At 65.4% G+C, this 110,806-nt stretch carries 109 protein-coding genes and 1 riboswitch (2 of these 110 only partly in view); of the genes, 40 read left to right on the forward strand and 69 right to left on the reverse strand.

The annotated features are described in order from the left end of the window. Positions 1-889: the 5' portion of an amino acid ABC transporter ATP-binding/permease protein gene (locus tag ACX9MO_RS05705; RefSeq protein ID WP_462213840.1), read on the reverse strand. 752 nt of this gene lie to the left of the window's left edge; only the first 889 of its 1,641 coding nucleotides appear in the window; it begins with the start codon at positions 887-889; its stop codon lies off the left edge, out of view. Continuing rightward, positions 886-2,535, reverse strand: a complete 1,650-nt coding sequence (gene cydD / locus ACX9MO_RS05710; protein ID WP_462213841.1) for a thiol reductant ABC exporter subunit CydD — start codon at positions 2,533-2,535, stop codon at positions 886-888. Before cydD ends, ACX9MO_RS05705 begins: the two co-directional genes overlap by 4 nt. A 209-nt stretch (positions 2,536-2,744) precedes the next feature. After that, positions 2,745-2,957, forward strand: a riboswitch (cobalamin riboswitch). A gap of 141 nt (positions 2,958-3,098) precedes the next feature. On the opposite strand from cydD, the gene ACX9MO_RS05715 reads away from it, so the two are divergent. The 8 genes from ACX9MO_RS05715 (at position 3,099) to ACX9MO_RS05750 (ending at position 11,121) form a co-directional block, all read left to right on the forward strand. After that, positions 3,099-4,976 carry a TonB-dependent receptor plug domain-containing protein gene (locus ACX9MO_RS05715; RefSeq protein ID WP_462213842.1) on the forward strand — a complete coding sequence of 626 codons (1,878 nt, stop codon included), beginning with the start codon at positions 3,099-3,101 and terminating at the stop codon, positions 4,974-4,976. 51 nt (positions 4,977-5,027) lie between these two features. Further along, positions 5,028-5,870: an ABC transporter substrate-binding protein gene (locus tag ACX9MO_RS05720; protein ID WP_462213843.1), complete on the forward strand. Its 843-nt coding sequence runs from the start codon at positions 5,028-5,030 to the stop codon at positions 5,868-5,870. Further along, positions 5,867-6,850, forward strand: a complete 984-nt coding sequence (locus ACX9MO_RS05725; protein WP_462213844.1) for a FecCD family ABC transporter permease — start codon at positions 5,867-5,869, stop codon at positions 6,848-6,850. The genes ACX9MO_RS05720 and ACX9MO_RS05725 overlap by 4 nt, the downstream gene beginning before the upstream one ends. Continuing rightward, positions 6,847-7,593 (forward strand): ABC transporter ATP-binding protein, encoded by a 747-nt coding sequence (locus ACX9MO_RS05730; RefSeq protein ID WP_462213845.1) that lies wholly within the window; start codon positions 6,847-6,849, stop codon positions 7,591-7,593. The genes ACX9MO_RS05725 and ACX9MO_RS05730 overlap by 4 nt, the downstream gene beginning before the upstream one ends. Then, entirely contained in the window at positions 7,590-8,258 is a 669-nt protein-coding gene (locus ACX9MO_RS05735) for an adenosylcobinamide amidohydrolase (RefSeq protein ID WP_462213846.1), read from the forward strand. Before ACX9MO_RS05730 ends, ACX9MO_RS05735 begins: the two co-directional genes overlap by 4 nt. A gap of 609 nt (positions 8,259-8,867) precedes the next feature. Continuing rightward, positions 8,868-9,320, forward strand: coding sequence for a UDP-N-acetylglucosamine--LPS N-acetylglucosamine transferase (locus ACX9MO_RS05740; protein WP_462213847.1), 453 nt, complete (start codon positions 8,868-8,870; stop codon positions 9,318-9,320). After that, on the forward strand, positions 9,317-9,805 hold the full coding sequence (locus ACX9MO_RS05745; RefSeq protein WP_462213848.1) for a glycosyltransferase: 489 nt from the start codon (positions 9,317-9,319) through the stop codon (positions 9,803-9,805). The genes ACX9MO_RS05740 and ACX9MO_RS05745 overlap by 4 nt, the downstream gene beginning before the upstream one ends. A 5-nt stretch (positions 9,806-9,810) precedes the next feature. Beyond that, positions 9,811-11,121, forward strand: coding sequence for an O-antigen ligase family protein (locus ACX9MO_RS05750; RefSeq protein WP_462213849.1), 1,311 nt, complete (start codon positions 9,811-9,813; stop codon positions 11,119-11,121). A 76-nt stretch (positions 11,122-11,197) separates the two neighbouring features. Here the strand turns inward: ACX9MO_RS05750 and ACX9MO_RS05755 are convergent, their stop codons facing one another. From ACX9MO_RS05755 to ACX9MO_RS05765, 3 genes are all read right to left on the reverse strand, one after another. Continuing rightward, entirely contained in the window at positions 11,198-12,379 is a 1,182-nt protein-coding gene (locus ACX9MO_RS05755; protein WP_462213850.1) for a glycosyltransferase family 4 protein, read from the reverse strand. Next, positions 12,376-13,578, reverse strand: a complete 1,203-nt coding sequence (locus ACX9MO_RS05760) for a polysaccharide biosynthesis/export family protein (protein ID WP_462213851.1) — start codon at positions 13,576-13,578, stop codon at positions 12,376-12,378. Before ACX9MO_RS05760 ends, ACX9MO_RS05755 begins: the two co-directional genes overlap by 4 nt. A gap of 88 nt (positions 13,579-13,666) precedes the next feature. Continuing rightward, positions 13,667-15,295, reverse strand: coding sequence for a Wzz/FepE/Etk N-terminal domain-containing protein (locus ACX9MO_RS05765; RefSeq protein ID WP_222491308.1), 1,629 nt, complete (start codon positions 15,293-15,295; stop codon positions 13,667-13,669). 179 nt (positions 15,296-15,474) lie between these two features. On the opposite strand from ACX9MO_RS05765, the gene ACX9MO_RS05770 reads away from it, so the two are divergent. Next, positions 15,475-15,666 carry a hypothetical protein gene (locus ACX9MO_RS05770; protein ID WP_462213852.1) on the forward strand — a complete coding sequence of 64 codons (192 nt, stop codon included), beginning with the start codon at positions 15,475-15,477 and terminating at the stop codon, positions 15,664-15,666. On the opposite strand, the gene ACX9MO_RS05775 is transcribed toward ACX9MO_RS05770, so the two are convergent. The 4 genes from ACX9MO_RS05775 to ACX9MO_RS05790 form a co-directional block, all read right to left on the reverse strand. After that, a complete protein-coding gene (locus tag ACX9MO_RS05775) occupies positions 15,660-16,451 on the reverse strand; it encodes a sugar transferase (protein WP_462213853.1) in 792 nt (263 codons plus the stop codon). The two genes, ACX9MO_RS05770 and ACX9MO_RS05775, sit on opposite strands and share 7 nt — an antisense overlap. A gap of 643 nt (positions 16,452-17,094) precedes the next feature. After that, positions 17,095-19,392: a WD40/YVTN/BNR-like repeat-containing protein gene (locus ACX9MO_RS05780; protein ID WP_462213854.1), complete on the reverse strand. Its 2,298-nt coding sequence runs from the start codon at positions 19,390-19,392 to the stop codon at positions 17,095-17,097. Beyond that, complete coding sequence (locus tag ACX9MO_RS05785) at positions 19,389-20,411, reverse strand: glycosyltransferase family 2 protein (protein WP_222491302.1); 1,023 nt, start codon at positions 20,409-20,411, stop codon at positions 19,389-19,391. The genes ACX9MO_RS05780 and ACX9MO_RS05785 overlap by 4 nt, the downstream gene beginning before the upstream one ends. Positions 20,412-20,633: 222 nt before the next feature. Continuing rightward, on the reverse strand, positions 20,634-23,258 hold the full coding sequence (locus tag ACX9MO_RS05790) for a glycoside hydrolase family 113 (RefSeq protein WP_462213855.1): 2,625 nt from the start codon (positions 23,256-23,258) through the stop codon (positions 20,634-20,636). Between the two features lie 390 nt (positions 23,259-23,648). Here ACX9MO_RS05790 and ACX9MO_RS05795 point away from each other — a divergent pair, with 390 nt between their 5' ends. After that, entirely contained in the window at positions 23,649-24,890 is a 1,242-nt protein-coding gene (locus ACX9MO_RS05795) for an MATE family efflux transporter (protein ID WP_222491298.1), read from the forward strand. Between the two features lie 174 nt (positions 24,891-25,064). On the opposite strand, the gene ACX9MO_RS05800 is transcribed toward ACX9MO_RS05795, so the two are convergent. From ACX9MO_RS05800 to ACX9MO_RS05815, 4 genes are all read right to left on the reverse strand, one after another. After that, entirely contained in the window at positions 25,065-26,072 is a 1,008-nt protein-coding gene (locus ACX9MO_RS05800; protein WP_462213856.1) for an acyltransferase family protein, read from the reverse strand. 537 nt (positions 26,073-26,609) lie between these two features. Further along, entirely contained in the window at positions 26,610-27,212 is a 603-nt protein-coding gene (locus ACX9MO_RS05805; protein ID WP_222491294.1) for a helix-turn-helix domain-containing protein, read from the reverse strand. 4 nt (positions 27,213-27,216) lie between these two features. Next, positions 27,217-28,230 carry an Ldh family oxidoreductase gene (locus tag ACX9MO_RS05810; RefSeq protein ID WP_462213857.1) on the reverse strand — a complete coding sequence of 338 codons (1,014 nt, stop codon included), beginning with the start codon at positions 28,228-28,230 and terminating at the stop codon, positions 27,217-27,219. A gap of 121 nt (positions 28,231-28,351) precedes the next feature. Then, entirely contained in the window at positions 28,352-29,587 is a 1,236-nt protein-coding gene (locus tag ACX9MO_RS05815; RefSeq protein ID WP_462213858.1) for an NAD(P)/FAD-dependent oxidoreductase, read from the reverse strand. Between the two features lie 307 nt (positions 29,588-29,894). On the opposite strand from ACX9MO_RS05815, the gene ACX9MO_RS05820 reads away from it, so the two are divergent. After that, a complete protein-coding gene (locus ACX9MO_RS05820) occupies positions 29,895-30,134 on the forward strand; it encodes a hypothetical protein (protein ID WP_222491288.1) in 240 nt (79 codons plus the stop codon). Between the two features lie 6 nt (positions 30,135-30,140). Here ACX9MO_RS05820 and ACX9MO_RS05825 read toward each other — a convergent pair whose 3' ends face one another. Beyond that, positions 30,141-30,401: a DUF167 domain-containing protein gene (locus ACX9MO_RS05825; RefSeq protein WP_462213859.1), complete on the reverse strand. Its 261-nt coding sequence runs from the start codon at positions 30,399-30,401 to the stop codon at positions 30,141-30,143. 218 nt (positions 30,402-30,619) lie between these two features. Between ACX9MO_RS05825 and ACX9MO_RS05830 the strand changes: the two genes are divergently transcribed. Continuing rightward, positions 30,620-31,726 (forward strand): class II histone deacetylase, encoded by a 1,107-nt coding sequence (locus ACX9MO_RS05830; RefSeq protein ID WP_462213860.1) that lies wholly within the window; start codon positions 30,620-30,622, stop codon positions 31,724-31,726. Further along, a complete protein-coding gene (locus ACX9MO_RS05835) occupies positions 31,719-32,327 on the forward strand; it encodes an HAD-IA family hydrolase (RefSeq protein WP_462213861.1) in 609 nt (202 codons plus the stop codon). Before ACX9MO_RS05830 ends, ACX9MO_RS05835 begins: the two co-directional genes overlap by 8 nt. A 42-nt stretch (positions 32,328-32,369) precedes the next feature. Here ACX9MO_RS05835 and ACX9MO_RS05840 read toward each other — a convergent pair whose 3' ends face one another. Then, positions 32,370-33,290, reverse strand: a complete 921-nt coding sequence (locus tag ACX9MO_RS05840) for an NADP-dependent oxidoreductase (RefSeq protein WP_462213862.1) — start codon at positions 33,288-33,290, stop codon at positions 32,370-32,372. A gap of 98 nt (positions 33,291-33,388) precedes the next feature. On the opposite strand from ACX9MO_RS05840, the gene ACX9MO_RS05845 reads away from it, so the two are divergent. From ACX9MO_RS05845 to ACX9MO_RS05855, 3 genes are all read left to right on the forward strand, one after another. Next, positions 33,389-33,802: a winged helix-turn-helix transcriptional regulator gene (locus ACX9MO_RS05845; RefSeq protein ID WP_462213863.1), complete on the forward strand. Its 414-nt coding sequence runs from the start codon at positions 33,389-33,391 to the stop codon at positions 33,800-33,802. 267 nt (positions 33,803-34,069) lie between these two features. Beyond that, positions 34,070-34,648 carry a nitroreductase family protein gene (locus tag ACX9MO_RS05850; protein ID WP_462213864.1) on the forward strand — a complete coding sequence of 193 codons (579 nt, stop codon included), beginning with the start codon at positions 34,070-34,072 and terminating at the stop codon, positions 34,646-34,648. Beyond that, positions 34,633-35,346, forward strand: a complete 714-nt coding sequence (locus ACX9MO_RS05855; RefSeq protein ID WP_462213865.1) for an EI24 domain-containing protein — start codon at positions 34,633-34,635, stop codon at positions 35,344-35,346. Before ACX9MO_RS05850 ends, ACX9MO_RS05855 begins: the two co-directional genes overlap by 16 nt. A 176-nt stretch (positions 35,347-35,522) precedes the next feature. Here the strand turns inward: ACX9MO_RS05855 and ACX9MO_RS05860 are convergent, their stop codons facing one another. Both ACX9MO_RS05860 and mce read right to left on the reverse strand, forming a co-directional pair. Further along, on the reverse strand, positions 35,523-35,807 hold the full coding sequence (locus ACX9MO_RS05860; RefSeq protein WP_462213866.1) for a DUF1467 family protein: 285 nt from the start codon (positions 35,805-35,807) through the stop codon (positions 35,523-35,525). A gap of 3 nt (positions 35,808-35,810) precedes the next feature. Beyond that, positions 35,811-36,215 carry a methylmalonyl-CoA epimerase gene (mce, locus tag ACX9MO_RS05865; protein WP_222491271.1) on the reverse strand — a complete coding sequence of 135 codons (405 nt, stop codon included), beginning with the start codon at positions 36,213-36,215 and terminating at the stop codon, positions 35,811-35,813. Positions 36,216-36,433: 218 nt separating this feature from the next. Here mce and ACX9MO_RS05870 point away from each other — a divergent pair, with 218 nt between their 5' ends. Beyond that, a complete protein-coding gene (locus ACX9MO_RS05870) occupies positions 36,434-37,150 on the forward strand; it encodes a response regulator (RefSeq protein WP_462213867.1) in 717 nt (238 codons plus the stop codon). 477 nt (positions 37,151-37,627) lie between these two features. On the opposite strand, the gene ACX9MO_RS05875 is transcribed toward ACX9MO_RS05870, so the two are convergent. Next, positions 37,628-38,221, reverse strand: coding sequence for an NAD(P)H-dependent oxidoreductase (locus ACX9MO_RS05875; RefSeq protein ID WP_462213868.1), 594 nt, complete (start codon positions 38,219-38,221; stop codon positions 37,628-37,630). 162 nt (positions 38,222-38,383) lie between these two features. Between ACX9MO_RS05875 and ACX9MO_RS05880 the strand changes: the two genes are divergently transcribed. Continuing rightward, complete coding sequence (locus ACX9MO_RS05880) at positions 38,384-38,776, forward strand: metallopeptidase family protein (protein WP_462213869.1); 393 nt, start codon at positions 38,384-38,386, stop codon at positions 38,774-38,776. A gap of 193 nt (positions 38,777-38,969) precedes the next feature. Here ACX9MO_RS05880 and ACX9MO_RS05885 read toward each other — a convergent pair whose 3' ends face one another. The 3 genes from ACX9MO_RS05885 to hisC are packed head-to-tail and all read right to left on the reverse strand — an operon-like array spanning position 38,970 to position 41,910. Further along, the gene (locus ACX9MO_RS05885; protein ID WP_462213870.1) at positions 38,970-39,860 is read right to left on the reverse strand and encodes an extensin-like domain-containing protein; all 891 of its coding nucleotides are present in this window, start codon (positions 39,858-39,860) and stop codon (positions 38,970-38,972) included. Continuing rightward, the gene (locus ACX9MO_RS05890) at positions 39,857-40,825 is read right to left on the reverse strand and encodes a prephenate/arogenate dehydrogenase family protein (protein WP_462213871.1); all 969 of its coding nucleotides are present in this window, start codon (positions 40,823-40,825) and stop codon (positions 39,857-39,859) included. Before ACX9MO_RS05890 ends, ACX9MO_RS05885 begins: the two co-directional genes overlap by 4 nt. Then, on the reverse strand, positions 40,822-41,910 hold the full coding sequence (hisC, locus tag ACX9MO_RS05895; protein WP_222491259.1) for a histidinol-phosphate transaminase: 1,089 nt from the start codon (positions 41,908-41,910) through the stop codon (positions 40,822-40,824). Before hisC ends, ACX9MO_RS05890 begins: the two co-directional genes overlap by 4 nt. Positions 41,911-42,085: 175 nt before the next feature. Between hisC and ACX9MO_RS05900 the strand changes: the two genes are divergently transcribed. Continuing rightward, positions 42,086-42,652 (forward strand): N-acetyltransferase family protein, encoded by a 567-nt coding sequence (locus ACX9MO_RS05900; protein ID WP_462213872.1) that lies wholly within the window; start codon positions 42,086-42,088, stop codon positions 42,650-42,652. Positions 42,653-42,686: 34 nt separating this feature from the next. Here the strand turns inward: ACX9MO_RS05900 and ACX9MO_RS05905 are convergent, their stop codons facing one another. Beyond that, entirely contained in the window at positions 42,687-44,105 is a 1,419-nt protein-coding gene (locus tag ACX9MO_RS05905; RefSeq protein WP_462213873.1) for a homospermidine synthase, read from the reverse strand. A gap of 222 nt (positions 44,106-44,327) precedes the next feature. Here ACX9MO_RS05905 and ACX9MO_RS05910 point away from each other — a divergent pair, with 222 nt between their 5' ends. Continuing rightward, complete coding sequence (locus ACX9MO_RS05910; protein ID WP_462213874.1) at positions 44,328-45,563, forward strand: putative DNA modification/repair radical SAM protein; 1,236 nt, start codon at positions 44,328-44,330, stop codon at positions 45,561-45,563. Next, positions 45,563-47,032: a UdgX family uracil-DNA binding protein gene (locus tag ACX9MO_RS05915; protein ID WP_462213875.1), complete on the forward strand. Its 1,470-nt coding sequence runs from the start codon at positions 45,563-45,565 to the stop codon at positions 47,030-47,032. Before ACX9MO_RS05910 ends, ACX9MO_RS05915 begins: the two co-directional genes overlap by 1 nt. A 167-nt stretch (positions 47,033-47,199) precedes the next feature. Here ACX9MO_RS05915 and rpsD read toward each other — a convergent pair whose 3' ends face one another. From rpsD to ACX9MO_RS05955, 8 genes are all read right to left on the reverse strand, one after another. Further along, the gene (gene rpsD, locus ACX9MO_RS05920; protein WP_222491249.1) at positions 47,200-47,820 is read right to left on the reverse strand and encodes a 30S ribosomal protein S4; all 621 of its coding nucleotides are present in this window, start codon (positions 47,818-47,820) and stop codon (positions 47,200-47,202) included. Between the two features lie 215 nt (positions 47,821-48,035). Beyond that, positions 48,036-48,371: a DUF1491 family protein gene (locus tag ACX9MO_RS05925; RefSeq protein ID WP_222491247.1), complete on the reverse strand. Its 336-nt coding sequence runs from the start codon at positions 48,369-48,371 to the stop codon at positions 48,036-48,038. A 4-nt stretch (positions 48,372-48,375) separates the two neighbouring features. Beyond that, entirely contained in the window at positions 48,376-49,281 is a 906-nt protein-coding gene (era, locus tag ACX9MO_RS05930; RefSeq protein ID WP_222491245.1) for a GTPase Era, read from the reverse strand. A gap of 39 nt (positions 49,282-49,320) precedes the next feature. Continuing rightward, the gene (locus ACX9MO_RS05935; protein WP_462213876.1) at positions 49,321-50,214 is read right to left on the reverse strand and encodes a DMT family transporter; all 894 of its coding nucleotides are present in this window, start codon (positions 50,212-50,214) and stop codon (positions 49,321-49,323) included. Then, complete coding sequence (gene rnc / locus ACX9MO_RS05940) at positions 50,211-50,897, reverse strand: ribonuclease III (protein ID WP_222491243.1); 687 nt, start codon at positions 50,895-50,897, stop codon at positions 50,211-50,213. The genes ACX9MO_RS05935 and rnc overlap by 4 nt, the downstream gene beginning before the upstream one ends. Beyond that, positions 50,894-51,733 carry a signal peptidase I gene (lepB, locus tag ACX9MO_RS05945; protein ID WP_222491241.1) on the reverse strand — a complete coding sequence of 280 codons (840 nt, stop codon included), beginning with the start codon at positions 51,731-51,733 and terminating at the stop codon, positions 50,894-50,896. Before lepB ends, rnc begins: the two co-directional genes overlap by 4 nt. A gap of 67 nt (positions 51,734-51,800) precedes the next feature. Further along, the gene (gene acpS, locus ACX9MO_RS05950) at positions 51,801-52,202 is read right to left on the reverse strand and encodes a holo-ACP synthase (RefSeq protein ID WP_222491239.1); all 402 of its coding nucleotides are present in this window, start codon (positions 52,200-52,202) and stop codon (positions 51,801-51,803) included. 125 nt (positions 52,203-52,327) lie between these two features. Then, positions 52,328-52,525 carry a hypothetical protein gene (locus ACX9MO_RS05955; protein ID WP_462213877.1) on the reverse strand — a complete coding sequence of 66 codons (198 nt, stop codon included), beginning with the start codon at positions 52,523-52,525 and terminating at the stop codon, positions 52,328-52,330. A gap of 101 nt (positions 52,526-52,626) precedes the next feature. On the opposite strand from ACX9MO_RS05955, the gene ACX9MO_RS05960 reads away from it, so the two are divergent. Continuing rightward, a complete protein-coding gene (locus ACX9MO_RS05960; RefSeq protein WP_462213878.1) occupies positions 52,627-53,517 on the forward strand; it encodes a LysR substrate-binding domain-containing protein in 891 nt (296 codons plus the stop codon). 77 nt (positions 53,518-53,594) lie between these two features. Here ACX9MO_RS05960 and ACX9MO_RS05965 read toward each other — a convergent pair whose 3' ends face one another. The 5 genes from ACX9MO_RS05965 to folK all read right to left on the reverse strand — a co-directional run bounded on the left by ACX9MO_RS05965 (position 53,595) and on the right by folK (position 58,182). Then, positions 53,595-54,344, reverse strand: a complete 750-nt coding sequence (locus tag ACX9MO_RS05965) for a pyridoxine 5'-phosphate synthase (protein ID WP_462213879.1) — start codon at positions 54,342-54,344, stop codon at positions 53,595-53,597. Between the two features lie 22 nt (positions 54,345-54,366). Then, positions 54,367-55,014, reverse strand: a complete 648-nt coding sequence (locus ACX9MO_RS05970) for a DUF2062 domain-containing protein (protein ID WP_222491231.1) — start codon at positions 55,012-55,014, stop codon at positions 54,367-54,369. Continuing rightward, positions 55,004-57,163: a RelA/SpoT family protein gene (locus ACX9MO_RS05975; protein ID WP_222491229.1), complete on the reverse strand. Its 2,160-nt coding sequence runs from the start codon at positions 57,161-57,163 to the stop codon at positions 55,004-55,006. The genes ACX9MO_RS05970 and ACX9MO_RS05975 overlap by 11 nt, the downstream gene beginning before the upstream one ends. A 34-nt stretch (positions 57,164-57,197) precedes the next feature. Next, a complete protein-coding gene (rpoZ, locus tag ACX9MO_RS05980; protein WP_222491226.1) occupies positions 57,198-57,551 on the reverse strand; it encodes a DNA-directed RNA polymerase subunit omega in 354 nt (117 codons plus the stop codon). A gap of 73 nt (positions 57,552-57,624) precedes the next feature. Next, complete coding sequence (gene folK, locus ACX9MO_RS05985; RefSeq protein ID WP_462213880.1) at positions 57,625-58,182, reverse strand: 2-amino-4-hydroxy-6-hydroxymethyldihydropteridine diphosphokinase; 558 nt, start codon at positions 58,180-58,182, stop codon at positions 57,625-57,627. Between the two features lie 153 nt (positions 58,183-58,335). Between folK and ACX9MO_RS05990 the strand changes: the two genes are divergently transcribed. The 5 genes from ACX9MO_RS05990 to rnhA all read left to right on the forward strand — a co-directional run bounded on the left by ACX9MO_RS05990 (position 58,336) and on the right by rnhA (position 61,653). Beyond that, entirely contained in the window at positions 58,336-58,911 is a 576-nt protein-coding gene (locus ACX9MO_RS05990) for a LabA-like NYN domain-containing protein (RefSeq protein WP_462213881.1), read from the forward strand. Positions 58,912-59,100: 189 nt separating this feature from the next. After that, positions 59,101-59,562 (forward strand): YqaA family protein, encoded by a 462-nt coding sequence (locus tag ACX9MO_RS05995; RefSeq protein WP_222491220.1) that lies wholly within the window; start codon positions 59,101-59,103, stop codon positions 59,560-59,562. Between the two features lie 60 nt (positions 59,563-59,622). Beyond that, positions 59,623-60,576 carry a 4-hydroxy-3-methylbut-2-enyl diphosphate reductase gene (gene ispH, locus ACX9MO_RS06000; RefSeq protein WP_462213882.1) on the forward strand — a complete coding sequence of 318 codons (954 nt, stop codon included), beginning with the start codon at positions 59,623-59,625 and terminating at the stop codon, positions 60,574-60,576. Between the two features lie 12 nt (positions 60,577-60,588). Next, entirely contained in the window at positions 60,589-61,185 is a 597-nt protein-coding gene (locus tag ACX9MO_RS06005; RefSeq protein ID WP_222491217.1) for a class I SAM-dependent methyltransferase, read from the forward strand. Positions 61,186-61,200: 15 nt separating this feature from the next. Next, positions 61,201-61,653, forward strand: coding sequence for a ribonuclease HI (gene rnhA, locus ACX9MO_RS06010; RefSeq protein WP_222491215.1), 453 nt, complete (start codon positions 61,201-61,203; stop codon positions 61,651-61,653). Positions 61,654-61,760: 107 nt separating this feature from the next. Here rnhA and ACX9MO_RS06015 read toward each other — a convergent pair whose 3' ends face one another. The 6 genes from ACX9MO_RS06015 to def (ACX9MO_RS06040) form a co-directional block, all read right to left on the reverse strand. Further along, a complete protein-coding gene (locus ACX9MO_RS06015; protein ID WP_462213883.1) occupies positions 61,761-62,198 on the reverse strand; it encodes an ion channel in 438 nt (145 codons plus the stop codon). 3 nt (positions 62,199-62,201) lie between these two features. Beyond that, positions 62,202-62,438 (reverse strand): GlsB/YeaQ/YmgE family stress response membrane protein, encoded by a 237-nt coding sequence (locus ACX9MO_RS06020; RefSeq protein WP_222491211.1) that lies wholly within the window; start codon positions 62,436-62,438, stop codon positions 62,202-62,204. Positions 62,439-62,633: 195 nt separating this feature from the next. Next, positions 62,634-63,551: a methionyl-tRNA formyltransferase gene (fmt, locus tag ACX9MO_RS06025; RefSeq protein WP_462213884.1), complete on the reverse strand. Its 918-nt coding sequence runs from the start codon at positions 63,549-63,551 to the stop codon at positions 62,634-62,636. A gap of 83 nt (positions 63,552-63,634) precedes the next feature. Further along, the gene (gene def / locus ACX9MO_RS06030; protein ID WP_222491207.1) at positions 63,635-64,132 is read right to left on the reverse strand and encodes a peptide deformylase; all 498 of its coding nucleotides are present in this window, start codon (positions 64,130-64,132) and stop codon (positions 63,635-63,637) included. Further along, positions 64,129-64,638 (reverse strand): peptide deformylase, encoded by a 510-nt coding sequence (gene def, locus ACX9MO_RS06035; RefSeq protein WP_462213885.1) that lies wholly within the window; start codon positions 64,636-64,638, stop codon positions 64,129-64,131. The genes def (ACX9MO_RS06030) and def (ACX9MO_RS06035) overlap by 4 nt, the downstream gene beginning before the upstream one ends. A 2-nt stretch (positions 64,639-64,640) precedes the next feature. After that, positions 64,641-65,159, reverse strand: a complete 519-nt coding sequence (def, locus tag ACX9MO_RS06040; RefSeq protein WP_222491203.1) for a peptide deformylase — start codon at positions 65,157-65,159, stop codon at positions 64,641-64,643. Between the two features lie 122 nt (positions 65,160-65,281). Between def (ACX9MO_RS06040) and ACX9MO_RS06045 the strand changes: the two genes are divergently transcribed. Further along, entirely contained in the window at positions 65,282-66,454 is a 1,173-nt protein-coding gene (locus ACX9MO_RS06045) for a MalY/PatB family protein (protein WP_462213886.1), read from the forward strand. 211 nt (positions 66,455-66,665) lie between these two features. Beyond that, positions 66,666-67,286, forward strand: coding sequence for a VOC family protein (locus tag ACX9MO_RS06050; RefSeq protein ID WP_462213887.1), 621 nt, complete (start codon positions 66,666-66,668; stop codon positions 67,284-67,286). A gap of 46 nt (positions 67,287-67,332) precedes the next feature. On the opposite strand, the gene ACX9MO_RS06055 is transcribed toward ACX9MO_RS06050, so the two are convergent. Continuing rightward, positions 67,333-67,761 carry a DUF1489 family protein gene (locus tag ACX9MO_RS06055; RefSeq protein WP_462213888.1) on the reverse strand — a complete coding sequence of 143 codons (429 nt, stop codon included), beginning with the start codon at positions 67,759-67,761 and terminating at the stop codon, positions 67,333-67,335. 116 nt (positions 67,762-67,877) lie between these two features. Between ACX9MO_RS06055 and ACX9MO_RS06060 the strand changes: the two genes are divergently transcribed. Continuing rightward, the gene (locus ACX9MO_RS06060) at positions 67,878-70,163 is read left to right on the forward strand and encodes an adenosylcobalamin-dependent ribonucleoside-diphosphate reductase (protein ID WP_462213889.1); all 2,286 of its coding nucleotides are present in this window, start codon (positions 67,878-67,880) and stop codon (positions 70,161-70,163) included. 369 nt (positions 70,164-70,532) lie between these two features. On the opposite strand, the gene ACX9MO_RS06065 is transcribed toward ACX9MO_RS06060, so the two are convergent. The 4 genes from ACX9MO_RS06065 to ACX9MO_RS06080 form a co-directional block, all read right to left on the reverse strand. Beyond that, positions 70,533-70,970: a hypothetical protein gene (locus ACX9MO_RS06065; protein ID WP_462213890.1), complete on the reverse strand. Its 438-nt coding sequence runs from the start codon at positions 70,968-70,970 to the stop codon at positions 70,533-70,535. Positions 70,971-71,036: 66 nt separating this feature from the next. Then, the gene (locus tag ACX9MO_RS06070; RefSeq protein ID WP_462213891.1) at positions 71,037-71,450 is read right to left on the reverse strand and encodes a hypothetical protein; all 414 of its coding nucleotides are present in this window, start codon (positions 71,448-71,450) and stop codon (positions 71,037-71,039) included. A gap of 349 nt (positions 71,451-71,799) precedes the next feature. Further along, a complete protein-coding gene (locus ACX9MO_RS06075; RefSeq protein WP_462214425.1) occupies positions 71,800-74,034 on the reverse strand; it encodes a transposase in 2,235 nt (744 codons plus the stop codon). Continuing rightward, positions 74,034-74,777 (reverse strand): hypothetical protein, encoded by a 744-nt coding sequence (locus ACX9MO_RS06080; protein ID WP_462213892.1) that lies wholly within the window; start codon positions 74,775-74,777, stop codon positions 74,034-74,036. Before ACX9MO_RS06080 ends, ACX9MO_RS06075 begins: the two co-directional genes overlap by 1 nt. A gap of 1,189 nt (positions 74,778-75,966) precedes the next feature. Between ACX9MO_RS06080 and ACX9MO_RS06085 the strand changes: the two genes are divergently transcribed. Then, the gene (locus tag ACX9MO_RS06085) at positions 75,967-76,863 is read left to right on the forward strand and encodes an ion channel (protein WP_462213893.1); all 897 of its coding nucleotides are present in this window, start codon (positions 75,967-75,969) and stop codon (positions 76,861-76,863) included. A 58-nt stretch (positions 76,864-76,921) separates the two neighbouring features. Further along, on the forward strand, positions 76,922-77,734 hold the full coding sequence (locus tag ACX9MO_RS06090) for a hypothetical protein (protein WP_462213894.1): 813 nt from the start codon (positions 76,922-76,924) through the stop codon (positions 77,732-77,734). A 128-nt stretch (positions 77,735-77,862) separates the two neighbouring features. On the opposite strand, the gene ACX9MO_RS06095 is transcribed toward ACX9MO_RS06090, so the two are convergent. The 4 genes from ACX9MO_RS06095 to ACX9MO_RS06110 all read right to left on the reverse strand — a co-directional run bounded on the left by ACX9MO_RS06095 (position 77,863) and on the right by ACX9MO_RS06110 (position 83,209). Then, positions 77,863-78,252 carry a GIY-YIG nuclease family protein gene (locus ACX9MO_RS06095; RefSeq protein WP_462213895.1) on the reverse strand — a complete coding sequence of 130 codons (390 nt, stop codon included), beginning with the start codon at positions 78,250-78,252 and terminating at the stop codon, positions 77,863-77,865. A 903-nt stretch (positions 78,253-79,155) separates the two neighbouring features. Beyond that, a complete protein-coding gene (locus ACX9MO_RS06100) occupies positions 79,156-80,388 on the reverse strand; it encodes a sensor histidine kinase (RefSeq protein ID WP_462214426.1) in 1,233 nt (410 codons plus the stop codon). Between the two features lie 387 nt (positions 80,389-80,775). Continuing rightward, entirely contained in the window at positions 80,776-82,164 is a 1,389-nt protein-coding gene (locus ACX9MO_RS06105; protein ID WP_462213896.1) for an SLC13 family permease, read from the reverse strand. Positions 82,165-82,315: 151 nt separating this feature from the next. Beyond that, positions 82,316-83,209, reverse strand: a complete 894-nt coding sequence (locus ACX9MO_RS06110; protein ID WP_462213897.1) for a LysR substrate-binding domain-containing protein — start codon at positions 83,207-83,209, stop codon at positions 82,316-82,318. Between the two features lie 104 nt (positions 83,210-83,313). Here ACX9MO_RS06110 and ACX9MO_RS06115 point away from each other — a divergent pair, with 104 nt between their 5' ends. Together ACX9MO_RS06115 and ACX9MO_RS06120 are read left to right on the forward strand one after the other, a co-directional pair. Further along, complete coding sequence (locus tag ACX9MO_RS06115; protein WP_462213898.1) at positions 83,314-83,958, forward strand: peroxiredoxin; 645 nt, start codon at positions 83,314-83,316, stop codon at positions 83,956-83,958. Between the two features lie 62 nt (positions 83,959-84,020). Then, positions 84,021-84,890 carry an MBL fold metallo-hydrolase gene (locus tag ACX9MO_RS06120; RefSeq protein WP_462213899.1) on the forward strand — a complete coding sequence of 290 codons (870 nt, stop codon included), beginning with the start codon at positions 84,021-84,023 and terminating at the stop codon, positions 84,888-84,890. Positions 84,891-85,034: 144 nt separating this feature from the next. On the opposite strand, the gene ACX9MO_RS06125 is transcribed toward ACX9MO_RS06120, so the two are convergent. The 16 genes from ACX9MO_RS06125 to ACX9MO_RS06200 form a co-directional block, all read right to left on the reverse strand. Further along, positions 85,035-85,349 carry a hypothetical protein gene (locus ACX9MO_RS06125; protein WP_462213900.1) on the reverse strand — a complete coding sequence of 105 codons (315 nt, stop codon included), beginning with the start codon at positions 85,347-85,349 and terminating at the stop codon, positions 85,035-85,037. A gap of 80 nt (positions 85,350-85,429) precedes the next feature. Beyond that, positions 85,430-85,744, reverse strand: coding sequence for a hypothetical protein (locus ACX9MO_RS06130; protein ID WP_462213901.1), 315 nt, complete (start codon positions 85,742-85,744; stop codon positions 85,430-85,432). Between the two features lie 259 nt (positions 85,745-86,003). Further along, complete coding sequence (locus tag ACX9MO_RS06135) at positions 86,004-86,693, reverse strand: Crp/Fnr family transcriptional regulator (RefSeq protein WP_462213902.1); 690 nt, start codon at positions 86,691-86,693, stop codon at positions 86,004-86,006. Between the two features lie 231 nt (positions 86,694-86,924). Further along, on the reverse strand, positions 86,925-87,371 hold the full coding sequence (locus tag ACX9MO_RS06140) for a hypothetical protein (protein ID WP_462213903.1): 447 nt from the start codon (positions 87,369-87,371) through the stop codon (positions 86,925-86,927). 19 nt (positions 87,372-87,390) lie between these two features. Further along, positions 87,391-88,356 (reverse strand): SLAC1 anion channel family protein, encoded by a 966-nt coding sequence (locus ACX9MO_RS06145; RefSeq protein ID WP_462213904.1) that lies wholly within the window; start codon positions 88,354-88,356, stop codon positions 87,391-87,393. Positions 88,357-88,371: 15 nt separating this feature from the next. After that, positions 88,372-88,857, reverse strand: coding sequence for a bacterioferritin (locus ACX9MO_RS06150; protein ID WP_462213905.1), 486 nt, complete (start codon positions 88,855-88,857; stop codon positions 88,372-88,374). Positions 88,858-88,885: 28 nt separating this feature from the next. Continuing rightward, positions 88,886-89,254: a DUF5368 domain-containing protein gene (locus tag ACX9MO_RS06155; protein WP_462213906.1), complete on the reverse strand. Its 369-nt coding sequence runs from the start codon at positions 89,252-89,254 to the stop codon at positions 88,886-88,888. 12 nt (positions 89,255-89,266) lie between these two features. Beyond that, a complete protein-coding gene (locus ACX9MO_RS06160; protein ID WP_462213907.1) occupies positions 89,267-90,571 on the reverse strand; it encodes an NAD(P)/FAD-dependent oxidoreductase in 1,305 nt (434 codons plus the stop codon). A 172-nt stretch (positions 90,572-90,743) separates the two neighbouring features. Further along, complete coding sequence (gene cydX, locus ACX9MO_RS06165; RefSeq protein WP_462213908.1) at positions 90,744-90,881, reverse strand: cytochrome bd-I oxidase subunit CydX; 138 nt, start codon at positions 90,879-90,881, stop codon at positions 90,744-90,746. Between the two features lie 12 nt (positions 90,882-90,893). Continuing rightward, complete coding sequence (gene cydB, locus ACX9MO_RS06170) at positions 90,894-92,054, reverse strand: cytochrome d ubiquinol oxidase subunit II (RefSeq protein ID WP_462213909.1); 1,161 nt, start codon at positions 92,052-92,054, stop codon at positions 90,894-90,896. Between the two features lie 5 nt (positions 92,055-92,059). Further along, complete coding sequence (locus ACX9MO_RS06175; protein ID WP_462213910.1) at positions 92,060-93,670, reverse strand: cytochrome ubiquinol oxidase subunit I; 1,611 nt, start codon at positions 93,668-93,670, stop codon at positions 92,060-92,062. A gap of 58 nt (positions 93,671-93,728) precedes the next feature. Next, positions 93,729-95,372 carry an amino acid ABC transporter ATP-binding/permease protein gene (locus ACX9MO_RS06180; RefSeq protein WP_462213911.1) on the reverse strand — a complete coding sequence of 548 codons (1,644 nt, stop codon included), beginning with the start codon at positions 95,370-95,372 and terminating at the stop codon, positions 93,729-93,731. Then, a complete protein-coding gene (locus ACX9MO_RS06185; protein WP_462213912.1) occupies positions 95,369-97,039 on the reverse strand; it encodes an ABC transporter ATP-binding protein/permease in 1,671 nt (556 codons plus the stop codon). Before ACX9MO_RS06185 ends, ACX9MO_RS06180 begins: the two co-directional genes overlap by 4 nt. A 6-nt stretch (positions 97,040-97,045) precedes the next feature. Further along, a complete protein-coding gene (locus tag ACX9MO_RS06190) occupies positions 97,046-97,738 on the reverse strand; it encodes a Crp/Fnr family transcriptional regulator (protein WP_462213913.1) in 693 nt (230 codons plus the stop codon). A 462-nt stretch (positions 97,739-98,200) separates the two neighbouring features. Continuing rightward, positions 98,201-99,223: a hypothetical protein gene (locus ACX9MO_RS06195; RefSeq protein WP_462213914.1), complete on the reverse strand. Its 1,023-nt coding sequence runs from the start codon at positions 99,221-99,223 to the stop codon at positions 98,201-98,203. A gap of 14 nt (positions 99,224-99,237) precedes the next feature. After that, on the reverse strand, positions 99,238-100,068 hold the full coding sequence (locus tag ACX9MO_RS06200) for a protein NO VEIN domain-containing protein (protein ID WP_462213915.1): 831 nt from the start codon (positions 100,066-100,068) through the stop codon (positions 99,238-99,240). A gap of 455 nt (positions 100,069-100,523) precedes the next feature. On the opposite strand from ACX9MO_RS06200, the gene ACX9MO_RS06205 reads away from it, so the two are divergent. Next, positions 100,524-101,465: a TniB family NTP-binding protein gene (locus ACX9MO_RS06205; RefSeq protein ID WP_462213916.1), complete on the forward strand. Its 942-nt coding sequence runs from the start codon at positions 100,524-100,526 to the stop codon at positions 101,463-101,465. Between the two features lie 59 nt (positions 101,466-101,524). After that, positions 101,525-102,217 (forward strand): TniQ family protein, encoded by a 693-nt coding sequence (locus ACX9MO_RS06210; protein WP_462214427.1) that lies wholly within the window; start codon positions 101,525-101,527, stop codon positions 102,215-102,217. Positions 102,218-102,251: 34 nt separating this feature from the next. On the opposite strand, the gene istB is transcribed toward ACX9MO_RS06210, so the two are convergent. From istB to ACX9MO_RS06225, 3 genes are all read right to left on the reverse strand, one after another. After that, a complete protein-coding gene (gene istB, locus ACX9MO_RS06215; protein ID WP_462212531.1) occupies positions 102,252-102,980 on the reverse strand; it encodes an IS21-like element helper ATPase IstB in 729 nt (242 codons plus the stop codon). Continuing rightward, the gene (gene istA / locus ACX9MO_RS06220) at positions 102,913-104,478 is read right to left on the reverse strand and encodes an IS21 family transposase (protein ID WP_462214428.1); all 1,566 of its coding nucleotides are present in this window, start codon (positions 104,476-104,478) and stop codon (positions 102,913-102,915) included. The genes istB and istA overlap by 68 nt, the downstream gene beginning before the upstream one ends. Positions 104,479-104,550: 72 nt before the next feature. After that, complete coding sequence (locus ACX9MO_RS06225; RefSeq protein WP_462213917.1) at positions 104,551-105,531, reverse strand: hypothetical protein; 981 nt, start codon at positions 105,529-105,531, stop codon at positions 104,551-104,553. 70 nt (positions 105,532-105,601) lie between these two features. Here ACX9MO_RS06225 and ACX9MO_RS06230 point away from each other — a divergent pair, with 70 nt between their 5' ends. From ACX9MO_RS06230 to ACX9MO_RS06245, 4 genes are all read left to right on the forward strand, one after another. After that, entirely contained in the window at positions 105,602-107,020 is a 1,419-nt protein-coding gene (locus ACX9MO_RS06230) for a Mu transposase C-terminal domain-containing protein (protein ID WP_462214429.1), read from the forward strand. Beyond that, positions 107,017-107,994: a TniB family NTP-binding protein gene (locus ACX9MO_RS06235; protein WP_462213918.1), complete on the forward strand. Its 978-nt coding sequence runs from the start codon at positions 107,017-107,019 to the stop codon at positions 107,992-107,994. The genes ACX9MO_RS06230 and ACX9MO_RS06235 overlap by 4 nt, the downstream gene beginning before the upstream one ends. Then, positions 107,991-109,865, forward strand: a complete 1,875-nt coding sequence (locus tag ACX9MO_RS06240; protein WP_462213919.1) for a TniQ family protein — start codon at positions 107,991-107,993, stop codon at positions 109,863-109,865. Before ACX9MO_RS06235 ends, ACX9MO_RS06240 begins: the two co-directional genes overlap by 4 nt. Before the next feature lie 123 nt (positions 109,866-109,988). Next, a protein-coding gene (locus ACX9MO_RS06245; protein WP_462213920.1) for an RNA-binding protein crosses the window boundary here: on the forward strand, positions 109,989-110,806 show its 5' portion. The gene runs 151 nt beyond the window's last position; only the first 818 of its 969 coding nucleotides appear in the window; it begins with the start codon at positions 109,989-109,991; its stop codon lies off the right edge, out of view.

Below are 110,806 nucleotides of genomic sequence, written 5' to 3' on the forward strand. Positions count from 1 at the left end.
CCGTCTCGGCCAAGGCCAGTGCCGCAAAGACCCCGATGGCTGCCGCCGCGGGCTGCGCCGCGCCGCTCTGCACCGCGCGCAGCGCCAGCAGCATCACGGCGGTGGTGACCAGCGCCACCAGCGTGGCCAGCGCCAGACCCGCCCGCGCATCGAGCCGGTCGAGAAGGTCATGGGCCGCCCGCGCCTCGGTCTCGGCCCCGGTGAGGGCGGCCCGCGCCGCGGGCATCCGGCCTTGCAGGATCAGGTCGCGCTGCCCGCGGAAGAGGCCGATCGCCGCGCGGCGCATCTCCTGCCCGGCCGCCTCGGCCCGCGAGGACGGGCCGAAGCCGCGACGCCCCACGCGATAGAGGATCACCCCCGCCCCGCCGAGGTAGCCCGCCGTCACCGTCAGCGCGACAGGCAGCGTCACCAGCCAACAGAGCATCAGGAAGGCGAAGCAATGGGTCAGCAGCGCCGAGGCGATCGGCAACGCGAGCCGCAGCGCCACCCCGTCGAGCGCATCCACATCCGCCGTGATCCGCGTCAGCGCCACGCCGCCGCGCAGCTGGCGCAGCTCGGCCAGCGGACGGGCGGAGAGGCGTTTGAGCAGGTCGAGCCGCAGCACCGCCAGCGCCGAAAGCGTCGCATCATGGGTCAGCAGCCGCTCGGCGTAGCGTGCGGCGGCGCGGCCAAGCGCCAGCATCCGCACCCCCGCCGAAGGACGGAAGACATCGAAGGCGATGCCGATGCCCGCGAGCCCCGCCATGCCCGTCGCGGTGATGAACCAGCCCGACAGCCCCAGCAGCGCGGCCCCCATGATCAGCACCACGACCGACAGGATCGCCCCGCGCCACATGCCCCAGGGCCGCGCGGACCAGAGCAGGCGCAACACGCGCCACAGCTGTCTCATGCCGCATCCTCCCCGATCCGCAGCACCCGGTCGGCGCGGTGCATCAGCTCCGGGTCATGGGTCGCCACCAGCAGCGCCGCCCCCTGCCCCTTCAGCGCGGCAAGCGCGTCGATCACCTGCCGCGCCGTGGCGTGGTCGAGGTCGGCGGTGGGCTCGTCCGCGAGGATCACCTCGGCCCCGGCAAGGAAGGCGCGCGCCAGCAACAGACGCCGCGCCTCGCCGCCCGAAACGCCTGCGCCGGTCTCGCCCAGCCGTGTCTCCAGCCCCTCGGGCAGGGCCGCCACGACGTGATCGGCCCGCGCCGCCTGCAGCGCCGCCGCCATGTCGCCGCCCCGCCCATGCGGGTCGAGGATCTCGTGCAGCGGCGCATCGGGCATCCGGACGGCCTGCGGGATATAGGCGATCCGGGCACGCCAGCCATCGGCGGTGAGCCGGTCGAGCGCCTGTCCCGCCACCGTGATATCTCCTTCCCCGGCCCGCAGCAGCCCCGCCGCAAGGTCGAGCGCCGTGGATTTGCCCGCCCCGCTGGGGCCCGCCAGAACGACCATCTCGCCCGGCTCCAGCGTGATCTCGGGCAGCACCAGCCGGCGCGTCCCGCGCTGCACGACGACACCGTGCATGGCAAGCGTGGCGGGCCCGGGGATCGGCGCGGCCAGGCCGCCGGTGCCGAGGATCGGATCGGCGGGCCGGGCGGCCAGCGCCTCCAGTTCATCGGCGACGGACTGGGCCGCGGCCCGGTCATGCCACGCGGCGGCAAGGTCGCGCAGCGGCTGGAAATACTCGGGCGCCATGAGCAGCAGGAAGAGCCCCTGCCCTAGCGTGAGCGGCGTGGCATAGGCGCCGAAGGGGATCTCCCCCAGCAGTGAGAAGCCGACATAGACCGCCACCATCGCCACGCCGAGTGCGGCGAAGAGCTCCAGCACGGTGGAGGAGAGGAAGGCCACCCGCAGCACCGCCATCGTGCGCGTCTTCAGCGCCTCGGCCCGGGCCGCGAAGTCCGTACGTGCCCGTTCGGTCGCGTTCAGCAGGCGGATGTCCGGCAGGGCGGCGATATTGTCGATAAGCAGCGCGTTCATGTCGCCGATCTCGGCCATCTGGCGGTCGCTTGCCTCCTTCGCGGCCATGCCGACGAGGGCCATGAAGACCGGGATCAGCGGCCCCGCCACCAGCAGCACGAGCCCCGCCGCCCAGGACACCGGGAAGACGAGGCAGAGGTAGAGCAGCGGCAGTACCATGACGCGCACCATCGCGGTCTGGTAGCGGGTGAGATAGGGCGAGAGCAGCGGCAGCTTCTGCGCCACCATCGCGCCGAGCGCCGCGGAGGAGACGCCGCCCGAGAGCTGCCCCCCCTCGCGGTCGAGCAGCGCCCCGCGCGCCTCGGTGATCACCATGTCCGCGCCGCGGTAGGCCCGGCGGGCGGCCAGGGCCTCCAGCCCGGCCCGGATCAGCGCGGCCGCAAGGAAGAGCGCAGCGGCCCAGAGCCCCGCCACCCAGCGCCCCTCGATCCACGCCGGAATCGCCCAGGCGATCGCGGCCGCCTGCACGGGCCAGAGCAACCCGGCCGCCAGGCCAAGGCCGGAGGCGAGACGCAGATGCCGCGCAGCGGCGGGCGCCACGAGGCGCGTGAGGGCAGAGGTCCGGGACATGGGGGCCGTCCTTTCCCGCAAAGGTCTAATCTGATTGCAGGTTTCGGGAAAGCGGTCTTCCTGCCGCATGGGGCGACGCGCCCCATGTGACCGCCAGACGCAGGGCAGGCGCAAGTAGGGCGTCACGGCGCGGGCGCGGGGGATGCAGGCCCCGGTCTCAGGGCGGGTGACAGGGCTTTCGCTCTTGCACTGCAGGCCCCTCCTGCCCTAGGGTCCCGGCCAGCTTCGGTCCGGGTGTCCCCACGCCCGGTGCAAAAGGGAATGCGGTGCGGGCCTTGGGCCCAATGCCGCAACTGCCCCCGCAACTGTAAGCGGCGAGCGATGCCGGATCATGCCACTGCGGCGCCACAAGGGCGCGGCGGGAAGGCCCGGTAAGGCGATGACCCGCAAGTCAGGAAACCTGTCGAAGCCGTTCACCCTGTTCGGGGCGCGGAGGGCGCCCGGGGCAACGGACCTGTCCGTATGTGGTGACACCGCACCGCTGCCGGGGGGTCACCTGTCCATTTCCGGTTGCTGAACGCAAGCACCTGCCCCGACCAACGGGGCGCCCGGAAGGGACAGAGATGACACTCAAGATGACCACGGCCGTTCTGGCCATCACCGCCGCCACCTCTCCGCTTGCCGCCCGCGCGCAGAGCATGATCGAACTGGACGAGATCATCGTCTCGGGCGGCCTGACCCCGATCGACGCCGCACGCTACGGGCGCTCGGCCACCGTGCTGACCGGCGAGGAGCTGCAAGAGCGCGGCGTGGCCTCGGTGCAGGAGGCCCTGCGCCTCGTACCGGGCGTCAGCGTTTCGGGCAGCGGCGCCAGCTACACGCAGGTCCGCATCCGCGGCGGCGAGTCGAGCCACACCCTGATCCTGATCGACGGCATCGAGGCCGCCGGCGGCGATGGCGAATACATCCTCACCGGGCTCGAGACCGTCAATATCGAGCGGATCGAGGTGCTGCGCGGGCCGCAGTCCGCCTTCTACGGCTCCAATGCCTCGGCCGGTGTGATCAACATCATCACCAAGAAATCCAGCGGCAGCGGCCTGCACTACGGCGGCACCGTCGAGGCCGGCAGCGGCTGGGCCGTATCGGGCTTCGTCACCCACCGGGGCGAAAAGGGTGGCGTTTCGCTGACCTATGCCAAGCGCCACGACGAGGGCTACGACTACTCCGGCTCGAACGGCGAGAAGGACGGCATCACCCGCGAGACCTGGCAGTTCGCCGCGGATTACGAGCTGCTGCCCGGCCTGACCATGGGCGCGACCTTCCGCCATTCCGAAGAGACCTACGACTACGACAGCGAGTCCTGGACGGCGGCCACCGCCGGTGAATACGTCGTGGACGATCCGACCCAGTGGAGCGACCGCGAGGAGCAGACCGCGCAGGTCTGGCTGGAATACGAGAGCCTCGGCGGGCGCATGGTCAACCGGCTGAGCTACGAGCGCACCGACTACGACCAGGGCTACAACGGCTTTGCGCCGACCGAGACCGAAACCGAGGTGCTGAAGTACCGCCTGTCCTACGGCATCGACGGCACCGTGGCGGCGGCGGACCACATGGTCACGCTGATGCTGGAGAACGCGCAGGACAGCTCGACCACCAATTCGCTCTACAACCGCGAGACCAACTCGATCGCGGCGGAGTACCGGGGCAGCTTCGCGCCCGGTCTCGACCTGCAGGTCGGCATTCGGCATGACGACAACGACCAGTTCGGCAACGTGACCACCTGGAACGCGGGCGTCAGCTACACGCTGGCCAGCGGCATCCGGCTTCACGCCTCGGCGGGCAAGGGCTCGGTCAATCCCAGCTACTACGAGCTCTTCGCAAACGACACCTACAGCGGCATCACCTACACCGGGAACACCGACCTGAAGCCGGAGGAGAACACCTCCTTCGACATCGGTGTCGAGGTGCCCTTCGCCGCGGGCCGTGGCACGATCGACGTGACCTATTTCAACGAGACCCTGACCGACGAGATCACCTCGGTCATGGCCGATGCCACGACCTACACCTACATCAACCAGACCGGCGACAGCGACCGGCAGGGTGTGGAACTGGCGGCCCGCTTCGAGGCGACGGAGCAGCTCAGCCTGCGCGCCGCCTATACCTACCTCGACGCCACCAACCCCGATGGCTCGGTCGAGCAGCGCCGCCCCGAGCATACGCTCACCCTCGGCGCGACCTGGACCTCGCTCGACGGGCGCCTGCTGCTGAACGGTGACCTGCGCTATGTCGCGGGCAACTACGACGCGCAGTACTTCGGCAGCTACGCTGTCGAGAAGCTGCCCGACTACACGGTGGTGGACGTCTCGGCGCAATACGCGGTGACCGATACGGTGAAGGTGACGGGCCGGGTGCTGAACCTCTTCGACGAAGACTACTCCGACACCTGGGGCTATGCCTCGCGCGGGCGCACGGCCTATGTCGGCCTGAGCTCGTCCTGGTAAGAGGCGGTGCGGTACGGCCGGAAAGCCCCACGTCCGGGCCGGGGATCAGGGATGCGATCCGCCCGGGCGTTTCTGGCCGCCCTCTGCCTCGGCGTCCCGGCCGCAGCGCAGGCGCAAGACGCCGCGCCGCGCCGGGTCGTCTCTATCAACCTCTGCACCGACCAGCTGGCGATGATGCTGGCCGCGCCGGGGCAGCTGCACTCGGTCTCCATGCTGGCGACCGATCCGCGGTCCTCCGCCATGGTGGAGGAGGCGCAGGCCTACGACATCAACCACGCCCTTGCCGAGGAAGTCTGGCTGATGCAGCCCGACCTGGTCCTCGCCGGGCAGTATTCCTCCCTCGCCGCCGTGGCCATGCTGCGCCGTCTCGGCGTCCGCGTCGCCCAGATCGCGCCGGCCAATTCGCTGGAGGAGGTCCGCGACCATATCGCGGAGGTCGGCACGCTGCTGCACCGCGAGGCCAAGGCCGAGGCGCTGACCGCGCAGTTCGATGCCGATCTCGCCGCGCTGCGGGCGCCTGCGGGCGACGCGCGCCCCCGGGCCGCGCTCTATTACGCCAATGGATACACCACCGGCGACCAGACCCTTGCGGGCCAGATCCTCGCCGCCGCCGGTTTCGCAAATGTCGCCGCCGAGGCGGGTTTCCCCCATGGCGGCCCGATGCCGCTGGAACTGCTCGCCATGGCCGAACCCGACGCCCTGATCACATCGCGCGCCTATCCCGGCGGATCGCGGTCGGAGGAAATCCTCGAACATCCCGTGGTGGAACGGTTGCGCGATGCCGTCCCCGGCGCGATCATGTCGGATGCCGACTGGATCTGCGGAACCCCGAAAGTCCTGGGTGCGATGAAGAAACTGACCGACATGCGCGAGCGGATGAGGCCCGCGCAGTGAAAAAAGCCTTTGCCGTCCTGCTGCCGCTGGTTGCCCTGCTGGCACTGGCCTCCCTCGTCATCGGCCCGGCCGAGATCGGGCCGCTGGCCGCGCTCAAGGCGCTTGTGGCCGGTGGCGATGGCCCGCTGCCGCTGGTGATGCGGGAAATCCGCCTGCCCCGGATGCTGCTGGCGATCCTGATCGGTGGCTCGCTCGGCCTCGCCGGGGCCGCGATGCAGGGCTACCTGCGCAACCCGCTGGCCGAGCCGGGGCTGATCGGCATCTCCGGCTCTGCCGCGCTTGGCGCCGTGATCTCGATCCAGACCGGCCTCTCCGCCGCCTTTGCCCTCGCCCTGCCGCTGATGGCACTTGCGGGCGCCGTGGGGGCCGTTCTGCTGCTGGTCCTGCTGGCCGGGCCACGTGGCGGTTCCCTGACGCTGATCCTGGCCGGCATCGCCGTCTCGGCCATGGCCTCGGCGCTGACCTCGCTGGTGCTGAACCTCTCGCCCTCGCCCTATGCCGCCGGGGAGATCGTCTTCTGGATGATGGGCTCGCTCGCCGACCGGTCCATGGTCCATGTCTGGCTGGCCCTGCCCTTCATGGCGCTTGGCGCGCTGCTGTTGGCCCGGACGGGCCGCGGGCTCGACGCACTGACACTGGGCGAGGATGCGGCGGGCGCCATGGGCGTCCAACTGACACGGCTGCGGCTGGCGCTGGTGCTGGGCACCGCCTGCGTCGTGGGCGCGGGTACCGCCGTTGCGGGCGCCATCGGCTTCGTCGGCCTCGTGGTGCCGCACCTGCTGCGGCCCGTTGTGGGCGCGCGGCCCTCGGCCCTGCTCTGGACCTCCGCCGCGGGCGGGGCGGCGCTGCTGCTGGCCGCCGACATCGCGGTGCGCGTGGTGATGCCCGACCGGGACCTGAAGCTCGGCGTGGTGACGGCCCTCGTGGGCGCGCCGCTCTTCCTGCACCTGATCTGGAAGACGAAGGGGGAGCAGGCATGACGCTGCTCTCGCTCTCCGACCTCTCTGTCACCCTGCGCAACCGTCCGGTGCTGGACGGCATCACGCTCTCCGTGGGCGAAGGCGAGTTCGTGGGCCTCATCGGCCCCAACGGTGCGGGCAAGACGACACTGATGCGTGCGGCCCTCGGGCTGGTGCCCTTCGCGGGGCAATCGTCACTGGCCGCCCTCTCCCCCGCCGCGCGGGCGAAACAGGCCGCGTGGATGCCGCAGGCCCGCGAGATCGCCTGGCCCGTATCGGTCGAGACGCTGGTCTCCCTTGGCCGCCTGCCCCACGGCGGCGGCACAGAGGCCGATACCGCCGCCATCGAGGACGCCCTGGCCCAGATGCAGCTCAGCCCCCTGCGGGCCCGGACGGCCACGCGGCTCTCGGGCGGGGAACAGGCCCGCGCCCTGATCGCCCGGGCGCTGGCGCAGGAATGCCCGCTGCTGCTGGCGGACGAGCCGGTCGCGGGACTGGACCCGGCGCACCAGATCGCCACGATGCAGGTCTTCGCCCGCCTCGCCGCCGAGGGGCGCGGGGTGGTGACCTCGCTCCATGACCTTGGCCTTGCCGCGCGGCATTGCACCCGGCTGGTGCTGCTGGCCCACGGTCGCATCCTCGCCGACGGCACGCCCGCCGAGGTGCTGACCCCCGCCCGCATGGCCGAGGCCTTCGGCGTCTCGATCTACCATGCCGAGACCGAGGACGGCCCGGTCTTCCTGCCGATGGGGGTCCTGGGATGAGCGTGACGCTGGACCGGCCCTGGCTGCGCTTCGACCTGGGCCGCGAGATGCAGGTGCTCAGCTGGGCGCCGCACCGTTCCGGCCTTGTCACAGCCGACCGCATCCTCTGGCGCGAGGTCCGCAATTCAGACCTGACGCCGGAGCTGGACGTGACGGCGTGGCTCACCGCGCGGCTGGAGGAGGTCGGCGACAGCAATGCCGTGACCTTCCTCACCTCCCGCGATGTCAGCGCCTACGAGGTCGCCGAGGCCGAGGTGGAGGGCATCCGTGCCACCGCCGTCGCCACCGTCGGCCTGTCCAATGCCGAGCGCGTCGGCCACCGGATGGATTACACGGGCCGCGACTGGGGGACGATCAACGTGGCGCTGCGGCTCTCCTGCGGAATTACGCAGGCCGCGCTGATCGAGGCGCTGTCCATCGCCACACAGGCCCGCACCGCCGCGGTGATCGAGGCCGCGATGCGCCTGCCCACGGGCCGCGCCACGGGCACGGGAACCGATTGCATCGCCGTCGCCGCCCCCGCCGGGGCGGAAGCCTACTGCGGGCTGCACACCGCGGCGGGCGAGGCCGCGGGCCGCGCGGTCTATGACGCGGTGCTCACGGGCACGCTGCAGTGGCTGGAGGATTGGGCGATCCGGATACCCGGGCTGGCCGACCCCGCCTGATCCGATGCGGGGGCCCGCCCCCTGACGCCCCCGCCCCCTGACGCCCTGCCCCCTGACGCCCGTGGCGGTACCGCCTGCCTGCCGCGAGTCGCAATCTGCCTGCGCTTGGCAGCGCTTTCCCGCCATGTCGCGCGGGACGATGGTGGTTTGCCTCCCCCATCCGGCCTTGGCCGAGAAAATGCGATTCACGGATGCTGTCGTTTTGAACGATTGGCCCGCGCTGCGCCGCCGGAATAGGCGTAACCGGGTCCTGCCCGACTTCCCCCTTCGGCCACTGCGAATTCCTTATCCCCCTTCTTTTGTGCGGGTTACGCTGAGGAACGCGACTTTTTGCCCGAAATGATTTCACGATGTATCCGCAGGTTTCTTTCCCTCAGCACGCCCCCCTCGCCGTCACGTGCGCCAGGCACGCCGCGCCCCACCGGGCCGGGAGGCCGACGCCTGTTGCAGCCGCTCGCTCTGGCCTTGCGACAGCCTCCCCGCCGCGGGCCGTGACGGGCGGCGCTGTCCGTCGCCTGATGGCGCACTCCCCCTCGTCGTCAGCCCCGAGCCCGATGGATGCGCCCGAAACGACGCCTGCGCCTGCCCCTTTCGTTCAGGAGATTTGAGATGACGCAACGAGTTCTCGCCATTTGCTCTTCCGGTGGTCACTGGATGCAACTCATGCGGTTGCAGCGCAGCTTCGAAGGTCTGGACGTGGCCTACGCCTGCACGCGCGCGGACTATGAGAAGGACGTTCCGGGCCACCGCTTCTACGTGGTGGGCGAAGTGAACAGCAAATCGCTGCAGCGGATGCCGCGCACGCTCTACACGGTGATGCGGGCGCTTATGAAAGAACGCCCCGATACCATCATCACGACGGGCGCCCTGCCGGGGCTGACCGCGCTGGTGCTGGGCAAGCTCTTCTTCCGCTCCAAGACGATCTGGATCGACTCGATCGCGAACTCCGAACAGATCTCGGTGTCGGGGCGGCACGCGTCCCGGATCGCGGATGTCTTCCTGACTCAATGGCCGCACCTGAGCAGCCCGGACGGGCCGGACTACTGGGGGGCCGTGATATGATCTTCGTAACCGTCGGAACCGTCATGCCCTTCGATCGCCTGATCATCGCGCTCGATGAATGGGCCGCCGCCCATCCCGGGACTGCGGTCTTCGCCCAGATCGGAAGCGGCACCTACCTGCCCAAGTCGATGGAGTGGGACCGCAGCCTCGCGCCGAGCCTTTTCCGCGAGAAGGTCGAAGCGGCCGAGGTGGTCGTCGCCCACGCCGGTATCGGCAGTTACCTGACCTCCGCCGGGGCACGGACGCCGCTGGTGATGATGCCCCGGCGCAAGGCCCTGGGTGAACATACGACGGACCACCAACTCGCCACGGCGAACTGGCTGCGCGGCCGCGACGGGATTTTCGTCGCGGAGGACGAAACGGGGATCGAGCAGGCCATCAGCGAGGCAATGGACAGCGTGGCGGGCCCTGACCAGTTCAGCGATCATGCCCCGGAGGCCTTCGTCAACCGGCTGAACGCCTATATCCGCGGTCGGGAAGCCTGACCGCCATGTCGAGCCAGACCAGCGCCCTCGCCGATCCCCCCGCCATGGGGCAGGCCTCCTCCCGGCCCTTCGTGGCCCGCCACCGCGAAACCATCGGTTGCCTGATACTGGGGGTGGTGCTGTTCCTGGCCTGTGTCGGCTTCAACCCCCTTGCCCTGCCCTCGCCGCGGGACATGCAGGGGGGCGATGCCAGCCGCCAGCTGTCTTACATGACGGTCTTCGTGCTGATCGTCTGGCTTCAGAACCTGCTGAGCTTTCCCAGCCGCCTCGCCCGGGTCCCGACGCCCTACTGGCTTCTCTTCGCGTGGTGCCTGATCAGCCTGAGCTGGTCCCTCGTACCCATGACCGGGCTTCAGCGGCTCGGCCTCACGATCATCATGGTGGTCACCATCTTCCTGTCCACCGATGCGGCAGGCTACCGGCGCACGACCAAGACCTTGCAGATCGTCCTGCTGGGGCTCGTCCTGGCGGACTTTGTCGCCGTGGCCTTGTTCCCGCTCTCGGCGATCCACCAGTACGGCGTCGTCGACCCCAAGCTGATCGGCAACTGGAAGGGCCTGAGCGAGCAGAAGAACCTGGCGGGCGCGATCTGCGCGACGGCCATCCTCTTCTACCTGCTCAGCCCGTTCAAGGTCGGCACCCTGCTGAGGGTCTTCGCGATCGTCGCCGCCGGCGTCTTTCTCTACATGTCGAAGTCGAAAACCTCGATGGGCGTCGGGTCCGCGGCGCTGCTCATCGGGCTTCTCTATCGCTACACACCTCCGCACAACCGGCGCTTGGTGCTGGTGATCGGCCTCCTCGCCGCGGTCGGCCTGTACCAGATCGGCTCCTTCCTCTTCAGCGCCAAGCTCGATGCCTATCTGAATGAACCGGACTCCCTCACCGGGCGCACGCAGATCTGGGCCTTCCTGATCGAATACGCGATGGCGCATCCGCTGACGGGCGCAGGCAGCGGATCGTTCTGGACCTACAACGATGCCAGCCCGATCCATCAGCTTGCGGACAACTGGGTCGAAGTCTCGCCCAACGGACACAACGGATACCTGGACACCCTCGTTGCCATCGGCTTTCCGGGGCTGGCCCTGGCCATCGCGGCGGTGTTCCTCATTCCGATCGGGCAATTGATCCTGACCCGGGGCATCGCATCGCGCGACGGCGCACTGCCGCTCGCGCTCCTGTTCTTTGGCCTGATGCACAACCTGTCAGAGAGCACGATGATGAACCGCGACGCCGAGGTCTGGCTGTTCACGCTGATCGGCGGGGCGCTGACCCAGCAACTCGTGGACAAGGCGCGGCGTCAGGCGACACCCGGCTGACACCGTCCTCCCGCCGCTGCGGGAGCATCAGAATTCCTGATCTTGGTGGTTGGAAACCGCGCTGCGCCGACAGGCCTCAGCCCGTCCGCCCCACGATGGAGCAGAAGTACTCGGCATAGTCGCTTTGCATCTGCTCATCGGTCCGAACGTCTTGCGCGAGAGCCTGGGCCGTCTTCGACACCCGCGCGCGGTGCACGTCATCGAAGAGCGCCAGCGTGATCGCGTCGGCAATGGATTGCGGGTCCTCGGGATCACAGATCGTCGCGCCGAGCCCGCCATCGGCCCCGATCACGCTTTCGACCTGTGTCGGGACGTCACTGATGATGATCGGGCGTCCGGCCGACACCGCCTCGAGCAGGGCAAGGCTCTGCCCTTCGTAGAGGCTGACCTGCATGAAGGCGTCGCAGGTGCCCATCAGATCATGCAGGTCGGGCCGATCCAGAAGGCCGACTAGAAACACCCGGTCAGACAGGCCGAGCTCCGCGATGAGCGCTTCGACATCGGGACGCAGAGGCCCCGTCCCCGCCATGACGAGCTGGACGCCCGGCACCTTCGAGACCGCCTTGATCGCGGCAAGCGGGTTCTTCTGCGGCGCGAAGCGCCCGGCCATCACGATGAAGGGCAGATCGGGGTTCAGCTGGTATTTCTCGACGATGTCGGCCCGGTCACAGGACGCCCGGACCGGCACGACCCCATTTGCCACCACCTGAAGGTGCTTCAGGTAGCTTTCGGGATAATTGCCGAAGGACCGGGCCACCGCCTCGGAGACGCAGATCACGGAGTCATAGGCCCCGAGGCTTCCCAGCCAGCGATCGAGCATGGCAATGGGGCGGCTGTGGGTCTCCAGCGGGCTGTGATGGGTGGCAATCGCCTTCGAGCCCGTCAGAAGCGCCGCCGTACCGGCCATGACATTGCTGAGCGGCATGGCCCCCAGAACGACATCCGGCTTCTCCCGCCGCACCTTCGACAGGAACCGCCAGAAGGCCCGCCCGTAGCCGGTTGCCCCGAGGGTGTCGACCTCGACCATGATCTCGTCGAACCGGCGCGGATCGGGGCGCGGAGACCGGTAGAGCGCCGCTGTCTGCGCATCCCAGCCACGGGCCCGCATGACCCGTGCCAGCATATCGAGATAGACGGAAACACCGCCCTCCGAGGCATGGCTGCTGGAGAGCAGGATGCGCCTCACGGCCTCGCTCTGCGCGCCGGTCGCCCCATGGCCGACCGCGCCACCCGTTCCATTGGCCCGGATATCCGTCATTGGCTCGGGACTGTCGGCAGCGGAAGCGCCGTCCTCACCGTGATGATATCTCCGGGGCGGATGGCCGTCGTGGCCTCCACGGCCATTTCGCGGCTCTCGGCCCCGTCCTGACGCACGAGCGTGAAGAGACGTTCGCTCTCCGATTCGAGGGTCGCGCTATTCTGGTCGATCCCGGCCAGGGTTGCCTCCATGTAGAGCTGGCGGGCCTCCTGAAGCTGCGTTTCGAGATCGTCCAGCGTGCCGCGCACCGTTTGCAGGTCCACAAGCGCCTCGGCCTTGAAGTCGTGCCGCACACGCTCTTCCTCCTCGTCCAGCTTGCGCAGTTGCTGCCGGGTGTCGAGGAGCTGGACTTCCAGTTCCTTGCGTTCGCGGCGCACCGTCGAGGCCTGCGACTGCATGTTGTAGAGTTCGCTGGTCGAGGTCAGTTTCTTGGTCACCAGCGCACTGGTCGACTCCATCTGCTTCAGGGTCGCTTCCAATTCGATGGCACGTTCGCCGATCTGGGCCTCGATCAGTTGCAGCCGGCCACTCAGCGCCATGCGCTCTGCGCTGATCGCGCTCAGCGAAAGGGCCAACCGCTCGGCCCGGTCCGCCATGACCTGCCGCTCTTCCTCGATGATCGGCTGGGCCGCAGGGCTGTTTGCCGCGACCGGCGGTACCTCGAAGGCCGTGGCCCCGTCCAGCTCCGCTTCAAGGCGCGCGCGACGGACCGACTGGCGCAGGATCTGTCCGACAACGATCTCGCGGTCGGCCACCGCCTGGATCGCGTCACGTTCCGCGCGCTGCCAATCGCTGGTCTTCTTGCGATAGTACCCTCCGGCCAGCGACACGGCGTTCAGCACGACGGCCCCGGGCCGATAGGGATAGGCGCCCGGACGTTCCACGTCCCCGAGGATGTAGAATGGGCGATATTCCGTCACCGCAATTGCCGCCTCCGGAGCCTCGGACAGGCGGGCGCGCTGCTTGAGGGACTCGGAGATACGCCGCCCGAGTTCATCCGTGCTCACACCGGCGGCCTGGATCGACCCGACGAGGGGCAGGGAAATCTGCCCGTCGGCCCCGATGCTGAACTCCCCGGAAAGCTCCGGCCACTGGTAGATCTTGACCGTGAGCTGATCCTCGACGCCCAGCAGGATCTCCTCCTGCCCCTGGGCCGAAGCCACGCCTGGCGTGAGGAGAACCGCACTCAGGACGGCCATCAAGGCTCCACGCATCGAATTCATCATGTCATTGCTCCTTCCGGGCAGGCCGCAAGCGACGCACGCTGCAGGAAAATCACGTTGCGGCTCATTCCGCCGCCCCGACATGCCCGCTCCGCTTGAAGTTGGGCAGTTGCGTGATGACCGGTTCGCCGGTGCGCGCGGCCTCACCGCCCGCGAGGCGGGGGGCCACCAACAGAACACCACGCGGACGACGTCCCCGTGCCGAGAGGCTGTCTGCCGGCGTCACCTCGACCAGGGCGCGGGTGGCGCGGTTGGACAGCAGGTCCTCGATCTCGGGGTCATTCCCGGCCAGCATCACCCCCGACAGGGCCGCATGCCGGTCGCGCAGCTTGGTGATCATGCGCTTGCTCGCCTGCAGATCACGCGCGTCCGAGCGCACCACGAGCACGGTGGACGTCGCTTCGGGCGACATCAGCATGACGTCGGGCAGAGGCTCCATCGGAGGCGCCAGCACGACGACGTTGTCGAAGCCCTTGGCGAGATCGGTGAACAGGCGCTCGAACAGGTCGCGCGTCATCACACGGGCCGCGTCCTGTCGCCGCTGCCCAGAGGGCAGCACGAGCAGCCCCCCCTTGCGCTTGGTTTCGGGCAGCTGGAGCCCGCCCAGCAGCCATTCCGAGACGCCCTTGGCGCCCGGTTCCAACTCGAACTGCTCGCTGAGGCCCTTGCCCCGCAGGTCGGCATCCACGAGGCAGACCGGCTTGCCGAGCGCTTCGAAACCCTGTGCAAGGCCGTGCGCGACGACGGCAGCCCCCTCGCCCGGCAGCGCCGAGGACACGATGAAGACGCGCTTTTCACCGACGTGATCTTCATGGAGCATCCGCGCCACGGAGCGGCAGCGCTCGTCGAAGAAGGTCCGGTAGCGACCGGCCTTGGGCGCCATGACCTTGGCCAGATTGACGGGCAGCGCCGCGAGGCCGCCAAGCCCGAGTTCTTCCGAAACCGCTTCCAGCCGCCGGTCCCGGCGGAGGTAGTGATCGCGCGACAGGGCCGCGAGCGCCCCGGCAACCAACGCGATCAGCACGCCGAGGCCAAGGACCATCTTGGCGGACCCGGGCTTCGATGCAGCCGGCGTGCGCGCGGGTGCGAGCAGGCGGGCAGCGGTGGCGTCGTAGGGATCGATGCGGCGTTCGGACCGGTTGGAAATATACGCGATTGCATGGGCATTCGCGATCTCGCGGGACAGCGCCGGGTCCTTGGAGGTGAAATCGATCTCGGCCAGCGCCGAGCGCCCGTCATTGCTGACCTTCAGGCCGCCGTAATATTCCTTCAACACGCGGTCGCGCATTTCCTCGGGCGTCTCCGCCTCCGCGACGCCCAGATCGATCGGCAGGACCGACGCCAGCAACGTCTTCACACGGGTCGAGAGCGGCACGCCCTGCGGCGCGAATTCGGGCTCTGCGGCCAGGTCGAGGGTGTCGATGACCGCCAGGGCGATGGGATCGCTCTTGAGCACCTCGACCTCGGTCTGGAGGGAGATCGGGTCATTGTAGACCTGCACCGCGGACCGGTTGCCCGGGTCCAGCCCCGGCATGTGGGCAATGTGCACCTTCGACTGCGCCGTGTATTCGTCTTCCAACTGGGAGACATAGACGACGGGCAGAACGATCATCGCCGCGAATACACCGACGGCGACCCACTTGCGACGCCAGATCGAGGAGATCACATCATAAAGAGCATCTTTTTCCTGCATGGGCTTCCGATCGATTTCTGGTGTTAGAGACTTTGAAAAAAAGGAGTTCTGTGGCGGTGTCGGTCACGTCTGCCCGCGGGCGCGACGGGGCGGTAGTTGTTGACGAGAGAACTCTTGGCGCCTTAGGTTGAACAAGGTCCGAGTGATTTTTGTGCAATCCGATAGTTGACAGGCGGTAGATGACGGAAGAAACCGACACTTCTGTTGAGTATTCGGCAGGCAAGCCAGCCTCACAACGCTCGGGCCCGGCAGGCAACGAGCGTGGCGAAAACCACCGTGCCGTCCTGTTCTTCAAGAACCTCCTGGTCTGGGGGTCCTGTGCCATCATGATCGGCCTGACGGTCCGGTTCTTGATCTACCTGCTTCAGTAACCGCCACCGCCGATGAACTCGACGCGCAGTGTCGCGACGAAGATCTTGAGGTTCAGCAGTGCGCTGCGCTCCGCGATATATTGCAGATCGTATTCCAGACGCATCCGGGCGGTGTATTCGCTGTTCGTCTCGCCGCGGAACCCCTTGATCTGCGCCAGCCCGGTCAGGCCGGGGCGTACCTTGCAGCGGTCCATGTAACGCTCGTCGAAGCTCTCGTACGTCACGCCGTTGGCAATCATGCCCGGAACATGGGGACGCGGCCCGACGACAGCCATGTCACCGCGCAGGATGTTGAGCAGCTGAGGCAGTTCATCAAGGCTCGACTTGCGCAGGAACTTCCCGATCCAGGTCACGCGTGGGTCGTCGCGCACGGTTTGCTGGCGCCCGCTGGCATCCCCCTGGTCGACCTTCATGGTCCGAAACTTGTAGATCCGGAAAATCTCGCCGTTCAGACCGTACCGGTCCTGCCGGAAGAACACCGGGCCGCGCGAGGAGAGCTTGATGGCCAGGGCCGCGACGATGAAGAACGGCAACAGAAGGAAGAGCGCGGCAGAGGCGATGACGATGTCCTGCAGGCGCATGAGCCACTCGTCGTGGCGGTCGCCGGGAAACTGGTCGTAGGCGTGCCCGGTGTAACGGCGCAAGATGACGCGAGGCAGTGTATGCATCTCGTCGACACTGGGCACATCGGAGCGAATTGCGGAGCGACCCTTGACGGCGTCACCCCAGGTCAGAGGCTTTGACACCAAAGGAAAAATTTCTTGTCTCATTGCATAGTCATTCATTGAGAAATCCCCATGAAAATGCAGTCGATGAAAGTTGGCAGCTTGGGCGCGACGAAATTCAGCCGCATTCTTGTCTTAATCAAAACTTAATCTCTGCAGTGCGGCAAGATCGGCAGCCGTATACAGCAGGCAGGACGCCGGAAATCTCGGGAAAGCGCCGGAATTGCGCGGTTTCAAGGCATCTACACTGCACAGTGAAACACAATGCCAGCGCCTCGCACAACCAAGAGGTGATTTCAGCCGGTGAATAACCGCAAAAAATGAACCCGCCTCGCGAAAAGGCGAATCGAAAGCCCACAATTCATGCGATTTGGTGCCTCCTCCGGCGCGCACGATCAGGCAGATCGCTCATCCGGCACCGTGGTCCTCCCCCGACCGGCCTCCCTCCTTTGCCCGCAGGACCTGCATAGACATGGCGCATTGTGTTCATGGGAGCCCTCGGGCACTCACGCCACGCTGCCGTCTGAAAGCTGTGGACGGTATCCCCCCTCCACGGCCCCGCGACCGATAAACCTGACCTAGAGCAGCCGGAAATTGCGCGCCAGGCAAGCAACAAAACAATCAAACATGGCAGGCGCCTTGGAACTTTATGACAAAAGGCGGCGAATTGAGCACAATAACAGAACAACGCCCGAAATATCTATTATTGACCCTCAACCTCGAAACAATAGGACGTGTCGCCTTGCTCGAAGGCGCCAGAGGAACAGGCCTCGGGTCGGCCATAGACCCATCCTGACCCCCGGTAGGCAATATAGACAAGGCCGAATTCATCCGTCGGGTCCGCAGCGAGCGCGGTGACCTGATCGAGCCGCCCGAGGGGAAAATCGACCAGCCTGTGCCAAGTCGCGCCCTCGTCGACCGAGCGCCAGATGCCAAAGACACCCTCGACCCGGCCCGAGATGTAGATCGACGGGAACTCCGCGCCCTCCGCGGCGACGCCGAAGGCAATGTCGTCGACCTGGGAAATCCGCGGCAGGCGCTCCCAATGTGCGCCCCCGTCCGTGGACCGGAACAGCCCCGGATCGTCATGGGCCGTGCCCGGCGTGGCGTAGAGCATGCCGGCGTGCCCCGGAACACTGCGGAGCTTGGCGCTTTGGCCACTGTCTCCGGCCACCGGGCCCCGATGAACCTGCTGCCAGTTCTGGCCGTAGTCCTCGGACCGCCAGAGCCCTGCGAGCGGCCCGTTCTCGGCCCCGCCATCATGAAGGATATAGAACGTGCCCGGCTGGGTCCGATCCGCCGTGACGACCTTGCGGTTCAGATAGAAGGCCTGATGCGCACCGGTGTTGGGCAGGACCTCGCCCTCGAAGACGACCCGGGCCCAGGTTTTCCCCCGGTCGCGGGTGTAGAACGGGGCCCGGCCAAAGCTCGGCATCCAGACGATGGTGTTCACGTCATCCGAAGCCACCGCGATACTGCCGAAGGACATGCGGAAGGGATCGTCGGCGGATTGCCCCGGAGGCGTCGGCAGGGTCGCAAACTTCTGCCAGGTCCGCCCGCCGTCTTCGCTGTAGCCCGCCAGGACCGCGTCCCCGTCATAGTCGCAGCATCTCAGCGTGTCGGAGGCATTCGTGACGATGAAGGAGGGTGTTCCGGCGCTCCAGTCCAGTTGCTGCGCGGCGATCAGAACCCGCTCCCGCGGACCATAGCCCGTCGAGAAACTGTCGAGGTCCTCGCGGCGGTGAATGCCGAAGTCCCAGGCCGCGAAGAGCGGCGCCTGACCGGCCGGGTGGATCACGTCGTTCGCGACCAGCTCCTCGATCCCGCGGGATTGGCTCTCGAGGCGGATCTCGCCACCGATGACGCGGCCGGAGAAGACGCCGACCCCTGTCGGCAGCCACAGGAGGTCCGGGTCCAGCGGATCGGTCATGACGGACCCGACCGAGAAATAGCTGCGATCCGATACCCGCAACCAGGGCGGCTCCTTCGGCGGGATCACGACATCGCGCCCGAGAGGGGCCCAACTGCGCCCGTCGTCCCGCGTGACCATCATCGTGCCGCCGATGCCGGAGACGATGAAGTGCCCCGGCGTTCCCAGCATGGCAATGCCCGCGAAGGCACGCCGCGGCGACAGCCCCGCACGATCGGCAAGGTTCGCCCATGTGCCGTCCCTCAGCCGCCAGATGCCGGGACGTCCGTCGATGCCATCGCCGACAGCATAGAAGTCATTCCCCCGAAACGCGGCACGCCGGATGCGATAGGGCGCGGTGTCCCCCACCGTGTCGACCTTGGCGAAGGTCATCCCGCCGTCCGTGGAGCCATAGAGGCCGCCGCCGGGCGGATAGGCCCAGACCTGCGCCGGTCCCGGCGTCCAGATCGGGATCCCGGGCAGGCCTGCTTCGGGCGCGTCGGCGGGCGGCGCGGAGGCCGGTATGTCCGGGACATGCTCCCAAGTGTCGCCGCCGTTGATCGTCCGCCAGACACCCTGCTGCGGAGACCCGAAGAACGCGCGATCGGGGTCGTCGGGCAGGACCGCAAGCGCGGGCCCGGAATGACGGAAGGCATCGTTCGGATCGAACTCCAGCTCTCCCGCGGCCGGGGGTGCCGCGACGGCCCAGCTCCGGCCCGCATCCCGAGAGGTGAAGAGCCGGTCACGTGCGGCCATGTAGAGCCGATCCGGGTCCGTCGGCGCGACGGTCAGGGCATAGACGCCCTCGACCATGCCGTTCTGGTCCCGGAACGCGTCCGGCATGGCATCACTGGTGACGATCTGCACCCATCGGTCCGCATCGTCCTCCCAGCGGTACGCCCCGTAGACGTCGGCGCGAATGACCCGGGTCTCCCCGGTCCTGTCGGTGGAATAGCCGGTGATGAACCCGCCCGCGCCGATGGCGACCTCTTTCCAGGCGTAGGTCTCGGCGTGGGCGGCCGGCACGGTGGACAGCAGGCACACCGAAGCAACGGCGCGAAGCGCACTGGCTGCGGATGTCACAAAGGTCATGTCGCGGTCGCAGAGAAGGTCTCGGGGTCCTGGAGGACCGTGCAGTTGAGCGGGGTCTCGGCGGGCACACGGTGCCGGAAGAAGCCCGAGATCAACCCGATTGCCGTGACGTTCCACGACACCAGCGAATACATCCCCAAGTTCAGGGACCCGCGCCGCCAGCTGAGCGCCGCCAGCGGCACCCCGACGAGCGCGAGGAACGCAAGCACCCCGGCCGTCCACGACCAGGGCCCCAGCAGCGCGACGAGCAGCAGGCACCACCAGACCACCACGATCGCGGCATTCCGGATATGGGTGCAAGCGCCCAGCACCTGTGGCAGGTGCGATCGGCCGACGGCCCCGCGAAGCACCTCGCCCACCGCACCGGCATAGCCGCTGCGCATCCTCCGCAGAAGGAGGTGATAGCCGTTCTGCTGGTGGCCGTAGTGATCCACGGCGTGACGGTCGATACGTGCGAGCGACCAGCCACCGGCGCGCAGCCGCGCGCCCAGTTCCATCTCCTCGAAGGCATGCAGGTTCCGATCCGCCAGGTATCCGACGGAACGGACCGCCTCGGCGCGATAGAGCCCGCCGCAATCGAGATGATCCACCGGGCCGGAGCGCCAGTTCCGTCCGGCCATGGCCATCGCCCGGATCTTGAAGCCGTGCCCCTCGGTGTTCACCTCGGTCACCTGCCCCCCGACGCCCGCCAGCTCGGGCGTGGCATCCAGCAGCGGAATGGCCTCGTCCAGGAAGCCCGGGTCCAGCACCATGTCCCCGTCGAGCAGGTAGAAATACTCGCCCAGCGCATTCTGGAAGGCGAGTTGCGCGCCCGCCCCGCAGGAGCGATCCTGAAAATTCGTCAGCTGAACGATCCGGACCGGGTAGCGGTTGGCGATTTCCACCGTGCCGTCGGTCGACCCGCTATCGGCAAGGACAACTTCGCCGCCCCAGGGCGCCGCCGCGGCCAGCGCGCTCTGCAGGACCTTCTCGATATGTTCGCTCTCGTTGAGAGCCTTGATGCCAATGGTCAATTTCATCTCTAGCAATCCATCCAGAGTGGTCGAACAAGCATTTTTAGTAATCGGTCATAGTATTGCCCGCATCGTATGAGCGGCCCGCTCGGCCTGCCAAGGGCCGGCCCGGCAAACCTTCTGACGTTCCGTTCACAAAAACGAAGACACCGCAGCCAATGGCTGCGGTGCGTGATTTTCCGGCAGTTTGCGATACCGGGCCGGGAGCCACCGTGGCGCCCCCCGCTCTCAGAGCAGCAGAAGCTCCGAATCGACCAGCGAGAAGCTGAGCGCGCCATTCATGAAGAGGGACGCGAATTCAGAGTTGTCCTGGTAGCCCTCGGGAATGGCCGCGTTGTCAGTGGCATCTTCCCCCTCGATGTGCAGGCCATTCACGTCGATCCAGTCCACGTAGATCCCGGTTTGGTCGACCGGGTTGGTGAAGAACAGGCGCAATTCCTCGGGCGATGCGTCGTCGACGGTGATGGTGAACTCCTGGAAATCCCCCTCCGCGCGCACTGCGGTCACGTCCAGCAGGGCCACGTCCAGCCCGTCGAGGTTGACGAGCAGCTCCGGCGTGAAGTCCTCGGGCCCTTTCCCGGACACGCGCAGCGTGATCTCGGTCTGGCCGCCCTCGTCCTCGGGCAGCAGGATCCCGTCCTGTGCGCCGTAGGCGTCGGCGACGATCTCCTCGGCCAGCCGGTCCTGGACGGAGTAGTCGTTGTCCTGGCCCTGCGCGACGTTCCAGCCCCAGAGGAAGCTGCCCTCGAACCAGTCGCCCTGCTCGCCCCAGACCTGCATGAAGGCTTCCATCATGTTGGCCTGGGCCTCCTCGCTGACCTCGCCAACCAGGTCGTAGTCCCCGGGATCGCTCGCCGCACCTTCGATGCTGCGGAAGCCGATCTCCGTGAAGATGACCGGCAGGTCATATTGCTCCGAGAGCGATTGCGTATAGTCCACCACCGACATTCCGAGCCACTGCGCGAGACCCGAGTCCATGGTCGTCCAGGCCGCGATGAGCTTCTCCACCGTCGGCACCGGCGCATCGGAAAGCGGGAAATACCCGTTGATCCCGATGAAATCGAGCTCGTCCCAGAACTCGATATTGCCCGCCTGCCAGTATTGCGCCGCGATGGTCACATCACCGCTGTAGATGTCGCGCACGTCCGAGATGATATCGAGCCAGTAGTCCGTGTACTCCGGGCCGTAGAGTTCGCCCATCTCGTTGCCGAGCGAGAAGACCTCGACATCATTGGCTTCCGCGATCCGCGCCAGGTCGAGAATATGCGCCTTGTAGCTCTCGAAGAAGGCGTCCGCGTCGTTCGGCGTCAGGTTCCCCGACCAGGTGCCGTCGGCCCCGCCGAGATGCGGCTTCAGAAGGATCTGGAGCCCGCGGGCCTGCGCGTCCTGAATCGCCTGCGTGATGTTGGCCAGCGACTCCGTGTAGTAGTCATCGGCATAGACATCGCTCGCCCATTGATGGGCGACCTGGTAGCGCGAGACGATCGCAACCGCGTTCGCGTTGATCTCGACGACCCCGTCCATGGCAAGCTGCGATTCCGCCAGGACGGCCAGCCCGTTGCGGGCGTAGTCGAGGCTGATGCCCTGGAAGGCCCAACCGTCGGAGCCCCCCTCTTCCGGATCGGGCGGGGTTTCATCATCGCCCCCGTCCACAGGTGGCTCCTCCACGGGCGGTTCTTCGACGGGAGGCTCCTCGAAGCCCCCGCCCGTATCGCCCTCGGGATCCGCCGCGTCGTTGTAGCCCGCCACATAGGATATCGTGCCCGTGAAACTGGCATCGTCCCCGACACGCTGATCATGAACGAGCGTGTTTCCGTCCACGTGGCCAACGGCACCGTCCCCGGTCTGAGAGCGGAGCACACCGATCCCTCCGGCCTCATCCACGAGAGCACCGTTGAGATAGAGCGAGGCTGTTCCGGTCTGCTCCGCGTTCCCGTCCATCACGAGAACCGCGTCATAGGACGTGTTCGCTTCCACGGCGGCGGACAGTTCCGTGTAGTCCCAAGCATCCTTCGCCCCGTTCCAGACAGCCGCATAGAGCGTCCCGCCCTCGATGAAGAGGTTCAGCCCGCGCGTCCGGCCGCCCTGTTCGTAGAGCATCTGGAGATCGTCGATGTTATCGCCGGTCGTGAAACTGACGATCTGGGTCTTTTCGTCGAAGAGCCCCCCGTTGAGCGCCTCGGAACTGTCGATCGTGGCATCGTCACCGTCCTGCCATTCGAAGATGAGCGCCGCGTCGGACAGGCTGGCGATCAGGGCATCATGCCCCTCCACCTCAGGCGTGCCGGAATAGGACGCCGCGGACGGGACGGCATGGATTTGTTCGACCCAGTGGATCGTCCCGCCGAACGTGGCGTCATCGGTAATGGCCGCGCCATCGATACGTGTCTTGCCGGACACTTCGCCAAGCCCGATGGAATCCGCCAGTGACCGGATCGCACCGACACCGCTGGCCGCATCCACCTGGACACCGTTCAGGACCAAGGCGACCAGCCCGCCATCTGCCACCGTCGCATCCAGGATCAGCGCCACCTCGTACTGTGTCTCACCGGCTATGTCCGCCGACAGTTCCACAACACCCCAGCCACCGTCATTCACGTCCCAGACCGCAGCGAAGAGCTGACCATCCTCGATGTAGATGTTCAGGCCGCTGCTGGCTCCGCCCTGTTCATAGAGCACCTGGAGGCCAAGCACGTCTGTCCCCGTGGTGAAATTGATCGCCTGCGTGACCTGTGAAATACTGCCGCCGCTCATGACGTCGGAATTCCGGAAATCAGCGATCTCCCCCTCCGTCCATGACAGGACCGGTGCGGGCGAGACATCGAACTCGAGGGTATTCTGGTATTCGGCCATTGTGTATGGGCTCCATGCAGAATTCATCGCGCTCAACCTGTCGAGGAAAGCTTGCAGAAGTTGGGTACAAGTAAGGAAAGACAGCGGCAGCACCCGGGGGTCGTCGGGCGCACCCCGGCTGTGCACGCGCAGGCCAACGGCTTGGAAACAAGCCCATTTCCTGTGCGACGCAGGGCGATACCCTAGAAAGTCCCGTGTCCGGCGCCGGTTTCCTGCCTCATTCGCAGAGTCCGGGCGCAATATCGTTTCAAGTTTCGAGGATCTTCGGGAGTTGGAGTGAATTTGAGGACTTCAACGCGTGCGCAATGCGCCGACACGCAATTTACTGACTTCAACTTTTGAGATCGTCACCTGCCGGCTTTTTAAATTCAACCATAGATGGCAAAAACCTTGCGAAAGTACCTCCGATTTCTGCCACCTGCCCTCGGACAGGTCGCTTCTGCCGGTTCACAGTTCTTTCTCTCCCTCCAACTGCTGCACACGCTGCCGCCGGAGGAGTTCGGCGCCTTCTCCTTCCTGCTGATCACGGTTCAATTGGGCTACGGCATCAGCAGCGCCCTGCTCTGCGCGCCCTATCCCCTTCTGCTCGGCAAGGCCGAAGACCAGACCACGCGACAGGAGGTGGTCCGCTGCTTCATGAGCGGAAGTCTCTTCTATGCCCTTGCCGGGTCGGTGGTGCTCGGCATGGTTGGGCTGGCGCTTGGTCTTGATGCGACGGCGAACATGGTGCTGCTGGCCTACACGGTCGTCATGCTGCTGCGCTGGTTCGCCCGGTCGCACGCCTACTCCGTCGCCCAGCCCATGCGCGCCGCCTACTCGGACATAGCTTATGGCGCCATGGTCATCGCCGGCACGATCGCGATCCGCGGGCTGCCCGGGTTCAGCCTCGCACAGGCCTTCGGCCTGCTGCTGCTCAGCGCCTTCGCCGCGCTTCTTCCCTTCGGCCCGAGCTATCTTCTGCACCAGTTCTACCGTGTCTCGCTCGGTGCGCTGAAAGACTACCTGAAGGTCTGGCGCGACTATGCGCGCTGGTCCCTGCTGGGGGTGATCACGACAGAGGCCACCGCGAACGCCCACGCCTACCTCGTGACGCTGATCGTGGGGCCCTCCGCCTTCGCCCCGATCGCCGCGGCACAACTGCTGATCCGTCCCATCACGCTGACCCAGAACGCGCTCGGCAACTTCGAGCGCCCCCCGCTGGCGGCCGCGCTATCCAATGGCCGCTACGATGATGCCTTCGACCGGGTGAGCACGCTGCGCCGGATGCTGTTCGTGATCTACGGGATGACCCTGCTGCTTGCCGGGGGGCTCTGGATCTGGCTGCCCGACACGATCTTCCCGCCCGAGTATGACCGCGGCACGTTGATCGCCGGCCTGACGCTCTGGTTCCTGATCGCGGGGCTGACGACGGCCCGCACGCCCGAGAGCCTCCTGTTGCAGGCCCTCGGTGAATTCCGACCCCTCGCATGGGCCAGCGCGGTCTCCGGCGGCCTCTCTGTCGTGCTGGTGGTCGGCTTGCTGCTGATCGCGGCGCCGGTCTGGTCCCTGGCAGGCGTTCTGGCGGGGCAGGCGGTCATGGCAGCGCTGCTGTTTAGAAAGGCCGCCAATGCCCGCCAGGCACTCGACGGATAACCCCGGGGGCCGGAGCGCCCCCGCATGGCACCATGCGGGCAGCGTGTGGCCAGGGGATCAACCGTGATGTCAGGGGCAATGTGCGTCGGTCACCGTTCCGGGTGCGCAGGCGCCTCTCGCTGGATCAGCACCTGATCCCGCCGCACTGGCGGGCGGACCTGGCGGGCGCGGCGCTCACTCCGCGGCACCGGGGCTGACATGCGCCGCCGCCCGCCTGCGCGGACGCAACACCGCCCGCTGCGCCGCACGGGTCAGCGGGCGCTCGATCGCGAAATACACGAAGAAGCCCGCCGCCGTGCCAGCCGTGAAGGCCACGACGATCTGAACCAGGTAGGGCAGACCGGACAGGGCGAAATAGACCGCCCCGATCGCGAAGATATGCGCAAGGTAGATCGAGTAGGACGCATCGCCCGACAGCAGGAACCAGCGCGGCACCCGGTCCGCGTAGCGGTTCACCCTCCCTGCGAGGAGCAGGACCGCGCAGGCGCAGAAAAGCGTCACCGACGACACCAGGTCGATCAACGGAACGTCGACCAGATAGATGTTCACCATGACCAGCACGACCCCCGCCACAAGCCCTGCGAGGGCAAGAGGTTCCCAGTTCGACAACCTGTCATTGATATGGAGGATGCCGATCCAGACACCTGCCACGAAGGCGAGCGTGTCGCGCCGGGTGTAGAACTCGAGCACGGGGCTCTCGAAGTGGGTCAGCGCGCCGATCACGACCGAGGCTCCGAAGAACAGGGTCACCGCGAGGGCGCGCTGTCTGGCGTCGAGCCATGCGAACCCCGCGAAGATCAGGTAGAAGTACATTTCGAAGTTGAGGGTCCAGCCCAGCTTGAGCACCGGAACGATCTCGTCGGACCCCGGGCGCTCCGCCGGGATGAACAGGAGCGACTTCACCAGGTGACCGATGTCGAAAACGGTGCCCTTGAACGCGGAGGGCAGAGCCAATGCCAGCACCGCCGCAAGGATCGACATCACGTAGTAAAGCGGCACCACGCGCAGGATACGGCGCGTCATGAAGGCCCCCGGGTTGAAGCGGCCATGGCCTGTCGTCACGACCATGATGAAGCCGCTCAGCACGAAGAAGAGCGTGACGCCAGCCACGCCGATCGTCCAGGTCAGTTCCGGTTGGGACGGAAGCGGGTGCGCTATGGCATGGCACAGCACGACAAGCACTGCCGCAATACCTCTGCCCCACTGAAGGCCATCAATTCGATTCATCGTAATACCACGGTGGCGAGCCCCAAGGTATTGCGCGGGCCAAGCACCAATTCCTCAATTCAATCGAGATTCTGAATAGCTTGCTTTCCGATTCGAGGCGCGCGGCTTTGCGCTGTAAGGGAGCGCCGGGCCCGAATTTCTTTGATCTGCCACTATCACAGGCAGTTCCGGCAGGAAGCGGCGCGGCCGGGGCCTCCCTCGGCGGTCTTGCCACCGGCGGCGCCGGAACCGGTCCGGCGCGCTGTCACCCGGCCCCTCCGTCGACAGGCCGCCACGAACAGGGGCCTGTCAGCGCAAAGCCCGCCGCCGTGTACCGTCCCATATGCCGGTCTGGCGTCGCCCCGACGCAGACCTCGCAAAGGGCCTCCCCCGCGGGATCAGTGGCTCATCCTTGCCCCCGGAGCCCCTTCCGACGTCCGCCAGCCGCCTGCGAACACGCACGACGGACAGGGCCAGTGTGCCGAACAGTTTCAACATGTTGGCGCAGCCGTCTCAGCGCTCCAGCACGCCATGCACCCGCGTGGCAATCCAGAGCACCGTGGCCTCCTGCGCGCTGACCGAGATCAGCGCGTGCCCCATGGCGCTGTCGAAGTAGGAGCTGTCCCCCACCCCCAGCCGGACCGGTGCGTAATGTTCGGTGTGCAGTTCCACCTCGCCATCGAGGACATAGAAGAACTCCTCGCCCCGGTGGCTCTGCAACCCGTCGAACTCGGCGATCGACCGGGCGCGGATTTTCGTCAGCAGGGGGTTGAACGCCTTGGTCGCCAACTCGGTGCAGAGCATCCGGTAGTCGTACTGCGGCGTCGACTGCACCGCGCCCTGCCCGGCGCGGGTGATCGTGCGGCGCCCGTTCACCGGGCTCTCCGCCGCGCCGCCGAAGAGCTCTGCCACGTCCACCCCGAGGCCGAGCGCAAGCCGCAGCAGCGTCTCGTAGGTGGGCGAGGTCTGGCCGTTCTCGATCTTGGAGACCGCCGAGGCGGAAATCCCCGCACGCCCGGCCAGATCGTTCAACGTCAGGCCCGCCCGTTTGCGCAATGCCTGCACCCGCTCGCCGAGCGGGGGCAGGGACAGCTGGGGCTCGACCGCGCCCGCCATCGGATCAGGCCGCGCCCGAGGCGAGCGCCTCAAGCCGGGCCAGCACCGGGGCCTCCAGCGGCACCTCCGTGCCGGGCCCGACGGGCACGGCGCGGCGCCGTGCGCCGGGGTAGCGGGTGAACCCCGCCTCGGCCAGCTGGTCCACCAGCACGCGCCCCCGGTCGGCGAAGGCCGTGCCCGCACCGTGGGAGGGATCGATGGCCAGCAGGATCTGCCCCGTGCGCGGGGTCTGGGCGCCGGGATGGCCGGACCAGTCGAACTCGAACGAGAAGTTGCCGCCCGAGATCCCCGCCGCCATCAGCTCCACCATCAACGAGATGGCGGAGCCCTTGTGCCCGCCGAAGGGCACCAGCGCCCCGCCGTGGAGGATCGCCTTGGGATCACCGGTCAGCTGGCCCGCGCTGTCCATGCCGGTGCCCTCGGGCAGGCTGCGCCCCTCGCGCGCGGCGATCTGCACGTCGCCATGGGCCATGGTGGTGGTGGCGAAGTCGAAGACCAGCGGCGGCTTGCCCGCGATCGGCGCGGCAAAGGCGATGGGGTTGGTCCCAAGCACCGGTTTCACCGCCCCCGCGGGCACCGAACAGGTCATGCTGTTTACCATGGAGAGCGCGATCAGCCCCTCGTCGGCAAAGGCCTCCACATCGGGCCAGAGCGCGCCGAAGTGGTGCGAGTCCCGCAGGGCCAGAAGCGCCACGCCCTGCCGCCGGACCCGCGCCACGAAGGCGTCCCGGGCGACGGCGAGGGCCGGCTGTGCAAAACCGTTGCGCGCATCGACCCGCAGGAACCCGGGGGCGACGTCCTCGACCACCGGCACCGCCGTGCCGTCGACCCAGCCCGAGCGCAGCGTGCTGACGAAGCCCTCGATGCGGAACACCCCGTGGCTGTAGGACTGCGCCGCCTCGGCGCCCGCGACATTGGCGGCGAGGATGCCCGCGACGGTCTCGCTGCAGCCGTTGGCGGTGAAGACCTTCGCCAGCAGGGCGGCAAGGTCATCGCGGGTGAGTGTCATCGTTTCCATGGTCGTCTCCTCGGTCAGTCGAATTTGGGGCCAGTCGGTTGGGAGCCAGTCGGGTGGGGCCAGTCGGTTGGGGCCAGTCGGTTGGGGCCAGCCGGCTGGCGGCCGTCAGGGCGCGGGCCGGTCAGGTGAAGCGCGCCGGATCATAGGGCGCGGGATCGGTGCAGGGCGCGACATCGAAGGCGATCTCGGCCAGCAGGCGGCCGGTGACGGCGCCCAGTGTCAGCCCCATGTGGCCATGGCCGAAGGCCACCAGCAGCTTGTCCTGCCCGGGCATCCGCCCGATCACCGGCAGGCTGTCGGGCATCGAGGGACGGAACCCCATCCACTGCCGCCCGCCTTCGCGGTTCAGGCCCGGCACCACGGTTTCGGCATGGGCCACCATCCGCTCGGGCCGGTCCCAGTTCGGCGGGGCCGCAAGGCCGCCCAGTTCCACGCCGCCGCCGACGCGCAGACCCATCTCCATCGGCGTCATGAAGTAGCCCTTGTCCATCACGCAGACCGGGCGGGTCAGGCTGACCTGCGGATCGGGCAGCGTGAGGTTGTAGCCGCGCTCGGTGTCCAGCAGCGGACGGTAGCCGAGCGGCGCGCAGAGCTTCAGGGAATGCGCCCCGCAGGCGATGACGATCCGGTCGAAGCTCTCGGCCGGGGCGCCTGCGGGCTTCAGCTGCGGGCCCTCGCCCTTCATCTCGATGCGGTCGACCTCGGCCCGGCGGATGCGCCCGCCCTGCGCCCGCAGATGGGCGGCCAGCGTGGTGACGATGGCCTCGGGGTTCACGGTGTGGTGCCAGTCGGGCACGTGGAAGGCGCAGGTATACTCGGGCGACAGCGCGGGCTCCATCTCGCGCAGGCGCTCGGGCCCGATCTCCTCGATCGCGATGCCGCGGGCGCGTTTCATCTCCCACTCGGGCAGCTCGGCTTCCAGCGCCTTGCGGTTCCGGAAGATGAAGAGCGCGCCTTCGCGCCGCACCAGCGCCTCCGCCCCGGAGGCGGCGAGCAGGGGGGCATATGTCTCCTTCGCGCGGCTGCAGAGCGCCGTCAGCGCATCGGAAATCCGCGCGACCTCCCCCGGGCGACCGGCCTTGAGGAAGGCGGCGAGCCAGGGGGCCAGCCTGGGCAGGTAGGACCAGCGGATCGCCAGCGGGCCATGGGGGTCCGCCAGCATCCCCGGCACCGACCAGACGAGGCCGGGCATGGCGATCGGCGTGACCTCCGAAAAGGCGAAACAGCCCGCGTTGCCGAAGGAGGCCCCCTGCCCCGGCGCCGACCGGTCGAAGACCGTCACCTCGGCGCCACGCGCCTGCAACGCCAGCGCCACGTTGACGCCGATGATTCCCGCACCGATCACTGCAATCCGCACAGATGTCTCCCCGGTTTGATCCCGAAGACGCCGGAGCGCGCCCTCTCTGCCCAAACTTCTAGCGTATAAATTTTCCTCTAGGAAAATAATTTTCCCGATTTGTCGCGCCAGTTTTGACTGCGGCAAGGCCGCTCCCGCGCTGAAACGGCGGGCTTCGTGCAAGGGCCTGCTTGCAGGTTTGGCAGTTCTCAAGCACCGTGGGGGCCGCTAAGACACCGGCCATTCGGGCCATTCGGGCGCGCGTCAGCCTGCGCCCCGGGGCCGCCCGAGGGACAAGGACAGACACCGTCAGCCCAAGAGGTAGATCATGTTCACGATCGAGCACGAGTTTGATGCAACCGTCATTACGCTGGTCGACGATGGCCCGGCGCCGCTGCAGGAAGACATCTCGATCAATGCCTTCACCGAATGCGTGACGCTGGAGCAATACGACGCCCGCACCGACGAAGTGCTCAAGATCACCCTCTCGCCCTCGCAGCTGCGCGACCTCGCCGCGGCCCTGAACCTGCCCGAGGGCAGCTACGTCCTGCCGCCCAAGGCGCGCTGAGGCGGTTCACTCCACCCGGAAGACCTTGTCCCGCGCGGTCTGGCCCCGCACCAGCGTGAGCCGCGAGCGCGCGAAGCCCATGGCCTTGGCCAGCAGCTTCTGCACCGCCACGTTCGCCTTGCCGTCCTCCGGCACCACGGTGACATAGACCCGCAGCGCCCCGTCCTCGCCCCGCTCGATCCGGTTGCGCGAGGCCTTGGGCGTGACCCGCAGGGCGATCTCGGTGCCGGGCTGCGCAAGGTCGGTGAGGTCTGGAAGCTGTGCCATGGGCCCGGCATGGCGGCTGGCCACGCGCCTGTCAATCGCCGCGCCACGGCCCTGCCCCCAACCTGCCCTCGACAGGCGGCCGGACCGCACCTCGACGGCCACACGCCCCACCGGTCCGGGCGTGCACCGGCCACTTGCCGCCTCCTCCCCGCGGCCCCTCCCCTTGCCAATCCCGCGCCGGAGTGGTCGGATCGCGCCGAACGACGATGGAGACGACGATGAAGACGGGCTTTTACTGGGACGAACGCTGTTTCTGGCACTCGGGCGGCAACTACGCGCTGACCCTGCCGGTGGGGGACCTCGTCCAGCCGCTCGCGGCGGGCGGCCTGCCGGAAAGCCCCGAGACCAAGCGGCGGCTCAAGAACCTGATGGACGTGACCGGGCTGATGGGCGACCTGCATGTCTCCTCGGCCCCGCAGGCCACCCGCGAGGAGCTGGAGCGCATCCACCCCGCCGCCTTCCTCGACACATTCAAGGAAACCTCCGACGCGGGCGGCGGCGAGCTGGGCCTGCGCACGCCCTTCGGCAAGGGCGGCTACGAGATCGCGGCACTCTCGGCCGGGCTGGCCACGGCCTCGCTGCGTGCCATCCTGAAAGGCGAGGTGAAGAACGCCTATGCGCTCTCACGTCCGCCGGGGCACCACTGCCTGCCCGACTGGCCCAACGGCTTCTGCCTGCTGGCCAACATCCCCGTCGCACTGGAAGCCGCCCGGGCCGAGGGTCTTTTGGGCCGTGCCGTTGTGGTCGACTGGGACGTGCACCACGGCAACGGGACCGAGGCGATCTACTACGATCGGGACGACACGCTGACGATCTCGATCCATCAGGAACACAACTACCCGCTCGACAGCGGCGAAGTGGAAGAGCGCGGCAAAGGCGCGGGCGAGGGCTGCAACATCAACATCCCGCTGCCACCGGGCGTCGGCCATCACGGCTACCTCGAGGTGATGGAGAAGATCGTGGTGCCCGCCATCGACCGCTTCAAGCCGGACGTGATCATCATCGCCTGCGGCTTCGACGCCGGGCCCTTCGACCCGCTAGCCCACATGATGTGCACCGCCGAGACCTATGCCGAGATGACCCGGCTGATGATGGCCGCCGCCGATCGTCACTGCGGCGGCAAACTGCTGGCCGTGCACGAGGGCGGTTATTCCGAGGCCTATGTGCCGTTCTGCGGCCACGCGGTGATCGAGACCCTCTCGGGCAGCGCGCATGTCGCGCCGGACCCGATGGCCAAGACCGTGGCCACCCGCCAGCCGAACGAACGGGTGCGCGCCTTCCACTCGACCCTGATCGACGAGATGGCCGCGGCCCATCTTGGCTGAGACCGGCCCCGGCCCGCGCTGCCTGATGCTCGACGTGGATGGGGTTCTGGTCCATCCGCGTCAGGGCGGCAGCTGGGCCGGAACCATCGCGCAGGACCTTCGGATCGACCCGGAGGCCCTGCAACGGCTCTTCTTCCGCCCGCATTGGTCCGCGATCCTCACCGGGCGGGAGGCGCTCGACACCGTGCTCGCGCGCTGCCTGCCGGCCCTGCACCGCGACCTGACGGTGGCAGAGGTCCTCGACTACTGGTTTTCCCGCGATGCGGCTGTGGATACGGCCGTCCTGGCGGAGGTCGATGCCCTGCGTGCCGCGGGCTGGCGCGTCCTCCTTGCCACCAATCAGGAACCGCTGCGGGCGCGCTACCTGATGGAGGAGCTTGGGCTCGGCGCCCATGTGGACGGGATGCTGTTCTCCGCCGCCCTCGGCGCGGCCAAGCCGGACGCCGCCTTCTTTGCCAAGGCGCAGGCCGCCATCGCCCTGCCCGGCCCCGAGATCATGTTCGTCGACGACACCCCGGCCAACGTCAAAGCCGCACAGGCCGCGGGCTGGCAGGCCCGGCTCTGGACGCCAGGCACGGGCCTGCGGGCCCTTCTGCGCTGATCCCGCCCGGGCCCGCGCGCCTGCACCGGACCGCGGCGCTTCTCAGGGGATCAGGGCGACCTTGCCCGCCGGGCGGGCCTCGGCGAGGTAGTCCTGCGCGGCCCCGGCCTCGGCCAGCGGGAAGGTCCGGTCGACCACGACGCGCAGCGCGCCCTCGGCCATCAGCGTCATCAGCGCGGCCATGTGATGGGCCCCGGGCCGCACCATGATCCGTTGCAGATGCACGCCCCGCGCCTGCGCCAGCTGTGCCGCCGTCTCGGTGAAGTCCAGCAGGGTGATCACCTTGCCCCCGGCCCGCGTGAGCGCGACGGAGGTTTCCGCCTGCACCCCGGCCTGCGGATCGAGGACGAGGTCGAAGGGCCCCACCGGCTGTGCCCGGTGGTAGTCCACCGCGATGTCGGCCCCCAGTTCGCGCAGCAGCTCCAGCTTGCCGGCGCTCGCCGTGGCGGTGACATGGGCGCCCCGCGCCTTGGCGATCTGGACCGCGAGATGCCCGACGCCCCCGGCGCCGGAATGGATCAGCACCCGCTGGCGCGGCGCGAGGCCCCCGGCCACCACCAGCGCCTGCCACGCGGTGAGCCCGGCCAGCGGCAGGGCCCCGGCCTGCTGCAGGTCTACCTGCGAGGGCACGCGGGCGATCTCCTCCTCGGGCACGATGGCATGGGAGGCATAGGCCGCCGCCTGCTGCGGGAACCGCGCAAGCCCCGCCACCCGGTCACCGGGGCGGTACCAGCGCACGCCCGGGCCCACGGCCTCGACCTCGCCTGCCAGATCCCAGCCAAGGGTGAAGGGCGGCGCGCCGATGAGGGGGAAATCCCCGGCGCGCACGGCGGCATCCACCGGGTTCACCCCCGCGGCCACGACACGCACGCGCAGCTCGCCCGGTCCCGGCTCGGGTGTGGGTTTCTCGGACAACTGCAAGACCTGCGCACTGCCCGTGCGTTCTTGAGTAATGATCTGCATGAAATGCTCCTGCCGTTCTATGCGACGTTGACGAGCGCCTTGATTCCACCATAACTTCCGTTTGTGAAGTAGGCACCTTTTTGGAAAGTAGTTACCTCATGGTTAGCAATGCGGCAGAAAGCTATCCTTTCGATGTCTTCAAGCGGCACTGCGCCTCGCACATGGTGCTTGAGCTGCTCTCGGGCAAGTGGACCTACCTTACGGTCACCGCGCTGAGGCAGGGACGGATGCGCAACGCCGCGCTTGCACGCAAGATCGAGGGGATCTCGCCCAAGATGCTGTCCCAGACCCTGCGCGGTCTGGAACATGACGGTCTGGTGCTGCGCACCGTCCATGCGGAAGTGCCGCCGCGGGTGGAATATGAACTCACCCCGCTCGGAGAGGAACTGGCCGGTTTGATGGATCAGATCTGCATCTGGGCACAGAACCACGTGCCCGACATCCTCATCAGCCGCGCCGCCAACGGCGACGCCGAGGCGCAGGCCCGCCTCGCCGCTGCCCGCGCCTCCTGAGATCGCAGGCACCGGCCGCCCTCGCGTGTTGCGGGCGGCCTCCGGTGCCCAGCACCGGGCCGCGATTGCAGCGCCCTGCCCCACCCGCTCCTCCGCCCTTCGCCGTCCGATCAGTCGTCCGATCGACCGTCCGCTCTACCGTACTTGGGGCGGTGCCGGGTCCTCCCGTGGCGACGGGCGGGTGCGATCCTGAGGCTTTTCGTGGGTTTAAAGCTTGAATCCCCGCGCCGCAGCGCCGACATGTCGGGGCAGCGACAGGAGTGATCTATGCCCGAAAGAAACCAAGCCGCCCTCGATTTCCTGCTGACCCGCCGGTCCCGTCCGCCCAAGACGCTGACCGCCCCCGGGCCGTCGCGCGACGAGATGGAGGTGATCCTGACCGCCGCCGCCCGCGTGCCCGACCACGGCAAGCTGGAGCCCTGGCGCTTCATCGTGCTGGACGGTGCGGCGCTGGATCGCCTCGCGGGACTGGCCCGGACCCGGGGTGCGGCACTCGGCAAGGACGAGGCCGATATCGCCAAGGCGGCCAAGCAGTTCGAGGATGGCGTGATCTGCGTCGCCGTGGTCGAGAGCCCGAAGGAAAGCCCCAAGATCCCGGTCATCGAGCAGACCTATTCGGCGGGCGCCGTCTGCCTCGGCCTCGTGAACGCGGCGCTGGCTTCGGGCTGGGGCGCGGGCTGGCTGACCGGCTGGCACGCCTTCGACCGGCCGTTCCTCGAAGAGGGTCTGGGGCTGGCCCCGCAGGAGAGCCTCGCCGGTCTGGTCTACCTTGGCACCGAAACCGCCGCCCCGCCGGAACGCCCGCGCCCGGACCTCGCCAAGGTGGTGACATGGCAGTCGGAGTGATCCTGCAGAGCTTTGCCCTCGCGCTGTCGCAGGCCGGGGACCGGCGGTTCCGCCGGGTGCTCTTCCTCGGGATCGTGCTGACCTTCGCACTGCTGGTGGCGACCTATGCCGCCCTCCTCGGCCTGCTGCAGTGGCTGGTGGGCGACAGCGCCACCCTGCCGCTGATCGGCGAGGTGACATGGGTCGGAGAGCTGGTCACATGGTCCAGCTTCTTCGCCATGATGGCGCTCTCGGTCTTCCTGATGGTGCCGGTGGCCTCGGCCATCACCTCGCTCTTCCTCGACGACGTGGCGCAGGCGGTGGAGGACCGGCACTATCCCCACCTGCCCGCGGTGCCCCGGCTGCCGATCCCGGAGCAGATCAAGGACTCGCTGGGGTTCCTCGGCGTGCTGATCGGGGCGAACATCGTGGCGCTTGTGCTCTACGTCCTGTTTCCGCCCTTCGCGCTCTTCATCTTCTGGGGGCTGAACGGCTTCCTGCTGGGGCGGGAATACTACACGCTGGCCGCGATCCGGCGCGTGGGCCGGGAGGAGGCGAAGCGCCTGCGCGGCCGCAACTGGCTGTCGATCTGGGCGGCGGGCGTGCTGATGGCGGTGCCGCTGTCGGTGCCGCTGGTGAACCTCGTGATCCCGATCTTCGGGGCGGCGACCTTCACCCATATCTTCCACCGGCTGGATGGCGGCCTGAAGCGGGCCTGAAGCAGGCCTGACCGATCGGAGCGGCTGCGCCGCACACGACGCCTGACGCGGCCTGCGCCGCGCGCGGGGGGCTGCCTGCCCCCCTTGCCGCCCTGCGGGGCGGCAAGCCCCCCGGGGATATTTCCGAGCGAAAGATGTACCGGTCAGGTGATGGTCAGGAGATAGTCAAGTGACCGTCAGTTGACGGGGCCGCGCGGGTTCATGCGGTGGAAGAGGTCGATGTCGGCGATGGTCACCCAGCCCGACAGGATGATGCCGCAGACGATGGCCCAGAGCACCAGCGTGACCCCGGTGGTAATCCAGACCTTCTGCTTGAGGTAGTGGTGCTCGGGCGCGCCGGACTGGGTGCCCGGCGTGACCTTGCCCATGTCCTGCTGGGTCTTGAGCTTGATCGGCACGACCACCAGCAGGGTGAGGAACCAGATCACCGCGAAGAGCACGAGGGCAGAGGTGATCGCCATGGATCAGACCTGTTCCAGCTCGACGAGGCAGCCGTTGAAGTCTTTCGGATGCAGGAAGAGCACCGGCTTGCCATGGGCGCCGATCTTGGGCTCGCCCGTGCCGAGGACCCGCGCGCCGGCTTCCTTGAGCTGGTCCCGGGCCGCGAGGATGTCCTCGACCTCGTAGCAGATGTGGTGGATGCCACCGGCGGGGTTCTTGTCGAGGAATCCCTGGATCGGGCTGGCGTCGCCAAGCGGGTAGAGCAGCTCGATCTTCGTGTTCGGCAGGTCAATGAAGACCACGGTGACGCCGTGATCGGGTTCATCCTGCGGCGCGCCGACCTCTGCGCCGAGGGTATCGCGGTACTGTGCCGCCGCGGCCTCGAGGTCGGGCACGGCGATGGCGACGTGATTCAGGCGACCGATCATGATCTCTCTCCTCTTCCTTTCGATCCTTATGCGCGGCTGCGTCTGGCCACGCAAGCGACAGGTCCGCGCAGGGACGGGTCTGCGACGGCGTCGCCCCCCGTAGATGGCTTAAGCTTTCATTAGCCGAGGATCGCTACCCTTCAGGGGCCGGAACGCGCCGGGCAGACGTTTGGGGATGCGTGCGGTCGGCGGGAACGGGCCATCGAGGGAGACAGGCGATGAATGACGTAGAGCGACAGTCCGGCCGGCCGGCCCCCACCGGGGACCGCCCGCTTCTGGGCCTCACGGTTCTGGTGGTCGAGGACAGCCGCTATGCCAGCGATGCCATGCGACTGCTCTGCCTGCGGTCCGGAGCCCGGATACGCCGGGCGGATTCCCTGGCGGCCGCGGAACGCCACCTGCGGGTCTACCGGCCCTCTGTCATCGTGATCGACCTCGGGCTTCCGGACGGCACCGGCCTTGACCTGATCGCCACGCTGGCCGACGCCCGACCCCGGATCGCTGTCATCCTTGCCACCAGCGGGGAGGACCAGCTGCGCGACAGGGCTCTCGCGGCGGGGGCCGACGGGTTCCTGTCCAAGCCCTTGGTGAGTGTCATGGCGTTTCAGGATGCCATCCTGCGCCACCTCCCGCCCGAGTTTCATCCACGCGGCCCGCGCGAAGTGCTCTCGGACCGGGTCGAGCCGGATCCGATCGCCTATCGGGACGACATGGCCCACCTGGCCGGGATGCTGGCGCCCGGCGCGCCGGTCGAAGTGGTCGACTATGCCCGACAGTTCCTGCTCGGCGTGGCGCGCGGCGCTCAGGACGTGGCGCTGTTGCGGGTGCTGGAGCGGTTGGAGGCCACACGCCGGGAGGGGGCCGCCCATGGAGGGGACGTGGCCTGCCTGGCTGGATTGTTGAGGGACAGGCTGGCAGAGCCGGTTGCGATCTGAGGAGCGGGCTGTGGCTGGTGCGACGGGCCGGCTTTTCGGCGGCGGCAGCGCGACGGTTCAATGATCGGCCCAAAGCGGGGTGCGTCGGAAGCGAGGGCCGCTTTGGGGCCGGTCTCGTGAAGAGAGCGACGGGGCGTCCGTTGGACCCCGAGGGTCGCAGGCGGCGGTGCGGAATGTTTCGGAGCGATGCAGAGGAATGCGCGTGCTGCCTCAGTTCGGAGACCTAGAGACCTAGAGACCTAGAGACCTAGAGACCTAGAGACCTAGAGACCTAGAGACCTAGAGACCTAGAGACCTAGAGACCTAGAGACCTAGAGACCTAGAGACCTAGAGACCTAGAGACCTAGAGACCTAGAGACCTAGAGACCTAGAGACCTAGAGACCTAGAGACCTAGAGACCTAGAGACCTAGAGAAGACCACCTCCGGGCCCGGTGTCCACCGGCCCCGGAGGTTTTTTTTCGATCAGGCGGCTCCGATCAGGCGGAGAGCTTCGCCGCGATCTCGGTCAGGCGCTTGGCCTGGTGGGCGACGGCGGCCTTGCCGGCATCGTCGAACTCACCGGCCTTGGCGGAATAACCGTAGGGGTTGCCCCCGGCCTCGAAAATCGCCCCGTCGGTGTAGCCGGGTGCCACGATGACCGAGCCCCAGTGCATCACGGAAATGTAGAAACTCAGCAGCGTGGTCTCCTGCCCACCGTGGACGTTGCCCGCGCTAGTAGAGGCGGTGACCGCCTTGTTCACCAGCTTGCCCTCGTTCCAGATGCCGCCCATCGTGTCGATGAACGCGCGGACCTGGCTGGGCGCGGAGCCGTAGCGGGTCGGGAAGATGAAGTAGTAACCATCGCCCCAGACCATGTCGTCGAGCGTGACCTCGGGGATGTCCTGCATCTTGTCGTATTGCGCCTTCCAGGCCTCCTGCCCCTCGACGACCGACATGGGCGCGGTCTCGGCGAAGCGGCGCAGGCGCACCTCGGCGCCGGCGGCCTCGGCGGCTTTCGCGGCCTCGAGGGCGACGGCGTGGTTGGTGCCGTAGGTGGAATAGAAGGGAACGACGATTTTCGGCTGTGCCATGGGATGCTCCTTTCGGCTGTTGCAACAGAAGGTAGGGCGCCCCCGGCCCTCCGGCGACAGGCACCGGCGCAAACCCGCTGTGCGGGGATGCAGAGGCTTTCCCCTTGGTCACCCATGCGCTGCCCCCTTTCCAGAGCCCCCCTGCTGCGCCATATCGAAGGCATGGCCCAGAACATCTCCCTTGCCTATTTCGAAGAGATCGCCAACCGCACCGTGGCCGATCTGCCCGAGGCCTTCCGCGCCGGCGCGCGGGAGGTGGTGATCCTCGTCGCCGACTACCCGGATGCGGAGATCCTCGCCGAACTGGAGATCGACGACCCGCTGGAACTGACCGGGCTCTACGAGGGCATCCCGATGACGGAGAAATCCATCTGGGACCTGCCGACACAGCCCGATGCGGTCTGGCTGTTCCGGGAGCCGATCCTCGCGGAATGGCGGGATCGGGGCGACGTGACGCTGGAGGACCTGATCGCCCACGTCACGATCCACGAGTTCGCCCATCACTTCGGCTGGTCGGATGCGGAGATCGCGCGGATCGACCCGTGGTGGGAATGAGACGGGCCTCGCGGAGCGCCGACACCCCCGGACCGAGCTGAGGACAGCTGTCCTCCGGCCACTGAGCTCCGACTGAGGCCCCGACGTCGAGCCCGGCCCCGTACACGCGGCGGCCCCCGGGGCCGGTCGGGTCACCTGCACAGAGACGCTCGGACACGGCCCTGCAGAGGCGACAGGCTGTCAGCCCCTTGCCTCAGCGGCAGTAGGAGCCGGAGCGGTAGCGGGCCGTATCGAAATGGAAATGGTTGCGGTGGAAGCGGTCGGACTCCGGCCCCAGCACCGTGCCGAAGGGCCCGCAAGCGGCCTTGTGCAGGCGGCGCAGCAGCTTGCCGTCCTTGCGGGTCCTCCAGCCGTCCAGCACCGTGATCTCGGTCCCGTCGCGCAGCTTTATGGCCGAGATGTCGATCGCCCGCCCCTTGCCGTGCTCCGAGATCTTGGCCCCGCGCTGGTTGTTGCGCGGCCGGCAGGCGTAATGGGCCGCGACCTTCAGTTCGGACACACCGCCGCCACGCCGTCCGACCTCTTTCTTCAGCGCGCCGTCGACCCATGTCTTCAGCGTTCTGGCCGTCGTGCAATCGATCAGCGCATGGGTCGAGAGCGCCACGCCCGAGACCGCGCGCAGCCGCACGGCATCGTCGATGCCGCAGCCGGAATTGCCCGAAACCTGCCCCACGTGGATGCCCTGCAGCGCCGGATCGCCACAGACCGCGCCCTGCCGCTGCAGCGCCTCGGCCCGGCGGGCGGTCTCGGTGACCTGCGGCGGACGCGCGTGGGGGCGCATCGCGGCGAAGCGGTTGGGGTCGAGCGGCTCGGCCTCGGGACGGACGCCGAAGGTGCTTGGGGAAGCCTCCCGGGCGGGCGGGCGCGTGGCAGGTTGGCTGGTCCCGGGCGGCACGGCATTTTCCGCAACCCCGAGGTCCGCGGGCGAGATGAAGGCCTCTGCGGGCAGGACCTGCCCTTGCACGATCTGGCCCCGGGCCACGGGGCGCAGCGATTGATCGGGCGCCTTCGCCAGCAGGCTCAGCGGTGCGGCGAGACATCCCGCCAGCGCCAGAGCCGCCGCGACCCGCGCCCGGGCCGTCATGCGTCGGGCGCCTTGGGCTGACGCGGCCCGCCCCGGCCGAAGTCCGGGGCGGCGGTGTCCTGACCGGCCTCGATGATGCCGCGCCGTATCGCCCGCGTGCGGGTGAAGTAATCGAAGAGCAGGTCACCATCGTCGCGCCGGATCGCCCGCTGCAGGCGGAAGAGCTCCTCGGTGAAGCGCTGGAGGATCGACAGCGTCGCCTCCTTGTTCGAGAGGAAGACGTCGCGCCACATGGTCGGGTCCGAGGCGGCGATCCGGGTGAAGTCCCGGAAACCGGCGGCGGAATACTTGATCACCTCGCTGTCGGTCACCCGGCGCAGGTCGTCGGCCACGCCCACCATCGTGTAGGCGATGAGGTGCGGCGTGTGGCTGGTGACGGCAAGGACAAGGTCATGATGCTCGGCGTCCATCTCGTCGACGTTGGCGCCCAGCCCCTCCCAGAACCGGCGCAGCGTCGTGATCGCCTCCGCGTCGGAGCCCTCGGAGGGCACGATCAGGCACCAGCGGTTGTCGAAAAGCTCGGCAAAGCCCGCCTCGGGGCCGGAATGCTCGGTCCCTGCCAGCGGGTGCGCCGGGACGAAATGCACGCCCTCGGGGATATGCGGCCCCACGGCGTCGATGACGGATTTCTTGACCGAGCCCACGTCGGAGACAGTGGCGCCGGGCTTCAGCGCGCCGCCGATCTCCTCGGCCACGGCGCCCATGGCGCCCACGGGCACGCAGAAGATCACGAGGTCCGCGTCGGCCACGGCCTCGGCGGCGGTGCCGGCGACGGTGTGGCAGAGGCCGATCCGGCGGGCGGTCTCGCGCACCCCCGGGTCGCGGTCATAGCCGATGATCTCGCCCGCCACCTGGCCGCGCTGCGTGGCCCATGCGATCGACGAGGCGATCAGGCCGAGGCCGATCAGCGCAAGCTTGGGATAGACGGGGGCCGCGGCGGCCGGGGTCGTCACGTCGGTGGTCATCGTGCGCCGCCCTTGAACTGGCCGATGGCATGGGCCACGCGGCGGCAGCTGGATTCGTCGCCCACCGTGATGCGCAGGCAATGCGGCAGCTTGTAGCCCGCCACGCCGCGCACGAGCAGGCCTTGGGATTTCAGGTAAGTGTCACAGGCCATGGCCTCTTCCTCGTCGGCGAAGCGCGCGAGGATGAAGTTGGCCGTCGACGTGTCGGAGGGCACGCCGTGCTCGGCCAGCGCCTCGGCCAGCCATGTCCGCAGGCGGGCGTTTTCCGAGCGCGAGCGGTCCACGTGGGCACGGTCGCGCACGGCGGCCTCGGCCGCGGCCAGCTGCGTGGAGGAGAGGTTGAACGGCCCCCGGATGCGGTTGAGCACGTCGATCACCTCCTGCGGGCCATAGCCCCAGCCGATCCGCAGCCCGCCGAGGCCGTAGATCTTGGAGAAGGTGCGCGTCATGACCACGTTCGACCGGCTGTCCACCAGCGCGGCGCCGCCGTCGAAGCCTTCGACATATTCGGCATAGGCGCCATCGAGGACCAGCAGCGCCTGCTCCGGCAGACCGGCGGCGAGCCGCGCGACCTCGTTGCCGCCGATCATCGTGCCGGTGGGGTTGTTCGGGTTCGCGATGAAGACCAGCCGCGTGCGCTCGTTGCAGGCCGCCAGAAGCGCGTCCACGTCCGTGACACGCTCGCGCTCCTTCACCTCGACGGGCGTCGCGCCCGCGGCGAGGGCCGAGATCCGGTACATGGAGAAACCATGTTCGGTGAAGAGCACCTCTTCGCCCGGCCCGGCATAGGCCTGACACAGGAAGGCGATGATCTCGTCCGAGCCGACGCCGCAGATGATCCGCTCGGGGTCGAGCCCGTGGGTGTCCGCGATGGCCCGGCGGAGCGAGGCATGATCCGTGGAAGGATAGCGGTGCAGGTCGTAGACGGAGCGCCGCACGGCCTCGACGGCCGCTTCCCCCGGGCCGAAGGGATTCTCGTTCGACGAGAGTTTCACCACGTCGGTCTGGCCTGCGACCTTGGACGCGCCGCTCTGGTAGAGCGCGATGTCCATGATGCCGGGCTGAGGTCTGATCGAATGGGTCATGTGTCTCACCTGAAATATCGGCCCTGCATAGCGAGGGCCGACCGGTCTGACCAGCATAGGCCGATCATGTCTGCCCTGTCATTGCGGCAGGGTTGCAACAGGGTCGCAGGGGGTGCTTTTTCGTCCGTGCTGCCCGGTCTAGGGTCGCCGCTCAACGGGTCGAGAAGGGCGGGACATGCCGGACACCAGCACAAGCGGCCAGATCGGCAAAGAGATCGGCCCGGGGATCAGCCCGCAGATCGGGCCCGCACGGGCCGAGGAGGCCCCGGCGCTGGCGGCGCTGTCGATCGAGGTCTGGCTCGGCACCTACATCCGCGAGGGCGTGGCCCCGGTCTTTGCCGACTACGCGCTGCGCCACTTCACCGCAGAGGCGGTGGCGGGCTGGATCGCCGCGCCGGAGGGGGTGTTCCTCGTCGCCCGCGACACCGCCGGGCCGGTAGGTTACCTGAGGCTGGAGGAGGCCCGCCCTGCCCCGGTCATGGCACCCGGCGTCTCGCAGGCCGAGATCGTCACACTCTATGTCCGCCCCCGCTTCCACGGCGTCGGGCTGGGCCGGGCCCTGCTGGCCGCGGGGCTGGAGGCGGCGCAGGCACGCGGGCTGCCGCGCCCGTGGCTGGCGGTGAACTCCGAGAACACCGGGGCGCTGGCCTTCTACGCCGCCTGCGGCTTCGTCAGCATCGGCCAGACCGTCTTCCGCATCGGCGAGGGCGCCTATCCGAACGAGTTGCTGGCCGCGCCCTGATCCATCTGCGCCCCAATCTTTCTACGCAGGGGCCTCAGCCCGCCAGCACGTTGCGGAAGGCCCAGGGGTTCTCCTCGTCCAATTCCTCCGGGAACTGGGTCTGGCGATTGGTGAGCGGCGTCCAGTCGGTGTAATGCCCCTCGACCGGGCCGAGGTAGGGCTTCTGGATCTCCAGACAGCGGGCGTGGTCCATCTCATCGGTCTCGACGATGCCGGCCTCGGGGTTCTCCAGCGCCCAGACCATCCCTGCCAGCACGGCAGAGGAGACCTGCAAGCCGGTCGCGTTCTGGTCCGGGGCAAGGGTCTTGGTCTCTTCGTTAGACAGTCGCGAGCCGTACCAGAGCGCGTTCTTCTCGTGGCCGTAGAGCAGCACGCCCAATTCGTCGATCCCGCCGGGCTCGATCTCGTCGACGCCAAGGATGTGGTGATCGGTCTGGATCTGCTCCGAGCCGAACATCTCGTGCAGCGACAGCACGGCATCGTCGCAGGGGTGGTAGGCATAGTGGCAGGTGGGCCGGAACTCCGGCGCTTCGACCATGCCGACGGTGTAGTAATCCGCGATGGAGATCGCCTCGTTATGGGTCACGAGGAAGCCGAACTGCGGCCCCGGGGTCGGGCACCATGTGCGGATGCGGGTGTTGGCGCCCGGCTGCTCCAGCCAGATGCCCGCAAGGCAGCCGTAGTCGTAGCCATGCGCATTGTCGGGCTTCCACGTCTCGGCGGTGCCCCAGCCCAGTTCCGCGGGCTGGAAGCCCTCGGCGATGAAGCCCTCCACCGACCATGTGTTCACGAACTGCCCCGGCTCGCGCGGGGTCAGGCGGACCTGCGTGTCGCGCTCCGCGATATGGACGCCCTTCACGCCGAGGTCGCGCATCAGTCGCCCCCAGCCCGGGCGGTCCGTCGGCGGGGTCGCGTCGCGGCCCGTGTCCTCGGCCAGCTTCAGCAGCGCCTCCTTCACGAACCACGAGACCATGCCCGGGTTCGCCCCGCAGCAACTGACCGCCGTGGTGCCGCCGGGGTTGGCCGCCTTCTCGTCCCGCACCTTCTGGCGCAGGGCATAGTTGGTGCGCGCGGCATTGTCCTCGGTCTCGAAGTAGTAACCCGCCCAGGGCTCCACCACCGTGTCGATGTAGAGCACGCCCTTCTCGCGGCAGAACCGCAGGATATCGAGCGAGGAGGTATCGACCGAGAGGTTCACCACGAAGCCCTTGCCCGTCTCGAAGAGCCCGCCCAGCACCTCGCGGTAGTTCTCGGGCGTCAGCGCCACCTCCAGATGCCGGATGCCACGCTCTCTCAGCTCTGCCGCCACGGCGCCGTTGGGTTCGATCACCACCAGCTTCTCGCGGTCGAAGTCGAAGTGACGCTCGATCAGCGGCAGCGTGCCCCGGCCGATCGAGCCGAAGCCGATCAGGATCACGGGGCCGTCGATACGGGCATGGACGGGATGGGTCACGGGCTCTCTCCTGCTGGCGGTCCGGTCTGAACCTAGAGTGCGCAATCGCGCCGTCCATGCAATGGCCCCGCGCGCAATCGTCCGCGATCTCCTGACGAAAGCGGTCGGCGGCGGACGCCGCCCCGACCGCCCGCGCAGATGTGATCGCCTGCGACGGTGCAGAGCGCGCGAGTAGGGATGCAAGCCATTGATCGGGCGCCATGCAGAACATACCATGAACACATGGGTAAGAAATCTCTCGATCAGAAACTCGCGATTCTCTCCGATGCGGCGAAGTACGATGCCTCCTGCGCCTCCAGCGGGGGGCAGAGGCGGGATTCGCGCGATGGCAAGGGCATCGGCTCGGTCACCGGGTCGGGCATCTGTCATGCCTATGCGCCGGACGGGCGCTGTATCTCGCTGCTCAAGATCCTGATGACGAACTTCTGCATCTACGACTGCGCCTATTGCGTGAACCGTGTCTCCTCCAACGTGGAACGCGCCCGCTTCTCGCCCGAGGAGGTGGTGGAACTGACGCTGGAGTTCTATCGCCGCAACTACATCGAGGGGCTCTTCCTCTCCTCCGGCATCATCCGCAGCCCCGACGACACGATGGCCGACATGGTGCGTATCGCCCGGATGCTGCGGCAGGAGCACGGGTTTCGCGGCTACATCCACCTCAAGACGATCCCCGATGCGGCGCCCGAGCTGATCGAGGCGGCGGGCCTCTACGCCGACCGGCTGTCGATCAACGTGGAGCTGCCGACCGACAAGGCCGTGGCCGATTACGCGCCCGAGAAATCACCCGAACGCATTCGCCGCGCCATGGCCGACGTGCGCCTGCTCAAGGAGGCCCGCAAGGAAAAGAGCTTCACCGGCAAGCGCCCGCCCCGCTTTGCCCCCGCGGGCCAGTCGACGCAGATGATCGTCGGTGCGGACGGGGCGCAGGACACGACGATCCTGCGCAGCTCGACCCGGCTCTATTCCTCCTACCGGCTGAAGCGGGTCTATTACTCCGCCTTCTCCCCGATCCCCGACAGCTCTGCCGCGCTGCCGCTGGTGAAACCTCCGCTCATGCGCGAGCACCGGCTCTATCAGGCGGACTGGCTGCTGCGCTTCTACGGCTTCGACGTGGAGGAGATCGCCGCTGCTGCGCCCACGGGCAACCTCGACCTGGAGGTCGACCCCAAGCTGGCCTGGGCGCTGGCGAACCGGCATCTCTTCCCGCTGGACGTGAACCGGGCCGAGCGCGAGATGCTGCTGCGCATTCCCGGCGTCGGGGTACGTTCGGTGAACCGCATCCTCGCCACGCGGCGGCACCGGACGCTGCGCTACGAGGACCTCGTGCGGATCGGGGCCAACATGAAGCAGGCCCGGCCCTTCCTCACGGCGCTGGACTGGCATCCGCGCGCGCTGACCGATTCCGCCGATCTGCGCGCCCGTTTCGCCCCGCCGCCCGAGCAGTTGCAGCTGATCTGATGCGCCGCGTCGCCCTGCCCGAGATCGGCACCTTCGAAGCTTGGCGCGCCGCCGCGCGCGACCTGTTGGCCGAAGGCGTGCCGCCGGAGCAGGTGCTGTGGCATCGCGGCGCGGCAGAGGCTGACCTCTTCGCAGGCGGGGACGATCCGGCGCAGGGCCTGCCCGGCGACCTCTTCGGCGGTACACCGGCCCCGCCCGCCAAAGCCGTCACCGTACCCAAGGGTTTCGTCCAGCTGGCCCGGATGGTGGTCTGGCACCGCGACCCCGAACGGTTCGCCCGGCTCTACGCCTTGCTGTGGGCGCTGCGCGACAGCCGTGGCCTGCTGGAGGACCGGGGCGATCCGCGCGTCGACCGGCTGAACCGCATGGCCAAGGAGGTGGGCCGCGACAAGCACAAGATGACCGCCTTCGTACGCTTCCGCGACCTCGGCCATGACGGCCCGCGCCGCCGCTTTGCCGCGTGGTTCGAGCCGACGCACCTGATCCTTGAACCCACCGCACCCTTCTTCGAGAAACGCTTCGGCGACATGGACTGGTCGATCTTCACCCCCGACCTGACGGCGCATTTCGTGGAGGGACAGACCCGGCTCGAGCCTGCCGTGGCCCGGCCCGACCTGCCGCAGGACGCCGCGGAGGAGCTCTGGCGGACCTACTTCCGCAACATCTTCAACCCCGCGCGGCTGAAGGTGAAGGCGATGCAGGCCGAGATGCCGCGCAAGTACTGGCGCAACATGCCCGAGGCGGAGATGATCCCCGAGCTGATCGCCACCGCGCAGAGCCGCGCCCGCGCCATGGCCGAGGCCGCGCCGACACTGGCCCCGGCGCGCGCGGCCAGGATCGGGGCCCGGCTGCGCGCCCCCGAGGCGGCCGAGGTGCCGCAGGGGCTCGACGCACTGAAGGCCGGGCTGGCAGGCTGCCGCCGCTGTCCCCTGTGGGAGAACGCCACCCAGCCGGTGCCGGGCGAGGGCCCGCTGGATGCGCCGCTGATGATCGTGGGTGAACAGCCCGGCGATCACGAGGACCTCGCCGGGCGGCCTTTCGTGGGGCCGGCGGGGCAGCTCTTCGACGTGGTGGCGGCGCGGGCGGGCCTCCGGCGCGACCGGGCCTTCGTGACCAATGCGGTGAAACACTTCAAGTTCACCCCGCGCGGCAAGCGGCGACTGCATCAGGCCCCCAATGGCGGCGAGATCCGGCACTGCCGCTGGTGGCTCGACCTGGAGCGCGAGATGGTCAAGCCCCGGCTGATCCTCGCCATGGGGGCCACGGCCTTGGAAAGCCTGACCGGCGACCGGCGCGACCTGATGAAACGGCGCGGTCGGCTGGAGGCGGCGGAGGACGGCACACCGGTGCTGATCACGGTGCACCCCTCCTACCTGCTGCGCCTGCCCCCGTCGGAGCGTCCGCAGGCCGAGGCGGCCTTCGAGGCCGACCTGCGGCAGGCCGCCGGGATCATCGCTGCGGCGGGCTGAGGCACGGTGCGCGACACGGGGCGCGACACGACCGAGGTCCCGGAAAACTGCGCCCGCGCCGCCCGGCAATACCCCTCACCAGACCCCCGCCCTGACCAGCCGAACCCACAAAAGCAAAAAGGGCCACACCAGAGGTGCGGCCCTTTCCGGATCGGATCGGCGCAGGATCAGTTCTGCGCGTAGAATTCGATGACGAGGTGCGGTTCCATCTGCACGGCGTAGGGAACGTCGCCCAGGGCCGGGGTGCGCACGAAGGTCGCGGTCATCTTCGAGTGGTCGGCCTCGATGTAGTCGGGGACGTCACGCTCGGGCAGCTGGGTGGCTTCCATGACGACGGCGATCTGCTTGGACTTGTCGCGGACCTCGATGACGTCACCCTCTTTCACGCGGTAGGAGGGGATGTTCACGCGCTGGCCGTTCACGGTCACGTGGCCGTGGTTCACGAACTGACGTGCAGCAAAGATGGTCGCCACGAACTTGGCGCGGTAGACGACGGCGTCCAGACGGCGCTCGAGCAGGCCGATCAGGTTCTCACCGGTGTCGCCCTTCACACGCTCTGCTTCGGCGAAGATGCGGCGGAACTGCTTCTCGGTCAGGTCGCCGTAGTAGCCTTTCAGCTTCTGCTTGGCGCGCAGCTGCAGACCGAAGTCCGACATCTTGCCTTTGCGGCGCTGACCGTGCTGGCCGGGGCCGTATTCGCGGCGGTTGACCGGGGACTTGGCGCGGCCCCAGATGTTTTCGCCCATGCGGCGGTCGATTTTGTACTTGGCAGACGTGCGTTTGGTCACGGCTGATCTCCTTCGTCAGAGCGCCGCCCGGGGGCGGCCATGAAGGGCGTTGTCCTCTTGGGCGTGAACCCATGACAGGAATCCCCTTGCGGGGCCCACCAACACCAATGAAGCCGCGCTTATACGCGGGATTTGCGGGGAGTCAACGGGCGCGGGGCGATGTTTCTCGCCGCCCTACGCCTTTCTTTCAAGGCCACGCTCCGGGGCGCGGCCCCTCACTCCGACAGGCCCGGTTCGTCCAGCAGGTGGCGGCCGTGGCGGTCCTCCACCTCGATCACCCAGAGATCGGGATCATAGCCCCGCTGGCGGGTGACGGCGGCATCCACCTCGGCCTCGGCGCCCTCGGCCAGCACCTCCCAGCGGCGCGCGCCCGACATCAGGTCGAAGCCGCGGGTGAAGGCCCGTGCCTGCCCGTCCAGCGTCGCCAGCTTCACCAGCACCGCGCCCGCCGTGTCGTCGCCATGGGCCACGACGAAGGCCGGAATGTCGGCCAGCCGCAGCCGGGCGAGGTAGGCCTGCACCCAGAATTGCGCCGTCAGGCGGGGGGACATGGGCTCAGTTCCCGTCCTTGAAGTCGAGGCCCATCTCGGAATAGCGTTCGGCCTCGTCGAGCCAGTTGGTGCGCACCTTCACCTGCAGGAAGAGGTGGACCCGGCGGCCGAGGAATTCCTCCAGCTCTTCGCGCGCGGCCTTGGAGACGGCCTTGATCGTCTCGCCCTTGTTGCCCAGCACGATGCCCTTGTGGCCGTCGCGGCTGACATAGACGATCTGGTCGATCCGGGCGGTGCCATCGGGGCGCTCTTCCCAGTTCTCGGTCTCGACCGTCAGCTGGTAGGGCAGCTCCTGGTGCAGGCGCAGGGTCAGCTTCTCGCGGGTCATCTCGGCGGCGATCATGCGCATCGGCAGGTCGGCGATCTGGTCCTCGGGGTAGAGCCACGGGCCCTCGGGCACTTCACCCGCCAGCCACTTGCGCAGGTCGTCGACGCCATAGCCCTTCTCGGCCGAGATCATGAAGGTCTGGGCAAAGTCATAGGCGGCGTTCAGCTTCTCGGTCAGGGCCAGCAGCACGGGCGCCTCGACCCGGTCGATCTTGTTGATCGCAAGGGCAACGGTGCGGCCCTTGCCGATCTCGGCAAGCCCTTCGAGGATCTTCTCGACGCCCTCGGTCACGCCGCGGTGCGCCTCGACCATCAGCACGACCACGTCGGCATCGGCGGCCCCGCCCCAGGCGGCGGCGACCATGGCGCGGTCCAGCCTGCGGCGCGGCTTGAAGAGGCCGGGCGTGTCGACGAAGACGATCTGCGCCTCGCCCTCGAGGGCCACGCCGCGGATGCGGGCGCGGGTGGTCTGCACCTTGTGCGTCACGATCGAAACCTTGGCCCCCACCATGCGGTTCAGCAGGGTGGATTTACCGGCGTTCGGCTCTCCGATCAGGGCGACGAAACCTGCGCGAGTGGTCATGGGATGTCCTTTGTTGGCTGGCGGGCCTCATAGGGCAGTTTAACCTGCACGGCCAGCCCTGTCTGCGGTCCTCTGCACGCGGGCGCCCCGCAGGAGGGTGTAAATCCCGCTGCCGACGATCAGAACGGCCCCGGCGAGGGTCCAGAGATCGGGCCGTTCCCCGAAGAAGACGATGGCGATGACGAGGGCAACCAGTAGCCGCGAGTAGCGGAACGGCGCCACGACCGAGATCTCGCCGGTGCGCATCGCCTGCGTCAGCAGCGTGTAGGCGGTCACCCCGAAGGCGGCGGTCAGCGCCAGCGAGAGCAGCGTCTCGCCATCGGGCATCCGCGGCGGGGCCGGGTCGATCAGCATCAGTACCGCACCGGAGAGGGCGACCACCCCGAAGCCCAGCACGCCCAACTGCCAGCGGGACACCGCCGGGGGGCTGGTGCGCGTGGCAAGGTCGCGGCCCGCGAAGCCCACCATGGCGATCACCGCGAGGATCACGTCGGCGCGGAAGGCCTCGGGCGTGGGGCGCAGGATCAGCAGCACGCCGAGGAAGCCCACCGACATGGCGATCCAGCGCCGGGGGCCGACCTGTTCGCCCAGCAGAACCGCCGCCCCTGCCGTGACCACCAGGGGCGTCGCCTGCAGGATGGCCGAGGTGGTGGAGAGCGGCGTGTAGGCAAGGCTGAGCGCGAAGAAGAGCCGGCCTGCGGTCTCGAAGCCGGAGCGGATCAGCAGCGGCCGCGAGAAGGACGCCGGGTGCAGCGGCGCCTGCCCGGCCCGCAGCGCGAGGCCCGAGAAGATCGCCAGCCCCGCCAGCCCGAAGAGCAGCAGCGCAAAGCCCGGCGGCAGGCTGGCGGTCACATGTTTGTAGAAGGCGTCCTCGCCGGCGAAGGCCATCATGGCGAGGACCATGAAGAGCGCGCCGCGGGCGTTGTCGCTCAAGCCCCGCCCTCGAGCCGGTCCAGCAGGGCCTTGGCCGCCGCCTGTTCCGCCTTGCGCTTGGAGGCGGCGGTGGAGGCTTCGCTCTCGCCGTTCTCCAGCCGCGCCTCGATGGTGAAGACGGGCGCATGGTCGGGGCCGCGCCGGCCGGTCTCGACATAGGTCGGCGGTTGCAGCCCGCGGGCCTGCGCCCATTCCTGAAGCGCGGTCTTGGGGTCACGGGCGTCGGCCTCGACCTTGCCGATCCGGTCGCCCCAGAGCCGCAGGATCATCGCCTGCGCGGCATCGAGACCACCGTCGAGGTAGACCGCTGCGATCACCGCTTCCATCCCGTCGCCCAGCAGGGCCAGCTTGCGCCGCCCGCCGGACATCATCTCGGACCGTCCCAGCCGCAGCACCGCGCCAAGGTCGACCTCGCGCGCGACGTCGGCGCAGGTCTCCTTGCGCACGAGCGCGTTGAACCGCGGCGCGAGCTGCCCCTCGGAGGCGGCACGATCGCCCTCCAGCAGGGCCTGCGCCATGACGAGGCCCAGCACCCGGTCGCCGAGGAACTCCAGCCGCTGGTTGTCATCCCGATGGACCGAGGCCATCGAGGAGTGCGTCACCGCGCGCGCCAGGAGCTCGGGCTGGGAGAACGTATGCCCGATCCGGCCCTGGAAGGCCTTCAGTTCCGCCGACAGTTTCACTCGATCGCCTTGAAGAACCGGTCGCCGCGCCAGGTCCAGAAGAAGAGCATCGAACGCCCGGCCGAGGAGAACATGATCCGGTCGGCGCGACCGATGATATTCTCGAAGGGCACCATGCCGACGCCGCCGGCCATCTGCGAGAAGCGCGAGTCCGTCGAGTTGTCGCGGTTGTCGCCCATCATGAAATAGTGGCCCTCGGGCACGGTGAAGACATCCGTGTCATCCGCGCGCGGCTGGTAGCCGATGTTCAGGATGTCATGGGAGGAGCCACCGGGCAGCGTCTCGGTCTGGCGCGACTTGAGGCATTCCGCCCCCTCGCCCACCGGGCCGTTCTCGCAGCGCGGGTAGCGGCCTTCCGGCCCCTGACGCTCGTAGACCTCGGAGAAGTTGCCCGCATCTTCGAGACCGACGGCCTCGTCGTTGATGTAGAGCACGCTGTCGCGGACCTGGATCTTGTCGCCCGGCAGGCCGATCAGCCGCTTGATGTAGTCCTGCCCGGTCACCGGGTGGCGGAAGACCACCACGTCGCCGCGCTCGGGCTCGCTGCCCAGCAGGCGGGTGTTGTCGCCGTCAAGGAAGCCGCAGATGTCCTTGGCGTCCACTTCGACCCCCAGCGACGCGATGCGGATCGTCGGGCAGGAGGCGTAGGAATAGCCGTAGGCCATCTTGTTCACGAAGAGGAAGTCACCGATCAGCAACGTGTCCTTCATGGAGCCCGAAGGGATCCAGAAGGGCTGGAACAGGATCGTGCGGAAGAGCCCCGCGATGATCAGAGCCCAGAAGATCGTCTTGATCGTTTCCCAGATCGCGTTGCCCGAGCCGTCCTTGGAAGCCATGTTCCTGCCTCTTTGCTAAGCCGTCGGGGGCTTCATGCGGGGCGGGCACAATGGTGTCAAGGCGTCGTCAGGCCGCCGGGCGGGCCTCGATCACCACGAAAGCCTGCGCCCAGGGGGCATCATCGGTCAAAGTCACGTGAACATGGGAGATATGGCCCGCGGGGGTCAGGGCGGCCAGCCGCTCGGCAGCCCAGCCGGTCAGATGCATCACGGGCTGTCCGCTTGTCAGGTTGGTCACGCTCATGTCGCGCCAGGAGATGCCCATGGCAAGCCCGGTGCCGAGCGCCTTCGAGCAGGCCTCCTTGGCCGCCCACCGCTTGGCATAGCTGGCCACCGGATCGGCGAGGCGGTCGGAGCGGCGGCGCTCCTCCTCGGTGAAGACACGCGTGCGGAACCGATCGCCGAAGCGGGCCAGCGTGCCGCCGATCCGGTCGATGTTCGCTAGGTCGCTGCCGATGCCGAGGATCATGTTGGGGCCCTTTCGCTGGTCCCGCCCCGCTTACCGCGCCGGGGCGCGATTGTCAGGGGGGAGGCGTGGGCCAGGCCCATGCGAGGCCCGTATGTGGTCCGTGTGGGGCCCGTGTGGGGCCCTCTTCAGGCCCGCTGCACGCGCGGTTGCGCGCAGCGTGCCGCCGTCTCCGCGGCACGGCCCGGGGCCGGCGGCGGGGTCAGCGGCAGATCTGCCAGGTCCCGGTGGCTCATCCGGGCGATCTGCGGGTCCGCAAAGGGATCTCCGCGATGCCCGTCCGGGCGGGCCGGGGCGGCAAAGAACGTCTTGAACCAGTTTGTCATGGTCTTCTCCTTCTGTTCTGGTTTCAGATATTGGCAATATGGGGCATCCGCTTTCGCCTTAAAACTGGCCAAGAGCTGAAATCCTGTTTAGCTTTTCTAAAATGGAAAGATTGCGGAACGCCCCCCTGAACGGATTGCGCGCGGTCGAGGCGGTGGCCCGTCTGGGCAGCCTGCGGGCCGCCGCGCAGGAGCTGGGTGTCTCGACCGGGGCAGTGAGCCAGCAGGTCGCCCGCACCGAGGCGGCGCTTGGACGACAGCTTTTCGACCGGGCACCGGGCGGCCTTCAGGTGATGCCCGGGGCGGAGGACGTGATGCGCCTGCTCTCGGACGGCTTCGGGCGGATCGCGGCGGCGGTGGACCTGTCCAAACGCGATCGGGCGCAGATCCTCACGATCTCGGTCGCGCCGATCTTTGCCGCCCGCTGGCTGATCTGGCGCCTGCCGGAATTCACCCGCGCCCACCCCGAGATCAAGGTGCGGCTCGATTCCGACGTGACGCTGGTCGATCCCAATGCGGGCGACGTGGACTTCGCGATCCGCATCGGGCGCGGCCCCTACCCCGGGCTGACCGCCGATCACCTGCTGGACCAGCTGGTGATCCCGGTCTGCAACGCCGACTGGGCCGCCCGCATCAAGACCCCCGCCGATTTCGGAAAGGTACCGGTCATCCGCGATGCCCGCGCCATGTTCGACTGGGATGTCTGGCTGCGCCCGGAGGGCGAAAGCGCGGCGATCCTCGGCGAGGGGCCGGTCTTCAACGAGGCCTCGCTGGGGCTCGACGCCGCGATGGCGGGCGAAGGGGTGCTGCTGGCTTTCGAGACGCTCTGCCACGATGCGCTGGAGCGCGGCCAGATCAGCGCGCCGATCCCCCGCTATCACCCGACGGGGCTGAGCTATTGGCTGGTCTCTGCGGCGGACCGGTCACTCTCGACGCCTCAGCGGCAGTTCCGCGCATGGCTCAAGGAGGCGCTCGCGGCCTCGGGCATGGGATGAAGACTTGGGGAAAGAGGAAGCCGCGGAGCCTTCCGTGGCGCCGCGGCTTCGAGATGTCAGGCGGAGAGGCGGAGGCCTCAGGCGCGGGCTTCGTCCATCAGGCGGCGCATCTCGGCGATGGCCGGCTGCAGGCCGCGGAAGATCGCCTCGCCGATGAGGAAGTGACCGATGTTGAGTTCGCGCACCTCGGGGAAGGCGGCGATGGGGGCCACGGTCTCGTAGGTGAGCCCGTGCCCGGCGTGGACCTCGAGCCCCAGCGAATGGGCGAAGCTGGCCATCTCGCGCAGGCGCTCCAGCTCCGCGTCCCGCTCGGCGAAGCGGCCCTCGGCATAGGCGTCGCAATAGGCGCCGGTGTGCAGTTCGATCACCTCGGCACCGATGCGGTGCGCGGCTTCGATCTGGGGCCGGTCGGCGGCGATGAAGATCGAGACCCGGCAGCCCGCGTCGCGCAGGGGGGCAATGAAATGGGCCAGCTTGTTCTCTTCGCGCGCCACTTCCAGCCCGCCCTCGGTCGTGCGCTCCTCGCGCTTCTCGGGGACGATGCAGACGGCGTGGGGCTTGTGGCGCAGGGCAATGGCCTGCATCTCGTCGGTCGCGGCCATCTCGAAGTTGAGCGGCACCGAGAGGACCTCCATCAGCCCGTCGATATCGGCGTCGGAGATGTGGCGGCGGTCTTCACGCAGGTGGGCGGTGATCCCGTCGGCGCCGGCGTCCTCGGCCAGTTTCGCGGCGCGTAGCGGATCGGGATAAGCGCCGCCACGGGCGTTGCGGACAGTGGCGACATGGTCGATGTTCACGCCGAGGCGCAGTTTGGGGGCGTCGTTCATGGTCTCTCCTGTCGTGCAGGTCTCAGCGGCCCTCGACCTTGTGGGTCTTGGCCTTGATGGCCTTCAGCTTGGCCTGAATAGCACCGCGCCGCCGGGCCTGATAGGCCTTGATCAGCGGAAGGCTGACGTAATAGGCCGCTGCCGCCGCGATGAGCCCCGGGATGATCCCGCCGATCATGTAGGGGAAGAAAATCTCGTGGTAGAAGATCGACAGCCCATGCCATTCCGCCTGCCGGTCGGTGAAGATCGCGGCGAAATTGTCCTTCAGGTCATCGGCGGCATGAAGGAACTTGATCGCGATCCCGTCGCGGATCTCGCCCTCGGGCTTGGGCGGGCGGCCCAGCAGGAAATGTCCGGTCTGCAGACAGATCACCCCGATCGGGATGTAGGTCAGCGGGTTGCCGACGAAGGTCCCCAGCAGGGAGGCGAGGATATTGCCCCGCAGGATCCATGCCAGCGTGGCGGCGACCACGAAATGCAGCCCGTAGAACGGCGTGAAGACGGTGAAGACCCCCGCCGCGATGCCGCGTGCAATGCGGTGCGGCGTGTCCGGCAGACGACGGAGGCGATGCTTGACGTAGTGAAAGGCCCGGGTCCACCCCCCGCGCGGCCACAGGAAATCCCGAAGGATGATCCAGAATGGCCGTTTGTCGCGGCGTTTAAAGACCAACGGTCTCTCCTTCTGTCGTTTCTGCGTGGCGGTCCTGATAGACCGGCCGGCGACGCCGTTCGATGGCGGCCACGTCACTTTCCGCCGCGAGGGCCGAGGTGATCGTGTGCAGGTGCTCGGCGTCCCGCAGCTCCAGATCTATTTCCACTTTGTGAAAGTCAGGTTTCGTATCCCTGAATGTCATGTCGGAAATATTGGCCTTCTGCTCTCCGATCAATGTGCAAATCCGGCCAAGGACCCCGGCATCGTTCCGAAGCGTGACTTCCAGCGTCACCGGGTAGATCGCCTGGTGCTTGCCGTCGTGCCAGTGCAGGTCGATCCAGCGGTCGGGCTGATCCTCGTAGGCGGCCAGCGACTCGCAGTCGATGGCATGCACGACCACGCCGCGGCCCCGGAAGGTGATGCCCACGATCCGCTCGCCCGGGAGCGGCTGGCAGCAGCTCGCGCGCTCGAAGCTCTGCCCCTCGGAGAGGCCGATGACGGCGCGGTCCCACTCCACCGCCTCGCCCTCGACCGGGGCCAGATCGGGGTAGACGGCATTCACCGCCTCGCGGCCCGAAAGCTCGGCCGAGCCGAGACGGGCCAGCAGTTCGTCGGGTCCGGCAAGGCGCAGCTTGTCGGCGGCGGCTTCCAGCGCGCGGTCGGTGGCCTTGCGGCCCACGTGTTCGAAGGCGACCCGCGCCAGTTCGCGGCCCAGCTTGATGAAGCGCTCGCGGTCCACCTCGCGCAGGGCGCGGCGGATGGCGGTCTTGGCCTTGCCGGTATGCGCGATGTCGAGCCACGTGGCCTGCGGCATCTGGCCCTCGGCGGTGATGATCTCGACCGACTGGCCGTTCTTCACCCGGGTCCAGAGCGGCACGCGCATGCCGTCGATCTTGGCGCCGACACAGGCGTTGCCGATCCTTGTGTGGATCGCATAGGCGAAGTCGATGGGCGTGGCGCCGCGCGGCAGCTTGACCACCTCGCCCTTGGGCGTGAAGCAGAACACCTTGTCGGTGTACATCTCCAGCTTGACCGCCTCGAAAAAGTCCTCGTGATCATCCTCGGCGGTGAAGCTTTCGGAGAGCGAGGCGATCCACTTGGCGGGATCGACGGCAAAGGGGTTCTCGGCCCGGATGCCATCCCGGTACGACCAGTGCGCGGCGACGCCGGCCTCGGCGACCTCGTGCATCTGGATGGTGCGGATCTGCACCTCCACCCGCTTGCCGTCACGGCCCGACACGGTGGTGTGCAGCGAACGGTAGCCGTTGGACTTCGGCTGGCTGATGTAATCCTTGAACCGCCCGGGGACCGAGCGCCAGCGACGGTGGATCACGCCGAGCGCGCGGTAGCAGTCATCCTCGGTCCGGGTGATGATGCGGAAGCCGTAGATATCGGAGAGCCGCGAGAAGCCCTGCGCCTTCTCCTCCATCTTGCGCCAGATGGAATAGGGTTTCTTGGCGCGGCCAAAGACCTCGGCCTCGATCTGGCTCTCGGCCAGCAGGCTGCGCATGTCGGTCTTGATGCGTTCGACCACGTCGCCGGCTTCGTTCTGCAGCGTGACGAAGCGGCGGATGATGCTGTCGCGGCCCTTGGGGTTCAGCACCTTGAAGGCGAGGTCTTCCAGCTCCTCGCGCATCCACTGCATCCCCATGCGGCCCGCCAGCGGGGCGAAGATGTCCATCGTCTCCCAGGCCTTCTGGGCCTGTTTCTCGGGGCGCATGGACTTGATCGTGCGCATGTTGTGCAGCCGGTCGGCCAGCTTGACGAGGATCACCCGCAGGTCGCGGGACATCGCCATGAAGAGCTTGCGGAAGTTCTCGGCCTGCTTGGTCTCCTTCGAGGAGAGCTGCAGGTTGGTCAACTTGGTCACCCCATCGACAAGATCCGCGATCTCGCGGCCGAACTTGTCGGCGACCTCGGAATAGGAGGCCTTGGTGTCCTCGATCGTGTCGTGCAGCAGGGCGGTGATGATGGTCGCATCGTCCAGCTTCTGCTGGGTCAGGATCACCGCCACCGCGACCGGGTGGGTGAAATAGGGCTCACCCGAGTGGCGGAACTGCCCCTCGTGCATCGCGCGGCCGAAATCATAGGCCGCGCGGATCAGGTCTGCATTGGACTTCGGGTTGTAGGCGCGGACCAGACCAACCAGATCGTCGGCGGACGTCATCTTACTGCGCCTTTCCCCTGAGAGGCTGACCCTGTCAGCCCTGCCCCTGTGCTTCCATCAGGGCGCGCAGCAGTTTTTCCTCGGACATGTCGTCCTCGGCCGGGCGGTCTGCCTCGGCGCCCATGAGCAGGGCCATGCTGTCGTCCTCGGGCTCGTCGACCTCGATCTGGCTCTGGTTGGCCTCGATCAGACGCTCGCGCAGCTCGTCGGCGGACTGGGTCTCGTCTGCGATTTCGCGCAGGCTCACCACCGGGTTCTTGTCGTTGTCGCGGTCCACGGTGATCGCGGCACCGGAGGAGATCTCACGGGCGCGGTGGGCGGCAAGAAGGACAAGCTCGAACCGGTTCGGAACCTTGTCGACACAATCTTCAACGGTAACTCGGGCCATAGGGGCACTCCGGTCTTTGGGCGGCTAGAGGATGTGTGTGTAAAGCCCCTGCTGCCTATTGACAAGGCAAGAGTCACAGCGGGACGACGGATCTCCGCTCCTCCACGGGCAGATCCGCACACATTTCGGAGATTGTAGCACCGAGAAGCGGGTGGCGCCAGTGCGGTGCGACGTCCATCAGGGGGACAAGGACGAAGGCCCTGTCCTGCAGCCGCGGGTGGGGCAGAATCAGCCGGTCCGGGGTCTGTCGCTGCTGCTCGTCCGGCGGCAGGCGGCGCCAGAGGGTCTGCGTGGCGGCATCAGGCAGGATCGCCTGACCGCAGGCGATGACATCCAGGTCGACCGTGCGCCCGGTCCAGCGACCGGCACGGACCCGGCCGAACTGTGCCTCGATGCGGTTCAGCAGGGCGAGGAATGCGGTGGGTTCGAGGGGTGATTCGGCCTCCAGCGCACCGTTGACGTAGTCCGGACCGGCCCCGGCGGGGAAGCATGGAGTGGCATAAAATCTGCTTATATTAAGAATATTTACCCCTGAAACGGACAGCTCATCAACCGCAGCGTGCAATGTTTCAAGGGGTTTCCCGACTTTGGAATCTAAATTGCCTCCGAAGGCGACGAGGTAACTTCCCATAAATTTCCTGCAACCTATACTTTTGGACGGGGCGCCACTCTTGCGGTAAGAGTGAAGCACTTCTATTTTTCCACCCTTATTCCGCCGCTGAATTCATTACCACTCACACACTCACGGACAAGCGTGCGGGATTTTGACCAGAAAGGTAGTTTTATGTTTTACAAGGACGAACGGCTCGCGCTGTTCATCGATGGGTCCAACCTGTACGCTGCCGCGAAGGCACTCGGCTTCGACATCGACTACAAGCTTCTGCGCCAGGAATTCATGCGCCGCGGCAAGCTGCTGAGAGCCTTCTATTACACTGCGCTGCTCGAGAACGACGAATATTCGCCGATCCGGCCGCTGGTGGACTGGCTGCATTACAACGGGTTCACCATGGTGACCAAGCCCGCCAAGGAATACACCGACAGCCAGGGCCGCCGTAAGGTCAAGGGCAACATGGACATCGAACTGACCGTCGATGCCATGGAACTCGCCCCGCGCGTCGATCACATCGTTCTCTTCTCGGGCGACGGGGATTTCCGCCCGCTGGTGGAGAGCCTGCAACGTCAGGGCGTGCGCGTCTCGGTGGTCTCCACCATCCGCTCGCAACCGCCGATGATCGCCGACGAGCTGCGCCGCCAGGCCGACAACTTCATCGAGCTCGACGAGCTGAAGGAAGTGATCGGCCGCCCTCCGCGCGAGCATAACACCGACGAAGAGCGCGTGCGCGCCGTCGCGAACCACTGACAGCCTCCGCGGGCCGGCCCTCCGGCCCCGGGCACCCACAGCCGGCAACCGGACAGTCCCGCCATCGGGGCGCGTCGGGGCCAGTCAGGGCGTCACTCCGCCCACGACAAGCCCGGACCTGCGCCCCACCCGGCGGGGCCTCCGCGCGCCGGACTTGACGACAGCGCCATCGAGCCCACGTCGGAGCGCATGAGCCCGCTTGCCGCCCTCGCCACCATGGCCCTCGCCGCCTTCGGCGCCGCCACCCTCCTGCCCTTCCAGTCAGAGGTGGTCTTCGCGGCCTTCCAGACCCAGGGCACCGCGCCCCTCGTTCCCCTGATCATCGTTGCCAGCGTCTTCAACACGCTGGGCTCTGCCGTGAACTACGCCTTGGGCCGCGGGATCGAACATTACCGCCACCGCCGCTGGTTCCCGGTGAGCGAGGCGCAGCTGACCCGCGCGCAGGAGTGGTACAGCCGCTGGGGCATCTGGACGCTGCTGCTGTCCTGGGCACCGCTGGGGGATGCGATCACCGTGATCGCGGGGATCATGCGCACGCCGCTCTGGCTCTTCCTGACGCTCGTCGGACTGGCAAAGACCCTGCGATACATCCTGCTGGCGGCGCTCACGGCGCAGCTCTTCGGCACCGCCTCTTTACTCGCCGGGGTGTGACCCTTAGATCCGGGACAGACCCGCAGGATCCCGCCCCGGGACGCACCGGAAACAGGACCGATGACCCAGAAACCGCCCCTCACCCTCTACCTCGCCGCCCCGCGCGGCTTCTGCGCCGGCGTCGACCGCGCGATCAAGATCGTCGAGATGGCGCTGCAGAAATGGGGCGCGCCGGTCTATGTCCGCCATGAGATCGTGCACAACAAGTTCGTCGTGGACGGGCTGCGCGACAAGGGCGCGGTCTTCGTCGAGGAGCTGGACGACTGCCCCGACGACCGGCCGGTGATCTTCTCGGCCCATGGCGTGCCCAAGGCCGTCCCGGCCGAGGCCGCCCGCCGCGAGATGATCTATGTCGACGCCACCTGCCCCCTCGTCTCCAAGGTCCATATCGAGGCCGAGCGGCACCATGAGAACGGCCTCCAGATCGTCATGATCGGCCATGCCGGCCACCCCGAGACGATCGGCACCATGGGCCAGCTGCCGCAGGGCGAGGTGCTGCTGGTGGAGACCGAGGCCGACGTGGCCACGCTCGACGTGCGCGATCCGGCGCAGCTGGCCTTCGTCACCCAGACCACGCTGTCGGTGGATGACACCAAGGGGATCGTGGCCGCGCTGCAGGCGCGCTTCCCGGCCATCGTGGGCCCGCACAAGGAAGACATCTGCTACGCCACCACCAACCGGCAGGAGGCCGTGAAGGCCATGTCCGGCCAGATCGACGCGATGCTTGTGGTGGGCGCGCCCAACTCCTCGAACTCGCGCCGCCTCGTCGAGGTCGCGGCGCGCAACGGCTGCGGCTATGCCCAGTTGGTGCAGCGTGCGGGTGACATCGACTGGCGCGCGCTGGAGGGCATCCGCGCCATCGGCATCACCGCCGGGGCCTCCGCCCCCGAGGTGCTGGTGGACGAGGTCATCGCCGCGCTTTCCGACCGCTACGAAGTTACGCAGGAGCTGGTCGAGACGGCGCAGGAAAACGTCGAGTTCAAGGTGCCCCGCGTCCTGCGGGTCCCGGCCTGAGAGGAGCGCGCCATGGCCGATCGTCAGACCCTCGATGTCTACGACAGCCAGACGGCGCGCTACGCCGCCCGGGCGCAGGGCGAACCCAGTGAAAGCGCCGCCCTTCAGGCGATGATCGACGCGCTGCCCCCCGGGGCGCGGGTGCTCGACCTCGGCTGCGGGCCGGGGCATTTCTCTGCCGCCATGGCACGGGCGGGCCTCTCCCCCGATCCGGTCGATGCCTCCGCCGAAATGGTTGCCCATGCGGCCCGCGAATACGGGCTTCTGGCCCGGCAGGCCGCGTTCTCGGATCTCGCGGCCGAGGCAGCCTATGACGCCGTCTGGGCGAACTTCTCGCTGCTCCACGCCCCCAAGGCGGAGTTCCCCGGCCACCTCGCCCGCATCCGGCGCGCGCTGAAGGACGGCGGCCTGCTGCACCTCGGCATGAAGATGGGCGAAGGCGAGGCCCGCGATACCCTCGGCCGGTTCTACGCCTACTATGGCGAGGAGGAACTGGCCGAGCTGGTGATCGCCGCGGGCTTTGCCGTCACGGGCACCAGGACGGGCACCGGAACCGGGCTTGACGAGGCCGGCTTCGCATGGTGTTTCCTGACCGCCCGCGCGACCTGACGGATCGGAGACAATATGCCTGAGTTCTACGCCTATACCGATGGCGCCTGTTCCGGAAATCCGGGCCCCGGGGGCTGGGGCGTACTGCTGCAGGCCAAGGAAGGCGAGTCGGTCCTGAAGGAACGCGAGCTCAACGGCGGCGACGCGGACACCACCAACAACCGGATGGAACTTCTGGCGGCGATCTCGGCGCTGGAGGCCCTTGGCCGGGACACGACGATCACCGTGGTGACCGACAGCGCCTACGTGAAGAACGGCGTGACCAGCTGGATCCACGGCTGGAAGCGGAACGGCTGGAAGACCAAGGACCGCAAGCCGGTGAAGAACGCCGAGCTCTGGCAGCGCCTCGACGAGGCCCAGAAGCGCCACGCGGTGACGTGGAAGTGGGTCAAGGGACACGCCGGCCACCCCGAGAACGAACGCGCCGACGAGTTGGCGCGCGCGGGCATGGCGCCCTTCAAGTCCTGATCCATCGCCCGACGGGGCCGCAACAGCGCGGCCCTACCCGGAAAATGCGCATTTTCCGGACCGTTTTCTTCGCAGAAAACGGGCAAGGTTGATGCCGTGGCGCAGGATCAGAAGAGGCGCGGGCCGGGTCGGTTCGGCCGCATCTCCCGCAGCAGGTTCATGATCATGGCCGAGGTGACGCCGACGTTCAGGATGCCGTTGACCGCGGTCAGCCCCGAGAGCAGCCGCCACTCCTGCGGCAGCACGATGTCCCCGAAGCCCAGTGTCGTGAAGGCCACCAGCGAGAAGTAGAGCGATTCCTCCAGCGTCTCGAAGATGCCGAGTTGACGGTAGGCCGCCGCCCAGACCCAGACCGAGGCGGTGATCATCAGCATTGCCCCCACGAGGCCGAAGGCCAGCATGAGCATCTGCTTGCCCGCGTGCGGGGGCCGCTCCAGCCAGCCGCGGAGCCGGCCCAACACGTAGCTGATCCCACCGAAGACAAGCGCCGCGATCATCGTCGAGACGATGGTCAGCCCCGAGCCGATCAGGAATTGCGCCAGCATGGATCAGCGCCCGATGTAGGTTTGCCAGAGCCAGATCAGCACAATCGCGCCCAGCACGGCCCCGATCAGCCCGCCAAGCATCCCCATGGCGGTCAGCAGCATCCGCACCACCAGCCCGCCGATCAGCGCGCCCCCGATGCCGATGACGACCGTGGTGACGACGTTGGCCTGAATGTTCATGATCCGCGTGGCAAAGAACCCGGCCGCAGCCCCGATGATCAGCAACCAGACGATGGCCATCTGCGTGTCTCCCTCGTTGACGGGTCCAGCATTCCCCAGAGGACGCCGACGCGCAACCCCGCGAGGGCCGGCGCGACGGAGCGTCCCGAAAGGCGCAGTCACCTTATCTTCAGGCGCTTGGGGGGCCTCCGGTCAGGCAGGGCAACCTCTCACTCGGGCCACCCGGCAGGCCACATCCCGCCACGCAACCGCCCATCAGGCCAGCGTGTCGCCCGGTGCGATCTGCGATCCGCGCAGGAACTCCCCGATTTCCTGTGCCCCGCGGCCTGCGCGCTGTGCGCGGGTCACGGCCACGGCGCCGGTGCCGCAGGCCACCACGAGGCCTGTATCACCGGCAGAGAGCACGGTGCCCGGCGTGCCGGAGCCGTCTGCGACCCGGGAGGCCAGCAGCTTCAGCCGCTCCCCCTCCCAGTCGCACCACGCGCCGGGGAAGGGCGAGAGGCCGCGGATCAGCCGGTCGATCTCGGCCCCGTCGCGGGTCCAGTCGATCCGCGCCTCGGCCTTGTCGATCTTGCTGGCGTAGGTCACGCCCTCCTCGGGCTGGACCTCGGGCGTCAGGCTGTCGATCCGGCCTAGCGCCTCGACGATCGCCCCGGCGCCGAGCGCCGAGAGCCGGTCGTGCAGCTCTGCCGTGGTTTCCTCCGTGCCGATCTCAACCGCCTTGCGCAGCAGCACCGGCCCGGTGTCGAGCCCGGCCTCCATCTGCATGATGCAGACGCCCGTTTCGGCATCACCCGCCATGATCGCCCGGTGGATCGGCGCGGCGCCGCGCCAGCGGGGCAGCAGCGAGGCATGGATGTTGAGGCAGCCAAGCCGCGGCGCGTCCAGCACCGCCTGCGGCAGGATCAGACCATAGGCCACAACGACGGCCACATCGGCCTGAAGCGCGGCAAACTCCGCCTGCTCCTCGGCGCCCTTCAGGCGGACGGGGTGGCGCACCTCCAGCCCCAGTTCGGCGGCCCGGGCATGGACGGGCGTGGGCGTTTCCTTCTTGCCGCGACCAGCGCGGCGCGGCGGCTGGCAATAGACCGCGGCGATCTCGTGACCGGCGCCGACCAGCGCCTCCAGTACCGGAACCGAGAAATCGGGCGTGCCCATGAAGATGATCCGCATCGCGTGTCCCTTTCCGTGCGTGTGGCGCCCGTGGCCGCGCAGTTCCGCGGGCCGGCCACCGAGGTGGCCGCTCAGGCAGCCGCTCAGTTCTTGAGGCGCTTGGCCTTGCGCAGCAGCATGTCGCGTTTCAGCTTCGACAGCCGGTCGAAATACATCTTGCCCGCGAGGTGGTCGATCTGGTGCTGGACCGAGGTCGCCCAGAGGCCGACGAAATCCTTCTCCTCGACCTCGCCCGCCGCGTTCAGGAAGCGCACCGTCACGGCACGGGGCCGCTCGATCCGGGCCGAGACGCCGGGCAGGTTCGGGCTGGCCTCCTCGTGCGGGCGCAGCTGGACTGAGGCATGGAGCACCTCGGGATTGGCCATGCGCACGACCTTGCCGCGCTCCTCGGAGGCATCGACCACGGCGAGGCGACGCATCACGCCGATCTGCACGGCGGCCAGGCCGACGCCGGGCATTGCCTCCATCGTGTCGATCATGTCGTCCCAGATCGCGCGGACCTCGTCGTCGATCTCGGTCACGTCTTCGGCAGCGGTGCGCAGGCGGGCATCGGGCCAGGGGATACAGCGGCGGGCAGTCATGCAGAGGCCTCCTTGGCGGCGGCGTAATCGGCTTCCAGTCCGGCGCGCAGCTCTGCCGCCACGCGGTCGAAGATCACGGTGCCGTCCAGGTGATCCAGTTCATGCTGGGCGCAGGTGGCCCATGCGCCGGTCATCTCCTGCTGGTGCATCTGCCAGGCGGCATCCCACCAGCGCAGGGTGATCCGTGCGGGCCGCGCCACCGGCATCGCCACGCCGCGGATCGAGAGGCAGGCCTCCTGCGCGGTCGACAGCTCCCCGGAGGCTGCGACGATCTCGGGGTTGAGACAGGCGACGGGGCTCCTGTCGCCCTCCTTCCACGTCACGTCGATGACGAAGAGGCGTTTCATCACGCCGACCTGCGGCCCGGCAAGGCCCCGGCCCGGCGCGGCATACATCGTGTCGAACATGTCGGCGACGAGGGCGGTCACGTCCTCGCCGTGCTCCAGCGGGGTGCAGGTCCGGGCCAGCCGGGGATCGGGCCACGCAAGGATCGGCAGGACGGCCATCCTCAGTCCCGCGCCCGCTCGCGCTTGAGCTTCTGCATCTTGCGGGTGATCATCTGGCGGCGCATCGGCGTCAGGTAGTCGATGAAGAGCTTGCCATCGAGGTGGTCGATCTCGTGCTGGACGCAGGTCGCCCAAAGGTGATCGAAGGTTTCGGTCTGCTCCTTGCCGTCGCGGTCGATCCAGCGCACCTCGACCTCGGCCGGGCGGGTCACCTCGGCGTATTGCTCGGGGATCGAGAGACAGCCTTCCTCGTAGACGCTGGTCTCATCCGATTTCGCGATGACCTCGGGGTTGAACATGATCAGCGGGCGCGGCGTCTCGCCTTCTTCCTTGACGCAATCCAACACGATCAGCCGGTGCCCCATGCCGATCTGGGGCGCGGCCAGGCCGATGCCCGGCGCGTCGTACATGGTTTCGAGCATGTCATCCGCCAGAACGCGCAGCTCGTCGGAGAGATCTGCGACGGGGGCGGCGACCTTCTTGAGGCGGGGATCGGGGTGGATCAGGATCGGGCGTTTCATGCGCCCCATTTAGGCGATGCCCTGCCGCCGCGCAACGGCCCTTGCGAGTTGTGCAGCAGAGGTACTTGCGCCTGTCATCTATTTCGATAGCCTCCGCCGGATGCTGACGGAAAGGCCCCTCCATGAATTTTGACGAAGTGATCGAGCGTCGCGGCACCCACTCCGCGAAATGGGACAAGATGGAAACGGTGTCGGGCGTGTCGCCTGATGATGGCATCCCCATGTGGGTGGCGGACATGGATTTCCGTGCGCCGGACTGCGTGGTGGATGCGCTGCGCCGCTACGTCGACGGCGGCGTCTACGGCTACTTCGGCGATGACAGCGCCTATCTCGAAGCGATCCGCTGGTGGCAGTCCAACCGCCACGGCTGGGAGATCGACACCGATGCTGTCTTCACCACCCATGGCCTCGTCAACGGCGCGGGCCTCTGCATCGAGGCCTATTCCGAGCCGGGCGATGCGGTCGTTCTCTTCACGCCGGTCTACCACGCCTTCCACCGGGTGATCTCGGCGGCGAACCGCGGCATCACCCAGCTGCCGCTGGCGCTGACCGACGGCCGCTACGAGATGGACTTCGACGCCTACGATGCGCTGATGACCGGCAAGGAAAAGATCATCCTGCTGTGTTCGCCGCACAATCCCGGCGGCCGGGTCTGGAGCAAGGCAGAGCTGCAGCAGGTCGCGGCCTTCGCCGAGAAGCACGACCTGATCCTCGTCTCGGACGAGATCCACAATGACCTGATCCTGCCGGGGCACAAGCACATCCCCATGGCCGTGGCCGCGCCCGAGATCGCGCATCGCCTCGTGATGATGACCGCCACGACGAAGAGCTTCAACATCGCGGGCGCCCATACCGGCAACGTGATCATCCACGATCCCAAGCTGCGCGAACGCTTCGCCGCGGTGATGGGCGGTCTCGGCATCTCGCCCAATGCCTTCGGGCTGCACATGGCCACCGCCGCCATGTCGCCCGCAGGGGCCGAATGGATCGACGCGCTCTGCCTCTACCTCGACGGCAACCGCAAGATCTTCGACGCGGGCATCGACGCGATCCCCGGCGTGACCTCGATGCCGCTGCAGGGCACCTACCTCGCATGGGTCGATTTCTCGGGCACCGGCATGGACCGCGCCGAGGTGATGAAGCGCATCTCGCAGGACGCCAGGATCGCCGTGAACGAGGGCGTGCCCTTCGGCAAGGGCGGCGAGAGCTACAACCGGTTCAACTTCGCCACCCGCCGCGCGCTGGTGGAGGAGGCGGTGGGCCGGCTGCAGCAGGCCTTCGGCGACCTGCAGTGACCCGGGACTGACACGGCCGTCCGGACCGTCCGTCATGGACGCAGGCAGGCCATCGGCAACGACGGAAAAGAGGGCGGACCCAGGGTCCGCCCTTCTGCCGTTCTCGCGCAGGCTTGCCTCGTTCTTGCCCCCGAGCTTGTAACGGTGGCGAAGCGTTTCCGCTTGCCCGCAGCGCGGGGCGGGCGCAGGCTGCGCGGCAGGAGGAGCCCCGATGCCACTAGCCGAATTCGACCATATCGTCGTCGCCGCCCGCGACCTGAAGAGCGGGCTGGCCCACGTGGGCCGCGCGCTTGGCGTGATGGTGCCGCAGGGCGGCGCGCATCCGATGATGGGCACTCACAACTGCCTGATGCGGATCGGCCCGGCCTCCTTCCTCGAGGTGATCGCCCCCGATCCCGGGGCCCCGGCCCCCGGCCGCCCGCGGTGGTTCGGCCTGGACCAGCCCCCGGCCGAGCCGCGGCTGGCGCATTGGGTGATCCGCACGGTGGACATGGCGGCGCTGCACCCCGGCCTGCCCGCCGCCTCGGGGCCCGCGATCGAAGCCACCCGGGGCGATCTGCGCTGGCAGATCACCGTGCCCGAGGACGGCGCCCTGCCCTATGGCGGGGCCTTTCCGACGCTGATCCAGTGGACGCCCGGCACCCTGCCGCCGCGCCAGATGCCCGACCTCGGCTGCACCCTGACCCGGCTGCAAATCCGCCACCCCGAGGGCCCGGAGATCGCGACCACGCTCAAACCCTGGCTCGACGATCAGCGGATCGAGATCGGCACCGGCGCCCTGTCGCTGGTGGCGGAAATCGCCACGCCGAATGGCATCCGGCGGCTGACCTGACGGGACAGGGGCTCCCCTGCGCCGCCCCGGCCGCAGCGGGGTCAGATCAAAGCACGCCGATATCGTTGAGAACCGCGCGGAGTTCTGCCGGAAGGTCGGCCTCTTCCCGCGCGCGCGCGTCGAGGTCTCCGGGCGCCTCCTCCGGCTTGAGGTAGCGCCAGCCCTGGAACGGGCGGCGCGGGGCGGGCCTTGTCTCGACCAGTTCCGGGTCCAGCACGATGGCGCAGCGGCGCACCCCGTCCTCGCCCATCACCTCGTCAAGGCGCAGGATCTTCTGCCGCGCCTGGATCACGCCCTTGATCACCCAGTAGATCGACCCGCCGTCGAGGATCTCGGCCTCGCGCTTGGGCCACATGCGCGTGACATGCCGCGGCAGGCCGTCCGGGGCCTGCGCGATGCGCATTTGTTGCCATGCAGCGAGATCCGCGACGCTTTCGGTCCCGACCGACAGTTTGACGATATGTACGTGGGGCAAGGGCTGACTCTCCAAGGTCTTGCGTCTATATTAGGTGTCTGCGGGACGAGAGCAACCGCCCGGCCCGCCAGACTGACGCCGCCAAGTGTGACGACCAGAGTGCCGAGGAGCCCGTCATGAGCCGTTTCGCCGCCCCCATCGCAGAACAGGTCTGGGACATGAAGTACCGGCTGAAGGAGGCCGACGGCACGCCCATCGACCGCTCTGTCGAGGATACGTGGCGGCGTATCGCCCGCGCCCTTGCCGCCGTCGAGGCCGAGCCCGCCGACTGGGAAGACCGCTTCTATGCCGCGCTGGAAGACTTCAAGTACCTGCCTGCAGGCCGGATCACTGCCGGGGCGGGCACCGGGCGCAAGGTGACGCTCTTCAACTGCTTCGTCATGGGCACGATCCCGGACGAGATGGGCGGCATCTTCGAGATGCTGAAGGAGGCCGCGCTGACCATGCAGCAGGGCGGCGGCATCGGCTACGACTTCTCGACCATCCGGCCCAAGGGCGCGGACGTGAAGAGCGTGGCGGCGGATGCCTCCGGCCCGCTCTCCTTCATGGATGTCTGGGACGCCATGTGCCGCACGATCATGTCCGCCGGATCGCGCCGGGGGGCGATGATGGCAACCATGCGCTGCGACCACCCGGATATCGAGGCCTTCATCGCCGCCAAGTCCGACCCGGCCCGGCTGCGGATGTTCAACATGTCCGTCCTCGTCACCGATCCCTTCATGGAGGCGGTCAAGGCCGACGGCCCGTGGGAGCTGGTCTTTGACGGCAAGGTCTATCACACGCTGAAGGCCCGCGACCTGTGGAACCAGATCATGCAGGCGACCTACGATTACGCCGAGCCGGGCGTGATCTTCATCGACCGCATCAATGCCGCGAACAACCTGAACTACGTCGAGACGATCGCGGCCACCAACCCCTGCGGCGAACAGCCTCTGCCGCCCTATGGGGCCTGCCTGCTGGGTTCCGTGAACCTGGCCCGTCTCGTCACCGATCCCTTCACCGAGGACGCGCGCCTCGACCCCGCCGCGCTGTCGGACCTCGTGCGGGTAGCGGTGCGGATGATGGACAACACGGTCGATGCCTCCAAATTCCCGCTCGACGCGCAGGCTGCCGAAGCGCAGGCCAAGCGCCGCATCGGTTTGGGCGTCACCGGGCTGGCGGATGCGCTGCTCATGGTCGGGCTGCGCTACGGCTCCGACGAGGCCGCGCAGCAGACCGAGGACTGGCTGCACCTCATCGCGCGCGAAAGCTACCTCGCCTCCGTCGACCTGGCGAAGGAGAAGGGCGCGTTCCCGCTCTTCGAGGCGGAGCCTTACCTGAACTCCGGCACCATGCGGCAGATGGACGAGGACGTGCGCGCCGCCATCGCGGAGCACGGCATCCGCAACGCCCTGCTGACCTCGATCGCGCCCACCGGCACGATCTCGCTTTACGCCGGCAACGTCTCCTCGGGGATCGAGCCGGTCTTTGCCTATGAGTACACCCGCAAGGTGCTGCAGAAGGACGGCTCGCGGACCGAGGAAAAGGTGGTGGATTACGCCGTCTCTCTCTGGACCCAGCTGAAGGGCGACAGCCCCCTGCCCGATCACTTCGTCAACGCCCAGACCCTGCCCCCCGCCGATCACGTCAAGATGCAGGCCGCCGCGCAGAAATGGGTCGACAGTTCGATCTCCAAGACGATCAACTGCCCCGAGGACATCTCCTTCGATGCCTTCAAGGACGTCTACATGCAGGCCTGGGATCTGGGCTGCAAGGGCTGCACCACCTACCGGCCCAACGATGTCACCGGCTCCGTCCTCTCCGTCTCGGAAACGACCGAGGCCGCCCCGGGCGAAAGCATCGACCTGCCGCTGCCGGGCGAGGGCGGAGAGGTGGTCTACATGTCCGAGCCGCTGGACCGGCCGCAGGCGCTGGAGGGCAACACCTACAAGCTGACATGGCCGGACAGCGAGCACGCGATCTACATCACGATCAACGACATCGTCATCAACGGCCACCGGCGGCCCTTCGAAGTCTTCATAAACTCCAAGAACATGGAGCATTACGCCTGGACCGTCGCCCTGACGCGGATGATCTCGGCCGTGTTCCGGCGCGGCGGCGACGTGAGCTTCGTGGTGGAGGAGCTCAAGGCCGTCTTCGACCCGCGCGGCGGGGCCTGGGTTAAGGGCAAGTACATCCCCTCCATCCTCGCGGCGATCGGCGGTGTGATCGAGACGCACCTCGTCTCCATCGGCTTCATCGAGGGCGAGGGCACCGGCCTGAAGACCGACCCGCAGGCCAAGGTGATCGGACTGGAGAGCGGCAAGCGCGGCAAGGCCTGCCCGTCCTGCGGCCAGTACACGTTGCAGATGATCGAAGGCTGCATGACCTGTACGTCCTGCGGACATTCGAAATGCGGCTGAGCGGCTGCGCCGTGCTATGATGACAAGCTAAATTCGGCCATTTTCCGGATAAAACGGCCATTTCACAAGTTAAGGACGGCTATTGGAGAAGACCTCTCCAAAAGCCGTTATTGTGGAGGCACCGAAGCAATTCTCGAGCCGGAACGCCACTGATTGGAACATGGGTCCGCAAGGAACTCTACGCAAACCGATATCCGAAGTTTTTGTGATTTTCTGGTATGCGATCCGGCGTCGGGGCCGTTCTCCGCTCGGAGAGCATCTTTGCGTGCCAGTATGCATCGCCGAAAGCAAGAAGGCCGCGAGTGTCCCCGCGGCCTTCGAGTTTTTCATGAGTGGCGGCGCGCCCTCACATCAGTCTGTCTGGTGGCCTCACGCGGCCTCTGTGCCCTTCATCATGAGGGCGGCATCGATCCTGGCTACCAGTAGGTCTCGCATCGCGAGGATCTGCCGGAAGCCCTGCCGCAGCCTGTCGCGAGCAGCGCCCGTTTCAGAAAGAATAGGGGCAGCGGAGACACGACCGACGGCGCCGCGTACGGGGTCGTCCGTGCCGTCGAAGACGTTCTGGAAGCCGAGGGTTTCCTGCGTGATGGCCAGGTCGAGAAGATCTTCGATGCATCCGATTTCTTTGGCCGCCGCCTCGGACAGCGGTCCGTGCCGGCGCAAGGCGGATAGGGCTTGCAGAACCGTATTGAGGTCGGTCGCGGCCAGCTCCGCATCATTGCGTTGGACCTGATCGTGCAGGACGTCGAGCCCTCGCAGAATGCGCGTGCAGAGTTCTTTGTCTGTCATTTGGTCGAAGTATTTCATGGCAGTGTCCTCGTCTCGTTGCTGGGATGTGGCGAGCGGTCGACCGTGTCCGGTTGACCTGCTGTTTCAGGCTGCATCGTTGACCTGGCGGGCGAGCGCTCGGGCATCCCCGGCATCGTCCAGTTCGCCGATCTCGACGAGAAGATCGTAGAGCCGGTCAGTGACAAGGCAGAGCTCCTCCACCTCCGGGCTGGCCGGGTCGAGGAGAACCCAGGACGAGAGGTCGGGTTCGAACGCGTCGATGACCGGGTCGAGTGAAAGCAGCCTGTGCAGGTCGACCAACCGGAGACGGGTTGTCCGATCGAGACGTGATACGTCTCGCAACTCGGACATGAGCCGCAGCACGCGAGCTTTTCCGGCATCGCCGTCGATCAGCGCGGCAGCGTTGCACAGAGCATCTCCGTGCTCGGCACAATGTGCCCGGACGGCAGCGAGTTGAGGGTCGAGGGACAGGGTCTTTGTGGGTAGTCGGCGCAGCATGTGTTCCTCCGTTGTTGCGCGTCTGCCAATTCCGGCAGCGTCAAGACTGTCCGTCGCTTTTTCCGTGAGGGTGCTCCTGCTTCATGTGCTGCGGAGTAGGGTTACTCCTTCCGACAAGGAGATTGGCCACAAGGCGCCGGAACGAAGAAAAAACATTCGGGTAGATGCTGGTCATGCCGTCGCGCTTCTGCGCCGATCCAAAGGGGATCTCGGTGCGGCTGCTGGACCTGTGCGCGCTATGCTGAACCGGGAGCGCCGTCCGCGTCTGATAGATCCCAGCGACGAAACAAAGAAAGGCCCCCGCAGTTGGCGTCGACTGCGGGGGCCTGTCGTGTTCCGGGCATTCGGCCTACTTGTCCCCGAATGACCAATCCGCGTCGGGGTCCGCAAAGGGATCGGGAGCGCCAGCCGCCTCGGAGGCATGGTTCGGAGCCGCGAGAACTGGATCACTCGCCGGGCGCGAGGGTTGCGTGACTGATGGCGCCGTGGGCAGGTCAATGCCCAGACCGTCGGTAGCAGGCTGCATCCGAATGTTATTCGGCGACTCGTCCACCTCGAACCCGATCAGGAAGCGGTCCTCGAGTTCCGCGATGCGCTCCTTGGAATAGTCGTCGACGAACAGCCCTTGGCGGGCGATGGCATTGGCGTTGATCTCGCGGATGCGGGTCATCGCGTGGAAGATAACTTCCTGGTCGATCTTTTTCTGTGCCGCGACCGAAGCGCGGACCTCACGCACCGCCAACATCCAGGTTTGCGCACGCTCTCCGCGGAAGCGTTCGAAGACGGAGGGCACCTCGATCCACTCACCGTCCAGTTCCACCGCGATCGCGCCGAGATCCTCCGAATACCAGCGGATACGGACCTCCTTCTTGGTGTTGTGCATGAACCAGCGGGCGAGCGCCTCTGAATGGTAGCGAATGCCCAGAACCGATATGCCCTTCTTGGACACCGTCCGTTGCAGCCGGGTGCCGAGTGCCCTGCGCCGCAGCCCGACCGCGGGCATCGGCGCGACGCCATACCGCCCGACGAGCCGGTTCCAGCAATTGAGGGGCGTTTCCCCGTTCAGGCCCGCATGCGGGCGGCGATGGTACACGTCGACCACCCAGCGGACCAGGGCCTCACTGAGATCCTCGGCTGTCAGTGCTGCCCGGGCTTCGGCATCATAGTCGCCCTTGACGACGGTGTTACTGAAGGTTCTCCCTGTGAACCGTCCGATGAAGTTGTTCGCCATCGTTCCGAACAGGCGCTCGATTCGCGCCCGGAACTCCGGCATCCCGGCCGGGCCGGCGTCGATATTGATCCCGAGATCGGTCGCCCCGACCCGTGTGTCGAAGTCGATGAAAGCGGAGCCGCAGTCGGTGACGATGAGCTCGGGCGTTCCGGACATGTTCCATGGAGAATGTGCACCGACCGCGTCTGCCCACACCCCCTTGTCACGCACGATCATGTCGATTGTCTGCATCGCGCTGCGCTTGCTCGGGGCCCGTGAGAGCTTCATCGCTACGACACAGCGAGTTGTGCAGCATATGGCGGCCGTCAGGAACCAGCGTGCCTTCTTGCCGTCCTCGAGGCCGAGGCTGGCCTTCTCCTCTTGGCTCAATATCGACCAGATGCCCGACTCCGCCAAGAGGGACATGAGATCGACCTTCCACTCGTCCATCTCGACGCGTTCGAACGGACGGGTCAGTTCCAGCCCCTTTCCGACCGGCGCATTGCGCTTGCGGGCCTCTTCCAGTCCGAAACGCGCTATGTCGACCTCGAACGGGTCGAGCTTCCTGACCGCGAGGCGGATCGTCTCCCGAGACGGTGTCACGAGGGGCCTCGTGCTCTCGCCAAGCTTCTCCCCGGCCGCTTCCCGTTTTCTCAGTTCTTCGCGACGAAGGTTTTCGGCAATGAAGGCGTGGTCCACGTCTTCTACCACTTGCGTGACAGACGGCTGGTCCATCGTGAGGTAATTGCGGACCGTTCGGGCCAGAAGAGCAAGTTCGTCCGGGCCAAGGCGACGGCTGCGACGTCCTTGACCGCCCTGACCATAGAGGGCTGCCATGCCATCCCGGCGGAAGCGCGCAGCCAGTTTCAGGAGCCGGCTCGCGCTGATCTTCGTGGGGACGATCATGGTATTGCCGCTCCCCGTGGACGGGTCGCCTTCGCTCGGCACCGAGAGGAATTTCCCGGCCCGGAATTTTATCTCGGGCAAGGCGGCCTTCACGGCGTTTTCGGTGCGTTTGACCTTACCCTCGGCTTCCATTTCCAGGAATGCACGGACCAGGGACTCGTGGTATTTGGCCTTCTGCTGTTTCTTCAACGGAAGCGAGGACAATTCTTGTGTCGGGAGCCTCAACCTGCGTTTCGCATGATCCGGAAGGAATGCGTCGCGCCGATGTTCGATCTCGCCCGAAGACACCCGTTGCGACAGAGTTGCGTGAGTAAATGCCTCGGCAACGCTTGTGCGATCGGTTCGCTCGAGCGTGTAACCGAATTCGTTGCTTTCCAGAAAACGGTATGAAATCCCGTCCATAATGATTTCGTCGTATTTGCCGAAAGCGAAACGGGGCAGCGAAGGGCTGAACTGGACATCGAGCATCACGCGGCCCTCCGCATGACATGGCTGTCGTAGTCGATCCGCACCCGGCCCCGCAGTTCCAACTCATGCGCGCCGATGAGCCGGGCAATCGACCGGAAGCCACGGCCGCCGAGGCCGGTATGTGCGATCAGATCTCCGATCTTTGCTGCCCCGATCAGGTTGGACACCATATCCCGCATGATGGCATCTGCGTCCGGGTCAGGCTTGCGCACCGCATTCAGCAGTGTCGCATTGTGGACAGCGACAGGGTCGAGGTGCTTTTCTGTCATCAGGGTCACGCGGTCCGCGAAGTCGGCGGTCACCTTTGCTGCGATCCGGGAACTCTTGGCGAAGAACTCTTCGTCGCTGAGCTTCTCGTCATACTTGACCATGATCGCGACCCGACTGCCGTCTGTCATCGTCGCCCGGAAGTCGAAAAAGTGCCGTTCCTTGGGCCCGTCCTCCGGTCCCCACGTGAATAGAACCTGGTTTTCCAGGTCGGCGACGTCTGCGCGCGCCTGCAGCACAAACGCGACACGCTTCTCGGTGAGGCTATCCGTTTTCATCACGGAACCTGCGCCCGGCCCGTGCACAAAGGCGCAGGAGAAGTGTTTCTTTGCGCCGACACCGGGGGTGCGGTCAGTGGCAGGACGTGCAGGCAACACGGCATCGGTATCCGGCTCGGATGTGACCTCGATGACGAGGCCATTGTGGTCGCCTGTTTGGCTCCTATCGGAGCAATGTTTGTTCAGGGGGGGAGCCATTTCTCTGTTCCTTCTCTGTTCTGGGCCTGTCCCAGGAGCGCCTCGCTCGAGAAGAATTTTGGTCGAAGCGGGAATTCCGGAAGCCAAAAGGGGGGTGGTGGCGAGGAATAGTTGGGGGGGGGGCGTGTAAGTATCTGAGAAGAATAATAATTTCTGAGCTGGAGTAAAGCGTCCCGGCCAGCCTGCACGGCCACAGTGTATCTAAGAGGAGTTCCGCCATGCGCTGAGAGCGGCCTCAACCCTTGCGTAGGCGTGCAGGGCTTCGTGCTGCGAGTGCCATCCGCTGCAAAACTGCAAGGCATAGATGTCCGCGCCGGTATCCTCGATCAGATAACCAAGCGCCAGGAATGCCTCCCTGGCAGCGGGGGTAAGCAGCTTGCTGGGTCTCGGTCGCGCCATGACCGTAACGCCGGCGACCTCGTGGCCGATCTGTGTGTAGTGCCGATCGACCCAAAGGTGCAAAGACCGGATCCCGAACTTACCTTGAAGCCAGAGCGTCACATCGCAGATATCCTGTTCAGGGCCGAACTCGTCAGGGTAGACGCTCAGTCGACGATTTTTCGCGACCTGCGAAGTGCATCGTGTGCCCGTTGTGCTATGGATGGCTGCCCCCTTCAGTCGCATAAACTTCGTTAAGTGTTCGGGTTTCTGATATCTGTCTCGAAAAGAAGGTTGGCCGAAGTGCAGCTTTCCGAAACACTTTTCTTGTTCAGGCTGCAGGCAGCCATTCTTGCTCGTTTGAAGAACAGATGAAGACGCTCGTGCGCATGCAAGATGTCGGAGGCGAGGTCGCTCCCAAAAGCCGAACCAACCGGCTCGCTTCTGGATCTGATCCGCCCTACGCTCTGGCCCTCTTGCTCTAAGCGAAGTTTGGGGTATCACTTCCAGCCGCCGGACCATCCAGAAGGGCGGGGAGCGGTCGTTCGCTGCGCCAGGGGTGAATGCCAGCTAAGAGTCGAAAATGAAATCTGGAACGCTCGAAGCCGCACCTGCCACTGGCGCTGCTGCACCCAAGACAATGACGCGACGACAAGATCAGCGATGCGCCTGTTGAGCAATCAAAGTTGCGCGCGTTTGTGTGAGGTGCTCTAAACAAGTAGCAACCAGATCAAAACTCTCCTCAGGTGATTACCCCAATGTTAAAAAATGCATCCTCTTCTTCCCTCCGTGAATAGCGGTATAGTTTGACATGAGCAAAGCATCGGATGACTTCTTTGTATTGACAGAGCCCTACAATGAACTCACTGGACCTAAGGAGTTTTGGAAAGCTGTAGAAGGCGACGAAAGCAAGGACATAAAAGATCTGCTTTACCGGCCAAGCAGACTTGAAAGCGTTGAGCCGCCCAACAAATGGCGGGTGCGGAATAAAAATTTCAACAATGTGTCATTTGCCAAAACAGTAATTTCCCAAGTTGAGTTTACAAATTGCAAATTTGAAAACTGCCTCTTTACCGGCTCCATAATTTCCGAGTGCCGCTTTAACAATTGCCAATTTGAAAGTTGCAACTTTTACAGAGCTGAGATTAGAGACAGTTTTGTTGACCCAAGATCATTTTCGAAATGCCTAAACCCCAAAAAGCACGCAAATATAGGCGTTGGGCTATATCAAGAATTGCTACACAACAGCAGACAGCAAGCCCAACCTGACTTTTCAAACTATTCTCAATATCACTTCATGAGGTGGAAAAGATACTTCAGGCTAAATGAAATAGCGATTTCAGATGCAGCATGCTGGAGAAAGATTTTCAGACGAGCTGCCATATTTCCCTCATGGATTTTTGAGAAAACAACAGGTTCAGGAACGAGACTCAGTAATCTCGCACTTACGTCCACTTTGATACTTGTCGCTATAACGGCCTTCAACTACTGCTTCAGATCAGAACTTGGCCTCAAACTTGGGGGTGAACCTATTGCGAGCATTACGGAGGCGTTCTACTTCTCCACCATCGTAGTAACGTCACTTGGTTTTGGCGATATCACGCCAGGCACCAACTTAGGGAGATTTGTAATTGCTTGCGAAGCGATTACTGGGTTCTTGACATTCGCTCTACTTGTATCGATGGCTTTCAAAAAAATCACGAGCTGAGGATAAAATGATATCTATCTGTGAAATTGGTTCAATGGCACGAGGTCAGAACGACCAATTGAGTGACAAAGACTTGCTCGCGATCGGGAGCTCGGACGACGTGGATGCCGCGATTACAGAGTATAGATCCAGTGGCTGGAACGTAACGCAGTATTCCCGGATCGAATTTGTTGAAATGGCGAGATCTCACTCATTATTTGTTCAGCATGTGAAGCAGGACGGGGTGCTTGTAAGAGACGATCAAGGCTTTCTTAGAGAGACATTGAAAAATTATAGACCAAGGCGAGACTATACCAATAGCTTGGCCGCAGCTATCGATCCGATCCGCTCAATTCGCGAGATTGAGCAGAGCTATTGGGGAAAGCTTTTTCAAGCTGATATTCTCTATGTATCCGTTCGAAACGCGTGCATTCTTCATAAGGCAACTGTCGCGGAGCCAGAATTTGACTTTGAAAGCTTGATCGCGTGGATATGCGCAACCATCGGACTTACCCTATCAGAGCGGAATGCGCTTCTGCGCCTTCGCTCACTCAAACACGCCTATCGCGCGCGATTGACAAATATGGACGTCTCAGAAATTGAGGACACGACCCACATTGCTCGCAAACTCGCAGACTATTGGGCTTGTTTATGCGGTTCGAACGAGAATATACGTGATCTCTCCAACGGCTACTTTGAGGTTCGCGCGCTTGAGGGGCAACTCATTCGCGCAGTTGGCCCAGTCTACATGGACGAATTGGAAAGGTGCCATGAGCTTGGAGAGCTTTGGGCTACAATTTGTAGCACTGATCCTTATAAGCCGCGACCTCCGCACCTTCAAAGATGGTCAAAAAGTGTTTCAGATTTCCTGGCTAACCTACAATGTCACTGAAAGCCTGAGTATCACGCACCTTAACAACTCATCGATCGCGGCTATGTTTTGAAACAAGCCTATCTTCGTCGGGTCAACATCGGACCGTTACCGTTTTCTGCTCGAATTTCGGCTCCGGGCCGAGAGCCTCAGTTTGCGTTCAAACCATGTGCGCGGGCGCCGAGTTTTTCCTTCCACGCAACTTCTCTTGCGATGATGTCGGCGGCTGACATCTCGGGGGAGGCTACTTCGAGGATAGAAACTTGGTAGTCGCGTCCATCGCGGTCAAGCCTCATCAACTCTCGGTTCCCACCATGGCCGTTCGCAGCATACTGACGCCAGCGGCCAAGGAACCCGTCGACGCCATATGCCGACCCGACGTATTGTTGGCCATTCTCCGTCACCAAGAGGTAGACGCCACGGACGTTCTCAAGCGCCGCACGCCAGCTTTCAGGCAATCCCGACAATGAACTAATGCGCTCACGAAACCCACCAAAACCAGGAAAAGGTCTTTCTCGGGCATCGAGCCGTAGCTCCAAGATCTGTTTGTTTCCTCGATGTGCCCACTGCGACCATGACCGCGTTCCTGGCCCCCAATCAATCAATATCCGTTCAACGTAGGTGCTGCATTCCGCACACCAAGAAAGGTCAAATAGGTCCAGTGGATGCAGGCTCGCACGTTCCTGGGCAACTATCTCTTCGTCACGGACAAGAGGCAATTCCTCTTGATCCCATGGACGTCCGTTTCCAACTGCCGTTGTCCCGACAAAGAGTGCCGTTGCTGTTCCGTCAATCGTGGGTCCGGCAATGAAATGACATGCGCGAGAAGGGGCCCCATTGTATGGTGAGTTTGCTCGTGTCTGAAACGAAGCGAAGCAGAGGAAAGCATCTTGCCCGCGCCTCCAAGCCAAGCCGCCCCGGGCATCGTGGCGCAGAAGCCGCGTTCTCCGAGGATCGTATCCGCATCGCTCGAGAAATTCGTGAAATTGGAACACTGGATACCTCCCCCTCGCATCTCGAGAGCAATGCGCCGCAGGCCACCTTGCGCGGCCAACTTCTCTTAGTCCCGACGGTATCGTCTTGCTTGAACCAATGTCCACAATCGGCAAGCTGCGGTGCTGCACTCCAAAGGGTGAAGAATGTCCACTTCGGGCCGGGAGCAGACTCGGTCGTGAAAGGGAAGACAGACGACATTCGCTTTATACTGACGGAACGTCTGTATCCCACGCCTGTCGAGAGGGGTAGGATTAGCTCATGCGTGATCGCCTCCGCAGCTGTCTGAGATCCGCCGCGCGAAAAGGGAGGGGCCGACGTGAGAACCGGCCGGTCGGTCGCAACCTCATCATCGGGGCGGACCTGTAACAGCGACTCAGGAAATCAGTGTTAGTTCGGCAGAGTGCCCACCAGAGTGCGGTTGGCCGCATGGCGCGCCGCGATAAAAACTATAAAAGGTCGAGTGTCGGCAATTCCAGCCGGAAGGTGGTAGTATTATTCTCGCTCAGAACCGATAAACGCCCGCCGTGTGCCTTTGCTATTGAAGATGCGATATGCAGACCCAGACCGACACCCTCGCTGGTCTCGTTCCCGCGACGGAATGGTTCGAAAAGCGTCTTCTGAACCTCTGGCGGGATCGGTTCTCCTTCGTTTTTCACTTCGATATAGGCCTCTTCCTCACCACTTCTGATTGTGAGTTGAACTGGCGTGCCGGGGGCTCCGTGCATGAACGCATTGGAAAGCAAATTGGAGACTGCTTGCCCGATACGGTCCGGATCGCAACTGACTGGGCGCTCCAGTTCCACATTCAGATGTATTTCCTTTTCAGGGGCGGTGACACGGATTTCCTCAACCACCTGGTGAAGCGTCTCCGCCAGAGGCACGTCCGGCAAAGCAGTGACGGCGATACCACCGCCGAGCCTCGATTTCGCGTGCAACATCATATTGTCGATCAGTTCGTTCATTCTGTGCAATGATGCCCGCATGAGAACCAGGATTTCTCGGCCGCGGCCCGTGAAAGGCTCTTTGTCGAGTTGACGGACTCCCGCGCCAAAGGCGGCGACCGGATTTCGTAGGTCATGACCGAGGATCGCCATGAATTCCTCCTGGATCTGAACCAGCTTGCGCTCGTGCTCGATCAGCTGCTCCTGTGCTTCCAGTCGCTCTTCGGTTTCCAGGCTGCGTCCGATAAGTTCGGCGAACATCTTCAGCATCGCCACGGCGCGGGGGCTTTTGACGTCCTTCGGTTCGGGGTCGATCGCGCAGAGGGTGCCGAAGAAGCTCCCGTCGCTTCGATGGATCGGAACCGAGGCATAGCTGACGATGCCAAAGGCCGCGGCAATTGGGTGGCCCTGGTAGACGGGGTCGGTGGCGGCGTCGCTGAAGATGACCATCTCGGACGTTTCCCGGACAGTCTGGCAGAAGGTGGAATCTATCGCGATCTCATCGCCTTCCGCGAGGCCGAACTTGACCTCGTCGATCGTGCGGCATGCGACCCATCTGTCGGCCGTCACCCGTGCGACCCCAGCAAAGCGCATGTTCGTCGCAAGCATGACGGTTTCGAGAATGGTCGTAACGAACTCGCTTTCCGCGAGGCGTTCGATATCGGCCTGGAAATCGTGCGCTCCAGCCAGAAACGCATCATGACTCTGCATTTGAATGTCGCTTTTTTGTCTGACCATCAATGTCACCGTCGCTATTTCCGGAAAACTATAACTTAGGTCCTTAAATGGGTAGGACCCATTTGCCGAGAACGTGCCGACGTCGAGTGGTAGGGCCGAAAGCAGTCATCCGCGCTGCTCGGCACGAAGGTCGGCTCTGGGCTGGTCGCGACTGGCGCGCCTATGCTGCAACCGCGAACGCACCCTACATCAACGCGGTCAATCTGGGCTCGAAGCGGTCATGCGGCGGTGCGGCACTCACGACCCCAGCCGCGGTTGAGGAGATCGTCGCTTCCGGCCCGCAGCGGACATTCATGTGCGGCGCTTTGAATGTCCGGTTCCGACGTTGTTCAAATTCACGCGGTGCTTTTTATGGCAAAAATACCCAAGGGACGGATCGCATGCAGATCAATTGAGGATGGCTGGTCCCAGAAGCGAGCCGACACCTACGGCGATAATTATTCCGATGACGTCCAGAGGAGCGCCGGCGCGAAGCATGGCCTGGCGCGAGACCGCCGGATTGGCGAAGACGATCGCATTCGGCGGTGTCGCGACCGGCAGCATGAACCCGACAGAAGCAGCGAGAGCCACCGGCAGCATAAACCCGATCGGTTCGAGTTCCAGCGACACGGCCGCCGCCCCGGTGATCGGTAGAAAGAGCGCCGCCATGGCGGTGTTGCTCGCCAGCTCCCCGATATAGACGACAAGCGCAGCAATGATGAGCAGAAGAAGAAACGAAGAAAGGTGCTTCAGCGTTTCGACCTGCACACCGATCCACGTCGCAAGTCCGGTCTGGTCGAGCAGCGCGGCCAGTGCCAGACCGCCGCCGAAGAGGATCAGGACGTCCCAGCGGACCGTTGCGACTCCCTCCCAATTCAGCAGACGGCCGCCCGCGCCATCCGGGACGAGGAACAGGGCAACGGCGGCGATCATCGCGATGCCGGCGTCTGTCAGGCCAAGGTTCGGAAACAGCCAGTCGATCAGCGGTCGGCAGACCCAGGCCCCCGCGGTCAAGGCGGCGACGGTGGCCACTCGGCGTTCCGCACGCGTCATACGGCCCGGTTGGTCAGGCAGCGATATCGTCAAGGACCCGCTCTTCCCCTGTGGCACCAATCGCTTCAGCACGATCCAGGTCGCGACGAGAAGAATGAGTGCCACCGGCACTCCGAGGAGAGCCCACTGCACGAAGCTTACCTCGATCCCGTAGCTTGCCTTTAGATGCGCGGCAAATATCGCGTTCGGCGGGGTCCCGATCAGCGACCCCATTCCACCGCACGTCGCCGCGAAAGCAACCGAGAGCATCAGGGTCGTCCCGAATTCCGGCCGTTCGTCGTGTGTCGCAGCAATCGCCGCGGCGACGGGCGCGATAACCATTGCCGATGCCGTGTTGCTGATCCAAAGGCTCAGGAATGCCGTCGCTGCCATGACGGCCGCCAGGACACGATCAGGCCGTGTTCCCGCAGCATTGATCAGCGTAAAGGCCAACCTCCGGTGCAGGTCCGACATTTCGATCGCCTTTGCCACGAAGAACCCGCCCAAGAACAATATGATGATCGGATCACTGTAGGCGCTGGCGACCTGGTCCAGGGCAGCAAGTCCCAGAAGCGGGGCAGCGGCAAGCGGAAGGAGAGCCGTTGCGGCCAGCGGCAGAGCCTCAGTCAGCCACCAGAGCGCCATCGTGAACGTGAGGCCCGTGGCCAGCCATGCGGGTGCGGCGAGGCCTGTCGGTGCCGGCAGGATCGTGGGGGCCAACAGGGCGAGGAGACCCGTGGCGATGACGAGCGACTTTCTGTTCATTTTGCGACACTATCAGTGCCGTCCCGAAGGCACAGCGATTTCGAAGTGCTGGAGCGCACGGCTCATTCGACATGTGGCATCTTGTGCCACCTGCTCACCGCCGACGGCCGGAGGTCGACTGGCCATGTCCGAATGGCCTGAGGCTTGCAGCCTATCCGGCAAAACGCAGGCCCGCGTTTTCTTTCAAGAGCCGCCCCAGCATCCTGAACAAGTCACTACGGGCAGAGCCTGGGCGCCAGGCAAGCACCACTTGCCTTGGACATGCGTCGGGCAGAGGTGTCAGTCGGACGTCTGCCGCGCCGACCACTCCGGCCTCTACAGCGAGGTTCGGCAGCAGGGTGATGCCGAGCCCCTCCGAGACCATCGCAATCAACGTCGTCAGGCTGGTCGCCGCGAAACTGTCCTCCGGCGCCACGAGGCGCCCGGGGTAGGCCGCAAGGGCGTGTCGTTGCAGGCAATGACCCTTCTCCAGCAGCATCAACTGGCCGCTCTCGACAAGCGCCTCGGACCCGCTGGGGGCCGGCCAGCGCCCCGGCGAAGCGAGTTGATAACCATCTTCGAACAGCTTCATCACTTCGAGCGATCCCGTGTCGAAGGGCAAGGCGATCAGCACCAGATCGAGACGACCAGCATTCAGGCCTTCGATTAGGCTTTCGGTCATTTCTTCGCGGAGGTAGAGGCGCAGGTCCGGGAACGCATCCCGCAACGCGGGCATCATGCGGGGAAGCAGATAAGGACCGATCGTCGGAATTGACCCGAGCCGGAGTTCGCCTTCGAAAGGGTTTCGATGCGCCCGCGCAAGTGTCTCGATCTCGCCCGCATCCAATAACATCTGCCGACCGCGAGCTGCCACTTCCTTGCCCACCGGCGTGAGAAGGACACTGCGCCGGGTGCGTTCGATCAGTTGAATGCCAAGCCGGTCTTCAAGCTCCTTGATGCCGGCACTGAGGGTCGGCTGCGTGACGAAGCAGAGTTCGGCCGCACGGGAGAAGTTGAGTGTCTCTTCGACGGCAGTCAGAAACCGGAGTTGGCGCAGCGTGATCATTTATAGACCTACTCTATCACAGGCAGAGCTTCTTTCAATTTCATCTATCAGATTGAAGCGATTATCTGTTTCCCATCGAAACGCTGACGAGAAGGAATCCAGCAATGACCGAAGAAACTCGCCCGGTCGGGCCCCGCCTCAACGAACCTGCCCCGGCCTTCGATGCACTGACGACCCATGGACAGAAAAAGCTCGAAGACTATCGCGGCAAATGGCTGATCCTGTTCTCGCATCCGGCGGATTTCACCCCGGTATGCACCACGGAATTCATTGCCTTCGCCAAGCGCCAAGATGAATTCGCCGCACTGAACACCGAGCTGCTCGGGCTCTCAATCGATAGCCACTACAGCCATATCGCATGGGTGCTGAACATTAAGGAGAAGTTCGGCGTAGACGTGCGCTTCCCGATCATCGCCGACCTGAACATGGCAGTGGCCCAAGCCTATGGCATGATCCAGCCGGGTGCTTCGGATACCGCCGCCGTCCGCGCCACCTTCATCATCGATCCGGAAGGCGTGCTGCGCGCCATGGTCTACTACCCGATGAACGCAGGCAGGTCGGTCGCAGAGATTCATCGCCTGTTGGTCGCGCTCCAGACGGCTGATGAGAACAAATGCGCCATGCCTGAGAACTGGGTCCCCGGCGACGAGGTCATCGTCCCAACGCCACCCACCCCGGAAGCCGCGCAAGCCCGTGCAGGAGAAGGCTACAACACGGTGGACTGGTACTTCTCTACCCGCGCGCTCTGAAGCACCCGGGTGGGCCCTCCAGGCCCACCGAACCAGACCACTCCCCATTAGGAGAAAGAGCCATGAGCAATCCCATCGTTAAATCCTTCTGGGACCAGGCCACCGGAAGCTGGCAATATGTCTTCCACGATCCTGAGACCATGAAGGGCGCAATCGTCGATCCCGTCCTCGACTTCGATCCGCTGGCCGGGGCGACCTCGACCGATAGCGCGCAACAACTGCTCGACTACATTCGGGAAACGGGAATCGAGCTGGTCTGGATCCTCGACACCCATCCCCACGCCGACCACTTTTCCGCCGCCCAATGGCTCAAGGAGCAGACCGGCGCTCCTACGGCAATCGGGGAGAAAGTGATCGGGGTTCAGAAACTTTGGCAGGACATCTATAACCTCCCCTCAGACTTCCCTGTGGATGGCAGCCAATGGGATCGCCTCTTCGCCGATGGCGAGTGCTTCATGGTGGGAAATGTGCCGGTCAAGGTCGTGTTCTCGCCGGGGCACACTCTGGCCTCGATCACCTATGTCGCGGGCGATGCGGCATTCGTGCACGATACCCTGATGATGCCTGACAGCGGCTCCTCCCGCGCCGATTTCCCGGGCGGCAGTTCTGATGCGCTCTATGACAGCATTTCGGCAATCCTGGCATTGCCCGAAGGGACGCGGGTTTTCGTCGGTCACGATTACGCGCCCGGGCGCGAGGCGAAATGCGAGGCCACTGTGGCAGAACATCGTGCCAGCAACATACATTGGAAAGGCGCGCCGTCGCGGGCTGAATACCGCTCGGTGCGGGACGCCCGCGACGCGACCCTGCCATTGCCCAAATTGATGCTGGCTGCCCTGCAAGTGAACATCCGCGGCGGACGACTGCCCGAAGCGGAAAACAACGGGAGGTCCTACCTCAAGTTGCCACTGAATTACTTCCAGAGCCGCTGAGCCTGAGTGACCATGCGGGATGAGTCCAGTTGCCTGGAGTTGTCCCGCCCATTTTTCTGGAGGTCGAAATCGAGGCTGAAAGTCTCTACAAGTAGTGTAGCGAACTGATCAAATAGGCCACGATTGGTTTCGGGACCGCGCGTCTCAAGAACTGGAATCATCTTTTCGCAGAGATTCGCGATCATAGCCACCTTGGCGCGTCGGCGGCCTTCGACTGGGATCGATCTTGGCACCGAGTTTTTCCAAGGCGAGCATGACCTGGTGAAACACCTCTTCATCCAATGCGCGCATGCCTTCCCCTTCGGCCACGTCGATTTCGCTGGCATCGTAGGCCCAGCGACGCAGGATCTCGATCTTCTGCTCAGTCGTCAGCTGCGCATCCGCAAGTACCTCTTGGGGGCTCTCATAAATATCGGGTGGGTCGAGCAACGCCTTCTCAAATCGTTCGCTATCAGTCATCCGATCCCTCCCTAAAAGGCTCCCTGCAAACTCGCGTCGATGGGCGCGCGTGTATGCAACCTGGCGACAAGATATTGCTTTCAAGTGCTCCAGTCGTGCACATGCACGTCGCGTCCCGAATGGCCTTCCAGAATCTTGATCGCCAGGTTCTCGCGTTCCTTGGATGCGCGCGGCGCGGTCGGATCGTCTTCGAGGTCTTTGGAATGCCAGAAGCGGTCTCCCAGCTTTTCTCGCAGGGCGGATTCCGAGCCGAGAAGGCTGATGTCATGGCGGCTGAACCCGACCATGGTTAGATCGTAGTATGCCTGCTGAAGTGCTTCGAAGCTGTCGAAGACCCCAACCGCCTCAGGCACCTTGATAATCGAAGTGTGCTTTCCGCTTTGACTTCCTTGCATAATCGGTCTCTCCCATATGGTGCTGAGGTCGGAGCCAAATGATCAAATGAATGCCTTCCACGCCGGCGGTAGACAGGAAGATCATTCATCACCTTCAAGTCACGCGTCCGACCGAAGACGAAATCTGTTTCGAGGGAGCTTAGACTGAGCTCGGTCGGAACCAAAGGAAAAGCTTGTGCGCCACTCCTGTCGCTGTCTTGTGGCATTGCGCTACGTCAATGGGCCATAATCGGCAACGCGGGCGGCTCCAGCCGCGGGATCATGCGCCGGCCGAGCGCACCAGTCGTGTCAGGCCTTCTCGGCCCACGAGGTCGACTCTACCCCGGGATTGTTCGATCCATCCGCGGCGTTGAAACTCAGCCAGCGTGCGCGAAATGACTTCCCGGGCGGTGCCGAGTTCTGAGGCCAGAAAGGCATGCGTGGCATGCACCGTGCCTGAATCGTCCGCCAATTCGAGAAGCCGGGATGCCAACCGAACATCCATCTTTTGGAAGACGATATCGTCGATCAGCGTGAAGAGATCGGTAATCCGGCGGGAATAGGCGGCAAAAACGAACTCCCGGAATATCCGGGATCTTGCTACGAGGTCGTCGAATGTGGTGCGAGGAATAACTACGGCCGTCACCTCCGACTCGGCGATCCCGTCGGCCGAGTATTCCTCGAACGCCAGCATACACGCTGTCGTCAGAACGCAGCTTTCTCCCGCATGGACCCGGTATAGGAAGACCTCGCGTCCAGTCTCGGACCTCTGCTGGACGCGGACGGAGCCTTCCAGGAGAAGCATGAGATTATCCGCCGACTGTCCCGGTGCAAACACTTGTGTCCCAGCGGGAACCTTGACGATTTGGCTGCCATTCATCAGGTCGGCGCGAATGTCTTCCGGTAGCCTTTTCAAGCCTTCGAAACGGTCAATCCAATCCTCGGATCGGCTCATCGGGTCAACAGTCATGCAGCATGCCTCCTACACGGCGACAGACTGCACTGCCACGACAGTCCCGGCCAGAGGGATCAGCTCGGGAAATCACACCTTCTCGGGTTTGAGGTTGGCCGATGTGCGCGCTTTCCTCAACCCCGGACTCGAAGAAGGCGTGCACCGGCCGACCCCTGCCGCGTGATCCCCGAGGACCTGCGTCCTGCCGGGGACCGTTTTTGGCGGCGGGAGGCCTTCGCGATCGCGAGTTCAGAAGCTTAGAACCCGGGTATCCGCCGCGATCAGACGTGCCGCCATCTCGGACGGATCGGCAACGCCCACGCCGTCGAGCAGCACCGATGCGTCCTTGCCCAGACCGGGCAGGTAGATCGCGCAGACCTCGACAGTGCCGCCGGCTTTTTGCCGGATCGCCTGCATGAGACCCTGGGGGCTCATGTCGCGTGGCGGCTGTCCGGCGGTGGCGGTCTCGGGCGCTTCCTTCAGCGCGATGTCGCCGGCGGGACCGCAGAGCAGGATATACGCCTCGGCGCCCTGTTGGGCCGCCTGCATGGTCAGGACCATGGCCATCAGCTGGGTCTGCGGTTCGGGGGAGGTGACAACGGTCACCACCTTGCCCACGGCGTCCTGCGCGAGGGAGGCGGTCGCGGCAAGGCCGGAAAGGGCTGCCAAGGTGGTGGCGAGGAGGAATTTCTTCATGTCTGCGATCCTTTCAGGTTTACTCGGGTTGACAGATCTCGTGCGCCATCGCGGCGCGTATTGTCCGAACGACCAGCCCCGCGATGGTTAAGACCAGCAGTCCGAGAAGGACCAGCCCCAACACTCGGTGAAAGCCTGATCCGGTCAGCGCCGCATGGTGAAGGCTGGCCGTAGTCAACGCCGCGAGCGGAAAGGAGAGCGCCCAGAACGACAGTGCGAAGGGCGGTTTCGCCAGCGCCGGCACCTGCAGCGCCACCAGCGCCGCGAAGAAATAGCCGATGTTGAGCAGCAGACGCGCGGTCGCGTCGACCTCGCCACCGTTCAGTAGCAGCCAAGACAGGTATGCGACGGCGGGCGGGGCCACGAGAATGACCAGCGTCGGGCGCAGCTTGCCGGGCAGCGGGTCGTGAAAAATCAGCCGGTTGAAGACCAGCGTCAGCAGGACAATCCAGAACAGGATTCCGACGGCGAAGAAATACCAGCTGAGCTCGACATGACCCAGCGGGACGCCGGCCAGCGGCACGATGACGTTGCCCACGGCCGGAATGAACCAGGCCGGTGAAAGCTGTCCCGGCCCGAAGGCGCGATGCGATATCCAGGCGTTGATGACCGCCAGTGTCAGGATCGCCTGAGCCCCGGCGCCGATCATCCAGATCGAACCGGCGAGGTCGGGTCTGCCGTCCCGCAGGAACGCGGCGAAGAGCAGCAGCGAAATCGAGATGGCCGGAAAGAAGGCCAGCCGCACGGGGTGTGCCCATTCCGCGGCGATTGCGGCGGGGTGCCGGACGGCCTTAACCGCGAAGACGCAGCCCAGGCCTACCAGCGCGGCAAGCGCGACATAGCCGGCGACCGTGCTGGGCCCCACGAAACCACCGGAACGCAGCGCAAGCGCCAGGCCGAACAGACCCATGGTCATCCCGAAGACGCTGATCGGGAAATGCTCAAGACGTGTCGGCAGCGGAGTGTGTTCGGCCTGTGCGCTCATGATTTTGCGTCCGCGTCAGTCTTCGTCTTCGTTACCGAAAGAGACCAGCTTGGCGCTGTAGGTCTTTTCGCCAAGCCGCTCGATCAGGTCGAGTTGCAGCTCGAGCCAGCCCTTGTGCCCCTCTTCATCCAGCACGATCTTTTCAAACAACGTCCGGGTGCCGATGTCGCCCAGCTCGGCCGCGTGCATGGCCGCCTTGGTGTAGTAGGTGATTGCCTCTTCCTCATCCGCGAGGTCGCCCTTGAACATGGCTGGCAAAGTCTCAGCCGCGACGGGCGCCTTGTCGAAGCCCAGCTCCGGTTTGGCCTTGAGGAACATCAGTCGTTCGATGAACATATCGGAATGGCCCAGCTCCTCGGCCATTTCCTCGCGCATCTGGTCCGCGAGCTTGGTCAGCCCCCAATCATCGAGCGTATGGGCGTGAAGCTGATACTGGTGCGCTGCCGTCATTTCCATTTTCACAGCGCGTTGCAGGTATTCGATGATCTTTTCGTTGGACATGATAGGTCTCCTTTACATGAGATGAAGGCTACTGGTTTTCTTCGCCCTTGGTGCGATCACTGCCGATCAGCGCCTCTGCGGTGTAGACGAGGATCGCCATACCGATGGCACCCGCGACAGCCACGCCCAGCAGGACGATGATGTCAATTGGCCCCCCCATGTCGGACAGGTGGGAATGGGTCATCACCATTAGAAACCACACTGCAGCCACAGCCCCCGCGGGCATGGAGAGTTGCGCCAGAAGGAATTTCTTCCAACTGACGGAGCGGTCGCGGATCAGGATGTAAAGGTAGGCCAGCGTCACGACCACCGCAGCCGCTACCATAAGCCAGAACAGGCCGCGGCCAAAGATTTCCTCGAAAACGGCAATCAGCGTGCCGAAAGTCATGTCTTTCATATCAGGTCCTCCTCAGGCCTCGCCACGCAGCATGGCGTTGTAGGTGGCCTTCAACGCCACCTCCTTCATGAGCCAGCTTATCCAGAGTTCCTCGAGGGGCGCGATAATGCCCGGGAAGGAAGGAACAAGGTTGTTGTGATAATCGAACTCTACCAGCATCGCGCGGCCGATCCGGGTAATCAGCGGGCAGGAAGTGTATCCGTCATAACGCTCAGTCCCCTCGCGGCCGTCGATGGCGGCGACGAGGTGATCCTCGACGACCGGCACCTGCCATTTCACGCTGGCCGCCGTTTTTCCCTTGGGCACACCGGCCACGTCTCCGAGCGCGAAGATCTCCGGGTAACGGAGGTGACGCAATGTGGACATGTCGACTTCGACCCAGCCTTGGTCGGTCCACTTGTCCGCCCATGACAGGCCGGACTGGCGGATGAAGTCCGGCGCCCGTTGCGGCGGGATGACGTGAATGTAGTCGTAATCGACCTCCTCGGTCCCGTCGGTAGTGGCGAAGGTGGCGCGCTTCGCGCCTGCGTCGATGGCGGTCAGCGTGCGGCCCATCATGGTATCGACGCCCCGGTCCTCGAACAGCATCCGCACCTTTTCGGCCACGATCGGCACCCCGAAGAGCGAGCCCTGCGGCGCGGCGTAGACCATGTTCATCTTGTCGGCATTGCCGGCGCGGCGGGCGATGTCGTCGATCAGGAAGGTGTGCTTGAGCGGGGCGCCCGCGCATTTCATCTCGGTCGCCGGGCGAGTGAAGAACCCGGTGCCGCCTTCCTCGGTGAATTTCTGCGCCGCCTGCCAGGTGCGGGCGGCATGGTCGGGCCCGCCGTAGAGCGCGCCGATGCCGTCCTTGCCAATCATGTCGGTCGAGAAGCCGTCGATGGCGTCGTAATCCAGCACCAGGCCGGGGGCGAGGACGAGCCAGTCATAGGCGATCGTCTGACCACCGTCCGTGCTGACGGTTTTGGCCTCCGCGTCCACGGCGGCGACCTTCTCGGCGATCCATTCGACGCCTCCGGGCAGCCAGTGGCTTTCGGCCGAGGTCACGTAGTCGGCGGGCTTCAGCCCCGTCGCCACCAGCGTCAAGCCGGGCTGGTAGAGATGCGTGGTGCGCGGGTCGATTATGGTGATCGTCGCGCCGTCCAGCCGATCGACCAGGCGATTGGCAAGCGCGGTGCCCGCGGCCCCGGCGCCGACGATGACGATGCGCGCCGAGGTCGCGACCTGCGCCCGTGCGGGTTTCGCCCCGGCCAGCGGCACCGCGGCGGCGGCCATGCCGACCGATGCGGCGAGGCTCAGGAAATCTCTGCGTTTCATCCGGTCATGTCCTCCTGGTCCGGGAGTCGCGGGTGGGCCTGCGGGCGATGGCAGGGGCCGCGAGTCGGTATGCATCTGTCTACCGCGTGGGCGGGCAGGAAGTGTGTGACTTGGTCACATTCCGATAAGAGAATGCAAAGATGGCCGGCGGCTTGCCGGCCATCCTGCAATGTCAGTCATCCACGGCGGGCGGCCGGGTGTCCGTCTCGTCCGCGAGGACCCGGTCGCGCTGCAATTCCAGCCACATGGCGTTCATCACGGCGAAGATCGCGGCGAGTGGCAGGCCGAGAAGCCAGGCAAAATACCACATGCGATGTTCCTTTCAGTAGCTGTGGCCGGGGCCGGTGACGTCGCTCTCGGTCACCTTGCCCCAGAGCACCTTGTAGACCCACGCCGTGTACATGAGGATTAGCGGCATGAAGATCGCCGTGCAGACCAGCATGATGAAGAGCGTCATGTGCGAGGACGAACTGTCCCAGACGGTTAGCGAGGATTTCGGGTCCAGCGACGAGGGCAGGATGAACGGGAACATCGTCAGCCCGACGCTGGAGATCGCGCCGAAGATGCCGAGCTTGGACCACAGCAGCGTCGACACCTCGCGCCCGGCGCGCAGGCCGAGCACGGCAAGGGCCATGCCCGCCAGCCCGGCGACCGGCGCGATGACGATCCAGGGCCTGTCGGCATAGGCCGAAAGCCAGGTCCCGGTGCGCTCGATCTCGGAATAGAGCGGGTTGGACGGGCCGTCCGTGACGACCTCGCCGACGATGGCGTAACCGTCGATCCCGACGGCGAGCCAGAGCCCGGCCAGCAGGTAGCCGGCGATGGTCACCAGCCCGGTCACCGTGCCGAAGCGCCGCGCCCGGTCGGCCACCGGCCCCTCGGCCTTGAGCGACAGCCAGGCCGCGCCGTGCGTGACGAGCATGGCCAGGGACACGATCCCGGTCAGCAGGGCAAAGGGGTTCAGCAGGCCGAAGAACTTGCCGTAATAACTGCCCTCGTAACGTGAGAAGAGATCCGGTGTCAGCTCGAACGGCACGCCCTGCAGGACATTGCCTACCGCCACGCCGAAGATCAAAGCGGGTACCGCACCGCCCACGAAGAGCGCCCAGTCCCAGCCGTTCCGCCAGGCCGCGCTGTCGCGTTTTGAACGATACTTGAACCCTACGGGCCGCAGGATCAGCGCCGCGAGGATGGCGAACATGGCGAGGTAGAAGCCCGAGAAGCTGACCGCGTAGAGCGGCGGCCAGGCCGCGAAGATCGCGCCCCCGCCAAGGATGAACCAGACTTGGTTACCTTCCCAGACCGGGCCGACCGTGTTGATGACCACACGCCGCTCCACATCGGTCTTGCCGACGAAGGGCAGAAGCGCGCCCACCCCCATGTCGAAGCCGTCCGTCAGGGCGAACCCGATCAGCAGCACGCCCAGCAGCAGCCACCAGATGACGCGCAGCACCTCGTAGGAAAGAAGTTCATAGAGGGTCATGTGTCTTACTCCGCAGGTGTAGCGAACGGCCCCTGGCCGTCATGGGTGCGCAGGCGATGTTCGTGCCGCGCCTCCCAGGCTTCGGTCTCTTCCACGTCCTCGGTCGGACCCCGGCGGATGTATTTCAGCATCAGCCCCATCTCGACGATGAAGAGCACGGTGTAGAAGATCATGAAGCCGGCGATGGTCAGCAGGAGGTCCTGGATGCTCAGGTGGCTGACCGACAGCGCGGTCGGCAGCACCCCGTCCACCGTCCAGGGCTGGCGGCCGTATTCGGCCACGAACCAGCCAAGTTCCGCCGCGAGCCAGGGGGCGGGGATGATCGCCACACCCAGCCGCAGCGCCCATCGGGGATAGCTCTGCTGCCGGAAGGACGAGCGCCAGAAGAAATAGGCCATAACCGCGATGAAGCCGAAGCCCAGGCCGACCATGGCGCGGAAGGCCCAGAAGAGCGGCAGCACGCCGGGGATCGTGTCCTCGGCCGTGCGGGCGATCTGTTCGGGCGTCGCGTCGCGCGGATCCTCCATGTAGCGCAGGAGGAGGAAGGCAAAGCCCAGGTTGTCGGAATTCGCCTCGAAGGTCTCGCGCACCCCGGCCGGGGTGGCGTCCCGCTCTTCGCGGATGGTCATCAGCGCGTCATAGGCCAGGATGCCGCTTTCGATCCGGTCCTCGGCCTCGGCCACCAGGTCGTTGATCCCGGGGATTTCCTGGGTCAGCGACCGCGTGCCGATCAGCCCCATCACCCAGGGGATCTCGATCGCATAATGCGTCTCCCGCGCCGCGACGTCGGGGATGCCGACCAGCGTGAAGGGGGCGGGCGCGTGATGCGTTTCCCACATTCCTTCCATCGCGGCGAGCTTCATCCGCTGGGTGTGACTGGCCGAATAGCCGCTTTCGTCCCCGAGAACGACGACCGACAGGGCCGAGGCCAGGCCGAAGGATGCGGCGACGGTGATCGACCGGCGGGCCAGCGCCGTGTGCCGGCCCTTGAGCAGGTACCACGCGGACACGCCCAGCACGAAGACGGAGGCCGTGACGTAGCCGGCCGAGACTGTGTGCACGAATTTCGCCTGCGCGACCTCGTTGAAGACCACGTCGAAGAAGGAGGTCATCTCCATCCGCATCGTGTCGGGATTGAAGCGCGCGCCGACCGGGTTCTGCATCCAGCCGTTGGCGATCAGGATCCACAGCGCCGAGAAGTTGGACCCGATGGCGACCAGCCAGGCCACGACCAGGTGCGCCACCTTGGACAGCTTGTCCCAGCCGAAGAAGAACAGGCCAACGAAGGTCGCCTCCAGGAAGAAAGCCATCAGCCCCTCGATGGCGAGGGGGGCGCCGAAGATATCGCCGACATAGTGGGAATAGTAGGACCAGTTCATCCCGAACTGGAATTCCATGGTGATGCCGGTGGCGACGCCGAGGACGAAGTTGATGCCGAACAGCATGCCCCAGAATTTCGTCATCTGCCGCCAGATCGGCCGGCCCGTCATGACGTAGACGGTCTCCATGATCGCGACGAGGATGGACAGTCCCAGCGTCAGCGGCACGAAGAGGAAGTGATACATGGCCGTCATCGCGAATTGCAGGCGTGACAGCTCGACGATATCGAGCTCCATTTCGAGTTCTCCTTTGTCCGAGGGGGCGACTCGGACGTCCCCTGCATGCAAAGGTCTATTAGCGAAACAGGTTCGTCGCGGACGGTGACTTCGTCACAGAAGCTCGCGATAGGCTGACGGTTCGCCCGAATACCGGGTGGTCTCCGCCCCGGTGCAGCGCGGCGAGGATGGCCGCGTCCGGCAGTATGCACCGGATCCCGGTGAGAACCGCGTCGGCGGTCCCGGCGTCCAGACCTTCGGTCGGCTCGTCCAGCAACAGGATGCACGGCTTGCGCAGCAGCACACGCGCGATGGCGAGGCGGCGAGCCTGTCCGCCCGACAGCCCGGCGCCGCCCTCGCCAAGCCGCGCGTCCAGTCCGCCCCGCTCCCGGATGGTGTCGGCCAGGCACACCGCCTCCAGCACCGCCCACAATGCCGGTTCCTCCGCCGGGCCGGCGAGCGTCAGGTTGTCGCGCACACTGCCCGCGATGAGGGCGGATCGCTGGGGCAGCATGGTGAGGATCCGCCTCAAGTCGGTCTCGTCCATTTCGGCTGGCGGCATGCCGAGGACGCGCACGCCTTCCGATGGAGCGAGGCCCGCGATCTGCATGAGAAGCGTCGTCTTGCCCGATCCGGACGGCCCGGTCAGCGCGATGGCCTCGCCTGGGCCGAGGTCTAACCGGGCTTCGGGCATCGAGACCGTCAGCAGGTGTTCCCCGTGGTCCACCGGACGCGTCGTCCCGGCCTGGTCCGTGTCCGTTCGCGGGGCCATCACCCGTGCCGCCGCGCCCGTCATCCGCCCGAGCTCGGCGATGCCACGGCGCAGCGGCAGCAGCGTTTCGGCAAGCGCCAGCGCGACGAAGAAGCCGATCACGGCCGTCGCCCGATCGACCGCGCCCGCCACGAGGAGCCAGCTGCCGCCGACGAGCGCGGCCGATGCGGCGATGGCCACGGTCACCGAAAGGGCCAGTCCCGCATAACGCTCCGCCCGGTCGAGCGCGGCAGCCGACTGGCGCGCGCCCGCATCCTGCGCGATCAGCCGGTCCTCGGCGTCGCCCAGACCGCCCGACAGGATCAGCGCCTCGCGGTCCCGGATCATGTCGATCACCCCGCGGCGCAGCGCCTGCCCAAGCGTTTCCGCCTCGGCCGCCGGGCCCATCGTCCTGCTGCCCAACCATGCCAGGATGAATGCGGCGGCCAGCAGGTAGGTGCCCAGGACGACGCCGGCGACCGCCCAGCCGACCAGCCAGGCCAGCACGGCGAAGACCAGCAGGTGCGTCACCAGCGCCGCCATCGCCGGGAGGGCGAGGCGCAGGACCACCCCGTCGAGCGCGTCCACGTCCGATACGATGCGCGTCAGCACGCCTTCGCCGCGCAATCGGGCGAGGTCGCGCCCGCCTTGCCGGGCATGGGCGCGCAGCAGGACCACCCGGAGAGCCGCCAGGGCGCGCAGCGTGGCGTCGTGCGTGAGCAAACGTTCGCCGTAGCGCGCCGCCGTGCGGCCGAGGGCGAGGAAACGCACCCCGGCGGACGGGCGGAACACGTCGAAGGCGATGCCGATCCCGGCGAGACCGGCCATGCCGGTGGCTGTGATGAACCAGCCCGACAGCCCCAACAGCGCGGCGCCCATCAGGAGGACGACAACCGACAGGGCGGCGCCCCGGGCCATCGCCCACGGCGCAGCGCCGAGCAGCAGGCGCAGGGCATGGAGCAGCGGCCTCATGCGCCCACCTCCACCTGCCGGTCCATCGCAGCGGCCAGGCGCGGATCATGCGTGGCCACGATCACCCCCCGCCCCTCGGCATTGAGCCGCAGCAGCGCGGCTATGACCCGGCCCGCCGTCACCTCGTCGAGGTCCGCCGTCGGCTCGTCCGCCAGCACAAGGTCGCCCCCCGCCAGGATCGCCCGCGCCACCATCAGCCGCCGCGCCTCTCCGCCCGAGATGCCGCCGCCGGTCTCACCAAGCCGCGTGTCCAGCCCGTAGGGCAGGCGCGCCACGATCCCGGCCGCATCGGCCATGTGCAGCGCGCGGGCCTGATCGGCGTCATCCCCAAGCGGGGCGAGCCAGTTGCGCAAGGCGATGTCCGGGAAATGCACCTGCTGCGGGATCAGGGCGATCCGGGCGCGCCAGGCATCGGCCGTGTCCGGGTCGAGCGGCTGGCCGCACACCTCGATCCGCCCGGAGGCAAGCGGCACCAGTCCCGCGATCGCCGCCAGCGCGATGGATTTTCCCGCGCCGCTCGGGCCGGTCAGGGCCAGGGTCTCTCCGGCCCCGAGGGAGAGGTCGGGCAAGTGCACCCGCCGTCCCGGCAGGGACGCGACGGCCCCGGTGCTGCGCAAGTGGAATGCACCGGCAAGCGGCGCCGCGCGCTCTCCTTTCCCTACCAGTTCCGACCGTTCGGCCTCGTCCAGCGCATCCAGCTCCTCGACGACCGCGAACCCCGCCGCGCGGTCGTGCCAGGCGGCGGCGAGGTTGCGCAGCGGCTCAAAGAATTCCGGCGCGATCAGCAGGAGGAAGACGCCTTCGCCCACCGTCAGCGGCGTGCCCCAGGAGCCGAAGGTGATCTCGCCCAGAAGGGTGAAGCCGACGAAGACAGCCACCAGCGCGACGCCGATCGCGGCGAAGAGCTCCAGCACCGTGGAGGACAGAAAGGCGACGCGTAGGACGGCCATGGTGCGCGCGCGCAGCGCCTCGGCTCGGCGCCTGAAATCCTCGGCCGCTCTGTTCGCCGCGCCCAGCAGCCGGATGTCGGTCATGGCCGAGAGGCGGTCCAGCAGCATGTCGTTCATGCTGCCGATCTCGACCATCTGCCGGCGCGACGCGTCCTCCGCCGCCATGCCCACAAGCGCCATGAAGACCGGGATCAGCGGCCCGGCCACCAGGAGGGTCAGGCCGACGACCCAGGACAGCCAGAACGACAAGACGAGAAGGAGCGCCGGCAGGACCGAGACGCGGACCATGGCGACGTGATAGCGGGTGATCCACGGCTGAAGCAGCGGCAGCTTCTGCACCGCGAGAGAGGCGATGGCGGCGGAGCCGGGGTCGGCCGGCCGCCGCGCCTCCCGCCGCAGAATGGCCTGCCGTTCCCGCGCGATGGTTCTGTCCGCCGCCCGGAACAGGAACGCACCCGCGCGATGGTCGAGTAGGGCGCGCAGACTGCCCAGGGCGACGAAAACCACGGCGACGAGGATCGTGCCGTCAAGGTCGCGGGCGCCCTCGGCCCACCCCGCGATCGCCCAGGCTATCGCTGCAGCCTGCACCGGCCACAGCATCCCGGCAAGCACCGCCAGCCCGCCGGCGCGGTTCAGGTCCTGCGCGACGGGCGCGATGATCCGCTGTTTCGCGCGCAGCCTCGGGCTTGCCTTGTCAGACGTGACGGGTCGTTTCATCGTTTCTCAGGATGCCGGTCTTCCGGCCGGTTGTGACGCGGCATTCCCGTCTCGGCAAGCCGACCCGGGCGACAGGAGAGCCAGCTGCGCAAGCGCTGCGGGGCACAGCACCTCGATCCATCCCCGGCCCTGATCGATCCAGCCCTTGTCGGCAAAACGTTTCAGAGTGCGGGACACGACCTCCCGAGCGGTAAGGAGATCGCTGGCGATCCGCTGATGCGTGACCTCGATCCGTGTGTCGAGCGGCCTGTCCAGAAGCCACTTCGCCAGCCTCTGATCGATGCTCATGCCGCCGGTCGTGCGCGCGAAGAAGGCGGGAAGACGGGAGGCGTGCTGCCGGAAGAGAGCGCGGCGGAACGCGACATCTTCCGAAACCATGCACCGGAAGTCTTCGGGGGGCAGCACCAGCCACGCGCTCGGTTTGAGGCAAACCGCGCGCACGGCGAGTTCGGCCCGCGCCAGGATGGCCGCGGTGACCGGCATGCAATCCTGCCCGCCGAGCGCGCGGCATTCGGCCCAAGGCACCTGCCGGCCTCGCGTGCGGAAGCTGACGCAAAGACTCCCCCGGGTCAGGAGGACGAAGGAACGTGGCGGGCCGTTCCATTCGAAGGCGACGTCGCCGACGGGTCCCTTGCGCGGGTCGCCCCCGGCGGCGGTTACAGCGTTGATCAGCACGCCCGCGTCCGCCTGGCTGCTCATCTGAACGATCCCATGCAAGGAGCCTCGACGGTGCTTGAAGTGACCGGAAGGTATTCAAGTATGGATGCCCGTTTGCCAATCGGCCGCTGCGGCGGTAAATGCCCCAGCCGCGCTCTTTGCAGGGGTTCATGAGCTCCGTATCGACTGGAAGCGACGCGAGACCAGATACTGGCCGAGCATCCTGACGCGGAAGGCATGATGTTCTCCTCGGTTCTTCCTGCCTGTGTCGCACGACGGACTGACATGGGAAGGTGACTTCGTCACATCCGCCCCTCAGGCAGTTTTTCAGGGCGTTTTCTACAAGCTGAGCCTTGGCCTTCCGTTTCCAGGAACAACCAGTGGAACGAGCAAACCTGCAAGCACAGTTGGAGCATTCTCATAAGAAAAGAACTGGTCGAACTCAGCACTGGCGCCGCAAAGCCGACCTTCATGAAAATCGCAGCGAGTGTCCGGAATCCGCCCTTACAAGCCAGGTCGACCTCCTCCGCAAACAGGACATTTTCGTTGAAAGATATCGGATCCGTTGGCGCCGTAGCGGTGGCCACAATCGTGGCACTCTAACAGATAGACGACCTGGTTGTGATCATTCCCGGGGAGACCCGTGCTATGCAGAACCTGCTGCCGGTTTCTGCTTACGTATCCGGGCTTCGTGGTCGTCCCTACATCGCGGCCAACAGCCGTTCGGCGGCGAGCGGATTTCTGTTGTGGCGGCCAGTTTGCGCCCAAGATCCAGCCTTCGACGGCGGCATATCCAGCGATTGCTTCCGGCTGGGGCGGTTGAAGAGCTGCACTGAGCATTCCTGTCAGGTCGGCGTCCTGCAGCCAACGTGCAATGGCGTAGGCGTCGTGCTGATCCTGGGTTCGGTTTTCGCGCGGGTAGTTGGCGCTCCAGAGCCGTGGGTAAGCCTCGACGATCACTGATTTGCCCGCGGCGGGCTCCCATTTGTCGAAGGGCCAGAAATGCAGTCCCGGGTGTGCCGCCCGGATCCGCCTCAGCCACGGGATTCCGGCATGTGTAGATTTCGCGACAGACCCTTGGACGTCGAAGTGAAACACCGATTTCGCCGAGCCGGTTGCCTCTTCCGTCAGTCGGCGCCATGCCCGTTGGCCACTGCGTGCGGCGCCGTTTCCGACACTCCCGTCCCTGATGAAATCTACATAGGTGTGCGGGGCATCCGTGGGCCAGTGAGTGCAGAAATCCTCCAGGAAGACATCCCAGTCCGGGGCGATACCGTGCTTCTCGAAATAGCGCATAGGGAAAGAAAAGCCGTGATCGATGCCGACGATGGTTGGGATGCCGGGGTCGAGCTCCGCGATCAACCACTCGGCCAAGCCTCGGCGCGTCCAGTATTTCCTCGGGCTGGGTGGAGGCTGGACCTCGACCGGTGGGCCATCGTCTTGGGTTTCGTAGATCCTGAGACCTTTCAGGCTGGTTTCAGCCGTCTGAGCGCCTGAATAGTCGATGCCGATCGTCCGGCGAAACATGCGACTTTCGCCTGTCATTCGAAGCTCGCCCGAAAACTTGTGGCTGTCAGCGAGACATGTGCGTCCAGCGGGGGCCGCAACTCGAACGCCTTGGGATCCCGGGCGAAGTCGTGAAGGCGGAACAGGTGCCAATGGTCTCGCCTTTCATCTGCGACCTCCAACTCGTTGCGGGAGATATGGAATGGCGTGCGTTCCCATCCGTTGGTCGTCTTCACCTCGATCAACCGATCCTGCCCATCAGGCGTAAAGCTGGCGATGTAGTAGCCCAGACCGTCGCCGTCCTCCTTCGACACCCATCGGACGCGCCGGGCGAGGTCATCTCGGCCATGCGAGTCCAAGGTCGCACGCTCATGATGAAACACACGCTCTTCCCCGGCGGAGCCCAGGGCGCGGTTGCGCTCATCGCGCCCCGCGGCGTCGAAGCGGCGGGCGATACGCTGCATCTGTTCCAACTCGTCCGGCGGCGGTGCATTCCGCAGGGTGGGGGCTACGCCAATAAAAATCGGTGCGGGTTCGGCCATCTGGCGCTTCTCCCTCCGATGCAGCGCGTTCTCCCACTCCGGGTGTTGCGCCAGCCAGCGGGCCGCAGCCTCGGCGAGCGCAATCTGGAAGTTGAACCGGGGCGCATAGCCTTTGATGATTGGCAATCCGAGGCCGCGCATGGCGGCGGAGACGTTGCACATCTTGAACTCGATGGAACCCCGACTGCGGTCGATCTGGTCCTGCAACGCGCGGTTCTGGGCGGCCTTGTTGTAGCGCCGACCCGATAGCTCGTCGCTGAGCATCGAGAAATACACTGCCACCACAGCGTCATTTTCAAAATTGGACCAATCCGTTGTTTTCATGTTGGCACGGTAAGAGGTGCCGAAGGCCTTGTCATTCCGAAAGGTGACGCTGTCTGGAAGCGCCGAACATATGTCTGCGCGATGGGTCATCGGCATTGATCGGACAGCGAACCATGTGCCGCGAATAACGGACCTATCTCCGCGATTCCGGATTTCATGTGAAATCCTCTTCCTCTCCATGCCACTCGGCCAACCTCTTGAGCGCGACGAAAGAGGAGAACTGTCATGAAGAGCCGGACACGATCGCGCAGAGCCAGCCGAAGCTCGACATTCATCGTCAACTGAGGGCCCGTCCGTCCCGACAGCAGCGAAAATGCTGACCTCAGCGAATGACGTAGCGTCACTTCAATTTCCGCAGAAATTTCGATGAACGCACTTCCCGGGTACAGGCCGGCGGGTGATCGAAACGACGCGCGTCGGCTGGCGGAAACCAACATTTTTCGGAGCCCAAAAGCATGGCAAAGCTCGTAACCGATCCGTTCACCATGATTGCGGACCTGCGCGACACCTACATAACGACACCCCGCGACAGGATTCTCCAGCAACATCTCGACCGTCTCCTGCGGCACGACGCCGAAGGGCTGCCGCTGGCGAAACCCGTGACGTTCACGTCGACGGGAGACACGCACGGCATCGTCCTGGTCGAGGGGCCCGGAGGCGGAAAGACGTCACTGGTGCATCAAGTTCTGAAGAACCACGCCGCATTGCAAAGCGATGACCCCGCATGCAAGCCATGGGTCGGCGTGCGGGTCCCGAGCCCCGCGACCCTGAAGAGCCTCGGCCTCGAAATCCTCAGGGAGACCGGATACCCGGAGGTTTCGACATCCCGCAAGGAATGGGACATCTGGCGCCTCGTCCGTTTCCGCATGCAGGAGCTCGGGACGGTCGTGCTCTGGATCGACGAAGCGCACGACCTGTTCAGGGCGGGCAAGGGCATCGAGGATATCCTGAAGATGCTGAAGTCGGTCATGCAGGGGGAGGGGGCGGTCATCCTCATCCTCACCGGCATCGACACCCTATGGAACATCGCGTCCTACGACGACCAGGTCAAAAGGCGCTACTCCAAGGTCACGCTTCCTGCGATGTCCGCCTCCACCCACGAGAAGATGCTGCGCGGCCTGATGGACGGGTTCTGCACGAAGGCGGCTCTCGAGCCCCCGGCGCATGCGGACCTGATCGCGCGGCTGGTCTACGCGAGCCGTGGCCGCTTCGGCCGCTGCATCGAGAACATCATCGCCGCGATCGAAGTGGCGCTCCTGAACGGCGACAGCCAGCTTACGGCGCAGCATTTCGCGTATTCGTGGGCGATGCAGGAGGGGGTCATGCCCGGCAAGAACGTTTTCCAGTCTCCGCGGTGGGCCGAAATCGACCTCACCAAAGTCCACGAAGCCGCGTGAGGTTCATCTTCATGGCAATGCTTTCACCTCACATCGCCCATGATCCCGCAGAATCCCTGATGGGGTTCGCCACCCGCCTCGCATCCCGCCACACCGGCGGTCGGACCGGGGCTTTCTTGCGAGACAACGGGATCAAACTCCCGGCACTCGCGCGCGGGGAAGCCGATGCCGTCCATCGGCTGGCGGCTTGGGCTGGCGTTTCGCCGGCCCAGCTCTTCGCCAACGCCCCTCGGAGCCTGGACCGGCGGCACTACGACCTGCGCGGCGAGGATGTGTCGGCGGAATTCCTGTCGTCGCCACATACCGTATTCTGTCCGGCGTGCCTGCTGGCGGATGATCAGGCATCTGCTGGTCGCACCGGTGAGCGGCGTCACCAGTGGATCTGGCAACTGGCTGTCGTTCGGACATGCCCATACCACGGTCTTCCCCTGATGCGTCGCAAGGCGGATTTCTCGGGGGACCGATACCACGAGCTCGCGATCATGGTCCCTGAAACCGGCGACGATCTCGCGGCTCTGGTCAGTGAGCTTCAGCCACGTTCGACCTCGCCACATCAAGATTACGCCGTCGGGCGGCTGGAAGGGAAGCAGGGCCCTGCCTGGCTCGACGGCGAAGGCCTCGAGCAAGCAGTTCGTGCAAGCGAAATGCTCGGTGTGCTTGTCCTGTTCTGTCAATCGGCAGCGAACTTTGACCCCCTATCGGCGTCCAATAATGACCCCCTCGTTTGGCACAGCTTGCCCGGGGCGGCGTAGCCCCCAAGTCGCGCAGCCGGCTCGGGCAAGCTGATCAGGCGCGTGTCTTAAAGCGCCAGCTCTCGTTGCCGGTTTCGATGATGTCGCAGTGGTGGGTGAGGCGATCCAGAAGCGCGGTCGTCATCTTTGCATCGCTGAAGACGCTGGGCCATTCACCGAAGTCCAGATTGGTGGTGACGATGATCGAAGTGCGTTCGTAGAGGCGACTGATCAGGTGGAACAGCAGTTGCCCGCCTGTCTGGGCGAATGGCAGGTAGCCAAGCTCGTCGAGGATCACGAAGTCCATCCGGCAGAGGAGATCGGCGATGCGTCCTTGCCTGTCGTCGCGTGCCTCGGCATCGAGCTTGTTCACCAGGTCGACAACGTTGAAGAAGCGGCCCCTCTTGCCGCTGCGGATGCAGGCCCGGGCAATCCCGACAGCCAGATGCGACTTGCCGGTCCCGGTGCCACCGATGAGCACGACATTACGCTGCTGCTCGAGGAACTCCGCGCTGACGAGGTCGCGCACCAGCGTTTCATTGACCGGCGTCTCCTCGAAGTCGAACTCGTTGACTTCCTTGGCAAGTGGCAGCTTCGCGATGGTCATCTGGTATTTGATCGAGCGTGCCTGCTTCTCGTTGATCTCGGCATGCAGAAGGTCGCCCACGATCTGCTGAGGTTCGTGTTGGCGCTTCACCGCGGTCGCGATGATCTCGTCATATGCCGCCCTCATTCCGTAGAGCTTGAGCTGGCCCATCGCGTCCAGAACCTTTGATCTTTCCATGATCTCGTCTCCTGAGGCTGTCGTAGCGGGTGCAATCGGCAACCGGCTGGCAGCGTAGGCGCAGCGCGTCCGGCGTGGTGATTGTCAGGGCTGGCGCGGGTTCCCGACGGCGCGCCAGAATGTTGAGAACAACGGCGGAGGAATGCACGCCTTCCTCGAGCGCTTCAGCGCACGCTGCTTCGACAGCATCCAGCCCATCCGTCAGAACCGCGCTGAGAACATCCACCATCTGCCGATCGCCATTGGGTGCTCTCCCCAGCTTGCGTTGGACCCGCCGCATGGCAGGTGGCAGCTCCCACTCCTTGAAGGGGGCACCATTCCGCAGGGCACCGGGCTTCCGTGCGAGCACAGGGATGTAGTGCAGCGGGTCGTAGACATCTTTGCCGCGTCCGAAGACGCGCGCATGCTCACCCACGAGCTTTCCATCCTGCCAGAGCTCGACGCGTTCAGCATAGGCGCGGATCTCGACGGGACGGCCGACGGCATGAGCCTCGACCGAGTAGCGGTTGTTGTCGAACCGGACGAGGCAGGTCTTCGAGACCGAGGCCGGCACCGCATGGTATCCGTCGAAGGGGCCAGCATAGGGCACAAGGCTTGGGCGCTCAGCCTCGAAGACGTCCCAGGTCGATCGCTCGCGCAGCTCGGGGTGCGGGTGGGACTTGGCCCAGGCCAAGCAGCGATCTCGCAGCCAAGCATTCAGTTCGGCAAGGCTTTTGAAGCGCGGTCGCGGCACGAAGAAGCGCCGACGCACCACACCGACCTGGTTCTCGACCTGGCCTTTCTCCCATCCCGATGCAGGCGTGCAGGCCACCGGATCGACAAGATAGTGCCCGCACATCTGTTGGAAGCGGCGATTGTAGGCACGCTCCCGGCCAACGAAGATCGTCTCCACCGCTGTCTTCATATTGTCGTAGATGCCCCGCGCACAGGCGCCACCGAAGAATGCAAATGCCTGGTCGTGTGCGTCGAAGACCATCTCTTGCGTCTCGCGTGGATAGGCCCTGACGAAGAGCATTCGACTATGGCACAGCCGGACATGAGCGACCTTCACCGTCATGGTCACACCATCGATCAGGACGATCTCGTGGCTCCAGTCGAACTGGTAGGCTTCTCCAGGCGCGAAGGTCAGCGGCACATATGCGGAGGCTGTTGCCTCGCGTTCCGACTTCGCCCACGCCGCAGCATAGCGCCGCACCGCATCGTATCCGCCTGCGTAGCCGAGGACCTGCAACTCCTCGAACAGACGGATGCGGGTGAGCCGGTCGCGCTTGGGCTTGCGCGCGTTCTCCTCAAGCATCCGATCAAGCTCGGCCTTCCAGGGGCCGATCTTCGGCTGCGGCTGGACACTGCGCTCGTAGGTGAGTTCCGTCACACCAGAACGGACCACTTTCCGGACGGTGTTCCGCGAGACACGCAGGTCACGACAGATCTGCTTGATCGATTTGCCGTCCTGGAAATACGCCCGACGGATCTTCGCGATAGTCTCCACGACCAACATCCCAAAACTGCTCCCGGTTGTTCCCGGGAGCATGATGACCATCAATGTAAGGGGGTCATTTTTGGACGCCGATCACCCCGCTACAGGGTCAGTTTTCCATGCCTGTTCACAGTCCTGTTCGGCGCAAAGCCGAACCTCGACAAGCTCACCGAGGACGATTGGGATCGTGCGGGCGCCGCAGGTTTCGCCATCACTTCCCAAGGTGAAGAAGGTATCCGTCGCGCTCTCGCAGACATCCACGCACGCGCAAGCCGGAAGGGGGGCAAGCTTGGTCCCCAGGCCGTGTTCGGGCGCCTGTATCAGTGGCTTTCGCGGTCCCGAGCCAAGAAGGATCCTGGGGACATCAAGCGGATCCTTCGTGACTACATCGTCGAAAACATGGAAATGCCCGCGGGCGCACCTGTGCTTGGCGAGAAGCTCGCTGAGCGTCGCCTTCATACTTACGCCACTCTCGCCAGCGAGAGCAGCCTGGACCCGCGCACGCTCCGGCACATGCTCATCGCAAAGCGGCTCATTCCGGACACTGCGACCCTCGATAGCAACCACGTTTTCGACGCCACCCTCGGTCGCGAGGTTGCGCAAAGTGTCCGCCGGATCGTTCCGATTTCGCGGCTGCCGAAGCTGCTTGGCTGCACACGTCCTCTCGCACAACAACTCGTTGCCGAGCGGATCCTGACACCGATCGTCGACGAGGTCTCGGATGCCCGGGGCCGCAAGAAAAAAGGTATTGATGCAAAGGAGGTCGAGGGACTGCTTCGCCGACTTCGCGCGTGCGCGAACTCGGTCGAGAAAGTTCCTGGAGGAATGGTCGATCTCGCGAAAGCGGCGATGAAGTCGAACGCCCCAGCGGTCGAGATCGTACATCTCATCTTGGGCGGGTGCCTTCAGAATGTGGTGCGAGTGGTGGGCGTGGACGGGTTCGCCGCGATCCACTTGGACCCGGTCGAAGCCAAGGTGGCGGTTTCCGAGATCATGACTGGTTTGTCGCCAGCGGAAGCGTTCGCCCTGCTTCGTATATGCCAGCTTCAAACGACCCTCCAAGAAAAGTGTCATTCGGCAGGCAAAGCGGGCGTTTCGGCTGGCCAATGCCTTTCGGGTAGACCGCGGCCTACCGGCTTTGGCAGTGCCGTCCGACAGTACCATCTACAGGGAGATCAACCGTCTCGAGCCCTATCATGTCATGTGCCAACGCCAGGGGCTGGAGGCGGCCAACAGGCATTTTGCAATCATTGGAGAGGGCCTCAACGTCCTGCGTCCCGGAGAGCGGCTGGAGGTTGATGAGTGGAAGGTCGATCTGATCACCTTTTTCGCGGAAGCCGGCGTGTTCGGGCATCTGACCGAAGAACAGATCAAGACGTTGCCGAAGGGGCGCCGCTGGATCTACGTGGTGATCGATGTCCGAACGCGGCTGATCCTCTCGGTGAAGGTATGTGCTGCCCCTAACACTGAAGACGCGATTGCCGCGTTGGACCTTGCGACGCGCGACAAGACTGAACTGGCAAAGCTATTCGGGTGCAAACTGCCCTATTGGCCGGGGACTGGATTCGAGACCGTTGCCTCTGACCAGGGCGTTGCCTTTGCGAACTTCGACTTCCGGGCTGCTGTGACTGACCTGCGTGGTACGGTCATGTTTCCTCCCGCGGGCGTGCCCAAGTTGCGGGGGCATGTCGAACGATGTTTCCGGACCTTCGGTGTGGAGCTGATGCAGTGCCTGAGTGCGCGCACGTATTCGAATATTGTTGAGAAGGGCGACTTCGAGCCTGAAGACTATGCGGCGCTTGCCGATGACGAGCTGACACGGATCTTGGTGCGCTTCGTTGTCGACGTGTACAACAACAAGCCCCATGGAGGCCTTGGTGGGCAGACACCGCTGAATTGTTGGCGGGAGCTGTGCTCAACGGTCGGGAAGCCCCGGCAGCCGGGCCGGTTCGAGCGGCTGGGTGCGTTCGGCCGGAAGTATACCCGGACCATTTCCGGGCGCGGTGTTCGATTTGCTGGTATCTTCTATACCTGCCAGGCGGTGGAGGACTACTTCCTCTCCAACCCTGATCTCGAAGTCGAAATCCGGGTAGATCATGAAGACCTGGGGCTGATTGAGGTTCACCTTGATGGTGTATGGGTCGTGGCGCGCACCCGCGCAAAGGGGTTCGACGGCCTGTCTCTGGATCTTTGGACGGAAGCCTGCACCAACCTGCGGCGGCGTTTCGAGGCAGAGGCGGAGCTGACGCAAGATGTCATTGATCAGGCACTCGCCGATTTTTCGGACGAGGATCGTGCAGCCTCGCAACGGCTTGGTATTTCCGCTCTCGCGCCGACACGGGCCGACGTCGAGCGTAATCGGCAGCAGCTTTGGCTTGGTCTGGATGTCGTTGCCGGGCACTGTCCTGCGGTTTCCAGAAAGAAGCGTGGGCTGCTGTCCGGCGTGATCCCCAAGGCCGAGAACGCGCTTCCGGCACCCCCGACCGTTCTTCCATCGGAAGATGACATGGCCAGTACCCCTTCTTCCCAACGGCCGCGGTGGCGCATGGAGGAGGGTGAATGACCCGTATTTCACGTGAGGAGGTCAGCCACATCGTGGCTGACCTTGAAAGCCGCTTCATCGCTCACGACGCCTATCGTGACCTCCAGGATCAGATCGATGACATCTTTTATCGCCGTAAGGCGCACATGGCCGCCGGGCGGATGCCCGCGGAACGGGGCATCGTTGTTATCGGGAATGCCGGGGCTGGCAAGACGGTCAGCACCAAGCATGCTTTGGAGCAGCATCCCCAAATATCGTATGGGTCGCCCCTGCGAGAAGCACTGACCGTTCGGCTTGAGACTGGCGCAACGATCAAAGGGGTTGGCGTCGATACTCTCGATGCCTTTGGATACGAGAGTAAGAGCGAGCGTAACGCGCATTCCATCTGGCAGCAGGTGATGCGCCAAGCCCGTGCGCATAAGACCTTGTTCTTTCATTTCGATGAGGCTCAGCACATCCTGAGATCCAAGTCGAAGCATGATCTGGACCAGGTTATGCTCGTGTGGAAATCCTGTCTGGAATACGCGACCTGGCCTGTCAGCCTGATCTTGAGTGGGACCTGCGAACTCCTGGACCTGATCAATCGGGATGATCAGCTAAAGCGACGGTTTGAGCCCGTTCATTTCGCCCCGATGACATACGCCGCGCATGGCCATGAAGTCGTCGGGGTGCTGGAGGCCTATCTCTCGGCAGCGAAGCTGGGACGAGGTCAGTCTTTTCAGGCTGCGTCCTCCGTTCAGCGTCTGCTACATGCTTCCCGGTACGAGTTCGGGCTGACGACGCGACTGATCATCGAAGCCATCAAAATCGCGTTGCTTGAGGGGAGTGCTTCGGTGGAACAAGCGCACTTTGCGACCGCCTATCGCAAGCAGAAAGGCTGTGTGGACGCATTGAACCCCTTCATCGTGGAGAACTTCCGCGCCATCAACACCGGGCAGCTGTTGGGCGGCGCGGACCTCGAGGCGCCGCCAGTCAAGACGAGGGGCGCGGCATGATCCGTCGCTTACCGATCCTGGTAGCGTTGGTGCCGGGGGAAACCCCGGCCTCCTTCGCGTCACGGCTGGCCTGGGCCAACGGCCTTTCTTTCGCATCGGAGTTTTGTGCTGATCAGGGTTTTGCGCTGCAATCTCTTGCTGATGGCAAGGAGCGCGCGCTGTCCATCCTTGCTCAGCTTGGTGGTGTCGACCGCGCTGAGCTCTTGCGAGGGCTCGTGACCAAGACCTCGACGGGTCAGTACCTGGTCGCCGGGCAACTTGTTGAGAAACGGTGGATCACTCGTCGGCGGCTGAGGTTTTGCCCGAAATGCGTGGCCGAAGACATAGCTGCGTCTGCGGCCGGTGGTGCCGCCCAACGGTGCGTTTGGCACATCCCTTCGATCCGGGCCTGCCCGCAGCATGGATGTAGGCTCCACGAGGACGACAGCTATTCGCATAGCCGGGGCCCACACGACTTTGCTGGCCGCATTCGCGACCTGGGGCTTGAGCCTGAGCAACTGGAACAACTGGTCGTTCCTCAGGCACCTACCGGTCTGGAAAGTTATCTGGCTCGCAGAATGGCAGGTGAACGCCAGGACCGCTGGCTAGATGATCTGGGCTTCATCGCCGTTGCACTCGGTGCCGAGATTCTGGGTATCGTAGACCTCTTTGGGGTGGGGGCGAAGCCGAAGTTCTTGTCGGCAGGCGACAAGAGCCAGGCAGGTGCGCGAGGCTTTGAAATCTTGTCGCGGGGTGAGCGCGGGCTGCGGGATTTGCTTGAGGCGATCCATCGTGACGCTGGATCGCCGGTCTCCCTGTCCCGCAGGCACTATGGCTGTCTGTTCAACTGGCTGGAGCAGTCACACGCGGATCAATATGAACCCTTAAGAGCCATCGTGCGGGATTTCATGGCGGAGACGTACCCCATCGGTGAAGGGGACATGCTCTTCGGCAAGCCTTGTGCCGGTCGGCGCGTCTACAGTGTCGAAGCTCTGCGTCGTGATCTGGGACTGGGATATCGTCAAACGTTGGAGCTGTTGCAGGCCAACGGCTTCCTGACGTCTGGTGGCGATGTCGGCAAGGGCGCGCTTCTCGATGCGCGGGCGCTGAAGCCGATCGTCGAGCGCTTCTCCGGGGCCATTTGCCAGGTTGCTGCGCAAAGAAGGGTCAATGCTCCCAGGGCTCAGTTCGATGCACTCGTTGCGGGCGGTATCCTGTCACCGATTGCCGGATCGCCCGTCGGGCGTCCATATTACGATGAAGGCCAGCTGGATGAATTTCTTGCCAGCATCAGACCTCGTGTCGAACTGTGCGAAGGTGACAGCGGTGCTGAGCGCTTGGTCGGGATTCAGACGAGCTGCCGGAAAGCCGTCGCAGGCGCGGCTGACGTCGTTCGCTTGATCCAGCAGGGGGCGCTGAAAACTGTCGCCAAGTCATCTGAGGGAAGTGGCTACCTGTCTGTGCGGCTGGACCCACAAGAGGTTGCCGAGGCGTTGCGTCTGCTCAAGCCAGAAGGCTACCTTCGGTCCACGCTAGCACGTTATCTGGGAATCAATGAAACTGCCGTCCGGTATTTGGTGGAGGTGGGCTACCTGACGCAAGTTCGGGCACGGCACCCGCACTCGCGGAAGTCGATCAAAGTTGTGACCTACGAATCCGTCGATCGTTTCCTGGAGCGATATGTCCCCTGCAAACATCTTGCTGAATTCGAAGGGGAAGGCACGCGGAGTGTTGGTGATCAGCTCGAAGCAATCGGGTTGAAGCCGTTGCCATTGTCACCAGCGGGTAGGGGGCGTGTCTTCTTGCGCGCGGACGTGTCCAATGGTCGAGAGGAAAGGGAAATAATCTCGCGATTTGAGCAACACGATGAGGTCGCTTGGCCTGACCTGTGATGTCTGGTTTGATCAATGGAGCGACCGTTGTTCAGCTCGTCTATGTAATCTGCGGCAGACGCAGTATAAGCCTCTAACGCTCACTTTGTACACCGCAGGGAATTTTGAAAGGCTTGACGAACCGTGACTACAATTCTTGAAAATGCGGCTAACTCTATAACGCTTGGTATCGAAGATATTCAATCAGACGACCCAAAGAGAGCATTGAGCGCAATCCGTAACTTTTATGCGGGAGTCCTTTTGCTGGGTAAGGCATGTTTGCTGAATCAAGCGAAGAGTGCCGATCCTGAATTGATACTAGCAGCAAAGTACAAAGTTGTTCCGGATGGGGTTGGAAATATTCGGTTCGAGGCCAAAGGGGCATCCACGATTGATGTTCATGATCTCGAGCAAAGGTTCAAAGACTTCGGAATAAAGTGGGTAACAGGGGACGCCAAATCTGCGTTTGCCGCTCTGCGAAATACTCGAAATGCCGTAGAGCACTCTTCGCATTCTCACTCCCAGGCAGCTATCAAACAGACGGTCGGTGCTTGCTACCCAATCGTAGCTGATTTCTTTGACATCTTGGGCGAAAGCCCAGCAGGTCGCTTGGGAGAATCGTGGACGTTTATGGCAGAGCAGGAACAGCTTTATTCGAAACTTGTCACAGGCTGCCTGTCTTCTCTGTCGAAACTACCCTGGGCCATGTACTTGACCAAGAATGATCCAGCGGCATGCCCGGCTTGCGGTCTAGGTCTTCTGACGCAATCAGATCCTGACAACAGTGATCCGCAGCGGATCGACGCCATTTGCCACGGCTGTGGCGCTACATATGGTACTGAAGATTTTGTTGAGCTTCTTGTAAAGGACATCTTCTTTTCTGACGCGTATCTTGCGATGACGCAGGGTGGAGAACCTGCTTGGGTCGAATGTCCAGAATGCGATCGCGAGACCTTCGTCCT

It is taken from the genome of Pseudooceanicola profundus (assembly GCF_054919315.1).

What these genes read in the sequence shown, in the direction of transcription:
- ACX9MO_RS06050 (WP_462213887.1), top strand. Translation starts at nt 66,666, where the DNA reads ATGCCACTAGCCGAATTCGACCATATCGTCGTCGCCGCCCGCGACCTG.
- ACX9MO_RS05785 (WP_222491302.1), bottom strand. Translation starts at nt 20,411, where the DNA reads ATGAAATTGACCATTGGCATCAAGGCTCTCAACGAGAGCGAACATATC.
- ACX9MO_RS05995 (WP_222491220.1), top strand. Translation starts at nt 59,101, where the DNA reads ATGAGCCCGCTTGCCGCCCTCGCCACCATGGCCCTCGCCGCCTTCGGC.
- ACX9MO_RS05955 (WP_462213877.1), bottom strand. Translation starts at nt 52,525, where the DNA reads ATGACAAACTGGTTCAAGACGTTCTTTGCCGCCCCGGCCCGCCCGGAC.
- ACX9MO_RS05805 (WP_222491294.1), bottom strand. Translation starts at nt 27,212, where the DNA reads ATGGCGGGCGCGGTCGAGCCCCAGCTGTCCCTGCCCCCGCTCGGCGAG.
- ACX9MO_RS06185 (WP_462213912.1), bottom strand. Translation starts at nt 97,039, where the DNA reads ATGAAACGACCCGTCACGTCTGACAAGGCAAGCCCGAGGCTGCGCGCG.
- ACX9MO_RS06115 (WP_462213898.1), top strand. Translation starts at nt 83,314, where the DNA reads ATGACCGAAGAAACTCGCCCGGTCGGGCCCCGCCTCAACGAACCTGCC.
- ACX9MO_RS06145 (WP_462213904.1), bottom strand. Translation starts at nt 88,356, where the DNA reads ATGAGCGCACAGGCCGAACACACTCCGCTGCCGACACGTCTTGAGCAT.
- ACX9MO_RS05860 (WP_462213866.1), bottom strand. Translation starts at nt 35,807, where the DNA reads ATGGCGATCACCTCTGCCCTCGTGCTCTTCGCGGTGATCTGGTTCCTC.
- ACX9MO_RS05910 (WP_462213874.1), top strand. Translation starts at nt 44,328, where the DNA reads ATGGGTAAGAAATCTCTCGATCAGAAACTCGCGATTCTCTCCGATGCG.
- ACX9MO_RS05965 (WP_462213879.1), bottom strand. Translation starts at nt 54,344, where the DNA reads ATGAACGACGCCCCCAAACTGCGCCTCGGCGTGAACATCGACCATGTC.
- ACX9MO_RS06190 (WP_462213913.1), bottom strand. Translation starts at nt 97,738, where the DNA reads ATGAGCAGCCAGGCGGACGCGGGCGTGCTGATCAACGCTGTAACCGCC.
- ACX9MO_RS05845 (WP_462213863.1), top strand. Translation starts at nt 33,389, where the DNA reads ATGGTTAGCAATGCGGCAGAAAGCTATCCTTTCGATGTCTTCAAGCGG.
- ACX9MO_RS06235 (WP_462213918.1), top strand. Translation starts at nt 107,017, where the DNA reads ATGACCCGTATTTCACGTGAGGAGGTCAGCCACATCGTGGCTGACCTT.
- ACX9MO_RS06150 (WP_462213905.1), bottom strand. Translation starts at nt 88,857, where the DNA reads ATGTCCAACGAAAAGATCATCGAATACCTGCAACGCGCTGTGAAAATG.
- ACX9MO_RS05870 (WP_462213867.1), top strand. Translation starts at nt 36,434, where the DNA reads ATGAATGACGTAGAGCGACAGTCCGGCCGGCCGGCCCCCACCGGGGAC.
- acpS (WP_222491239.1), bottom strand. Translation starts at nt 52,202, where the DNA reads ATGATCCTCGGCATCGGCAGCGACCTAGCGAACATCGACCGGATCGGC.
- ispH (WP_462213882.1), top strand. Translation starts at nt 59,623, where the DNA reads ATGACCCAGAAACCGCCCCTCACCCTCTACCTCGCCGCCCCGCGCGGC.
- ACX9MO_RS05765 (WP_222491308.1), bottom strand. Translation starts at nt 15,295, where the DNA reads ATGCAGGAAAAAGATGCTCTTTATGATGTGATCTCCTCGATCTGGCGT.
- ACX9MO_RS06065 (WP_462213890.1), bottom strand. Translation starts at nt 70,970, where the DNA reads ATGAAATACTTCGACCAAATGACAGACAAAGAACTCTGCACGCGCATT.
- cydD (WP_462213841.1), bottom strand. Translation starts at nt 2,535, where the DNA reads ATGTCCCGGACCTCTGCCCTCACGCGCCTCGTGGCGCCCGCCGCTGCG.
- ACX9MO_RS05745 (WP_462213848.1), top strand. Translation starts at nt 9,317, where the DNA reads ATGATCTTCGTAACCGTCGGAACCGTCATGCCCTTCGATCGCCTGATC.
- ACX9MO_RS06130 (WP_462213901.1), bottom strand. Translation starts at nt 85,744, where the DNA reads ATGCAAGGAAGTCAAAGCGGAAAGCACACTTCGATTATCAAGGTGCCT.
- ACX9MO_RS06085 (WP_462213893.1), top strand. Translation starts at nt 75,967, where the DNA reads ATGAGCAAAGCATCGGATGACTTCTTTGTATTGACAGAGCCCTACAAT.
- def (WP_222491207.1), bottom strand. Translation starts at nt 64,132, where the DNA reads ATGACTGCCCGCCGCTGTATCCCCTGGCCCGATGCCCGCCTGCGCACC.
- ACX9MO_RS06240 (WP_462213919.1), top strand. Translation starts at nt 107,991, where the DNA reads ATGATCCGTCGCTTACCGATCCTGGTAGCGTTGGTGCCGGGGGAAACC.
- istB (WP_462212531.1), bottom strand. Translation starts at nt 102,980, where the DNA reads ATGGAAAGATCAAAGGTTCTGGACGCGATGGGCCAGCTCAAGCTCTAC.
- ACX9MO_RS05890 (WP_462213871.1), bottom strand. Translation starts at nt 40,825, where the DNA reads ATGACCACCGACGTGACGACCCCGGCCGCCGCGGCCCCCGTCTATCCC.
- ACX9MO_RS05960 (WP_462213878.1), top strand. Translation starts at nt 52,627, where the DNA reads ATGGAAAGATTGCGGAACGCCCCCCTGAACGGATTGCGCGCGGTCGAG.
- ACX9MO_RS05885 (WP_462213870.1), bottom strand. Translation starts at nt 39,860, where the DNA reads ATGACGGCCCGGGCGCGGGTCGCGGCGGCTCTGGCGCTGGCGGGATGT.
- ACX9MO_RS05925 (WP_222491247.1), bottom strand. Translation starts at nt 48,371, where the DNA reads ATGTCCCCCCGCCTGACGGCGCAATTCTGGGTGCAGGCCTACCTCGCC.
- ACX9MO_RS06160 (WP_462213907.1), bottom strand. Translation starts at nt 90,571, where the DNA reads ATGAAACGCAGAGATTTCCTGAGCCTCGCCGCATCGGTCGGCATGGCC.
- ACX9MO_RS06180 (WP_462213911.1), bottom strand. Translation starts at nt 95,372, where the DNA reads ATGAGGCCGCTGCTCCATGCCCTGCGCCTGCTGCTCGGCGCTGCGCCG.
- ACX9MO_RS05740 (WP_462213847.1), top strand. Translation starts at nt 8,868, where the DNA reads ATGACGCAACGAGTTCTCGCCATTTGCTCTTCCGGTGGTCACTGGATG.
- ACX9MO_RS06120 (WP_462213899.1), top strand. Translation starts at nt 84,021, where the DNA reads ATGAGCAATCCCATCGTTAAATCCTTCTGGGACCAGGCCACCGGAAGC.
- ACX9MO_RS05775 (WP_462213853.1), bottom strand. Translation starts at nt 16,451, where the DNA reads ATGAATGACTATGCAATGAGACAAGAAATTTTTCCTTTGGTGTCAAAG.
- ACX9MO_RS05770 (WP_462213852.1), top strand. Translation starts at nt 15,475, where the DNA reads ATGACGGAAGAAACCGACACTTCTGTTGAGTATTCGGCAGGCAAGCCA.
- ACX9MO_RS06045 (WP_462213886.1), top strand. Translation starts at nt 65,282, where the DNA reads ATGAATTTTGACGAAGTGATCGAGCGTCGCGGCACCCACTCCGCGAAA.
- ACX9MO_RS05840 (WP_462213862.1), bottom strand. Translation starts at nt 33,290, where the DNA reads ATGCAGATCATTACTCAAGAACGCACGGGCAGTGCGCAGGTCTTGCAG.
- ACX9MO_RS06125 (WP_462213900.1), bottom strand. Translation starts at nt 85,349, where the DNA reads ATGACTGATAGCGAACGATTTGAGAAGGCGTTGCTCGACCCACCCGAT.
- ACX9MO_RS06135 (WP_462213902.1), bottom strand. Translation starts at nt 86,693, where the DNA reads ATGACTGTTGACCCGATGAGCCGATCCGAGGATTGGATTGACCGTTTC.
- ACX9MO_RS06100 (WP_462214426.1), bottom strand. Translation starts at nt 80,388, where the DNA reads ATGGTCAGACAAAAAAGCGACATTCAAATGCAGAGTCATGATGCGTTT.
- ACX9MO_RS05830 (WP_462213860.1), top strand. Translation starts at nt 30,620, where the DNA reads ATGAAGACGGGCTTTTACTGGGACGAACGCTGTTTCTGGCACTCGGGC.
- ACX9MO_RS05810 (WP_462213857.1), bottom strand. Translation starts at nt 28,230, where the DNA reads ATGGAAACGATGACACTCACCCGCGATGACCTTGCCGCCCTGCTGGCG.
- ACX9MO_RS06205 (WP_462213916.1), top strand. Translation starts at nt 100,524, where the DNA reads ATGGCAAAGCTCGTAACCGATCCGTTCACCATGATTGCGGACCTGCGC.
- ACX9MO_RS05760 (WP_462213851.1), bottom strand. Translation starts at nt 13,578, where the DNA reads ATGGCCGTCCTGAGTGCGGTTCTCCTCACGCCAGGCGTGGCTTCGGCC.
- ACX9MO_RS06005 (WP_222491217.1), top strand. Translation starts at nt 60,589, where the DNA reads ATGGCCGATCGTCAGACCCTCGATGTCTACGACAGCCAGACGGCGCGC.
- ACX9MO_RS05850 (WP_462213864.1), top strand. Translation starts at nt 34,070, where the DNA reads ATGCCCGAAAGAAACCAAGCCGCCCTCGATTTCCTGCTGACCCGCCGG.
- rnhA (WP_222491215.1), top strand. Translation starts at nt 61,201, where the DNA reads ATGCCTGAGTTCTACGCCTATACCGATGGCGCCTGTTCCGGAAATCCG.
- rpoZ (WP_222491226.1), bottom strand. Translation starts at nt 57,551, where the DNA reads ATGGCCCGAGTTACCGTTGAAGATTGTGTCGACAAGGTTCCGAACCGG.
- ACX9MO_RS05755 (WP_462213850.1), bottom strand. Translation starts at nt 12,379, where the DNA reads ATGACGGATATCCGGGCCAATGGAACGGGTGGCGCGGTCGGCCATGGG.
- ACX9MO_RS05735 (WP_462213846.1), top strand. Translation starts at nt 7,590, where the DNA reads ATGAGCGTGACGCTGGACCGGCCCTGGCTGCGCTTCGACCTGGGCCGC.
- ACX9MO_RS06060 (WP_462213889.1), top strand. Translation starts at nt 67,878, where the DNA reads ATGAGCCGTTTCGCCGCCCCCATCGCAGAACAGGTCTGGGACATGAAG.
- ACX9MO_RS06200 (WP_462213915.1), bottom strand. Translation starts at nt 100,068, where the DNA reads ATGAAAACAACGGATTGGTCCAATTTTGAAAATGACGCTGTGGTGGCA.
- ACX9MO_RS06015 (WP_462213883.1), bottom strand. Translation starts at nt 62,198, where the DNA reads ATGCTGGCGCAATTCCTGATCGGCTCGGGGCTGACCATCGTCTCGACG.
- def (WP_222491203.1), bottom strand. Translation starts at nt 65,159, where the DNA reads ATGAAACGCCCGATCCTGATCCACCCCGATCCCCGCCTCAAGAAGGTC.
- cydX (WP_462213908.1), bottom strand. Translation starts at nt 90,881, where the DNA reads ATGTGGTATTTTGCCTGGCTTCTCGGCCTGCCACTCGCCGCGATCTTC.
- ACX9MO_RS06210 (WP_462214427.1), top strand. Translation starts at nt 101,525, where the DNA reads ATGGGGTTCGCCACCCGCCTCGCATCCCGCCACACCGGCGGTCGGACC.
- ACX9MO_RS05825 (WP_462213859.1), bottom strand. Translation starts at nt 30,401, where the DNA reads ATGGCACAGCTTCCAGACCTCACCGACCTTGCGCAGCCCGGCACCGAG.
- fmt (WP_462213884.1), bottom strand. Translation starts at nt 63,551, where the DNA reads ATGCGGATCATCTTCATGGGCACGCCCGATTTCTCGGTTCCGGTACTG.
- def (WP_462213885.1), bottom strand. Translation starts at nt 64,638, where the DNA reads ATGGCCGTCCTGCCGATCCTTGCGTGGCCCGATCCCCGGCTGGCCCGG.
- ACX9MO_RS05915 (WP_462213875.1), top strand. Translation starts at nt 45,563, where the DNA reads ATGCGCCGCGTCGCCCTGCCCGAGATCGGCACCTTCGAAGCTTGGCGC.
- ACX9MO_RS05975 (WP_222491229.1), bottom strand. Translation starts at nt 57,163, where the DNA reads ATGACGTCCGCCGACGATCTGGTTGGTCTGGTCCGCGCCTACAACCCG.
- lepB (WP_222491241.1), bottom strand. Translation starts at nt 51,733, where the DNA reads ATGGCTTCCAAGGACGGCTCGGGCAACGCGATCTGGGAAACGATCAAG.
- ACX9MO_RS06140 (WP_462213903.1), bottom strand. Translation starts at nt 87,371, where the DNA reads ATGAAGAAATTCCTCCTCGCCACCACCTTGGCAGCCCTTTCCGGCCTT.
- hisC (WP_222491259.1), bottom strand. Translation starts at nt 41,910, where the DNA reads ATGACCCATTCGATCAGACCTCAGCCCGGCATCATGGACATCGCGCTC.
- ACX9MO_RS05780 (WP_462213854.1), bottom strand. Translation starts at nt 19,392, where the DNA reads ATGACCTTTGTGACATCCGCAGCCAGTGCGCTTCGCGCCGTTGCTTCG.
- ACX9MO_RS06225 (WP_462213917.1), bottom strand. Translation starts at nt 105,531, where the DNA reads ATGACACTTTTCTTGGAGGGTCGTTTGAAGCTGGCATATACGAAGCAG.
- ACX9MO_RS06105 (WP_462213896.1), bottom strand. Translation starts at nt 82,164, where the DNA reads ATGAACAGAAAGTCGCTCGTCATCGCCACGGGTCTCCTCGCCCTGTTG.
- ACX9MO_RS05790 (WP_462213855.1), bottom strand. Translation starts at nt 23,258, where the DNA reads ATGGCCGAATACCAGAATACCCTCGAGTTCGATGTCTCGCCCGCACCG.
- ACX9MO_RS06080 (WP_462213892.1), bottom strand. Translation starts at nt 74,777, where the DNA reads ATGGCTCCCCCCCTGAACAAACATTGCTCCGATAGGAGCCAAACAGGC.
- ACX9MO_RS06075 (WP_462214425.1), bottom strand. Translation starts at nt 74,034, where the DNA reads ATGCTCGATGTCCAGTTCAGCCCTTCGCTGCCCCGTTTCGCTTTCGGC.
- ACX9MO_RS05750 (WP_462213849.1), top strand. Translation starts at nt 9,811, where the DNA reads ATGTCGAGCCAGACCAGCGCCCTCGCCGATCCCCCCGCCATGGGGCAG.
- ACX9MO_RS06175 (WP_462213910.1), bottom strand. Translation starts at nt 93,670, where the DNA reads ATGGAGCTCGATATCGTCGAGCTGTCACGCCTGCAATTCGCGATGACG.
- ACX9MO_RS05720 (WP_462213843.1), top strand. Translation starts at nt 5,028, where the DNA reads ATGCGATCCGCCCGGGCGTTTCTGGCCGCCCTCTGCCTCGGCGTCCCG.
- era (WP_222491245.1), bottom strand. Translation starts at nt 49,281, where the DNA reads ATGACCACTCGCGCAGGTTTCGTCGCCCTGATCGGAGAGCCGAACGCC.
- istA (WP_462214428.1), bottom strand. Translation starts at nt 104,478, where the DNA reads ATGTTGGTCGTGGAGACTATCGCGAAGATCCGTCGGGCGTATTTCCAG.
- ACX9MO_RS06110 (WP_462213897.1), bottom strand. Translation starts at nt 83,209, where the DNA reads ATGATCACGCTGCGCCAACTCCGGTTTCTGACTGCCGTCGAAGAGACA.
- ACX9MO_RS06155 (WP_462213906.1), bottom strand. Translation starts at nt 89,254, where the DNA reads ATGAAAGACATGACTTTCGGCACGCTGATTGCCGTTTTCGAGGAAATC.
- folK (WP_462213880.1), bottom strand. Translation starts at nt 58,182, where the DNA reads ATGGGAAGTTACCTCGTCGCCTTCGGAGGCAATTTAGATTCCAAAGTC.
- ACX9MO_RS05715 (WP_462213842.1), top strand. Translation starts at nt 3,099, where the DNA reads ATGACACTCAAGATGACCACGGCCGTTCTGGCCATCACCGCCGCCACC.
- ACX9MO_RS05855 (WP_462213865.1), top strand. Translation starts at nt 34,633, where the DNA reads ATGGCAGTCGGAGTGATCCTGCAGAGCTTTGCCCTCGCGCTGTCGCAG.
- ACX9MO_RS06195 (WP_462213914.1), bottom strand. Translation starts at nt 99,223, where the DNA reads ATGTTTCGCCGGACGATCGGCATCGACTATTCAGGCGCTCAGACGGCT.
- ACX9MO_RS05900 (WP_462213872.1), top strand. Translation starts at nt 42,086, where the DNA reads ATGCCGGACACCAGCACAAGCGGCCAGATCGGCAAAGAGATCGGCCCG.
- mce (WP_222491271.1), bottom strand. Translation starts at nt 36,215, where the DNA reads ATGATCGGTCGCCTGAATCACGTCGCCATCGCCGTGCCCGACCTCGAG.
- ACX9MO_RS05880 (WP_462213869.1), top strand. Translation starts at nt 38,384, where the DNA reads ATGGCCCAGAACATCTCCCTTGCCTATTTCGAAGAGATCGCCAACCGC.
- ACX9MO_RS05820 (WP_222491288.1), top strand. Translation starts at nt 29,895, where the DNA reads ATGTTCACGATCGAGCACGAGTTTGATGCAACCGTCATTACGCTGGTC.
- ACX9MO_RS05730 (WP_462213845.1), top strand. Translation starts at nt 6,847, where the DNA reads ATGACGCTGCTCTCGCTCTCCGACCTCTCTGTCACCCTGCGCAACCGT.
- ACX9MO_RS05990 (WP_462213881.1), top strand. Translation starts at nt 58,336, where the DNA reads ATGTTTTACAAGGACGAACGGCTCGCGCTGTTCATCGATGGGTCCAAC.
- ACX9MO_RS05875 (WP_462213868.1), bottom strand. Translation starts at nt 38,221, where the DNA reads ATGGCACAGCCGAAAATCGTCGTTCCCTTCTATTCCACCTACGGCACC.
- ACX9MO_RS06070 (WP_462213891.1), bottom strand. Translation starts at nt 71,450, where the DNA reads ATGCTGCGCCGACTACCCACAAAGACCCTGTCCCTCGACCCTCAACTC.
- ACX9MO_RS06020 (WP_222491211.1), bottom strand. Translation starts at nt 62,438, where the DNA reads ATGGCCATCGTCTGGTTGCTGATCATCGGGGCTGCGGCCGGGTTCTTT.
- cydB (WP_462213909.1), bottom strand. Translation starts at nt 92,054, where the DNA reads ATGACCCTCTATGAACTTCTTTCCTACGAGGTGCTGCGCGTCATCTGG.